We start from the raw sequence: 115343 nt of genomic DNA on the forward strand, positions 1-115343 counted from the left end.
GAGTTCCTCGAGATCCAGCCGCTGTTCGCACCGAACATCGTCATCGGCTTCGCCCGTGTCGAAGGCCACTCCGTCGGCATCGTCGCCAACCAGCCGAGCGCGATGGCCGGAACGCTCAACATCGACGCCGGGGAGAAGGCCTCCCGGTTCGTGCGCTTCTGCGACGCGTTCAGCATCCCGATCCTCACCCTGGTGGATGTGCCCGGTTACCTTCCCGGCACCGACCAGGAGTGGACGGGCGTGATCCGCCGAGGAGCGAAGCTGCTCTACGCGTACGCGGAGGCCACCGTGCCCCTCGTCACGATCATCACCCGCAAGGCGTACGGCGGCGCGTACATCGTCATGGGCTCGAAGCAGCTCGGTGCGGACATCAACCTGGCCTGGCCGACGGCGGAGATCGCCGTGATGGGCGGCCAGGGCGCCGTCAACATCCTGTACCGCGGCGAGATCAAGCGTGCGGAGGAGGCCGGCGAGGATGTCGCGGCGGTCCGCACGAAGCTCGCCAACGAGTACACGTACAACGTGGCCAGCCCGTTCCTCGCCGCCGAGCGCGGCGAGCTGGACGGCGTGATCGAACCTGCCGCGACCCGCGTGTCCGTCATCAAGGCGCTGCGGGCGCTGCGCACCAAGCGCGCATCCATGCCGCCCAAGAAGCACGGGAACATCCCGCTGTGACGATCGAGCCAGACAGCATCCGGTTCGTCACGCGCGGCGTGACGCCGGAGGAGGTCGCCGCCGTGACCGCCGTGCTCACGGCCGCCATCGCCGAGGCGGAGGCCGCTGCACGGGATGCACGCCCGCCGGCGGGACCGGACGCCTGGGCACGCAGCCAGCGTGCGCTGCGCACGCCGCTGACGCCCGGCCCGGGAGCGTGGCGCTCGTTCGCCGGCTGACGAATGCAGGTGATGTACCCCGGGGGCGCCGTCCCCCGAGTGCGGGACAAGCACCAATTCGCGGCGTCCGGAGGCGCAGGGGACACGATTGTCCCCCATGTCCTCCAAAATGACGACTATTTATCTGTCATCGGCATCGCCAATATAGATAGTGCTAGGTGTCTCTCCTCGTGAGTCACACCGCCAATCACTCGCCGACTAGGGTAAGCGGGCGAGTGTTTTGGGGGCGAGTCAGGGCGATATTCGGGTTGTCGCCCTGACTCGGGGTTTGAAAAGGGGCCGACAATTCGGGTGTCGGCCCCTTTCTCCTTGTCTGGGCGCGTTCGCCTTCTCCGCCCGCATCCTCCGTCGGTCCGCGCGCGTCCGCTCACTCGGAGAACGCGCGCCATCTCTCCGAAATCTCCGCCGTTGCGGAGACGCGCGCGGCGTGGCGCGCCAAATCTCCGCCCGAACGAACCGCCGAGCGCCGCGCTACGACTCGTGCACCGGCCGCGGGATCTCCAGCCAGAGGTCGACTTCGTCGTCCTCGGTGTCCGCGCCGAGCGCGTTGGCGTTGCCGTCGTCCGACATGCGCAGCCCCACCACCGTCACCGCCGTCTTCGACGACCGCGGAACCGTGCGCACGATCAGCTTGTCCGTCGTGGTGCCCCGGATGGCGTCCGCCAGGCGACGCAGCACGCCGTCGAGAGCGTGCTGGTCGAGGTCGTCGATGCCGCCCTCGTCGAGGAGGCTGACGACGACTCCGCGGCGGCGCGCATCCATCACCTGGCGGCGCACGTCGTCGTTGAGCAGCCTGCGGCCACGGATCTCGTCGCGGATCGCACCTTCGAGGTAGCGGCACTCACGCCGTTCGGCCTCCGTCAGGTCTCCCCCGCGGCGCACGATCTCGGCGAGCATCGGCGCTGCCACCCGGTAGGTCTGCCGCAGGCGCAGCTGGCGCTCCATGACGTGCGCTTCCTGGGCGGCCTGCCATTCGGTGGCCTCCCGCTCGGCGCGGGCGAACTGCAGGGCGTCCCTGCCGGCCTTCGCGAGCGAGCCGGAGATCACGACCGCGACGCCGACCCACACCACCGAGCCGATCACGCCGAGGCCCGCCAGCGCGGGGATCCCGGCCCAGACGATGGTCTGCACCGCCAGGTAGCCGACGCCCACCCAGGCCGCGAACTGCTGTCTGCGCACCGCGGTGATCGTCATCAGCGTGCCGACGGCCGCCACGTACCAAGTGGCGTAGCCGTTGTCCTTCGCCGGGTCGAGCTGGCTGGTCACCAGGATCGGGATGGCGACGCACACCGCGAGGTCGAACGCCGCGAGCCAGAGCGGCATCTTGGTGGGGCTGGTCGGCCAGAGGCTGATCACCGTCGCCACCCCGTACAGGATCATCGCGGCGATCGGCGGCCCCGGGTTGACGGGCGTCGACAGCGACGACAGCGCGAGGAACAGGTGGTACGCCGAGAACAGCGCACCGAGTCCGAGGAAGAGGAACCGGGGCAGCGTGATCATCCGCGCACCTCCGCATCGCTCTCCGACGACGGCCACAGGATCGTGACCGTCGTGCCCTCACCCGGCGCCGATTCGATGCGCGCGTGACCGCCCACCTTCGACAGGCGCTCCCGGATGCTCACCCGCAGCCCCAGCCGCTCGGCGGGGACGTCGGCGGCCGAGAAGCCGCGCCCGGTGTCCGCCACCACGATGTGGACGGTCGCCTGCGGGCTGCCGCCGCGGATCGAGAGGGTGCGACGCACATCCTTGGTGCCGGCGTGCTGCATGCTGTTCACCATCGCCTGCACGGTGGCGGAGTAGACGGCCTCCGCGACGTTCACGGGCAGCACGTGCACCTCCACGTCGCGCACATCCAGTTCGAACGGCGACGAGAAGGCGTTGGCCGCCGTGAAGATGCGCTCGCTCAGCCGGTCGAGGCCGACCAGGGACTGGTCCTCCGGGCTCGACGCCTCCGCTGCGTGCAGGTGGCCGATGGCGTCGGAGGCCATCCGCGCTGCGAGCTCCTTCGCCTCCGGCGTGCGGGCGCTGGCTGCGGAGAGCAGGGTGGTCAGGACGCTGTCGTGCACGATCGCATCCACCTGGACACGCTCGACCTCGGTGGCGTGCTGGCGCACGGCGTTGGCGTACTTGGCGAGCGCCTGGCTCTGCGCGGTGTCGACCGTGGATGCGGCCTGCCGCAGCATCGCGATGATGACCAGGATCACGCCGCCCAGGATGATCGCGTACAGCGCGTCGAGACCGGCCAGCTCTGCACCGACCCCTCCGCCGGCGGGCAGCGCGCGCACGATGCCGTATGCGATCGGCGTGATGAACGTGTACGCGGTCGCCAGCCAGAGCGGGAACGCCACGGCGGCGAACGCGGTGAACACCGAGCAGAGGAACCACACCCACGGCTTGTCCGCCGCGAACGAGTGCGAGTCGAGGGCGAGCAGCGGCCAGGTGACGATCGCCGCGAAGTAGACGACGGACAGCGTCGCCATCGCCGCCTTCACGAACCGCTGCACGATGGCGAGCAGCACGATCGCCGCGAGGCCGCCGAAGACGACGACGATCTCGATCAGGCCCCACGGGGACCTGAGCCCGGGCAACTGCCCGAGCGCCGTCGGGATGGTCTGCAGGCCGAACACCAGGCCGAAGGCCGACACGCTGCGGCCGGCGATGCGCTCGAACCGCTCGCGGCTGATCGGATTGCGCGGTTGGGACGCCTCGGGAGGGGCGGTCCGCGGTGGCGCGCTACTTGCGCTCATTGCCCGTGTCGGGGTCGAGCCCGGGCAGGATTCCGTCTTCGACGGCACGGCGGAGCAGATCGACCTTCGTGGGTGCCGGACGACCGACCTCCACGTACTTCACCCGGATGCGGTCGAGGTATTCGCGGGCGGTCGAGTTGGCGATGCCGAGCTGCGCCGCGACCGCTTTGAGCGGAAGGCCGGAGGCATACAGGTGCAGCACATCCCGTTCGCGGCGGCCGAGCTGGGCCTTGGCGAAGTCGCTGTCCGCGTCGATCGCGGTCGCCCACTCGAGGTTGTTGAGCACGTCGCCGCTCGCGACCGTCTTGATCGCGTTCATCACGGTGGTCGTCGGCGACGACTTCGGGATGACGCCGGCAGCACCGGCGGCGAGCGCCTCGCGCACGCTGGCGACCCGGTCGGCGATGCTGTGGACCAGCACGGCCGCCCCTGTCGCCTGGGCGCGCTTCACGTTGTCGGTGACCTTCGACCCGTCGCCGAGGGAGAGGTCGAGCACGACGACGTCGCACTCCTGCGCGCCGAGCAGCGTTACGAACTCGTCGACGGTGGGCGCGGTGACGAGCACCTCGTAGCCCGCGTCCTGACAGGCCGCTTTGAGGCCCAGACGCACGGACTCGTGATCATCGACGATTGCCACCCGCACCATGCTGACCATCGTAGTGGGGCGATGATGCACTGACGCGTTCACGGCGCCAGCGTGGCGACGGCCTCGACGTGGTGCGTGTTCGGGAACAGGTCGAACGCACGCAGCGTGCGCAGCGGGTATCCCCGCTCGGCGAACAGTGCCACGTCGCGGGCGAGGGCCACGGGATCGCAGGCGACGTAGACGATCTGCGCGGGGGCGAGCGATGCGATCGCGTCGACCACCTGGCGGCCGGCACCCGAGCGTGGAGGGTCGAGGACGACCGTCGCCGCGCGCAGGCGTGCCCGCTCGACGGCGGACGCCTCCCCGGCGAGTCGCTGCACGAAGCGCTCCACCCCGTCGGTGACGACGGATGCGCCGAGCCAGTCGGCCAGGTTCTCCGCGGCGTTGTCCGTCGCGGCCTCGTCGCTCTCGACCGAGGTGATCCGCAGCGTCGACCCGAAGCGGTCGCCGATGGCCGCCGCGAGCAGCCCGACGCCGCCGTAGAGGTCGAGGTTGGCGGCGCGCGGGTCGAACAGCGCCTCGTCGACGGCCGACTGCACGGCCTCGGTAAGGGTGGCGGCGGCCGCGCGGTGCACCTGCCAGAAGCCACGCGCATCCAGCTGGAACTCGCGGTCGCCGACGATCTCCCGGATGGGCACGGGGCGCTGGCGGGGACGGACGAGTTTCCTGCCGCGCTTCACGGGAGCCTCGTTGACGAGGAGGTGGGCGGCGCCGGTCCCCGTGGCGACCACATCCACGGACTCCGCGCCGGGGAAGGTCTGGCCGAACGGAGCCGTCTCGTCGACGAGCGCCGTGGCGAGGGGAAGGCCGGTCACCGGGACGACGGTGTGCGAGCGGGCGGCGTACGGCCCGACGGCGCCGGAACGGTCGACCTGCAGGCGGACGCGGGTGCGCCATCCCGTGCCGTCGGCGGTCTCGCCGACGACAGGCTCGACCACCACGTCGGTGTCGAGCTTCGCCATGCGCTGCATCGCGTCCGCGATCACCTGGCGCTTGAGCTCGCGCTGGTGATCGAGCCTGATGTGGCCGAACTCCGCGCCTCCGGCCCTGTTGCCCGGCTCGCGGTGGATGGACGCCGCCTCCCAGACGTGCTCCTGCCGTTCGGGGGCGGCCTCGATCACCTCGAGCGTCTCCGCACGCCAGAAGCTGTCGTGCTTCTGATCGGTGATCCTGGCCCGGATGCGCTCACCGGGAAGGGTGTCCGGCACGAAGACGACGCGGCCTTCGTGGCGGGCGACGAAGACGCCGCCGTGGGCGACGTTGGTAATGTCGAGGTCGACCTCATCGAACTGGGGCATCCGTCGAGCATCCCACAGGAACCCATGCGCCTCTACTTGGCATCAACCTCACCAGCCAGGCTCGCACTGCTCCGCGCAGCGGGGATCGAGCCGATCGTCGTCCCCTCGCACGTGGACGAGCCCGCCGCCGTCCTCGCCGCCGAGGCCGAGCACGGCCCGCTGACCCCGGATGCGATGGTGCATCTCCTCGCCCGCCTCAAGGCGGAGGCGGTGCGGGGCGACCTGAACGGCGAGCCCATCGACGGCTTCATCCTCGGCGGGGACTCCGCGTTCGAGCTCGACGGGGCGATCCACGGCAAGCCGCACCTGCCGGAGACGGCGCGCACCCGCTGGCTGGCGCAGCGCGGCCGCACGGGCAGGCTGCACTCCGGCCACTGGCTGATCGACCACAGGAACGGCATCGAGAACCAGGCCGTCGGCCGCACGGCCGTCGCCTCCGTGACCTTCGCCGACGTCACCGACGCCGAGATCGACGCGTACATCGCCTCAGGCGAGCCGCTAGAGGTGGCCGGAGCGTTCACGATCGACAGCCTCGGCGGCCCGTTCATCACCAGGGTCGACGGCGACCCGAGTACGGTGGTGGGGCTCTCCCTCTCCACCCTGCGGGAACTGTTCGTCGAGCTGGGCGTGAACTGGCCCGACCTGTGGAACCGGCGACTGTAGTCAACCTCACGTCCGACCCGACCATTTTTGTGGGGATCGCCCAAAAGGCTCCCCCGACTGAGCAATAGGCTAGGAAACTGTGCCACGTATCACCAAGGTCCTCATCGCCAACCGGGGCGAGATCGCCGTCCGGGTCGTTCGCGCAGCGAAGGACAGCGGTATCGCGTCTGTCGCGGTCTACGCCGACCAGGACAGAGACGCCATGCACGTCCGGCTCGCCGACGAGGCGTACGCGCTCGACGGCACGACCAGCGCGGAGACGTACCTGGTCATCGACAAGCTGCTCTCCATCGCCCGCAGGTCCGGCGCAGACGCTGTGCACCCCGGCTACGGCTTCCTCGCGGAGAACGCCGAGTTCGCCCGCGCCGTCATCGCGGCCGGCCTGACCTGGATCGGCCCGTCCCCGGATGCGATCGAGCGCCTCGGCGACAAGGTCTCCGCCCGCCACGTGGCCGAGAAGGTCGGCGCCCCGCTCGCTCCCGGCACCCTGAACCCGGTCGCCGACGCCTCCGAGGTGCTCGACTTCGTCGACATCCACGGTCTGCCTGTCGCCATCAAGGCGGCCTTCGGCGGCGGTGGACGCGGCCTCAAGGTCGCCCGCACCCGCGACGAGGTCGCCGAGCTCTTCGAGTCCGCGACCCGCGAGGCCATCGCGGCGTTCGGCCGCGGCGAGTGCTTCGTCGAGAAGTACCTCGACCAGCCGCGCCACGTCGAGACCCAGTGCCTCGCGGACGCGTACGGCAACGTGGTCGTCGTCTCCACGCGCGACTGCTCCCTGCAGCGCAGGCACCAGAAGCTCGTCGAGGAGGCACCGGCTCCGTTCCTCACGCAGGAGCAGACCGACCAGCTCTACAGCGCATCCAAGGCCATCCTGAAGGAGGTCGGCTACCAGGGCGCCGGCACCTGCGAGTTCCTGATCGGCAAGGACGGCACGGTCTCCTTCCTCGAGGTGAACACCCGCCTGCAGGTCGAGCACCCGGTCTCCGAAGAGGTCACCGGGATCGACCTGGTGCGCGAGCAGTTCCGCATCGCCGAAGGCGGAGAGCTCGACTACGACGACCCGATCGCCCGCGGCCACTCGTTCGAGTTCCGCATCAACGGCGAGGACGCGGGCCGTGGCTTCATCCCGTCGCCCGGCCCCGTGCACGTCTTCAAGGCGCCGGGCGGCCCCGGTGTCCGCGTCGACAGCGGCATCCAGGCCGGCGACGTGATCAGCGGCTCGTTCGACTCGATGCTCGCCAAGCTGATCGTCACCGGCGCGAGCCGCGAGGAAGCACTCGAACGCTCCCGCCGCGCCCTCGACGAGTTCGAGGTCGCCGGTCTGCCGACCGTGCTCCCGTTCCACCGCGCCATCGTCCGCGACCCCGCGTTCGCACCGCAGGACGGCGAGCCGTTCTCCATCTACACCCGCTGGATCGAGACGGACTGGCAGGGCGACATCGCCCCCTGGTCCGGTGAGCTCGCCGACGCGGCCCCCGCGGAGCGCCGCAGCAACGTCGTGGTCGAGGTCGAGGGCAAGCGCATCGAGGTCTCCCTCCCCGCGAAGCTCCTCACCGGAGGAGCGGACACGGCCGCATCCAGCCCGGCCCCACGCCGCCGCGGCGGAGCGCATGCCGTCGACACCGCGACCGGTGACTCGGTGACCGCCCCGATGCAGGCGACCGTGGTCAAGCTCGCGGTCTCCGACGGCGACGAGGTCGTCAAGGGCGATCTCGTGCTCGTGCTCGAGGCCATGAAGATGGAGCAGCCGCTCACCGCTCACAAGGACGGCACCGTGGCCGGCATCAACGCCGCCGTCGGCGAGACCGTCTCCTCCGGCCACCTCCTGCTCAACATCGTCTGAGGCTCGTGGCGCTGATTCTCCTTCCGCTCGAACGGAGGACCAGCGCCCCTGCCCTCCGCGCTCCGCTCGAACGGAACACCAGCGTCCTGGCGCTGCGTTATCCGCCCGAACGGAACACCAGCGGCTCTGTCCCCGGTTCTCCGCTCGAACGGAAAACCAGCGGCCTTACGCTGCGTTCTCCGCCTGAACGGACGAGCCACCGGCGTGTCTCGCGACATCTCCTGCCGAACGACAGCCCGGATGCCGTCCAGCACCGAATCCCACTCGGAGAGCACCTGCTTGGCCGAGAACCGCAACCTGCCCGCGCCGAGCACGGCGAGTCCCAGGTCCCGTGCGCGGTCCCGCTCGAACGCATCCCGATCACGGTGGTACTCGAAACCGTCGAGCTCGATGAACAGCCAGCCGTTCACCCGCAGATCCACTCTGCCGACACCAGGCACGGCGATCTGCTGCTCGACGGTGTATCCGGCAGCCGTCAGCCGCTGCCGGGCGATCGACTCCACCCCCGAATCCGAGCCCGGCCGAGCGAGGAGCGCCGTCGCCCGCGAGCGCGCAGGCTCGCCCGCGAAGATCTCGACCAGATCGTGCATCCGCACGGCTCCGTCCGATAGGGCCGTGTCGAGCACAGCGATCGCCGTCTCCTGGTCTGCACAGCGGACGACGCTCCGAAGGCAGTCTGCTTTCGACACCCTCCAGACGTCGCGGCAGGGTTGCGACTCCGCCCAGTGCACCACGCAGGACGGCGACCGTGGCTCGGTGAGATGCGCGGTGGGTGGAACCCGGAGGTGCGTGCGCGCATCCATTCCTCCCCACCACCCGTAGGTCCTGGCCGCGGAGACGCAACTGAGGCGACCGCCCCGGCGAGCGGCATCGAGTGCGGGCCCGCGTGTGTTCGGGAGGGCGTATAGGCCCCGCCGAACCCGCACGAGCGTTCCGTCGCGCACGGCCCGCGTCAGTTCAGGCGGGCGCGCGCCCGCCGCTGCGAGCTGCGATCGCGAAGCGATCCCGCCGAGTTCCGTGAGATTCCAGGTGTGCATGCATCGAGTGTGGCTGCGCGGTGAGCGCGACGCGGGCGCATCCGGAAATCTGTGGAAAAGGGCCGAATGTGTTGAACCGGAGGGGACGAGCGACACGCCGCTGGAAAGTCCGCAACAGCGGAGATTCCGGCCGATTGGGCCGTGATCTCCGCTCGAACGGAGTGCCAGGGGCGGGATGAGACCGGCGCGGCGCTCAGGCGACCGGGTCGCCTTTCAGCTCGATGCTGATCTGGTCGGCGTCGAGGTTGTTGAGGGCGTTCAGGAGCAGGTCGGCGCTGAAGGCGCCGTCGTCTCGGGCGTCGAGGAGGGCGCTGCGCTGGGCCTGGATGCGGTCGAGCCTCGCCTTCTTCTGGGCCAGGAACGCCTCCGGGGTGCGTTCGAGCGGCGCGGTCAGGGGCACCGTCTCCGCCGCATCCCTGAGCAGCGTCATCAGGCGGATCTCCTCCTCGCGCTCCAGCTCCTCGTCGACCGGCGCCGGTTTCACCAGGCGCACCACCCAGCCGAGTGACCCGCCCTGGATGAGCAGGGAGGCGGCAGCGACGATGAACGCGATGAGCACCAGCAGGGAACGGCTCGGGGTGCCGTCGTGCGGCAGGGTCTGCGCCGCCGCGACCGTAACCGCCCCGCGCATCCCGGCCCAGACGACGATCGAGCCCTCCCGCCAGCCGAGCGGGGCCGCCTTGAAATAGTCGATGTCCGCGATCGTGCGGCGCAGTCTGGTGGCGAACCGTCCCACGTCCGCCGCGGTCAGCTGGCGGTTGGCGCCTGGTCCTCCGCGCTTGGCGAGAGCCGTCGTCGCGGACTCGGGATCGGTGAGGCTGCCCTGCATGCTCTCGATCCTCGGGCGCATCTTCTCGCCGCGTCTGGCCCGGCGGGACAAGCTCGCCAGCAGCGGGGCGACGTATGCCGCGCGCACCAGGACGGTGAGCAGGAGCGCGCCCAGCCCGACGAGCACAGCGGGCAGGAAGCCGGCGTGATCGTTCTGCACGTCGGTGACGATGCCGAAGAGCTCCAGGCCCATCGTGAGGAACACGAGCCCCTCCAGCACCAGCTCGACCGTGCGCCAGTTCTGGGCGTCGGAGAGCCTGTGCTGCGGGGAGAGCACCCGGGGAGCGCGTCTGCCGGTGATCAGCCCGGCCACGACCGCCGCCACGAGACCGGATGCGCCGAGCGCCTCAGCCGGGATGGATGCGAGGAACGGCACGGTGAACGACAGCACCGTGTTCACCGTCGCGTCCGTGACCTTCGCCCGCACGATCAGGTTCAGCCGCCCGACCGCCCAGCCGAGCACCACCGCCACCGCCACCGAGTACGCGAACGATCCGATGAACCCGCCGAGCGAGAACGACGCAGCCGCCGCGGCGATGGCAGTGCGCAGCAGCACCAGAGCACTCGCGTCGTTGAGCAGACTCTCCCCCTCCAGGATCGCCACGACCCTCGGCGAGACCCCCGAGCGTTTCACGATGGAGGTCGCCACCGCATCCGTCGGGCTCACGATCGCACCGAGGGCGATGCCCCACGCGATGCCGATGCCGGGGATCACCCAGGCGAAGAACAGGCCGAGGATGACCGAGCTGACGATCACCAGCAGGACCGACAGCCCGCCGATCGCGGTGAACTCGCGCCGGAACTCCATCGCGGGCATCGACACCGACGCCGAGTAGAGCAGAGGGGGCAGGACGCCCGCGATGATCCACTCCGGCTCGATCGTCAGCGGCGGCACGAACGGCAGGAAGCTGACCCCGATGCCGAGCACCACGAGCACGAGCGGAGCAGCCACGCCGAGCTTCGGCCCGAGCGTGGTCGCGCCGGCGATGGCCAGCAGCACCAGGACGATCACGAGGAGGATTTCCACCCCGCGACCCTACCGCGAAGGTGGGGCTCAGAGCACGATGTGCATCGCCCGGGCGGCGTCCGAGATGGAGCCGGACAGCGACGGGTAGACCGTGAACGCCCTCGCCACCTGGTCGACGGTGAGGCGGTGCTCCACGGCGAGCGCGAGCGGGAAGATCAGCTCGGAGGCGCGCGGGGCGACGATCACGCCGCCGATCACCGTTCCGGATCCGGTGCGGGCGAACAGCTTCACGAAGCCGTCCTTGATGCCGAGCATCTTGGCGCGCGGGTTCGACTTGAGCGGCAGCTTGTAGATGTCGCCCTGCGCGATGCCCTCCTCGATCTGCTTCTGGTTCCAGCCGACCGTCGCGATCTCCGGCTGGGTGAAGATGTTGGAGGTGACGTTGCGCAGCTCGAACGGGTTGACCGCATCCCCCATCGCATGGAAGACCGCGGTCCTCCCCTGCATCGACGCGACCGACGCGAGCGGCATCAGGTCGGAACAGTCCCCGGCGGCGTAGATGTTCGGGATGGACGTGCGCGCCACCCTGTTGACCCGGATGTGCCCGGATTCGGTGAGCTGCACGCCGGCCTCTTCGAGCCCGATCCCTCTGGTGTTCGGCACGGAGCCGACCGCCATCAGGCAGTGGCTTCCCTCGACCGTCCTGCCGTCGGAGAGCGTCGCGACGACGCCGTCCTCCGAGCGCACGATGGACTCGGCACGGGACTTGGAGAGCACCTGCATCCCGTTGCGCTTGAAGACGTTCTCGATGACCCTCGCGGCGTCGGCGTCCTCGCCGGGCAGCACCTGGTCACGGCTGGAGATGAGGGTGACCTTCGAGCCGAGGGCCGTGTACGCGGAGGCGAACTCGGCGCCGGTCACACCGGAACCGACCACGATCAGGTGCTCCGGGATGCGGTCGAGGTCGTACAGCTGCGTCCAGGTCAGGATGCGCTCCCCGTCCGGCACAGCGGACGGCAGGATGCGTGGGCTCGCGCCGACGGAGACGACGAACGTGTCCGCCTCGATCCTGTCGAAGTCCGTGCCCGCCGCGCCGCTCGCGGTCGAGACGATGATCGCGCTCGACCCGTCGAGCCTGCCCTGGCCGGAGACGATGCGCACACCGGCGCGCACGAGCTCCGCACGCATGTCCTCCGACTGCTGTCTGGCGAGGCCCACCAGCCGCTTGTTGACGGCGGCGAGGTTCACCGCGACCTCCGGACGCACCGGCTTGCCGGTCTCTCCGCGGGTGAAGAACTGGACGCCGAGGTCGGCGGCCTCTCCGATGGCGTTGGCCGCCTCCGCCGTCGCGATGAGGCTCTTCGACGGGACGACGTCGGTGATGACGGCGGATCCGCCGACGCCTGTGCGCTCCACCAGGGTCACGTCTGCACCGAGCTGGGCACCGGCGAGGGCTGCTTCGTACCCGCCAGGCCCACCCCCGAGTACAGCGATCCTCTGCTTGCGCTCGAATTCATAGGCCATGACCTCTATTCTCTCGTATCCTGGCGCACGGATGCGCACCCAGGCTCTTCCTGTGCGCTCGCGGCCCGCTCAGTAGAGTTGGCTCATGCCTGAATCCATCACGAACCCGCTCGACGACCCGGCCACCGACCCGTTCGAGGTCGCCAGGCTCGCGGCAGAGCAGCTTGCAGAGAAGACCGGCGTCGCACAGCACGACATCGCACTGACACTGGGCAGCGGCTGGGGCAAAGCGGCCGACCTCATCGGTGAGACGACCGCCACCATCCCCGCCACCGAGATCGTCGGCTTCGGCAAGCCGGCGCTGGAAGGCCACGTCGGCACGCTGCGCTCCGTCCTGCTGCCGAACGGCAAACGCGCCCTGGTCATCGGTGCGCGCACGCACTATTACGAGGGCCACGGCGTCCGCAGGGTCGTGCACAGCGTGCGCACCGCAGCTGCTGCCGGCGTGAAGACGATGATCCTGACGAACGGCGCCGGCGGCATCAAGGAGCACTGGAAGCCGGGAACGCCCGTGCTGATCAGCGACCACATCAACCTCACCGCGGACTCGCCGCTCGAGGGCGCGACGTTCATCGACCTCACCGACCTCTACTCCAAGCGGCTGCGCGAGCTCGCGAAGACCATCGACCCGAGCCTCGACGAGGGCGTGTACACCCAGTTCCGCGGCCCGCACTACGAGACCCCGGCCGAGGTGCAGATGGCCAAGACCATCGGCGGCCACATCGTCGGCATGTCCACGGCGCTCGAAGCCATCGCCGCACGACAGTCCGGGATGGAGATCCTGGGCATGTCGCTCATCACCAACCTGGCTGCGGGCATCCAGAAGACGCCGCTCAGTCACGAGGAGGTCATCGAGGCCGGACGCGAGGCCGAACCGGTCATCAGCGCCCTCCTCGCCCAGATCGTGGAGGCCCTGTGAGCGAGGTGCAGACGGACGACCTGATCGAGCGGGCGCAGGCCTGGGTCGCGCAAGACCCGGATGCGGAGACCCGCGACGAGCTGAACGACCTCATCGTGGCCGCGCAGGCCGGGTCGGCCGACGCCGTCGCCGACCTGCACTCGCGCTTCGACGCGAGGCTCGCCTTCGGCACGGCCGGGCTGCGCGGTGAGATCGCAGCGGGCCCCAACCGGATGAACAGGGTGCTGGTGGCACAGGCCGCCGCCGGGTTCGCCCGCTACCTGCTCGACCACGCGGACGGGCAGACCCCGTCCGTCGTGATCGGCTACGACGGGCGCAAGAACTCCGATGTCTTCGCCCGCGACACCGCGGAGCTGATGGCGGGAGCAGGGGTGCGCGCCGTTCTGCTCCCCCGGCTGCTGCCGACGCCCGTGCTCGCGTTCGCGGTGCGCCACCTCGACGTGAGCGCCGGTGTGATGGTCACGGCCAGCCACAACCCGCCGAACGACAACGGCTACAAGGTCTACCTGGGCGGCGAGAACCACGGCTCGCAGATCGTCTCCCCCGTGGATGCGGAGATCGAGTCGCGCATCCTGGAGGTCGCCGCGGGCAGCGTGCTCGACCTGCCGCGTTCCGACGCGTACGAGGTGGGGGCCGACGACATCGAGCGCGCGTATATCGACGCCACCGCCTCCGTCGCATCCACTACTGCTGCCCGGGATGCGGTCTCCTTCGCATACACCGCGATGCACGGCGTCGGCTGGCGCACGGCCCGCGACGTGTTCGCCGCCGCAGGATTCGCGGAGCCGACCGTGGTGACCGCGCAGATCGACCCGGACCCGGCGTTCCCGACCGTCGCCTTCCCGAACCCGGAGGAGCCGGGCGCGATGGACCTCTCATTCGAGGCCGCCCGCGCATCCGGCGCCGATCTCGTGATCGCGAACGACCCGGACGCCGACCGCCTGGCCGTGGCGATCCCCGACGCGTCGAGCGACGCGGGCTACCGCCGCCTCAGCGGCAACGAGGTCGGCGCGATCCTCGGCTGGCGCGCCGCCCGGCTGGCGGAGGCCGCAGCAGGACCGGACCAGGCCGCCTTCGGCACGCTGGCCTGCTCCATCGTGTCGTCGCCGGCACTCGCCGCCGTCGCGGAGAAGTATCACCTCGACTTCGCCAACACTCTCACGGGCTTCAAGTGGGTCTCCCGCGCCACCGGCCTGATCTACGGCTACGAGGAGGCGCTCGGCTACCTGGTGAACCCGGAGACCGTGCGCGACAAAGACGGCATCTCCGCCGCGACCGCGTTCCTCGACCTGGCCAACAGCCTCGCCGCGGACGGGAAGACCATCGCGGACCACCTGGACGAGTTCGCCGAGACGTTCGGCTACTTCGCCTCCGACCAGATCTCGATCAGGGTCACCGACCTGTCGCAGATCGGCCGCATCATGGCCGCGCTGCGCGCCACCCCGCCGTCCGCCATCGGCGACGTGACGGTGCAGCAGATCGACGACCTGATCGACGGTTTCGGCGACATCCCGCCGAGCGACGTGCTGCGCATCCTGCTGGCGGACGGCTCGCGCGTGATGGTGCGGCCGTCCGGCACGGAGCCGAAGCTCAAGATCTACATCGACGCGTCATCGTCCGGCGGCACCGTCGCCGAGCGCCGCGCGACCGCGACCGCCCGCGTCGCCGCCCTCGCCGACGGGATGCGGGAGCTCACGGCCCTCTGACGCCGTCTCCGGACGAGCGGCGCCTGCACCGGCACCGGCGCCGCTCGTCCGCCCGGCGTAGCCGACCAGGAAGAGTCCGAGGGCGAGCACGGTGACCACGGCGCCCGCGATGGGCACGGCGACCGGCCCACCGGCGCTCAGCGCCGCCGTTCCGATCAAGGGTGCGATGGCGATCCCGACGTACATCGCGGTCGAGTACCAGGACAGGGTGAGCGCCGCGGACGCCGGGTCGACGTGCACGAGCCTGTGCTGCACCGGGATCGCGATGGCGAACGCGGCGATCCCCCAGAACGCGAAAACGACGATGGATGCGGCGAACGAGGCCTCGACGAAGGTCAGCACGATCAGCGCGACCGACTGACCGCCCAGCGCCACGGCGGCGACCACCCGGCTTCCGAAGCGGTCGGTGAGCGGCCCGGCCACCACGTTGCCGAGCACGCCCGCGGCGCCGTACGCGAGCAGGAGCACGGCCAGAAGGGCGCCGGAGCCTCCCGTGGATGCGTGGGTGACGGCCGCCGAGAAGATGTAGACGATGTTGAACCCGGCCACCATCAGCAGCGTCGTGCCGAGCGGAGCCAGGATGCGGCGGTCGCCGAGCGGCGCCATCCGACGTCGCAGAGACACCGGAGGAGGCAGCGGCACCCCGCGGACGACGAACGGGATCGCGACGGAGAGCAGCACGCCCAGCCCGACCAGGCACCAGAGCGGCAGCCGCCAGCCGGCCAGCCCGCCGAGGGCGGTACCGAGCGGCGAGCCGACCGCGGTCGCGAGCGTGAACCCCGCCCCGACGATCGCGAGCGCCCGTCCACGATGCTGCGGGCTGACCAGGGTGGTGGCGGCCGCCGTGGCGGTGGGCACGAGGGCGGCCCCTCCCAGCCCGGAGAGCGTCCGTCCTGTGATGAAGACGGCGAGGTCGGGTGCTGCCGCCGCGATGGCGGCTCCGACCGCGAAGAACGCGAGCCCGCCGGCCATGAGGATGGTGCGAGGGACCCGCGGAAGCAGGATCGACACCGCGGGAGAGGCGATGGCGACCACGAGCGAGTAGGAGGTGATCGAGTAGCTCACCTGGGTGGGGGTCGCCCCGAGGGTGCCGGCGATCTGGGGCAGGAGGCCCGCGATCACGAAGGCGTTGGTCGCGACCACGAACAGCGCGAGCGCGAGGATCAGCAGCGCGGGAGTGGATCTGCGATATGATTGTTCGACGAACGTCATACGGTCAAGATACGACTATTGTTCGATGATTGTCAAACTATTTTTCGAGGGGCGGTCTCATGTCGGCGGATTACCCGGCTCCCGCGATCGAGGATGTCGAACTCGTGGACGTGCTGCGCGCCGTCGCCGACCCCATCCGGTTGCAGATCGTGCGCGTGCTCGCCGACGGGCAACCGCACGCCAAGGCCGCGACCGAATGGGGCTTCGACGTGCAGAAGTCCACGCTGTCCCACCACTTCAAGGCGCTGCGCGAGGCGGGCGTCACCCTGACGATCGTCGACGGGCGCACTCACGCCATCCAGCTGCGCAGGGCCGAGCTCGACGCGCGGTTCCCCGGGCTGGTGGACGCGCTGGTCGCCGCGGACGCCTGACCGCCTCGACGGAGACGCAGCTCAGCCGAGCGCTTCGTCGAGCTTCTGTTCGAGCTCGTCCAGGTCGAAGTAGTTGTCGACCACCACGATGTCCGCGTTGGTCTGGCCGATCTTGTCGACCAGCTCCGGCGAGGTCAGGATGACCTGTGCATTCGACGCGGCGCTCGCGAGCCCGGCGATGTCGGACGCGGTCACGTCCGCGTCGATGTCGAGCCGCTTGAGCACGCGCTCCGCGTTGACCTTGAGGATGCCGGACGTGCCGATGCCCGCCCCGCAGATGGCGACGATCTTCATCAGGCGGCGCCCTGCTCGCTCGCGGCCATGATGCGCTGCACGTCCGCGGCATCCTGAGCCGCCGCGAGGGCGGGGATCGACTCCGGATCGTTGAACACGTTGGCCAGCTGGGCCACACTCGTCACGTGCGCCTCCGGCGACGAGACGGCGAGGCCGATCACCACGGACACCGGGTCGTTGTGCGGGTGCCCGAAGACGACGGGGTCGGCCAGGGTGACGACCGAGAGGCCGTCCGCCAGCACATCCGGCCCAGGACGGGCGTGCGCGAGAGCGAGCCCCGGCGCGATCACGATGTATGCGCCGAACTCGTCGATGACCTGGATCATCCGCTCCGCGTAGCTCTCCTGCGTCGCACCGGAAGCGGCGAGAGCCGCCCCTGCCAGCTCGACCGCCTCACGCCAGTCGGAGGCGTGAGCTCCGATGGTGATGGCGGAATCGGGCAACGGTGGCAGTGGCATGGCTCAAGCGTAGCTTCCCGCGGGTTACGAACCCTCGAAACCCGCTGTGATGATGTCGGCGAGCTCTTCGCGTTCCTCCAGGGGCAGGAAGGCGGAGCCTGCGGCGTTCAGCTGGAACACTTCGAGGTCGGTGCGGTCGTAGGCGAACGCGTCGGCCAGGATGCTCAGCTCGCGGGTCAGCGACGTGCCGCTCATCAGGCGGTTGTCGGTGTTCACCGTCACCCGGAAGCCGAGCTGGTAGAGCAGGTCGAACGGGTGGTCGAGGATGTCGTCGCCCCACGCGGCGATGGCGCCGGTCTGCAGGTTGGAGGTCGGGCTGGTCTCCAGCGCGATCTCGCGGTCCTTCACCCACTGGGCGAGCGATCCGAGGGTGACGTAGGTGTTCTCGTCGTCCTGGCGCTCGATGGTGATGTCCTCCGCGATGCGCACGCCGTGTCCGAGGCGCAGAGCGCGGCCGTCGATCAGGGCGCTCTTGATGCTCTCCAACCCGTCCGCCTCTCCGGCGTGCACGGTGGTCGGGAAGAACTGGGCGGCGAGGTAGTCGAACGCGTCGCGGTGACGCGCGGGAAGGAACCCGGCCTCCGCACCGGCGATGTCGAAGCCGACGACGCCGTTGTCGCGGTGGCGGACGGCCAGCTCGGCGATCTCCAGCCCGCGGTCGGCGTGACGCATCGCGGTGACCAGCTGGCCGACCCGGATGCGCTTGCCGGTCGAGCGGACGTCGTCGATGCCCTGCTCGATGCCGTCCTGCACGGCCTCGACGGTCTCGTCGAGGCTGAGGCCGCGGCCGAGGTGCTGCTCGGGCGCCCAGCGGACCTCCCCGTAGACGACGCCGTCCTCTCCGAGGTCCTGGACGAACTCGCGCGCGACGCGGCTGAGCCCCTCCTTCGTCTGCATGACGGCGGTGGTGAGGTCGAAGGTCTTGAGGTACTCGACGAGGGAACCGGAGTTCGACTTCTCGCCGAACCAGCTGGCCAGGTCGCTCGCGTCGGAGGTCGGCAGCTCGAGGCCGATCTCGGCGCCCAGCTCGATCACGGTCGACGGGCGCAGCCCGCCGTCGAGGTGGTCGTGCAACGACACCTTCGGCAACTCCCGGATGCTCGTGCCGTCGCTGAGCCTGTACCCGCCGTCTGCTTCTTTACTCATGTCCTTCAATCTATCTCAGCGATGGTGGCCGGTTCAGGAGATGCGGTCCGCGATGAGCGGGCCGCCGGTGAGCACGGGCTCGCCCGCGTCGCCGATGCGGTACGCACCGTCGAGGGCTTCGAGCGCGCGCTCGAAGCGGGCCGGCTCGTCGGCGGAGAGCGTGAACAGCGGGTCGCCGGCGCGGACGGTGTCCCCCGGCTTCGCGTGCAGGTCGACGCCCGCAGCGTGCTGCACGGGGTCCTGCTTGCGGGCGCGTCCTGCGCCGAGGCGCCAGGCCGCGATGCCGAACGGCAGCGCCTGCTGTTCGACCAGCACACCGTCGCGGTCGGCGACGACCGTGTGCGTCTCCTTGGCGACCGGAAGAGGAGCGTCCGGGTCTCCACCCTGCGCACGGATGGTCTCGCGCCACTTGTCCATCGCGCGGCCGTCCTTCAGGGCCGCCTCGACATCCACGTCGGTCTTGCCTGCGAGAGCGAGCATCTCGCGCGCCAGCTCGATGGTCAGCTCGACGACGTCCGCCGGTCCTCCGCCCGCCAGGACCTCGACGGATTCGCGCACCTCGTTGGCGTTGCCGATGGCGAAGCCGAGGGGCACGTTCATGTTGGTGAGCAGCGCAGAGGTCGCGACGCCGGCGTCCCGCCCGAGGTCGACCATCGTGCGCGCCAGCTCGCGCGACTTCTCGATGTCCTTGAGGAACGCACCGGAGCCGAACTTCACGTCCAGCACGAGCGCGCCGGTGCCCTCTGCGATCTTCTTGCTCATGATCGACGACGCGATCAGCGGGATGGCCTCGACCGTGCCGGTGATGTCGCGCAGCGCGTACAGCTTGCCGTCAGCGGGCGCCAGGCCGGAGCCTGCTGCGCAGATCACGCCGCCCACATCCCGCAGCTGGTCGAACATCTCCTGATTGGTCAGGTTGGCCCGCCAGCCCGGGATGCTCTCCAGCTTGTCGAGCGTGCCTCCCGTGTGCCCGAGCCCGCGCCCGGACAGCTGCGGCACCGCTGCGCCGAACGTCGCGACGAGCGGCATCAGCGGCAGGGTGATCTTGTCCCCGACGCCGCCGGTGGAGTGCTTGTCCGTGGTCGGCTTGCCGAGGCCGTCGAAGCTCATCCGCTCGCCGGAGGCGATCATGGCCATGGTGAGGTCTTTGATCTCGCGGCGGGTCATCCCGTTCAGGAAGATCGCCATCGTCATGGCCGCCATCTGCTCGTCGCCGACGTAGCCGCGGGTGTACGCGTCGATCAGCCAGTCGATCTGCGGCGTCGACAGCTCACCACTGTCGCGCTTGGTGTGGATGAGGTCGACGGCGTCGAACGCCTCGACCGTGCCTGCGGTCTCGCTCATGTGTGCTCTCTCAGTGGTTGTGCGCTGCGGCGTACTCGGTCAGCTGGCGGGGGCCGAACGCATCCGGCAGCACCTCGTCGATGGTGCGGAAACCGGAGACGGTCTCGAGCACCATGCCCTCCGCCGAGTGCTCGTAGAGCAGCTGGCGGCAGCGCCCGCACGGCATCAGCACGTTCCCGTCGCCGTCCACGCAGGTGAACGCCACCAGGTGGCCTCCGCCGGACATGTGCAGCGCGGAGACGAGTCCGCACTCTGCGCACAGGGTCACGCCGTAGCTGGCGTTCTCGACGTTGCAGCCCGACACGATCCGGCCGTCGTCGACCAGTGCAGCGGCGCCGACCGCGAACTTCGAGTACGGGATGTACGCGTGCGTCATCGCCTCTCTGGCCGCGGCACGGAGCGCATACCAGTCGACGGCGTCTTCCGCACTCATGATTTGATGTACGGCTTGCCGTCGGCCGCTGGGGCGCGGGAGATGCCGACGAGGCCGGCGACCGCGAAGATCGTCACCACGTACGGCAGCATCAGCATGAACTCGCTGGGCACCGGCGCTCCGATGATCCCGAGCGTGGTCTGCAGGTACGACGCGAAGCCGAACAGCAGGGCGGCCAGGGTGGCCCGGATGGGGTCCCAGCGCCCGAAGATGACGGCCGCCAGGGCGATGAAGCCCGCGCCGTTCGTCATCTCCTTGCCGAACGCGCCGACGGACGCGAGCGTGAAGTACGCCCCGCCGAGGCCGGCCACGGCTCCGGCGAGCGACACGTTCCAGAACCGGGTGCCGTTGACGTTGATGCCGACGGTGTCCGCCGCTTTCGGGTGCTCGCCGACGGCGCGGACGCGCAGACCCCAGCGGGTCTTGAACAGCCCGAACCAGACCAGGAACACCGCGATGTACATCAGGTAGACGATGATCGTCTGCTTGAACAGCACGGGACCGATCACCGGGATCTCGCTGAGCAGCGGGATCGGAAGGCGCTCGAACCGCGGAGGGTTGTTCAGCACGGGGATGTCGTTGGACAGCACGGTGGAGAAGAGGAAGCTCGTGAGTCCGGTGACGAGCACGTTCAGCACGACACCCACGATCACCTGCTCCACCAGGTACTTGATCGCGAAGGCCGCGAGCACGAACGACACCAGCACACCGGCGAGCATCGCCGACAGCATCCCGATGATGAGGGCTGCGACAACCGGCAGGTGCCAGACGTGCTGCGCGACGGAGGCGATGAACGCGGAGACGAACGCCCCGGCGAGCAGCTGGCCCTCGATCGCCACGTTCACGACACCGGCACGCTCGGAGATGACGCCGCCCAGGGCGCCGAACACCAGAGGGACGGAGAGGCTCACGCTGCCGAGCAGCAGGCCGGTGAACGGCACGGTGTGGCCGGCGGCGGCCCAGGTGAGGAACCCGAACATGAACACCAGCGCGAACACGATGGCGTACCAGATCGGCACCTTGCGGCCGGAGGCGATGTAGAAGTACGCGCCGACGGCCAGGATCGCGCACAGGATGGCGCAGACGATGCTCGTCGCCTGCGTCGGCACGGTCAGCAGCGGGATGGCGAAGAAGTCGCCAGGGTCGGCGAACCGGAAGCTGCTCTCCCCCTGCCTGGGCAGGAACACGAAGAGCACGATGGCGAGCAGGGCGAAGACGCCCAGCGCGATCGGCGCCTTCCAGCTCTTGATCTGGGTGCGCTCGAGGACGATCTGGTCACTCGACGGGATGCCTGGCTGGGTCTCGGTGACGGTGCTCACTTCGCTGCCACCTCCTTGCTGACGACGGGAAGGGGGGACTTCTTGGACGCGACGCCCGGGGTGGGCAGGCGGAAGATCGCCCGCACGAGCGGCGGGGCCGCGATGAACAGCACGATGAGCGACTGCACGACGAGCACGATGTCGATCGGGATGTCGTTGGCCGCCTGCATCGCGAAGCTTCCCGCCTTCAGAGCGCCGAACAGCAGTCCCGCGATGAACGTGCCCCACGGCCGGGAGCGGCCGAGCAGCGCGACGGTGATCGCGTCGAAGCCGATGCCGGCATCCAGGTCGGAGGTGATGCCCTGCGGGAAGGTGCCGAGCGCCTGGTTCACACCGGCGAAGCCGACGAGGCCACCTGCGATCAGCATGGCGACGAAGTAGACGTTCTTGACGTCGATGCCGGCGACGCGGGCGGCGTTCGGGTTCTCACCGACCGCCTTGAACCGGAAGCCCATCGCCGAACGGTTGAGCAGCCACCACACGAAGACGGTCAGCGCGATGACGATGACGAAAGCCCAGGTGAGGTTGTACTGGTTGCCGAACAGCGGGGGCAGGATGGCGTTCGGCTTCACCGGAGGCGACTTCGGGTTGCTCGATCCGGCCATCTGGAAGAGGCCGGGTGTGCGGAGGAAGTACGCCAGCAGGTAGAAGGCGATGTAGTTGAGCATGATCGTGACGATCACCTCGTGCGCACCGGTCCGCGCCTTGAGCAGACCGGCGATGCCGCCCCAGATCGCTCCACCGGCGATACCGGCTGCGATGGCCAGCACCAGGTGCAGCACGGGAGGGAGGTTGAACGACCAGCCGACCCAGCCTGCTGCGCCCGCGGCGATCAGCATCTGGCCGCGGCCACCGATGTTGAACATGCCAACGCGGAAGGCGAGGGCGACACCGAGGCCACCGGCGATCAGCGGCGTGGCGAAGGTGAGCGTCTCGGTCAGGGGCCGGATGCCCGCCGCGAACGACGGACGGCGGAAGTTGTAGATCGAGCCCTGGAACAGGGAGACGTAGGCGCTCGACACCGAGTGCCAGATGGCCCCGAAGGTGTCGCCCGGGCGGGCGAAGAAGTAGCCGGACGCCTTCTGCACGTTCGGGTCGGTGACCGCGATCAGGATGGCGCCGATCACCAGGGCGATGACGACGGCGAGGATCGAGATGACCACGCTTCCACCCGCGATGTCGCGCAGAGCGACCTGCCAGCGGGACGGCGGCTCGACGGCCGGGGCCTTCGTCGGCTCCGGACCCTTGGTGGGTTCGGGGGCCTGGGCGGTCTGGCTCATGCTGCGAGCTCCACATCCGCCGGCAGCTCGCCGGCCATCATGAGGCCGAGCACGGCACGCGAGGTGTTGCCCGGCACGATTCCTACGATTCCCCCGCGGTACATCACGGCGATCCGGTCGGCGAGGGCCGCGACCTCGTCGAGCTCGGTCGAGACGACGATGACGGGGATGCCGGCATCCCGTGTCGCGACGATGCGCTTGTGCACGAACTCGATGGATCCGACGTCCAGGCCGCGCGTCGGCTGAGCGGCGACGAACAGGCTGAGGTCGCGGCTCAGCTCGCGGGCGAGGACGACCTTCTGCGCGTTGCCGCCGGAGAGCTTGCCAACCTTGGTGTCGACGCCCTGAGCGCGCACGTCGAACTCCTTGATCTTGTCCTCGGCGAACTCGGTGCGGTAGCCGAGCTGCAGGTTGCCTCCCTTGACGAACGGCTCGCCGTTCGAGCGGTCGAGCATCAGGTTCTCCGCGATGGTGAACTCGCCGACCAGGCCGTCCTCGTTGCGGTCCTCCGGAACGAAGCCGACACCGGCGTCGAGCACCCGGCGGACGCTGTGGCCCTGGATGTGCTTGCCGTCCAGCTCGATCGTGCCCTCGACGCGCGGCTGCAGGCCGAGGATCGCCTCGGTGAGCTCGGTCTGGCCGTTGCCCTGCACTCCGGCGATGGCGAGGATCTCGCCCGCCTTGACGTCGAAGCTGACGTTGTTCACGACGAGCTGCCCGATCGGGTCGATCACCGACAGGTCGCGGACGATGAGGGCGGGAGCGCCGGGCGTCGCCGGCTCCTTGTGGACGGTCAGCTCGACGGCGCGGCCGACCATCATCGACGCCATCTCGGTGTTCGTGGCGGTCGGCTCGGTCTCGCCGACGACCTTGCCGAGGCGGATGACCGTGATCCGGTCCGCGACCTCGCGCACCTCGCGCAGCTTGTGGGTGATGAAGACGATGGCCGTTCCCTGCTCCTTGAGCTGGCGCATGATCGCCATCAGCTCGTCGGTCTCCTGCGGGGTGAGCACGGCGGTCGGCTCGTCGAACACGAGCACCTTCGCGTTCTGGGACAGCGCCTTGATGATCTCGACGCGCTGCTGGACGCCGACGGGCAGGTCCTCGATCAGTGCATCCGGGTCGACGTCGAAGCCGAAGCGGTCCGAGATCTCGCGCACCCGCTTGCGGGCGGCGTTGAGGTCGAGGCGCCCGGCGAACCCGGTCTCCTCGTGGCCGAGCATGACGTTCTCGGCGACCGTGAACACGGGGATCAGCATGAAGTGCTGGTGCACCATGCCGATGCCGGCCTTCATCGCGTCGCCCGGTCCGGCGAAGTGCTGGACGACGTCGTCCAGCAGGATCTCGCCTTCGTCGGCCTGGTAGAGGCCGTACAGGACGTTCATCAGGGTGGACTTGCCTGCGCCGTTCTCGCCGAGCAGACAGTGGATCTCGCCTGGTTCGACCGTGAGGTCGATGTGGTCGTTGGCGACCAGGGCACCGAACCGTTTGGTGATGCCGCGAAGTTCGAGCTTCATTCGGGTGGGGTTCCTTCTCTACTCGCCCGGGTGGAGCGATGACGCGCGAAACGGCGGATGGGCCTCGTTGCGCGTCTTCACCCTACCTTTTGCACATATGTCAGTGTGTGCTCAGTTGAGCAGCAGTGACAAGGGCCAAAAGACGGGGAGGCCAGCGCGAGCTGACCTCCCCGATAGTGCGATGTCGCTGTTACGCCTTGGGCGACGACGGCGACTCGACCGTGATCGAGCCGTCGATGATGCCGGCCTTGATCTTGTCCAGCTCGCCCTGCAGGCCCTTGTCCACCTTGGACTCGAAGTTGTGGAAGGGGGCCAGGCCGACGCCGTCGTTCTTCAGCGTTCCGACGTACGGCGTGTTGGTGAAGTTTCCCTTCGCCGCGTCCTTGACGACAGACGCGGTCGCGGTGTCGAGGCCCTTCATCACCGAGGTGAGCAGGATGTCCTTGACCGACGGGTCCGAGATGAAGACGTCGGTGTCGACGCCGACCATCGCGATGTCCTTGCCGGAGTCCTTGATCGCCTGCGCTGCCGACTGGTAGATCGGACCGCCGACGGGCATGATCACGTCAGCACCCTGGTCGATGATGCCCTGAGCCGTGGTCTTGGCAACATCGTTAGCGTCGAACCCGCCCGTGAAGGCGCCATTCTGTGACTTGACATCCCAGCCGACGACCTTGACGTCCTTGCCCTTCTGCTCGTTGTAGTAAGCGACGCCGTCCGCGAAGCCGTCCATGAAGATCGTGACCGTCGGGAACTGCATGCCGCCGAAGGTGCCTACGATGCCGGACTTCGAGAAGCTAGCCGCTGCGTAGCCCCCCAGGAAGGCTGCCTGAGCAGTGTCGAAGATGATCGGGCGAACGTTCTTCGCCGTAATCTCGTTGTCGTCGACGGTGGCGAAGTTGATGTCAGGGTTGGCCTTCGCGGCCTTCTCCGTGGCGTCCTTCAGGTTGAACCCGACCGAGATGATCAGGTTGCAGTTCTGATCGACCATGTTCTGGATGTTGGGGCCGTAGTCGTTCGCGTTCTTCGACTCGGCCTTCTTGTACTTGATGTCGAGGCTCTTCGTCGCGGTGACCATGCCATTGAAGCTGGTCTCGTTGAACGACTTGTCGTCGAAACCGCCGGCGTCGGAGACCATGCAGGGCAGGAAGTCGCTCTTCGCTGCTCCGGTGGTCGAGGTGTCCGACGGGGCAGCCGAACACGCGGCCAGCATCGACATGACGCCGACCGCTACCAGGCCGAGCACTCCGGCCTTACGGGCTGTGATTGTCAAGGTGGTGTCCTCCAAGATGCAGGCCTCCGCGGGTGAAAGGAGGCCGTTTGCTGTTCACGTTACCGAATGTGACGAACCGCTCCGTTCGAATATCCGGCTTCTTCATGCAAGCGTTACAAACGCACGCCTGTTTGGCACCTGCTCATTTGAGCGCTGCACAGTGGCGACCCACGCCATCCCAATCCGTAAAGGCCTCCACGCGAAAGGCCGCAACCCTCACAGGTTACGGCCTTCGCGTCAGCGATTGATTGCAGCGGAACTCTAGCCGCCGCTAACAACGACCCCCGTCCAGGTGACTTTTTCGTTCGCCTTACATGAGGCCGTCGACAAGCCTCCTGGAGCCCGATTTGCACCGTATGTCATGTAGTAGTTCGTGCCCTGCGTCAAGCTCGACCACCGACACTGAACCGAAACCTGAAACAGGTACGACGACCCATTCTTCGCGCAGGTGGCCGAGCCCGTAAGCCCCGATACCGCGGTTGTACAAGACGGAAAGTTGCCGGCGGACGCGGGCGCGGCAAAGAGGACCGCGCCCATGAGCGCAGCCGCTACGACACCAACTGTGCGCGAAATGATTCTCTTCATTATGGAAATACTCCAAACGATGTCAGGTGCCAGGAAATACCTGACGCGATCGCCCTCCATTGACCAAGGACGCTAGACACAATTTAGGAACAAGCACCGATATTTACAATGTTTGTAATTGGATTGCTCTCCAATTCGATCACTCGAGGTTCCGCTCACCGTGTCCCCCGTTTACAGCCACCCGCGCTTCTTGAACACGAAGTAGAGGAGTCCGCTCAGCCCGAGCATGGCCAGGATCGCCAGCGGGTAGCCGAACGTCCAGTCGAGTTCGGGCATATGCGTGAAGTTCATCCCGTACACGCCGGCGACCAGCGACGGCGCGAAGAGGATCGCCGCCCAGGACGAGATGCGCTTGACCTCCTCACCCTGCCGGTGCGTGGAGTGCGCGAGTCTCGTCATTTCCTCGTTCTGCCGTTCGGAGACGAGGGTCGAGTTCACGGTGAGGATGTCGCGCAGCAGTTGCCGGAAGCCGTCGACCCGCTCGTTGACCACCGTGAGGTGGTCTGCAACGTCGCGCAGCCCGCGCTGCAGCTCCTGGGTGACGCCGTACTTCGACGACCCGTGCTCCAGCGCATCCATCACCGCCGTCAGTGGATGCGTGGCCCTCTGGAAGTCGATGACCTCGCGCGACAGCTCGTAGATGCGCCGGGACACCAGTGCGTCCCGCCCGAACACCTGCGTCTCGATCTCGTCGATGTCGTTGGCGAGGCCGGCGACGACCGGGCTGTACGCATCCACCACCGCGTCGATGATCGCGTAGAGGATGGCCTGCGTGCCGAGGGCGAGCAGTTCCGGCTCCCTCTCCATGCGCTGGCGCACGTGCGAGAGGTCGGGCGACTCGCTGTGGCGCACCGTGATGACGAAGTTCGGGCCGACGAAGAGGTGCAGCTCGCCGAAGTCGACCTCCTCCGGCACGTCCAGGTAGTTGGCCGCCTTGAGCACGACGAACAGCACGGTGTCGTAGCGCTCCAGCTTGGGACGCTGGTGGGCGACGATCGCGTCCTCGATGGCCAGCTGGTGCAGGCCGAACTCGTCGGCGAGCGACATCAGCTCCTCGGCGGTCGGCCGGTAGAGACCGATCCAGGCCACGCCGTCCTCCGTCGCGTCGAGCGCGCGGTACGTCTCGGCCAGGCTCTGCGGAGAGGCCACCCGGTGGCCGTTCGAGTAGATCGCGCTGTCGACCATGCTCGGGCGCGGCTGCCGGGGCGGATTCTGCTCCACCGACTCGTCGGAGGGAGGGTCGACCCGGCGGGAGCGAGAGACGAAGGGCATCGGGATGCCGCGTCGATTGGTGTTCGAGGCCATGAGTCACCTCCGGAGTGGAGCGTACGGGTGAACCGGTCCTGCTCGCAGGGCCACCTAACTGTACGCGCGCTGTCTGCCGCCACGCTGGACGCGCGTGCGCGCCCCTGAGATGACGCTTCCGTAGTGCGCGACGAGCTCGCTGCAGACGGCGTCCCAGCTCCGTCCGAGCACGGCCCGCCTGCCTGCCTCGCCCATCCGGAACCGCAACGGTGCGTCGGCGGCGAGCATGCCGACCGCCGCGCGCAGCGCCCTGTCGTCCGATGGCTGCACGAGCAGGCCGTCGACGCCGTGCTCGACCAGATCGATCGGCCCTCCCGCCCGCGGCGCCACCACCGGGACGCCGGAGGCGTGCGCCTCCTGGATCGTCTGCCCGAACGTCTCCTCCGTCCCGGTGTGCGCGAAGATGTCGAAACTCGCATACGCCGCGGAGAGGTCGGCGCCGCCGAGCCTGCCCAGCCAGGTCACGGGCATCCCGCGCAGTTCGCGGGACACCGCCGCTCGGGCGGGGCCGTCGCCGACGATCGCGAGGTGCAGGCCCGGGATGCCGCGAAGCGCCCTCAGCCGCTCCACCTGCTTCTCCGGTGCGATGCGGCCGACGTAGCCGACGACGAGCTCGCCGTCCGGGGACAGCTGGTCGCGCAGTGCGATGGCGGCCGGCGTCCTCCTGTTGTTGGGGTGGTATCGCTCCAGGTCGACGCCGCGCCCCCAGCGTGCGAGCGTCCGCACGCCCGCGGTGCGCAGGTCGTACTCGGACGCCGCGGACGGCACGAGGGTGAGGTCCGCCCCGTCGTGCACCCAGCGCACGTACTTCCAGGCGATGGCCGAGGTCATCCCGAGCCCGTTGCGGCGGGCGAACCCGGCGACGTCGGTCTGGTAGACGGCGACGGACGGCACGGCCAGCCTGTTCGCCGCCGCGATGGCCTGCGCGCCGAGCAGGAACGGGGATGCCGCGTGCAGCACATCCGGCTCGAACCTGGCCAGGATGCGTTGCACCTGCGGGCTCGGCAGCCCGACGGGGAACTGGCGGTACGCCACGGACGGCACCTGGTGGATGCGGAACCCGGCGTACTCGGCCGGCGCTCCCGCATCCGGGCACACCACGATCGCCTCGTGCCCGGCGGCCGCCAGATGGTCGAGCACCCGGAGGACGCTCGTGGTCACCCCGTTCACTGTGGGGAGGAAGCTCTCGCTGACCACCGCTACGCGCATGCCGCCAGGCTAGGCAGGGCGGGTGACCCCGGCGTGAACGGCTCGTGTCCGGGAGGGCTCGGTATCCTTTCGATATGGCACATACCTCCAGCGCGCTCGATCGCTTCTACGCAGTGATCCCGGCGGGCGGCATCGGCTCCAGGCTCTGGCCGCTCTCCCGAGCCGACGCGCCGAAGTTCCTGCACGACCTCACAGGCTCGGGACAGACCCTGTTGCGCGACACCTGGGACCGGCTCTCCCCCCTCTCCGGCGAGCAGCGGATCATGGTGGTCACCGGGCGCGCGCACCGCGCGGCCGTCGAGGCGCAGCTGCCCACCCTGGCCGACCACAACGTGGTGCTCGAGTCCGAGCCGCGCGACTCCACCGCGGCCATCGGCCTCGCCGCCGCCATCCTGGAGCGGCGGGAGCCCGGCGTGATCATCGGCTCATTCGCGGCCGACCACGTCATCAAGAACCAGCCCCTGTTCGGCGCCGCCGTCCGCGAGGCCATCGCCTCCGCGGACGCCGGGTACATCACCACCATCGGCATCCGGCCCACGGAGCCTGCCGTCGGCTTCGGGTACATCCGCACCGGGGACGGGCTCGCCATCGACGGGGCGCCGAGCGCCATCTCGGTGACCGAGTTCGTCGAAAAGCCCGACCTGGAGACGGCGGAGGGCTACCTCGCGAGCGGCGCGTACCTCTGGAACGCCAGCATGTTCATCTCCCGCGCCGACCGTCTGCTCGACGAGATCGGCCGCTCCAAGCCCGAACTGCTCGCCGGGCTGCTCGAGCTCGCAGAGGCCTGGGACGACCCTGCCACCCGCGGGCCGGCCGTCGACCGCATCTGGCCCGGCCTCGAGAAGATCGCCATCGACTACGCGGTGGCGGAGCCTGCGGCCAGCCGCGGCGTGCTCTCGGTGATCCCCGGCTACTTCGACTGGGACGACGTCGGAGACTTCGCGTCTCTCGCCAAGCTCAACTCGGGCGGCCGCAAGTCCGACCTCGCGATCCTCGGAGAGAACGCCCGCGTGCTCTCCGACGCGTCGAGCGGCATCGTGGTCAGCCAGTCCGGCCGGGTGATCAGCCTCATCGGCGTGAAGGACATCGTGGTCGTCGACACCCCGGACGCACTGCTCGTCACCACGAGCGAGAACGCCCAGCGGGTGAAGGCCGTGGTAGACGCGCTGAAGCTCACCGGTTCCAGCGACGTGTTGTAAGGGCGCAGCCATCCGGATGCGCTAGCGTTCCGTCCGGCACCTGTCGCGCACCCGAAGATCCCGACAGGCAGCCGGGGGTGGATTCAATGTTCGACGCGCTGCTGACGACCGATGTCGTCGATGGCCCTGTCATCGTGGCCGTGCTCGCGCTCGCGGGCGTCGCCGTCGCGTTCCTGCTCGTGCGCCGCCCGACGGCGCGCTGGCTGCTCACCGCCCTCTCCGCCGTCGCGGCCGGACTCGTGGTCTCCGTGGGCATCTGGCTGGTCGCCGTGCGCTGGCTCGACCTCTTCGGCACGTCGCTCGGCCTGGTGAACTACGCGTGGATCACCGCCACCTGCTGCGCTGTCGCGCTGGCCGTGGCGAACCTGTGGCGGTCGCCCAGGTGGCGGAAGATCGTGGCGGTGGCGTGCATCCCGGTGTTCATCGCGGCGGGGACGCTGGCGGTCAACGCGACATACGGGATCAATCGCACGCTCGGCAACCTGCTCTCCATCTCGACGGACAAGCCCATCCGGCTCACTCCTCCGACGGCGGCATCCGGATACGACACGCAGCTCTGGAAGCACTGGACGCCCCCTGCCGACCTTCCCGAGCACGGCAAGACCGGGAGCCAGGTCATCCCGAACACCGGATCGGGCTTCCCCTCCCGTCCCGCCGGCATCTACCTCCCGCCGGCGGCGCTCGTGAAGAACCCGCCTCCCCTCCCCCTCGTCGTGATGCTGATGGGCCAGCCGGGCAACCCGGACCCGTACCAGGCGGCGGCGGTGCTCGACCCGATCGCGGCGAAGCACGGCGGGCTCGCGCCCATCGTGATCGTCGCCGACCAGCTCGGCGACCCCCTCAAGGATCCGCTGTGCCTCGACACGAAGCGGTTCGGCAAGGCGCAGACCTTCCTCACCCAGGATGTCGTCGACTGGGCGCAGAAGCACCTGAACATCACCCACGACCGCCGGTTCTGGACCATCGCCGGGTATTCCAACGGCGGGCAGTGCGCGCTCTCGATCGCGGTCAAGCGACCCGACCTGTTCAGCAACCTGATCGACATCTCCGGCGAGGAGTTCCCCGGCTCCGACCACGAGGCGGCCGTACTGCACGACGTCTTCGGCGGCGACAGGGACGCGTACGAGGACCAGAAGCCGCTGCGGCTCATGCGCGGCAAGGACTTCCGGCACACCATCGCCGTGTTCACGGTCGGCTCGGACGACGCGATGTACCGGCCCGTCGCCCTCCGGGTCGCCGCAGCGGCCAGGCAGGTCGGGATGAACGTCGACTACCACGAGGTGCACAACGGCGGCCACGTGCAGAAGGCACTCACCGGAGGCCTGCAAGAGGGCTTCCGGGTGCTCTATCCGGTTCTCGGACTCGCCGCTCCCTCCTGAGCCGATCCGAGCCGATTTGTCTCGACGTCGAGACACTTAGGCACGCCTAAGCAGCGTGGAACAGCCGTGCGGCATAGACTGGTGCAGCGCTCCAGCGCGTCAGCAAGCGACCACAACCAGGGAGGGTTGTTCGTGCCAGATCAAGCGGCAGGAACCCTGCAGCCGACCAAGAACAGGCCGGGCGGGACACTGTACCGGGGCCGAGAGGGAATGTGGTCGTGGGTGCTGCACCGCATCACGGGCGTCGCCATCTTCTTCTTCCTCCTCGTGCACATCCTCGACACCTCGCTCATCCGGGTCAGCCCCGAGGCGTACAACGCGGTGATCGGGACGTACAAGAACCCCATCATGGGACTCGGTGAGATCGCGCTGGTCGCGGCCATCGTCTTCCACGCCTTCAACGGCATCCGGATCATCCTCATCGACTTCTGGAGCAAGGGCGTCAAGTACCAGAAGGTCATGTTCTGGACCGTCATCGTGCTCTGGGTAGTGCTGATGGCCGGCTTCGTCCCGGTGCAGCTCATCCACATCTTCGGAGAGGGGCACTGACCATGACGACCATCGAAGCTCCCCGCACCCCGTCCCGTCCCGCCCGCAAGAAGGGCGTCAACTGGGAGAAGTGGGGCTGGATTTACATGCGCGCGTCCGGCGTGCTGCTGATCGTCCTCATCTTCGGGCACCTGTTCGTGAACCTCGTCATGGGCGAGGGCGTCAAGCAGATCGACTTCGCCTTCATCGGCGGCAAGTACGCCACCCCGTTCTGGCAGGTCTGGGACCTGCTGATGCTCTGGCTCGCGATGATCCACGGCGGCAACGGGATGCGCACCCTGGTCAACGACTACTCGCACAACCGTGTGGTCAACCGCATCCTGAAGGGCGCCATCCTGGCGGCCGTCGTGGTGCTGGTCGTCCTCGGAACCCTCGTGATCTTCACCTTCGAACCGTGCCCTGCAGGCGCTCCGGCCGATCTTCTGCCGTCGTTCTGCCCGGTCAAGTAATCACCTAGTAGCCAACGACTACGGAAAACGCTGTGACAACTGAAACCTCTGAATCGACCGTCATCGACGGCGTCCACTATCACGAGTTCGACATCGTCATCGTCGGAGCAGGCGGGGCGGGGATGCGCGCCGCCATCGAAGCCGGACCGCACGCCAGGACCGCGGTGATCTCGAAGCTCTACCCCACCCGCTCCCACACGGGAGCCGCGCAGGGCGGCATGGCCGCTGCGCTGGCGAACGTGGAGGAGGACAGCTGGGAGTGGCACACCTTCGACACCGTCAAGGGCGGCGACTACCTCGTCGACCAGGACGCGGCGGAGATCCTCGCCAAGGAGGCCATCGACGCGGTCATCGACCTCGAGAACATGGGCCTGCCGTTCAACAGGACACCAGAGGGCAAGATCGACCAGCGCCGCTTCGGCGGTCACACCCGCGACCACGGCAAGGCCCCTGTGCGCCGCGCCTGCTACGCGGCGGACCGCACCGGCCACATGATCCTGCAGACGCTGTTCCAGAACTGCGTCAAGCTCGGCATCAACTTCTTCAACGAGTTCTACGTCCTCGACGTGATCATGAACGAGGTGGACGGGGTCGACCAGCCCGCCGGCGTCGTCGCGTACGAGCTGGCCACCGGTGAGCTGCACGTCTTCCACTCGAAGGCGATCATCTTCGCGACCGGCGGCTTCGGCAAGATCTACAAGACCACCTCCAACGCCCACACCCTCACCGGTGACGGCGTCGGCATCATCTGGCGCAAGAAGCTCCCGCTGGAAGACATGGAGTTCTTCCAGTTCCACCCGACCGGCCTCGCCGGGCTCGGCATCCTCCTCACCGAGGGTGCGCGCGGTGAGGGCGCGATCCTCCGCAACGCCAGCGGTGAGCGCTTCATGGAGCGCTACGCCCCCACCATCAAAGACCTCGCGCCGCGCGACATCGTCGCCCGCTGCATGGTCCAGGAGGTGGCGGAGGGCCGCGGTGCAGGCCCGCACAAGGACTACGTGCTCCTCGACTGCACCCACCTGGGCGCAGAGGTCCTGGAGACCAAGCTCCCGGACATCACCGAGTTCGCCCGCACATACCTGGGCGTCGACCCCGTCGTCGAGCCGGTCCCCGTGATGCCGACGGCGCACTACGCGATGGGCGGCATCCCGACCAACACGGCGGCAGAGGTCCTCCGCGACAACACCACCGTCGTCCCCGGCCTCTACGCCGCCGGTGAGTGCGCCTGCGTGTCCGTGCACGGCTCCAACCGTCTGGGCACCAACTCGCTCCTCGACATCAACGTGTTCGGCAAGCGCGCGGGCAACAACGCGGTCGAGTACGTCAAGACCGCCACCGCCGTCCCGCTCCCCGCCGACCCGGCCAAGGCCGTCCGCGACATGATCGACGGTCTCCGCAACGGGACCGGCACCGAGCGCATCGCAGCCATCCGCAAGGAGCTGCAGGACGAGATGGACAAGAACGCTCAGGTGTTCCGCACCGATGAGTCCCTCGCGAAGGTCACCCAGACCATCCACGAGCTGCGCGACCGGTACCGCAACATCGTCGTGCAGGACAAGGGCAAGCGGTTCAACACCGACCTGCTCGAGGCCGTCGAGCTGGGCTTCCTGCTCGACCTCGCCGAGGTCGTCGTCTTCTCAGCCCGCAACCGCCAGGAGAGCCGCGGCGGCCACATGCGCGACGACTACCCGAAGCGCGACGACGAGAACTACATGAAGCACACCATGGCCTACCTGTCGGGCGACCCCCACTCGTCCGACGCCGCCGACCACATTCGTCTCGACTGGAAGCCGGTCGTCGTGACCAACTACCAGCCGATGGAGAGGAAGTACTGATGTCGAACGCCGTGCTCGAGACTCCGCCCGCACCTGAGGCGCCGATCCAGTCGTTCACCGTGACCCTGATCATCCGGCGTTTCGACCCGGATGTGGACACGGAGCCGCGCTGGCAGGACTTCGACGTCGAGATGTTCCCGACCGACCGCATCCTGGACGCGCTGCACAAGATCAAGTGGGAGCAGGACGGGTCGCTGACCTTCCGCCGCTCCTGCGCGCACGGCATCTGCGGGTCGGACGCCATGCGCATCAACGGCCGCAACCGCCTCGCCTGCAAGACGCTGATCAAAGACCTCGACATCTCGAAGCCGATCTACGTCGAGGCGATCAAGGGCCTGCCGCTCGAGAAGGACCTCATCGTCGACATGGAGCCGTTCTTCGCCTCCTACCGCGAGGTGCAGCCCTTCCTCGTCGCGAACAGCACTCCCCCGAAGGACAAGGAGCGCATCCAGTCCGTCGCGGACCGCGCGCGCTTCGACGACACGACCAAGTGCATCCTGTGCGCGGCGTGCACCTCGTCCTGCCCGGTGTTCTGGACCGACGGCCAGTACTTCGGCCCCGCCGCGATCGTCAACGCGCACCGCTTCATCTTCGACTCCCGCGACGACAACGCGCAGGTGCGTCTCGACATCCTCAACGACAAGGAAGGCGTGTGGCGCTGCCGCACCACCTTCAACTGCACCGACGCCTGCCCGCGTGGCATCCAGGTGACCCAGGCCATCGCCGAGGTCAAGCAGGCCATCATGCGAGGCAAGCCCTAAGCACCAGCACGAAACACCACGAACTGCGCGATTTCCACCCGGAGATCGCGCAGTTCTTGGTATCTGGCGGTCGATAAGCTGACACCGTGGCCAAGAAGTCGAAGCGGGACGTCGCGCCTGTGCGTCCCGACCGGGCACTGCAGCGCGCGGAGGGCACGATCGAGCCGGAGTCCGAGTCGCTGAAGGACCGGATCACCGAGGCGACCGAACCGCTCCGCGAGCGGCTCGAACGGCCGGTCGCGCGGGTCACCATCTGGGCCAAGTGGGTGAAGGCGCTGCGGCCGTACCGGGTCTACATGAACTTCTCGTACAGCGATGGCAACCTGCGCGCCGCCGGGATGGGCTACCAGTCCCTGTTCGCAGTGTTCGCCGCGATCTGGGTGGCGTTCTCGGTGGCAGGCATCTGGCTGACAAGCAACCCGGATGTTCTGAAAGCGCTGACCGACGTGATCAACCGCGCCATCCCCGGCCTCATCGCGGTGAACGGCCATCCCGGCGCCATCCAGCTGTCGCAGCTGGAGGGCGCGACCTCGTTCGGCTGGACGGGCATCATCGCCGCCATCGGCCTGATCTGGACCGCCATCGGCTGGCTGTACTACACCAGGCAGGCCGTCCGCGCGGTATTCGGTCTCTCCCGTGACACCACTAACTACGTGCTGCAGAAGATCCGCGACCTCGGCCTCGCGCTGATGTTCGGCGTCGTGCTGCTGATCTCGGCGGTGCTCACCATCGTCAGCACCGAGGCACTTACCTTCGTGCTCGACCTGGTCGGACTGAGCGACACGTTCTGGACCAACTTCGTGGCCAGGGTCTCCGGGCTGTTCGTCTCCGTGCTGCTCAACATCGTCACGCTCGGGGCGATGTTCCGGGTGCTCGCCCGGGTGGCCGTGCCGTGGCGCAACCTCTTCTTCGGCACCCTGCTCGGCAGCCTGACGCTGGCCGGCCTGAGCACCCTCGCCGGGGTGTTCTTCAACGGCGCCACAAAGAACCCGCTGCTGGCGACCTTCGCCGTGTTCATCGGTCTGCTGATCTGGTTCAACTTCGTCTCGCGGGTGATGCTGCTGTCCGCATCCTGGATCGCCGTCGGGATGTTCGACAGGGGCCTCTCCCCGCGCATGGTCACCCCCGAGCAGGCGGCGGCGGAGAAGGCGGCGGAGGAGCACAGCGCGCGCGTCGTCGTCGCCAAGGCGGAGCTGGAGCAGGCGAAGCGGGAGCTCGCCTCCGCGAAATGGCTCGGGCGGCTGCGAGCGCAGCGGGCGGTCGAACGCGCCCAGAACGAGCTCAACGACGTGCTCGACGAGGGGACCGTCGGTCGTCCCCGGTAGGCTTGATCCATGCCTTCGAAGCCCGTGCGTATCGCCACGATCAACACCAACGGCATCCGCGCCGCCTTCCGCAAGGGCATGGGAGCGTGGCTCGACACGCGCGACGTCGACATCCTCGCCATCCAGGAGGTGCGCGCCTCCACGGAAGACATCCAGGCGCTGCTCGGCGAGGAGTGGGACATCCTGCACGACCCTGCGACGGCCAAGGGCAGGGCCGGGGTCGCGATCGCGAGCAGGCACCGCGCATCCATCCACCGGGTGGAGCTCGGAGCAGAAGACTTCGACAGCGCTGGGCGCTGGCTCGAAGCGGACTACGAGGTGGGCGGCACGATCATCACGGTGGTGAGCACCTACGTCCACTCCGGTGAGGCGGACTCCCCCAAGCAGGTCGAGAAGTACAAATTCCTGGATGCGATGGAGGCCCGCCTCCCCGAGCTGCAGAAGCACAGCGAGTACGCGGTCGTGCTCGGCGACCTCAACGTCGGGCACCGCACGCTCGACATCCGCAATTGGAAGGGCAACGTCAAGCGCGCCGGCTTCCTCCCCGAGGAGCGCGCGTACTTCGACCGCTTCATCGGCGCGGAGGGCGACGACGACTACAACGCGGGCGGCGGCCTCGGCTGGGTCGACGTCGGGCGCAAGTGGGCAGGAGAGGTCGACGGACCGTACACCTGGTGGTCGTGGCGCGGGCAGGCGTTCGACAACGACACCGGCTGGCGCATCGACTACCAGCTGGCGACCCCGGCGCTGGCGGCCACGGTGAAGCACTACGCGGTCGACCGCGCAGAGGCGTACGACGAGCGATGGTCCGACCACACTCCCGTGGTCGTCGACTACGCCATCTGACCCGCCTCCCATACTGAGCTTTCAAGGACACACCATGACAACACTCCCCCGCCTCTATTCGGGCATGCAGCCGTCTGCAGACTCCCTGCAGCTCGGCAACTACATCGGCGCTCTGCTGCAGTGGAAAGAACTGCAGACCACACACGACGCCTTCTTCTCCGTCGTCGACATGCACGCCATCACGGTGTCGCAGGAGCCGGCGGAACTGCGCGAGAAGACCCGCAGGACGGCCGCGCAGTACATCGCGGCCGGCATCGACCCGTCCGCATCCACCCTGTACGTGCAGTCGCACGTCCCCGCCCACGCGGAGCTCGCCTGGGTGCTCAACACGATCACCGGCTTCGGTGAGGCGTCGCGGATGACCCAGTTCAAGGACAAGTCGGCCAAGCAGGGCGCGGAGGCCACCTCGGTCGGGCTGTTCGCCTACCCGGTGCTGATGGCCGCGGACATCCTGCTCTACGGTGCAGAGGTCGTGCCGGTCGGCGACGACCAGCGCCAGCACGTCGAGCTCACCCGCGATCTGGCCGAGCGCTTCAACAGCCGGTTCGGGGAGACATTCGTCGTGCCGCAGGCGATGATCCTCAAGGAGAGCGCTCGCATCTACGACCTGCAGAACCCGACGGCCAAGATGTCGAAGTCCGCGGAGTCGCACGCCGGGGTGGTGTGGTTGCTCGACGAGCCGAAGGTCACGCAGAAGAAGATCATGCGCGCTGTGACGGACACCGACGGCGTCGTGTCCTTCGACCGCGACGGCAAGCCGGGCATCTCCAACCTGCTGACGATCTACTCCTCGCTCTCCGGCCGCAGCATCGAGTCCATCGAGGTGGAGTACGACGGCAAGGGCTACGGGGACTTCAAGAAGGGGCTGGCCGAGGTGGTCGTCGAGACGTTCTCGCCGATCCGCGAGCGCGCCCTCGATCTGCTGGCCGACCCGGCAGAGCTCGACCGCATCCTGGCCAGGAACGCCGAGCGGGCGGAGGAGATCGCCGAGGCCACCCTCGCGACCGTGTACGACCGCGTCGGCTTCCTGCGCCGAGCACGCTGAGGGATCCCCGTGACGAGCGCAGAGACGAACTCGCGTGAGCCCGTCGTCCTGACGGGCTCACGCGTCGTGCTCTCCGTGCCCGGCGCCTCCGACATCGACCGGGTGGCCGAGCTGTGCTCCGACCCGGCGATCGCGCACTGGACGACGGTGCCCTCTCCGTACACGCGGGGCGACGCGGAGACGTTCGTGCTCGACATCGTCCCTGGGGGGTGGACAGCGGGCAGCTCGTGCACCTGGGCGATCCGCGAAACGGCGGACGGCCCACTGATGGGCATGATCGGGGTGGACGACATCCACCACGGTGAGGGCGAGATCGGCTTCTGGCTGGCGCCGGAGGCCAGGGGGCGCGGCCTCATGAGCGCCGCCGTCTCGCTCGTGGTCGATCACGCGCTCGCGGCGGCCCCCGGCGGCCTCGGCCTCGCGCGGCTGGTGTGGCGGGCGTTCGTCGGCAACGCCGCCAGCGCATCCGTCGCCCGGCGCGCCGGGTTCCGGTTCGAGGGCACTCGACGTGCGGGAGGCATCCAGCGCGGCGCCAGGCTCGACGACTGGCAGGCCGCCCTGCTGCCGGACGACCCGCGCGAGCAGGCGGGCGACTGGCCGGACGCCACCTACGTTCACGCGGACGGCTCGTGACCGCTCCGTCCGTCGTGCTGTTCGACCTGGACGACACACTGTTCGCCCACCGGGCTGCCGTCGCCCGCGGCATCCAGCGGCACGTCGCCGCGCTCGGAGAGCCGTACGGCGCCCTGGATGCGGCCACGACGGTCGCGTACTGGCACCAGCTGGAGGAGACGCACTACCACTCCTACCTCGCCGGGCAGCTCGACTTCGAGGGGCAGCGTCAGGCGCGCGCCCGCGACTTCGCCGCCCGCCACGGCGTCGCCCTCGACGACGCCGCGGCGAGCGTGTGGTTCGCGACGTACTTCGAGCACTACGTGGAGAGCTGGGCGCTGCACGACGACGCGCTCCCGTGCCTGGATGCGCTGACCGGGCGCATCCCCGGCGTGCGGTTCGGGCTCATCACCAACGGCGACCTGGCGTTCCAGACGCGCAAGGTGACGACCGTGGCCCTCGACCAGCGGGTCGAGCACGTGATCGCGTCCGGGGAACTCGGCGTCGTGAAACCGGACCCGGCCATCTTCCTGCACGCCTGCGAGGTCTTCGGTGTCGTGCCGTCCGACGCCGCGTACATCGGCGACCGCCTGCGCACCGACGCGATCGGCGCCGCCCGCGCCGGCCTCACCGGGGTCTGGCTCGACCGCACCGGCGATGCGCAGACGCTGGAGGACGCTGCGGATGCTACGGCGGCCGGTGTGCTGCGCATCCGGTCGCTCGCCGAGCTGCCGGCGCTGCTCGCCCCCTGAACTGAACGCCCCTGAACGCGAGAACGCCGCCCGGCTGAGCCGGGCGGCGTTCGTCGTGGTGGTGCTGACTAGGCGTTCTGCACGTCTTCGTCGACCCAGTCGAAGGTCTTCGTGACGGCCTTCTTCCAGAGGCGGAGCTGACGGTCGCGCTCGTCCGCATCCATCTTCGGCTCCCAGCGGCTGTCCTCCTGCCAGTTCTTGCGCAGGTCGTCCAGGTTCTCCCAGAAGCCCGTCGCGAGACCGGCGGCGTACGCGGCACCCAGCGCGGTCGTCTCCGCGACGACCGGGCGGATGACGGGGACGCCGAGGATGTCGGCCTGGAACTGCATCAGGGTGTTGTTGGCGATCATGCCGCCGTCCACCTTGAGCTCGGTGAGGTCCACGCCGGAGTCCGCGTTGACCGCATCCAGCACCTCGCGGGTCTGGAAGGCCGTGGCCTCCAGGGCGGCGCGGGCGATGTGTCCCTTGTTGACGTACCGGGTGAGGCCGACGAGCGCACCACGCGCATCCGACCGCCAGTACGGCGCGAACAGACCGGAGAACGCCGGAACGAAGTACGCTCCGCCGTTGTCCTCGACCGTCTTCGCCAGCTCCTCGATCTCCGGGGCGCTCGAGATGATGCCCAGGTTGTCGCGCAGCCACTGCACCAGCGAACCGGTGACGGCGATGGAACCCTCGAGGGCGTAGTGCGGCTTCGCGTCGCCGAGCTTGTAGCCCAGCGTCGTCAGCAGACCGTTCTTCGAGTGGACGATCTCCTCACCCGTGTTGAAGATGAGGAAGTTGCCCGTGCCGTAGGTGTTCTTGGACTCGCCGGTGTCGAACGCGGCCTGGCCGAACGTGGCCGCCTGCTGGTCGCCGAGGATGCCGGCGACCGGCACCTCGCGGAGCAGGCTGGACGGCTCGACCTGGCCGTAGACCTCGGACGAGCTCTTAATCTCCGGGAGCATCGACTTCGGGACGCCGAACACCTCGAGGATGTCGTCGCGCCAGCTGAGCGTCTCGAGGTCCATGAACAGGGTGCGGGAGGCGTTCGTCACGTCGGTGGCGTGCACACCGCCGTCCGGGCCGCCGGTCAGGTTCCAGAGCACCCACGAGTCCGTGGTGCCGAAGAGCAGGTCCCCGGCCTCCGCGCGCTCGCGTGCGCCTTCGACGTTCTCCAGGATCCAGACGATCTTGGTGCCGGAGAAGTAGGTCGCCAGCGGAAGGCCGACGATCGGCTTGAAGCGCTCGACGCCGCCGTCGGCCGCCAGGCGGTCCACGATCGGCTGCGTGCGGGTGTCCTGCCAGACGATGGCGTTGTAGACGGGCTCGCCGGTGTTCTTGTCCCAGACCACCGCGGTCTCGCGCTGGTTGGTGATGCCGACAGCAGCGATGTCGTGACGGGTGAGGTCCGCCTTCGACAGAGCCTGGCCGATCACCTCGCGGGTGTTGTTCCAGATCTCGACGGGGTTGTGCTCGACCCAGCCGGCCTTCGGGAAGATCTGCTCGTGCTCCAGCTGACCGGTCGAGACGATCGACCCGGACTTGTCGAAGATGATCGCACGGGTACTGGTCGTGCCCTGATCGATGGCGACAACGTACTCGGCCATAGGTAACTCCTTTGTTTTGGGGGGTGGGACTGACGCGGGCCGATCCGTTTCCGGATCGGCCCGCGGGTATTACTTGAGGATGGGGAGCAGGATGATGCCGAGCCAGCCGGCGAGGAGACCGCCGATGATCGGGCCGACGACGGGAACCCAGGAGTACGACCAGTCGCTCGAGCCCTTGCCCTTGATCGGCAGGATCGCGTGCGCGATGCGCGGACCGAGGTCACGGGCAGGGTTGATGGCGTATCCGGTCGGGCCACCGAGGCTGGCGCCGATGCCGATCACCAGGAGGGCGACGGGCAGAGCACCGAGGGCGGCGAGACCGGCGGCCTGGCCGGGCTGGTGACCGAACGCGATCACCACGAACACCAGCACGAAGGTGCCGATGATCTCCGTCACGAGGTTCCACGCGTAGCTGCGGATCGCCGGGCCGGTCGAGAAGACGCCGAGCTTGTTGGCGGGCTCAGGCTCCTCGTCGAAGTGCTTCTTGTACGCCAGCCAGGTGAGGACGGCGCCGATGATGGCACCGATCAGCTGAGCCAGGATGTACAAGGCCACGACACCGAAGTTCACCGGAACCAGCGTGTGCGCGGCGGCGGAGCCGAAGGCCTTGGCGCCGTTGGCGACAAGTCCGAGCGTCACAGCGGGGTTCAGATGGGCGCCGGAGTTGTAGGAAACGATCACACCGGCGAAGACCGCGAGGCCCCAGCCGATGTTCACCATCAGGAACCCGCCGTTGAAGCCCTTGTTCTTGATGAGTGCGACGTTCGCCACGACGCCGGTACCGAGGAGGACGAGCATCGCCGTGCCCACCAACTCCGACAGGAAATCTACACCGATATTGTCCACGTTGACCTTCCAGTTGTTCAGTTGACCCGCACCCTGTTGTGCGATGTGGTGTGGTTCTCGTCAGGGTGGGCAATTGAACGCTATTAGCGCCAGCCCACCGTGACAAGAACCGTGCTATGCACGTTCGTGCATCATCGGAGCGCCGCGGCTTCGCTGCCGTCCTCCGACTCGAGGTGCACCCGGTGGGCGTCGGCGAGTTCCGCTATGAATGCATCTTCCTCCTCAGACCGCCGAATTGGCGACCATCCGAGTGCGTTCGCCACGATTTCGCCCACCTCACGCACGAGACCGCCGCTGATTCCGCCGACGAACGCGATGCTGGTGCGGCGCAGGAAGACGTCGGAGAGGTGCGCGACGTGCTCGGTGCGCACCAGGTAGTCGATCTCTGCGCGCGAGTAGTCCGGCGCCCCGGCGAGACGGGTGTCGTCGTCGTCGCTGCCCGCGATGGCGTCGATCACGTACGTCGCCTTGGTGCCGTAGCGGTGCAGCAGCTGGGATGCGCGCTCGGCTCCCACGTCTGCGCCGTACCTGGCCACCCAGTCGCGCTCCGCCGCGGGCGTCGACGGGAAGCCGGCGCCTCCACCGATGGCGAGACCGGCGGTGGACACCCTGCGGGACGCGCCGAGCGCATCCAGGGTCTCGTTGGCCAGGTGCTCGCTCAGCGCGCGGAACGTCGTCCACTTGCCGCCCACCAGGCTGAGGACCGCGGTGGAGCCGAGGCCGTCGATGGTGCCGGGCACGATGCGGTAGTCACGCGAGACGAAACCGGGGGCGGTGTCGTCATGGTGCGGCAGCGGGCGGACGCCGGAGAAGCTGTAGACGATCTGCGAACGGGTCACCGGGATCGTTGGGAAAACGTGCGAGACCAGCTCGATGAAGTAGTCGATCTCGTCCTCGGTGCACACGGCGCGCTCGGACATGTCCGCTTCGAGGTCGGTGGTGCCGACCATGACGCGGCCCTTGAGCGGGTAGATCAGCACGATGCGGCCGTCGTTGTTCTCGAAGAACATCTCGCGGCCCTTGCACGCCTCGAGCAGCTCCTGGTTGTCGAGGACGATGTGCGAGCCCTTCGTGCCTCCCATGAACTCCGTGCTGCGGCCGAGCGCTGCGTTGGTGAGGTCTGTCCACGGACCGGACGCGTTCACGACCACGTCGGCGACGATGCTGAACTCCTCGCCCGTCTCGCGGTCGCGGACGAGCACTCCCCCGTCGCGCGTGCCGATCGCCTCGACGTAGTTGGCCGCGCGGGCGTGCGGGCCGGCCGCGAGACCGTCGGCCAGCACATCCAGGGCCAGGCGCTCCGGGTCGTGGACGCTGGCATCGAAGTACGTCGCGGTGTACTTGATGCCGGGGTTCAGCTCCGGCTGGGTCTCCAGCGACTTCTTCTTGCCGGAGAACTGGTGGCGGGGCACGCTGCCACCGTCGCGCGAGAACGAGTCGTAGATCGTCAGGCCGGTCTTGATGAGGAACGCCCCGCGCTCCTTCGGCTTGCCCTGCTTGTGGGTGAGGAAGCGCAGCGGGGCGGCCAGGATGCCCGAGAAGGTGGAGAAGATCGGGATGGTGGTCTGCAGCGGCTTGACGTAGTGCGGCGCGATCTTGAGCAGGCCGTTGCGCTCGGTCACCGACTCCCTGACCAGCCGGAACTCGCCGTTCTCCAGGTAGCGGACGCCGCCGTGGATCATGTGGCTCGACGCTGCGGACGCTCCGGAGACGAAGTCGTTGCGCTCGACGAGGATCACGTCGACGCCCTGCAGGGCCAGGTCGCGGAAGGTGCCGAGGCCGTTGATGCCACCGCCGATGACGAGCACCCTGGCGTTCGGGCGTTCGCGAAGTCGTTCGACCTCGGTGCGGGTTGCGTTCGACTTCGTTGCCACGGCTACTCCTGTTTTTCCTCGGGGCGGATTTCTGCCAGCTATAGTTTTCGATGCCCGGACACTTTGTTCAAGCTGGCTGCACATACGTGCAACCGCAGCTCGACGAGAGAAGACGACACCCGAATGCCCACCAACGACACCGAGAACCTGCCGGAGAAGACCCGCGACGCTCTCAAAGCAGGCCACCTCTACTACATGCAGGACCTGACGATGGAAGCCATCGCCCACGAGATGCACACCTCGCGGTCCAGCGTTTCCCGCCTGCTCAGCTACGCCCGCGCCTCCGGTCTGGTCACCATCCAGATCGCCACCCCACACGAAGGGGCGACGCGCATCCAGCAGGACATCCACGAGCGCTACGGCATCGCCGCGCACATCGTGCCGATGCCGAGCGCCATCAGCGACGTGGACAGGCTGGAGCGCGTCGCCATCTCCGCTGCACGGATTCTCGACAGGTTCATCGACTCCAACCAGACGGTAGGGATCGCGTGGGGGTCCACGATGAGCGCCCTCAGCAGGCACCTCATCCCGAAAGACCTGCACAACCTCGAATTCGTGCAGCTGAACGGAGCGGGCAACACGTACACGACCGGCGTGCTCTACGCGTCGGAGATCCTGCGCCGCTTCGGCGACACGTTCTCCGGCACGATCCAGGAGTTCCCCGTGCCTGCCCTGTTCGACGACCCGCAGACCAAGACGGCGATGTGGCGCGAGCGCAGCACCCGGCGCATCCTGGACATCCAGGAGCGGATGGATGTGGCGATCTTCGGCCTCGGCTCGCCCTTCTCCGAGGTGCGCTCGCACGTCTACGCCGGCGGCTACCTCGACCAGGCCGACTACGCATCCCTCGACGAGTCCGGCGTGGTCGGCGACGTGGCAACCGTGTTCTTCCGCGAAGACGGCAGCCACCACGGCATCCCGCTGAACGAACGGGCGAGCGGGCCGGACATCGACCTGATCAAGCGCGTGCCGCGCCGCGTCTGCGTCGTGTCGGGGCCGTCCAAGGTGCACAGCCTCCGCGGTGCGCTCTCCGCCGAGCTCATCACCGACCTGATCGTGGACGAAGGGACTGCCCGCGCACTGGTTTCGCTGCGAGACTGAGCACATGACCGCATCCGTCCTGCTCATCACCGGCACCTCCACCGGCATCGGCCGCTCCTCCGCCATCGCGGCGGCCCGCGCCGGCCACACCGTCGTCGCCACCATGCGCGACCTCGCCAAGCGCGGACCACTGGACGCCGCCGCCGCAGAAGCAGGGGTGACGCTCGACGTGCACGCCCTGGATGTGACGGACCCCGCATCCATCGACGCCTGCTTCGCGCACATCCGGTCGCAGCACGGACGGCTGGATGCGCTGCTCAACAACGCGGGCTCCGGCCACGTCGGCACGATCGAGGACGAGTCCGTCCAGGAGGTGCGCGACGTGATGGAGGTCAACTTCTTCGGCGTCGTCGCCGTGACGAAGGCGGCCTTGCCGATGCTGCGCGAGACGGGAGGCCGGATGCTGACCGTGTCGAGCGTCGGCGGAGTGGTCGGCCAGCCGTTCAACGAGGCGTACTGCGCCGCGAAGTTCGCCGTCGAGGGGTTCATGGAGTCGCTGACCCCGGTGGCCGGAGCGCTCGGCGTGCGCGTGACCGTCATCGAGCCGGGCGCCGTCACGACCGAGTTCGTCGCGAACGTCGGAGCAGACAGCTCCGCGCCGGCCGCCGACTCCCCGTACCGTCCCCTGTTCGACGCCTACCTGGCGAGGACGGCCGCGGCGTTCGACCCGGCGAACGCGCAGACTCCGGAAGGCGTCGCCGACGTGATCGTCGCGCTGCTCGCCGACGAACATCCGGCGGCCAGGGTGCAGCCGTCCGAGGCGGCGAAGCGCTTCGCAGGCGTGAAGCTCGCCGACCTCGACGGGTCGGCCGTGCAGACGCTCACGGCGGGCTGGATCGCGCAGCAGCCCGCGTAACAGTGCGACGGGAATAGTCCGCACACCGAGGCGTTGACTAGACTCAGAACACAAACGTGCTCCGGGGTCGGTGAAAGTCCGAACCGGCGGTGATAGTCCGCGAGCGGGGCTGCGTGAGAGCGCAGCACTGTTGAGCCGGTGAAACTCCGGCACCGACGGTAATGGGGTCAGGCAACGCCTGGCCACTCAGTCCGGATGGGAGGCAGCACGGGTGGCGGCCGCATGCGGTCGCCGGCCACGCGACCCCGGCACACGTCTCGCTACAAGAGACAGGACCGATCTGGGATGACGTGGGACGCGGCGATGAGAACCGCCATCGAACTCGCTCACAACGGGCCGGCCACGGGTGTGAACCCGCGGGTCGGCTGCGTGATCCTCGACGCAGCAGGCGCGACCATCGCCGAAGGCTGGCACCGCGGGGTCGGCACCCCGCACGCCGAAGTGGATGCGCTCTCCAAGCTCGGCGAAGGAGAAGCCGCCGGCGCGACGGCCGTCGTCACCCTCGAACCGTGCAACCACTGGGGCCACACCGGTCCGTGCTCCGAGGCCCTCATCGAGGCGGGCGTCGCACGGGTCGTCTACGCGGCCACCGACCCCGGCCACTCCTCCAGCGGAGGAGCCGCGCGGCTGCGCGAGGCCGGCGTCGAGGTGATCGGCGGTGTGCTCGCCGACGAGGTCGAGGCGTTCCTCGGCGACTGGCTCACGGCCGCGCGCCTCGGCCGTCCGTACATCACGGTCAAATGGGCGAGCAGCCTCGACGGCCGCGCGGCGGCCGACGACGGCACGAGCACCTGGATCACCGGTGCCGCTGCCCGGCAGCGCGTGCACGAGCAGCGCGAAGCGTCCGACGCCATCGTGGTCGGCACAGGCACCGTGCTCGCCGACGACCCCAGCCTCACCGCCCGCGGAGACGCCGGCGAACTCCTGCGCACCCAGCCCACCCCCGTCGTGGTCGGGATGCGCGCCGTGCCCAAGGACGCGGCGGTCTTCCGTCATCCGAACCCGGTGATCTTCGAGGGGACGCACGACGTGCACGACGTGGTCGCCGACCTGCACCAGCGCGGCTTCCGCCGGGTCTACGTCGAGGGAGGGCCGACGCTCGCGAGCGCGTTCATCGAGGCCGGACTGGTCGACGAGTACGCCATCTACCTCGCGCCCACCCTGCTCGGCGGCAGCAAGGTCGCCATCGGGGAAATCGGCGTGGGGACGATCTCCGAGCAGCGGCTGCTGTGCATCCACTCGATCGAGCAGCTGGGGGCCGACCTGTTCATCCGGGCCGCGCCGGAACGACAGCATCCAGAGCAGTCACAGAGAGAAGGCAACTGAGCATGTTCACCGGAATCATCGAAGAGCTGGGCGAGATCGTCGCCGTCGACCTCGGCGACGACGCGGCACGGATCACCGTGCGTGGTCCCATCGCCGTCAGCGACGCGAAGCACGGCGACTCGATCTCGGTCAGCGGCGTCTGCCTCACCGTCATCGACCAGGATGCGGAGACGTTCACGGCGGACGTCATGGCGGAGACACTCGCGATGAGCACCCTGGACGGCGTCCAGCCCGGCCGCACGGTCAACCTCGAGCGCGCAGCCCAGGTGGGCGACCGCCTCGGCGGCCACATCGTGCAGGGCCACATCGACGGAACGGCGGAGGTCATCGCCATCACGGACGGCAGCGCCTGGCGCGTCGTGCGGCTCAGCCTCGACCCGGAGCACGCTCCGCTCGTCGCCCGCAAGGGATCGATCGCCATCGACGGCGTCTCGCTCACGGTGAGCGAGGTAGGAGGGACCATCGACGACGGCTGGTTCGAGGTGTCCCTCATCCCGGAGACGCTCGCGGCCACCACCCTCGGCGAACGCGTCGTCGGCGACCGCGTCAACATCGAGACCGACATCCTGGCCAGGCACGTCGAGCGGATGCTCGGCCTCGGCTACGGACCACTGACAGCAGAACCCGAACGGAGCGCATCATGAGCCTCGCCACCATCCCCCAGGCCTTGAGCGAACTGCGCGCCGGCCGACCGGTCATCGTCGCGGACAACGAGAGCCGCGAGAACGAGGGCGACGTCATCCTCGCCGCGGAGCTGGCCAGCCAGGAGTGGATCGCCTGGACGGTCAAGAACTCGTCCGGCTTCATCTGCGCACCGATGACCAACGAGATCGCCGACCGGCTCGACCTGCCGGTGATGGTCGCCACCAACGAGGACTCGCGCGGCACCAACTACACGGTGAGCGTGGATGCGGCCGACCGGCTCAGCACCGGCATCAGCGCCGCGGACCGCGCCCACACGCTGCGCGTGCTCGCCGACCTCGACTCCGTCCCGGCCAGCCTGCACCGGCCGGGCCACATCCTGCCGCTGCGCGCCATGGACGGCGGAGTGCGGGAACGCGACGGCCACACCGAGGCTGCGGTCGACCTGCTGAAGCTCGCCGGCCTCACCCCGGTGGGAGCCATCGCCGAGATCGTCGCGGACGACGGCGAGATGATGCGCCTGCCCGGGCTGATCGAGCTGGGCGAGCGCGAGGGCGTGCTCGTCATCACCATCGAGGCGCTGATCGCCTACCTGCAGGAGTTCCACTGCGACCAGCAGCTCGAGACGGTCACCCCGATCCCCGAGACCTCGCGGGTGATCTTCGAGGTCGAGACGACGGTGCCGACCACGCACGGCTCGTTCAAGATGCGCGCATACCGGGACAGGATGACCGGCGCCGACCACGTGGCCATCGTCTCCGGCCGGCCCAGCGCGTCCGGAACACTGGTGCGGGTGCACTCCGAGTGCCTCACCGGCGAGGCGTTCGGCTCGCTCAAGTGCGAGTGCGGTCCGCAGCTCGACGCTGCGCTCGACACGATCCAGCGGGAGGGCGGCGTGGTCGTCTACCTGCGCGGTCACGAGGGCAGGGGCATCGGGCTCATCAACAAGCTGCGCGCGTACAAGCTGCAGGAGGAGGGTCTCGACACCCTGGATGCGAACCTCGCCCTCGGCCTGCCCATCGACGCCCGCGACTACGGGGCGGCCACTGCCATCCTGCAGGAGCTCGGCATCCAGTCGGTGCGCCTCCTCACCAACAACCCGGAGAAGGTGCGCCAGCTCGAAGAGCACGGCATCGCCGTCGAGGAGCGCGTTCCGCTCGTCGTGGGCGTCGGCACCTTCAACGAGGGATACCTCGAAACCAAGCGTGACCGCATGGGTCACCTCTTCACCCCTGCAGAGCAGACAGCCGAAAGGACAGCACGATGAGCGGAGCGGGAGCCCCGAACGCCGAGGAGACCGTGGACGGAACCGGCCTGAACGTGGTCATCGTCGCCGGGACCTGGCACGATCAGATCACCGACGGCCTGATCGCGGGAGCGCAGCGCACGCTGGAGGCGTCGGGAGCGACGTTCTCGCTGGTGCGCGTGCCCGGCAGCTTCGAGCTGCCAGTGGTGAGCAAGGCCGCGCTGGAGTCCGGTGCGGATGCCGTGGTCGCCCTCGGTGTCATCATCCGGGGCGGCACGCCGCACTTCGAGTACGTGTCGTCCGCTGCGACGGACGGGCTCACCCGTGTCGCCATCGACACCGGCAAGCCGGTCGGTTTCGGCGTGCTGACGCTCGACGACGAGGCGCAGGGCATCGACAGGGCCGGCCTGGCCGACTCGCGCGAGGACAAGGGCGCGGAGGCGGCGCACGCCGCGCTCAGCACGGCGCTGACCCTCCGGGCCCTGCGGGCACCGCGCGGCTGAGGCCATGCCATAGGGTCTCTGCATGAACGTCTCGACTGGACCGTCGTCAGCACCGGAGCCCGAAGACCAGCGCACCACGTCGTTCCTCGACGTGTTCGCGGAGTTCATGGCGACGGTGAACGAGCGCGCGTCGCACAGCAAGGCCGCAGGCGGCCCCACCGTCGCCGGCGCGCTCGCCGACCACCTCGGGACGGATCCGCGCGCCCTTCCCGTGGTGTCGGAGACCGTCTCCGCGCTGCGCGCCACCGACGCCGACGTCGCGATCGAGACGGTCGTCTCGCAGCACGGGGGCGGGCGGCTGGTCGGCATCGGCGGCGGCGAGCAGCGCATCCACACGTCGTTCTCGGAGATCGTCGAGCACTCGGCGATGTGGGGGCAGTTCCCGATCGGAGCCGTCGACTACGCGCGCGCCGCGACCGGACCGGACACCGAACGGCGCACGGTCGCGTTCGGGCTGCACCTGTTCCACGTCGACGGCTCCCCCGTCGCGGTCCTCCAGCGTGCTGCGAGCCCGCGCTACGGGAACCAGGGGGCACTCGAGGTGATGAGCGCCGACGAGGACGTGACACTCGGACTGCTCGCCACCCTCCGCGAGGCCATGATCGAGCACAGCGTGCTGCGCGGACAGGTCGTCACGTTCACGGCGTCGGACTACAACCCGGCCTCCGGAGGGATGACGTTCCTCCGGAGGGAGCGCATCCCGGCCTCCGATGTGATCCTTCCCGACGGCACTCTCGACCGGATCGAGCGGCAGGTGCTCGGGGTCGCGCGATTCCGCGACGCCCTCCTCGCCGCCGGTCAGCACCTGAAGCGCGGCGTCCTCCTCTACGGGCCGCCGGGAACAGGGAAGACGCACACCATCCGTCACCTGGTCGGCGAGTCGCCGGAGACCACCGTCATCCTGCTCGCGGGCGGGGCGCTCCGGCTGGTCGGGCTCGCCGCAGAGACCGCGCGCGCGTTGCAGCCCGCCGTCGTCGTCCTGGAGGATTGCGACCTGATCGCCGAGGACCGCTCCTTCCACGACGGGCCTCAGCCCCTGCTCTTCGACGTCCTCGACGCGATGGACGGTCTGGGCAACGACGCGGACGTGGCGTTCGTGCTGACCACGAACAGGGCAGACCTGCTGGAGCGCGCGCTCGCGCAGCGGCCGGGCAGGGTGGACCTGGCGGTGGAGATCCCGCTCCCGGACGACACGGCTCGGCGCAGGCTGTTCGAGCTCTACCGGGGCACGCTGCCGTTCGGCGTCGAGGCGTTGACGCGGGCGGCGGACCTCAGCCAGGGCGTCACGGCGTCGTTCGTCAAGGAGGCCGTGCGACGCGCCGTGCTTCGGGCCGCGGAGGCCGGGCACGACGTCGGCGACGACGACCTGCTGTCCGCGGTGCACGAGATGACGGCGGACAGCGAGCAGATCACCCGGTCGCTGCTCGGGTCACCGCCGGACGACCTCGACGACGACCCTGCCCTGGCAGCGAGATACCAGTAACTGCGGCGAAACGCCCGGGATGCTCGACAGATAGTGGCATCTCGCCAACGGGCGGGGGCGGGGGCAGGTCGGCCTACGGCTTCCAGACCATGAGCACGACGACGAGCACGAGCAGCAGCGAGGCGACGCCGGACCCTGCCGCGATCGCCGGGTAGCCGCGGGAAGACAGGTCGGCGGCCTCGGCCGCCGGGGTCTGCCCGGCCGCGACGGCGGCTGGTGCACCGGATGTCGCACGAACCTCGAGCGCTTCGGCCGCGCGCTTCATGGCGGGCACGACCACGAACAGCGTCAGGCCGAGGGCGATGACGTAGGCGATGATCGACCACAGGATCCAGGGCGTCGTGACCGAGGTCTTGTACTTCGGGTCGGACATCCCCATCACGCCGAAGCCGAAGACGACCACGAGCAGCGACAGCAGCGAGAAGATGTTGGTCGACTTCGCCAGGGTGGTCACCTGTCCCGCGTTTCCGGCGCGGACGGCGCGCATGGCGGTCATCGGGAGGATGGCCATCGGGCCGACGATGAAGACGGCAGACACGACGTGCAGAACAGCGAACAGAGTATCCATGCCTCCAGCGTAGCGATCCGGTCCGTCGCCCGGTTTCTGGCCTGCCGCGGCTCCGACGTATGGTGGAGGGGCGCCACAAGCGCCGTACCCACCGATTTTCTGCTCACGAGTTCGCGAGACGCCCGACCGACGCCCGCATCCACAGCATCGTTCACTGTTCGTCACGCACCCCGGAAGTAGCACCCCCATGTCTTCGACGGCCTCCGTCACCCCACCAGCCGCACCAGCGAATACGCGCGGCCGCGTCATCCTCGCCAGCCTCATCGGCACGTCGATCGAGTTCTACGACTTCTACGTCTACGCGACCGCCGCCGTCCTGGTGTTCCCCGCCCTGTTCTTCACGAACGAAGACCCGACCACCGCGTTGCTCGCGTCATTCGCCGTCTTCGGCGTCGCCTTCATCGCGCGCCCGGTCGGCTCCATCCTGTTCGGGCACTTCGGCGACAGGATCGGCCGCAAGGGCACCCTCGTCGGCTCGCTGCTGACGATGGGCATCGCGACCGTCCTCATCGGCTGCCTGCCCACCGCTCAGGTGCCGGGCTGGGAGTTCTGGGCGCCGTTCCTCCTCGTGATCATGCGCTTCTGCCAGGGGCTCGGCCTCGGCGGCGAGTGGAGTGGAGCCGCCCTGCTGGCGACGGAGAACGCACCGGCGGGCAAGCGCGCGATCTACGGCACGTTCCCGCAGCTCGGCGCCCCGATCGGCTTCATCATCGCCAACCTGCTGTTCCTGGTCCTCAACCTCTCGATGAGCCCGGAGGCGTTCAGCGCGTGGGGCTGGCGAGTGCCGTTCCTGCTCAGCGCCATCCTGGTGATCGTCGGCCTGTACGTGCGGCTCAAGCTCGTCGAGACCCCCGCGTTCCAGAAGGTCGTCGACACCGGCGAGGTTGCCAAGCTGCCGCTCGCCCGCGTGTTCAAGACCAGCTGGTACCAGATCATCCTCGGCACGTTCATCATGCTGGCCACCTACGTGCTGTTCTACCTGATGACCGCGTTCACCCTCACATACGGCACGACGGCCGCCACCGAGGCGTCCGCGCGTGCGGCGGCGGAGAAGGCGGGCAAGGCGTTCGATCCCGCCGCCTTCGTCCCCGGCCTCGGCTACACCCGCAACGAGTTCCTCATCATGCTCATCGTCGGTGTCGTGTTCTTCGGAATCTTCACCCTGGTGGCCGGACCGCTCGCCGAACGCTACGGTCGCCGCAAGACGCTGATCTGGGTCACACTCGGGATCATCGTCTTCGGTCTGCTGTTCGTCCCGCTCTTCGGAGGCGGCTTCGTCGGCACGATGGCCCTGCTCATCGTCGGCTTCACCCTGATGGGCCTCACCTTCGGCCCGATGGGCGCCCAGCTGCCCGAATTGTTCCCCACGAACGTGCGCTACACCGGCTCTGCCATCGCGTACAACCTGGCCAGCGTGCTCGGCGCGGCCGTCGCACCGACCATCGCCGTCTGGCTGTGGACGATGGCGCACGGCTCGACGGTCTGGGTCGGCGTCTACCTGTCCCTCGCCGGAGTGCTGACGCTGATCGCGCTGTTCCTCAGCAAGGAGACGAAGGACGTGGACTTCAACGAGAACGTCTCGTAGCGGCGGCGCGGCGGCTAGTCCAGGAACAGCGCGCGCAGCCGCCGCGTGGTCAGGATGAGCCCGAGCACGATCATCACCACGAAGTACAGCACGTGCCAGAGCAGGCCGGCGTCGACGGCGCCGGTGGTCAGGCTGCGGACCAGTTCGACGCCGTGCCAGAGCGGGAGAGCCTGGATGACCACCTGGATCGCCGGCGGGTAGACCGTGATCGGGTAGAACGTGGCCGAGAGCAGGAACATCGGCAGCATGACGAAGTTGATCCAGTCCATCTGCTGGAAGGTCTTCATGTAGCTGGTGATGCCCATCCCGAAGCTGGCGAAGCCGAATGCGATCAGCAGCACGGCGGGGAGCGCGAGGATCGCCCACCACGACAGGTTGAGCCCGAGCGCCTGCATCACCAGCATGAAGCCGAGAGCGTAGAGCGCCCCGCGCGCCAGCGCGAGCAGGATCTCGCCGAGAGCCACGTCGAGCGGGCCGAGCGAGGTGGAGAGCATCCCCTCGTAGAGCTTCGCGAAGTGCATCTTGAAGAACACGTTCCAGGTGGAGTCGTAGACCGCGCCGTTCATCGCCGCCGTCGCCAGGAGCGCCGGGGCGATGAACGCCGCGTACCCGACCTCCTGCCCGGACGACGTCGTCACCTGACCGACCATCGCCCCGAGGCCGACGCCGAGCGACAGCAGGTAGAAGATCGGCTCGAAGAACCCGGAGACGATCACGAGCCAGTTGGTGCTGCGGGTGGCGAGCCAACCGCGCTGCATGACACTGGATGCGTTCCCCGCGTAGAGCGCGCTCAGCGGCCTGGTGTGCGCCACGGTCGCGATCAGCGGCTCGTCGGCGGTGGTCTGCCTCTGCCCGCTCACTTGTTCAGCCTCCTCGCTGCGATCCGGCGGGTCCACATCCAGAACACGACGAACAGGGCGACCAGATAGAGCACGTGCGTGATCGTGAGCCAAAGCGGCTCCGCCATGCCGTAGGTGAACACCCTGGCGAGCTCCGAGGCGTGCCAGAGCGGGGACAGCCAGCCGATCCACTGCAGGAACCACGGCATCGCGGTCAGCGGGAAGAAGGTGCCGGAGAACAGGGTCATCGGCAGCAGCACGAAGCGCATCACCAGTGCGAGCTGCCCCGTGTCCTGTTCGAGCGTTGCCACGTACGTCATCACCGGGACGCCGAACGCCACCCCCGCGAGCACGGCGACCGGGATGGCGAGGAACCCGGCGGCGGACGGGACGGCGCCGAACAGCACCATGACGACGTAGTAGATGATGCTGGCTGTGAACAGGCGAGCGACCACCGAGATCACCAGCCCGTCGATGATCTGGCCGGCGGCGATCGGGGCGGCGTTCATGCCGTAGAACGTCGGGTTCCACTTGAAGCCGAGCATCACCGGGTATGTGAACTCCTCGCTCGCGATCGTGACAGCGGCCGTGCAGAGCAGGGCCGGCGCCACGAACGCGAGATAGCTGACGCCGTCGACGCCCTGCTCCCCCAGGTTCTTGCTGACCAGGCTGCCGAGCCCGACGCCCATCGCGAAGAGGTAGAGCAGCGGGTAGCCGATGGCGGTCATCAGCACCGTCTGCAGGTAGGAGCGCATCACGCGGAAGCGGTGCTCCGCGACGTACCACGCCCCGAATCTGCGCGGCTTGACGGCGGCCGCGATGGCGAGCTGCGCATCCGGGGCGGTGCCTGCTGTCGTCGTCATTCGATCAGGCTCCTGCCGGTGAGCCGGAGGAACACGTCTTCGAGGCTGGACCTCCGCACCAGGCTGGTGATCGGGTGCAGGCCGCGCTCGGTGATGCGCACCAGCTCCGCCTCGCCGTCGTCGCTGTAGACCAGGATGCGGTCGGGCAGCACCTCGATGCGCTCCCCGATGCCGTCGAGCCGCTCGGCCACCTCGCTGTTGCGATCGGACCCGAACCGCACCTCCAGCACCTCGCGCGAGGAGTACTCGCGGATGAGCGACGCCGGAGAGCCCTCCGCCATGATGCTGCCCTTGTCCACGACCACCAGCCGGTCGCAGAGCTGTTCGGCCTCATCCATGTAGTGCGTGGTGAGCACGAGCGTCGTTCCCTGCTCCTTGAGCCGGAACAGGCGGTCCCAGAGGATGTGCCGCGCCTGCGGGTCGAGGCCGGTGGTCGGCTCGTCCAGCAACAGGATGCGCGGGTCGTTGATGAGCGCGCGTGCGATGGTGAGGCGCCGCTTCATGCCGCCGGAGAGGTCGTCGACCTTGGCCTTCGCCTTGTCCTCCAGCTGCGCGAACGCCAGCAGCTCATCGGCCCGCTTGCGCACGCGGGCGCCCGGCAGGCCGAAGTACCTGCCGTAGACGATGAGGTTGTCGCGCACCCGGAGCTCGGTGTCGAGGTTGTCCGCCTGCGGGACGACCCCCAGCTGCGACCGGATCTCCGGCCCGTGGCTGTTCGGGTCGAGGCCCAGGATGCTCAGCTCACCGCCCGTGCGCGTGGAGACTGCCCCGACCATCCGCATCGTGGTCGACTTGCCCGCGCCGTTCGGGCCGAGCAGCCCGAACGACTCCCCGGGCGCGACCTCGAAGCTGATGCCGTTGACGGCGGCGAACTCCTTGTACTTCTTGACGAGGTTGTTCGCGGTGATGACAGGCGTTGGCATAGTTCATCACGATAGACCGATCCCCGGACATCTGAGCAAACAAGCAGTCGGCAGGAAGTACGGTCGAAGTAGCACTCGGTTCCCGGCGCATCCCGAACCTCCCCACGAATCCCGAAAAGACGAACGAGACAGTCATGACCACCGAACAGACCAGCCAACCGCGGCGACGCCTCGGCCGACCAGGCAAGGGCGACGACGAAGGCCCCCGCGCGAAGTTCAGCCAACTCCTTCCCTACCTGTTCGAGCACAAGGCCGTGCTGAGCGTCGTCATCGTGCTCAGCGTGCTCGGCGCTGCCGCGAGCCTCGCCCAGCCGCTGCTGGTCAGCCAGGTGATCGACATCGTCGGCAAGCAGCAGCCGCTCGGCGGCCTGGTCTGGCTGCTGGTGATCCTCGTGGTGGTCTCCGCCCTGATCTCCGGCTACCAGCACTACCTGCTTCAGCGCACGGGTGAGGGCGTCGTGCTCTCCTCCCGCCGCAGGCTGGTGGCCCGAATGCTCAACCTCCCGATCAGCGAGTTCGACACCCGCCGCACCGGCGATCTGGTGTCGCGGGTCGGCTCGGACACCACGCTGCTGCGCGCCGTGCTCACGCAGGGCCTGGTGGAGGCCATCGGCGGCGCCCTCACCTTCATCGGCGCTCTGATCGCGATGCTCATCATCGACCCGGTGCTGCTCGGGCTGACCGTGCTCGTCATCGCGGTGTCGATCGTGGTCGTCACCCTTCTCTCCGGGCGCATCCGGGTGGCCAGCCAGCGGGCTCAGGCGAAGGTCGGGGATCTCGCCGCCTCCGTCGAGCGGGCGATCAGCTCGGTGCGCACCATCCGTGCCGCCAACGCGACGGACCGCGAGATCGCGGCGATCGACGCCGACGCGACCGGCGCATGGAAGATGGGGATCCAGGTCGCGAAGATCTCGGCGCTCGTCGTCCCTGTCGCCGGCATCGCGATGCAGGTGTCGTTCCTGGTGGTGCTCGGCGTCGGCGGTTTCCGCGTGGCGAGCGGCGCCATCACGGTGGCGAACCTGGTGGCGTTCATCCTGTTCCTGTTCATGATGATCCTGCCGCTCGGCCAGGCGTTCGGCGCCGTCACGGCGGTGAACTCCGCGCTCGGCGCTCTCGGTCGCATCCAGGAGATCATCGACCTGCCTGCCGAGGACCAGCACGACAGGGACATCGCCCCGCTCGCCCTCAGCATCGGCGCCGCCAACGAAGGGCTCGCACCGGATGCGCCCGCGATCGAGTTCGCGGACGTGCACTTCTCCTACCCGGACTCCTCGGTGAAGGCGGAGCCGACGCCGGACGGAACGCCGCAGGAAGCAACCGCGGCCGACGGCGCCGCCAGCATGGAGCGGCTCGCGTTCGAGGCGATGGGCGGCACGGACATCGTCGCCGAGGCCGAGGTCGCCGCCGGGCGAGGAGACGGGGAAACGGACGGGGCAGGAAAGCACCGACTCTCCGGTGTGCTGCACGGCGTGAGCTTCTCCGCCCCGCGCGGCAAGCGCACCGCGCTCGTCGGGCCGTCCGGCGCAGGCAAGTCGACCATCCTGGCGCTGATCGAGCGTTTCTACGACCCGACCGCCGGCGAGGTGCGCTTCGGCGGCCTCGACGTGCGCACCCTCGACCGCGCAGCACTGCGCGGCCAGATCGGCTACGTCGAGCAGGACGCCCCCGTGCTGGCCGGCTCGCTGCGCGACAACCTCAAGCTCGCGGCTCCGGATGCGACGGACGAGGAGTGCATCCAGGTGCTGCACGCCGTCAACCTCACCGAGGTGCTCGAACGCGACGACAAGGGCCTGGATGCTCCGGTCGGCGAAGACGGCATCATGCTGTCCGGAGGCGAGCGCCAGCGTCTCGCCATCGGCCGCGCGCTGCTCGCCGCCCCTCCCGTGCTGCTGCTCGACGAGTCGACGTCGAGCCTCGACGGACGCAACGAGCAGCTGATGCGCGAGGCGATCGACGCCGTGGCCGAGGACCGGACCCTCATCGTCATCGCGCACAGGCTCTCGACGGTCGTCGACTCCGACCAGATCGTCGTGCTCGACCACGGCCGCGTGCTCAATACCGGAACCCACTCCGAGCTGGTCGCCTCCACCCCCCTCTACCGCGACCTCGCCAAGCACCAGCTGCTCGTCTGACCAAAAGATCGAGTCCGAACTTGTTCAGGCGACACGCCGGGGAGCGGGGTGAACAAGTTCGGACTCGATTGTGTACCCGCGGTCAGGCGCGGGGGTCGGGGCGCGGACGCGGCGCCGCTGCGGCTAGGCGCGCAGGTGGTAGCGCAGCGACGCGAGCTCGGCGCGCAGCGCGGCGGGCACCCGGTCGCCGAACCGGGAGAAGAACTCCTCGGTGAGGTCGCACTCGGCCAGCCAGGAGTCCCTGTCCACGTCGAACAGCGCATCCACGTCGGCGTCGGGCAGGTCGAGCCCGTCGAGGTCGAGTTCGGCGGGGATCGGCAGACGGCCGATCGGAGCATCCACTGCCCGAGCGCTGCCCTCGACGCGACGCACGATCCACTCGATCACGCGGGCGTTCTCGCTGAATCCCGGCCAGAGGAACCGGCCGCCCTCGCCCTTGCGGAACCAGTTGACCTGGAAGATCGCCGGGGCGTTCGAGCCGAGCTTCTCCCCCATCCGGAGCCAGTGGCCCCAGTAGTCGGCCATGTTGTATCCGCAGAACGGCAGCATCGCGAACGGGTCGCGGCGCAGCTCGCCGACGGTGCCCTCCGCGGCGGCCGTCTGCTCGGACGAGATGGTCGCACCGAGGAAGACGCCGTGGTTCCAGTCACGGGACTGCGCGACGAGCGGCACGTTGGTGGCCCGGCGCCCGCCGAACAGGATCGCGTCGATCGGCACCCCGTCGAACGCGTCCCAGTCGTCGGAGATCGCCGGGCACTGTGCGGCCGACACCGTGAACCGGGAGTTGGGATGCGCGGCGGGACGGCCGCTCGCCGGCGTCCAGTCCTCCCCGCGCCAGTCGATGAGGTGCGCGGGCGGCTCCTCGGTGAGGCCCTCCCACCACACGTCGCCGTCGTCGCGCAGCGCGACGTTCGTGAAGATCGTGTTGCCCCACAGCGTGTCGACCGCCGTGGCGTTCGTGGCCGGCCCCGTGCCGGGTGCGACGCCGAAGAAGCCAGCCTCCGGGTTGATCGCGCGCAGGCGGCCGTCCGGCCCCTGACGCAGCCAGGCGATGTCGTCTCCGACCGTCTCCACCGTCCAGCCCGGGATGCTCGGACGGAGCATCGCGAGGTTCGTCTTGCCGCACGCGGACGGGAACGCCGCGGCGATGTGGAACGCTCGCCCCTCCGGCGACGTCACCTTGACGATCAGCATGTGCTCGGCCAGCCAGCCCTCGTCCCGCGCCATCACCGAGGCGATGCGCAGCGCGAAGCACTTCTTGGCCAGGATCGCGTTCCCGCCGTAGCCGGAGCCGTACGACCAGATCTCCCTGGTCTCGGGGAATTGCACGATGTACTTGGTCTCGTTGCAGGGCCAGGCGACGTCGTCGTGGCGCGTGCCGTCCGCATCCACCAGGGGTGCGCCGACGCTGTGCACCGTCGCGACCCACGGCTGCCCTGCCTCGATGAGGGTGAGGACCGTCGAGGTGACGCGGGTCATCATCCCGAGGCTGACGGCGACGTACGCGGAGTCGGTGAGCTGCACGCCGACCTGCGAGATCGGGCCGCCCACCGGGCCCATCGAGAACGGGACGACGTACATGGTGCGACCGCGCATGCTGCCGGTGAAGACCTCGCGCAGCTCTGCGCGCATCCCCTCCGGTTCGCGCCAGTTGTTGGTGGGGCCTGCGTCGGTCTCGTCGACGGAGCAGATGAAGGTGCGGTCCTCGACCCTGGCCACGTCGCCGGGGTCCGTGCGGGCGAGGAAGCTGTTCGGCCGCCACTCCGGGTTCAGGCGGATGAGCTTGCCTTCCGCGACGAGCTGCTTGGTGAGCCTGTCTGCTTCGGCGAGCGATCCGTCGCACCAGACGACGTCGTCCGGCTGCGTGATGGCGGCGATGTCGGCGACCCAGGCGCGCAGGGCGTCCAGGCGGTCCGGCTGGTCATCGAGGTCGGAGAGCGGGAGCTCGGCGAGTGTCATTCCGGAGTCCTCTCGGGTTGAAAGTTTGGCTGTGAACCAAGCATCCGTGAGTTTTCCGGCTCAATCTGCGTCGAAAGCCTGGAAAGAATCGCGATTCTTTCGCTATCGTGAAGGCATGGAGCAGTCCACCGCCGACGTTGCCACTCTCGGCCACCGCATCAGGCACTTCCGTACCCAGCGCGGGCTCACCCTCGACGAGCTGAGCGCCGCCACCGGGGTCGCGGCGAGCCAGCTGTCGCTCATTGAGAACGGCAAGCGCGAGCCGCGCGTCACGCTGCTCACCACCCTGGCGACGGCGCTCGGGGTCCAGCTGGCCGATCTGCTGTCCGCCGAGCCACCGGATGCGCGGGCCGCCCTCGAGATCGAGCTCGCCAGGGCGCAGCGCGGCCCGCTCTACAGCTCACTCGGGCTCCCGTCCGTCAAGCCGACCAAGGGAACGCCGACGGAGACGCTGGAAGCGCTCGTCGGGATGCACAGGGAGCTCAGCAGGCGCGCATCGGAGGCCATCGCCACCCCGGAGGAGGCCCGCAGGGCCAACACCGAGCTGCGCGAGCGGATGCGGGCGCAGAACAACTACATCGCGGAGATCGAAGAGCTGGCCGAGGAGCGCGTGCGTGCCTCCGGGCACACCCACGGCGCGCTCACCCACCGCGAGGTCAGCATCATGGCCGAGCAACTCGGCTTCGACCTGATCTACGTCAACGACCTGCCGCACTCCGCCCGCTCGATCACCGACCTCGCCAACGGGCGCATCTACCTGCCGCCCGCGAGCATCCCGGGCGGTCACGGCCTGCGGTCGATGGCGCTGCAGGCGATGGCGCACAGGCTGCTCGGCCACGAGCGCCCGCAGAGCTACGCGGACTTCCTGCGGCAGCGGCTCGAGATCAACTACTTCGCGGCGTCGTGCCTGATGCCCAGGGAGGCGGCCGTCGGCTTCCTGAAGCAGGCCAAGGACGACAAGGACATCGCGGTCGAGGACTTCCGGGATGCGTTCGGCGTCACCCACGAAGCCGCGGCGCTCCGGCTCACCAACCTGGCGACCACGCACCTCGACATGACGCTGCACTTCCTGCGCGTCGGCGACGACGGGGCACTCTACAAGGGCTACGAGAACGACGGCCTTCCGCTGCCGACCGATGTGACCGGATCCATCGAAGGCCAGATCGTCTGCCGCAAGTGGGGAGCGCGGTCGGCGTTCACGCACACCAACCGAACCACGGAGATGTACCAGTACACCGACACCCCGGCCGGCACGTACTGGTGCGCCACCCAGACCGGCACGACCTCGGCCGGCGGGTTCTCGATCAGCGTCGGCGTGCCGTTCGACCAGGCCAAGTGGTTCCGCGGGAGGGAGACGACGGCGCGGGCCGAGTCGCACTGCCCGGACGAGTCGTGCTGCAAGCGCCCGCCCGCCGGGCTCGCGAACCGCTGGGCGGGCCAGGCGTGGCCGAGCGCGCGCCTCCACGCGCACATCCTCTCTCCGCTGCCCTCCGGCTCGTTCCCCGGCGTCGACGACTCCGACGTCTACACCTTCCTTGAGGCCCACTCCGCCTCCTGACCGCCGTCCCCAAGCAATCGAGCCGGGACTTATGCACGCCTGATCCCGGCGTGTCGCGTGCATAAGTCCCGGCTCGATTGCTGCGGGGCCCGGGTCAGCGGGGCTGCATCCGGATGGCTCCGTCGAGGCGGATGGTCTCGCCGTTGAGCATGGGGTTGGCGATGATGTGGAGGGCGAGGGCGGCGTATTCGGCCGGCTTGCCGAGGCGGGAGGGGTGCGGCACCTGGGCGGCGAGCGAGTCCTGGGCAGGCTGCGGGAGGCCGGCCATCATGGGGGTCTCGAAGATGCCGGGCGCGATCGTGACCACCCGGATGAGGTCTCTGGCGAACTCGCGGGCCAGCGGCAGCGTCATGGCCGCCACTCCGCCCTTCGACGCCGAGTACGCCGACTGCCCGATCTGGCCGTCGAAGGCGGCGACGGATGCGGTGTTCACGATCACACCGCGCTCCTCCCCCAGCGCCTCGGTCTGCACCATCGCAGCTCCGGCCAGGCGCACGACGTTGAACGTCCCGATGAGGTTCACCCTGATCACCCTCTCGAACTGTTCGAGGGGAAGGACGCCGTCCCTGCCGAGCACCTTCGCCGCCGTCGCGATCCCCGCGCAGTTGACCACCACCCGCAGCGGGCCGAGCGTCGACGCGACCTCCACCGCCGCCCGCACCTGATCCTCGTTGGCCACGTCGGCGGCCACGAACCGCGCGGTCGGGCCGAGGGCCGTCGCCGCCTTCTCGCCCTCCGAGCCCGGCAGGTCGAGCACCACCACGTGCGCGCCTGCCTCGGTGAGGGCACGGGCCGTGGCGTTGCCGAGCCCGCTGGCGCCGCCGGTGACGATGGCCGAGCATCCGTCGATCTGCATGGTGTTCCCTTTCGCGTGTGCCGCGTTCAGCGGAGGACTTCGATGATGGTGGCGTTGGCGGTGCCTCCGCCTTCGCACATGGTCTGCAGGCCATAACGGCCACCGGATGCTTCGAGTTCGCTCAGCAGGGTGGCCAGCAGCCGTGTGCCGGACGAGCCGAGCGCGTGCCCGAGCGCGATGGCGCCACCGTGCGGGTTCAGCTTCGCCGGATCGGTGTCGAACTCGCGCTGCCACAGCAACGGGATGGGCGCGAACGCCTCGTTCACCTCGTACGCGTCGATCTCGTCCAACCGCAGGCCGCTGCGGTCGAGCACCTTCCGCGTCGCAGGGAGCACGCCGGTGAGCATCAGCAGCGGGTCGCTCCCGGCCACCGCGAAGCTGTGGAAGCGCGCCCGCGGCCGCAGCCCGAGCCGCTCGGCGGCCTCAGCGCTCATGATGAGCGCCGCAGACGCCCCGTCGGTGAGCGGGGAGGAGTTGCCCGGCGTGATCCGCCAGTCCAGCTGCGGGAAGCGCTCGGCGAGGGCCTCGGTGCGGAACGACGGCTTCAGCGCGGCCAGCGCATCCGGTGTGGTGCCCGGCCGGATGGTTTCGTCGGCCGTGACGCTTCCGCTGTCCGGCGTCGGCACGGGCACCAGCTCGCCGTCGAACGCTCCCGATGACGCGGCCGATGCGGCGAGCGCGTGCGAGCGGGCGGCGAAGTCGTCGAGCTCGGTGCGCGGGAACCCCCACTGCTCGGCGATCAGCTCGGCGGAGACACCCTGGTTGACCAGCCCGTCCGGGTAGCGGTGCGTCAGCAGCGCCCCTCCGATGGATGCGCCGCCCACGTTCGATCCCATCGGCGCGCGGCTCATAGACTCCACCCCGCACGCGATCACGATGTCGTACGCGCCCGCGATCACGCCCTGCGCCGCGAATGCCGCCGCCTGCTGGCTCGACCCGCACTGCCGGTCGATGGTGACGCCGGGGACGCTCTCCGGGAAGCCGGCGCTGAGCACGGCCGTCCTGGTGATGTTGCCGGCCTGCTCGCCCGCCTGGGTGACGCATCCGCCGATCACGTCGTCGACGAGCGCAGGGTCGAGCACGTTGCGGTGCAGCAGTTCGACCAGCACCCCGGCGAGCAGGTCGGCCGGGTGGATGTCCGAGAGCGCCCCTCCCGGCTTGCCGCGCCCGGAGGGGGTGCGGATCACGTCGACGATGACCGCTTCGGCTGCCATCTCAGGCTCCGAACGGGTCGGGGGTGAGCGTGTACTTCGTGGACAGGTATTCGTGGATGCCCTCCAGGCCGCCCTCGCGGCCGAGCCCGGACTGCTTCACCCCGCCGAACGGTGCAGCGGCGTTGGAGACGACGCCGACGTTGAGACCCATCATCCCGGTCTGCAGCCGCTCGATCATCCGCTGCCCGCGCGCCAGGTCTTTCGTGAACACGTAGGAGACCAGACCGAACTCGGTGTCGTTGGCGATCCGCACGGCCTCGTCCTCGTCGGCGAAGCGCACGATCGAGAGCACAGGCCCGAAGATCTCCTCGCGGAGGATGTCGCTCCCCGCCGCAACGTCGGTGACGACGGTCGGCTCGAAGAACGTGCCGGTGCCCGGGATGCGCGACCCGCCCACCAGCACGGTCGCGCCGCGGGAGACGGCATCCTGGAGGAGCGTCGCCGCCTTGTCGACCGCGTCCTGGTCGATCAGGGGGCCGATGGTGACGCCTTCCTCCGTTCCGCGGCCGACGCGCATCCCGCGCACCCGTTCGGCGACGCGTGCCGCGAACTCGTCGGCGACCGACTCGTGCACGATGAACCGGTTGGCCGCGGTGCACGCCTCCCCGATGTTGCGGAACTTGGCGAGCATCGCGCCCTCCACCGCCTTCTCGAGGTCTGCGTCCTCGAACACGACGAACGGTGCGTTGCCGCCGAGCTCCATCGAGGTGCGCAGCACGTTCTGCGCGGACTGCTTCAGCAGCGAGCGCCCCACCTCCGTCGAGCCGGTGAACGACAGCTTCCGCAGGCGCGGGTCGGCGATGATCGGTCCGGACACCTTGCCGGACGTGGAGGTGGTGATCACGTTCACGACGCCGGCCGGCAGCCCCGCGTCCTCCAGCAGCTTCGCGAAGTAGAGGGTGGTGAGCGGGGTGAGGGCGGCGGGTTTGACGACCACCGTGCATCCGGCCGCCAGGGCTGGCGCGATCTTGCGGGTGGCCATCGCGAGCGGGAAGTTCCACGGCGTGATGAGGAAGCACGGGCCGACGGGATGCTGCGAGACGATCATCCGCCCCGTCCCCTCCGGGCTGGTGGCGTAGCGTCCGGCGATGCGCACGGCCTCCTCGCCGAACCAGCGCAGGAACTCGCCGCCGTACGTGACCTCGCCGTTGGCTTCGGCGAGGGGCTTGCCCATTTCGAGCGTCATCAGCAGGGCGAACTCGTCGCGCCGCTCCTGCAGCAGGTCGAACGCCCTGCGCAGGATCTCACCGCGCACGCGCGGCGCCGTGGCGGCCCAGTCGTCGGCAGCGGCGACGGCAGCATCCAGAGCGGCAGCACCGTCCGCCTCCGACGCGTCCGCGATGGTTTTGATGGACTCCCCTGTCGCCGGGTCGAAGACGTCGATGCTGCGGCCCGATGTGCCGTCGACCCACGCGCCGCCGATGTACAGCCGGTCGGGGACCTTCGCCAGCAGTTCCTGCTCGTTCATCTCTCTTCTCCCATGTCTTCTGCGCCTGCGCGCTCCTCCACTGCAGCGGCCACCAGCGGCACGGCGCGGTGGTCGATCTTCGTCGCCAGCGCGATCACCGTCGAGGTGCGGGTGATGCCCGGGTCGCTGACGATGCGGTCGATCACCCGTTGCAGGTCGGCGTTCGAGCGCGCGACGGCGCGGATCATCAGGTCTCCGGCACCGGTGATGGTGTGCACCTCGAGCACCTCGGGGATCTCGCTCAGGTGCGAGACGACGGTCACGTCCCTGTCGCCCTGCGCGATCTCCGCCGTCACGAACGCCGTCACCGGATAGCCGAGCCGTTCGCTGTCGATCGTCGGCGCGAAATCCTTGACGATCCCGGAGCGCTGCAAGCGGTCGAGTCTCGCCTGAACGGTGCCCCGAGCGACGCCGAGCCTGCGGGATGCCTCGAACACGCCGAGCCTCGGCTCAGCGGTGAGCAGCGCGATCAGCTCGGCGTCCAGCTTGTCGATCGGCATGCGGCCTCCTTCGGTCCTCGCACATCGTACGACTCGAAAGTGCGAACGCCTACACGCTGACGACGGCTCCCAGGAACGGCAGAGCAGCCTGCTTGAACGCTCGCGCGCTCAGCGACGTCACGTGGTTGCGACGGGGCAGTACGACCAGTTCGGCGCCGAGCGCGGCTGCCGCTTCCTCCCGCCCATCGGTCACCGGATCCACCTCGCCGACCACGAGCATCGTCGGCGCGCTCGACCGCAGCGGCAGTGGATGCGCGGCCATCCCGGACACGCACGCGGCGAGCGCCGCCGTGTCGACGCCCGGCGCCTGCCGCAGCGACGACAGCAGCGGGGCGAGCGGAGACTCCGGAGGAACGGTGTCCGTGCCGTCGAGCAGGGCGGAGCGCACAGCATCCACCCCCCAGCGGGCGAACTGCTCGACCGTGCCGATGCCGCCGACGACCACCCGGTGGATGCGCTCGGGCGCGAGCCCGACCAGCGCCAGCGTCACCCACGACCCCATCGAGTACCCGACGACGTCCACGCGGTCGAGACCCTCCGCGTCCAGCACGGCGACGAGGTCGCCGGCGAGCAGTTCCGGGGAGTACGCGGCCGGGTCGTGCGGCGCCGAGCTGCCGCCGTGGCCGCGCAGGTCGGGCACGATGGCGCCGCGGCCGGCCTCGGCGAGCGCGCGGACCCAGCCGGTCGCCTCCCAGGTGAGCGCTCCGGTGGTGGCGAAGCCGTGCACGAGGAGCACGGGGTCGTCGCCCGGGTGGCGGACGTATGCGATGCGCATCCCGTCGCCGGTGGTCGCGACGCCCTCGTGTCCGGAGCCGGTCACGTCAGTCCTCCGGCAGCTGGAGGCGCACCCGGCGCGCAGGCGCCTCGTCGACGGGCACGGTGCCGACGATCCCGGCGGTGTCGTCGTCGACGGTGAAGGTAATGAGCGACGCCCCGACCTCGAGCGTCTGTCCCTCCTCCGCGTGGAACCGCGCGACGGTCCCGGACTGCGGCGACGGCAGCTCGACGGCCGACTTCGTCGTCTCCACCTCGACCAGCGGCGCGTTCCGCTCGACGAAGTCCCCCTCGGCGACCAGCCATTCCAGCACGGTCGCCTCCTGCAGGCCCTCGCCGAGGTCTGGCAGGGCGAACGTGATCTCAGCCACGGCGATACTCCAACGTCTTCTGTACGGCTTCCAGGATGCGGTCGATGCTCGGCAGGTACTCGTCTTCGAGCACCGGGGACGGGTACGGCACATCCCACCCTGTCACGCGCTGCACGGGTGCGCGCAGGTCGCCGAAACAGCGCTCGGTGATGAGCGTGCTGACCTCGGCGCCGAGTCCGGCGGTGAGCGGCGCCTCATGCACGACGACGGCGCGCTTGGTCTTCGCGACCGACGAGGCGAGCCCGTCGGCGTCGATCGGCTTCAGCCAGCGCAGGTCGACCACCTCGATCTCCACGCCGTCCTCCGCGCCGAGCTCGGCGGCCTGCAGGCAGCGGGCGACCATCGCGCCCCAGGCGACCAGCGTGACGTGCTTGCCCTGCCGGACGACCCGGGATGCGCCCACCGGCAGCCGCTCGGACAGCTCGGCCTCGTCCACGGCGGCCTTGTGCCAGTACCGCGACTTGGGTTCGAGGAAGATCACCGGGTCCGGGTCGTCGATCGCCTGCCGGAGCAGCGTGTACGCCTCCGCCGGGGTCGACGGCGACACCACCTTGAGCCCAGGAACGTGCGCGAACAGCGCCTCCAGGCTCTCTCCGTGGTGCTCCGGCGCGCGGATGCCGCCGAAGCTGGGCAGCCGCAGCGTGATCGGCATCGTGAACGCCCCACGGCTGCGGTAGTGCATCCTGGCGACCTGGTTCACGATCTGGTCGATGGCCGGATAGGAGAAGCCGTCGAACTGGATCTCGGGCACCGGACGCCATCCCGCCATCGCGAGGCCGACCGCCATGCCCATGATCCCCGACTCGGCAAGCGTGGTGTCGAACACGCGGTCGTCGCCGTACTTGGCGTTCAGCCCGTCCGTGACGCGGAACACTCCGCCGAGCGTGCCGACGTCCTCCCCGAACACGAGGGTGCGGTCGTCGGCGGCGAGGGCGTCGTCGAGCGCGCGGTTCAGCGCGCGCTGCATCGTGGTGACCTCGGCCGCTGCTGGTCGCTCACGCTCCCTGGTGATCTCAGCCATGTCGTGACTCCTCCCACGCGCGCTTCTGCCCGAGCAGCGCAGCAGGCGCGTCGGCGAACACGAAATCGAACATCTCCTCGCCCGGCCGTCCGCCCAGCGCTGCGACGTCGGCGCGCACCCGCTCGGTGAGGGCGTTCGCGGTGTCGGACACCTCGGCGAAGAAGTCGTCGCCGACGGTGCCTGTGGCCCGCAGCCGCTCCTCGCACAGCGACAGCGGGTCGCGCGCGAGCCAGCTCTGCTCCTCGTCCAGGCTGCGGTAGCGCCCGGGGTCGTCGGAGGTCGAGTGCGGGCCGAGACGGTAGGTCATCGCCTCGATCACGGTCGGGCCGCCCCCGTCGCGGGCGCGGTCGAGGGCCTCGCGGGTCGCTTCGTACACGGCGACGACGTCGTTCCCGTCGATCCGCACCCCGGGCATCCCGTACCCGGCGGCGCGCGCGGCGACCGAGCCGCCCGCGACCTGCCTGCTGGTGGGGACCGAGATGGCCCAGCCGTTGTTCTGGCAGAAGAACACGACGGGCAGCTGCGAGACGCCTGCCGTGTTCATAGCCTCGTGGATGTCGCCCTGCGAGCTGGCGCCGTCGCCGAAGTACGCGATCGCGCATCCCCCGTTGCGGTCCAGCTTGGCGCCGAGCGCCCACCCGACGGCGTGCGTGACGGCTCCGCCGACGACGGCGTTGATCGGGGCGAGCCTGGCGGCGGCTGCATCCCACAACCCGCCGTGCCACGCACCCTGGTGCGACGCGAGATAGGCGACGGGGTCGACCCCCATCGCCACGGCGACGCCCAGCTCCCGGTAGGTCGGGAAGGCGAAGTCGCGCGCCAGATCGAGGGCGGCGGCACTGCCCACCTGGGCGGCCTCCTGCCCGCGCATCGGCGCATAGCCGGGCACGATGCCCTGCCGCTGCATGGCGACACCATCGAGGTCGAGCCGCCGCACGGTCACCATCGTGCGATACAGCCGCCGGAGAAGCGCAGCATCGTCGCCACGCTCGCCAACGGCGCTCTCGGGAGTGGTCAGGGTCATGCCGCCATGCTCGCAGGGGTGGATGCGGTGGGCAACACGCTCAGCGTGCGCTGCTCATCCTGTCTATTCCGGATATGGATGCGTCGCCGACACTGCACAATGTGCACAGTCGGCCTCGGGCACGGCAGGCGGATTGCGCTACCGCCTACTCGGCGGTCGTCACCGCTTCCGCCCCGCGCTTCTCGTCGTGCGTGGTCTCCTTCCACAGCTTCGACGGCCACCAGATCGCGCGGCCGATGTCGTAGGAGACGGCGGGCACCAGCAGCGAGCGCACGATGACCGTGTCGAGCAGGACGCCGAAGGCGACGATGAAGGCGATCTGCGCCAGGAACAGGATCGGGATGACGCCGAGGGCCGCGAACGTCGCCGCCAGGACGACGCCGGCCGACGTGATGACGCTGCCCGTCACGCCGAGGCCGCGCAGGATGCCGGGGCGCGTCCCGATGCGGAGGGACTCCTCCCTCACCCGCGTCATCAGGAAGATGTTGTAGTCCACGCCGAGCGCCACCAGGAACACGAAGCCGAACAGCGGCACCGCGGCGTCCGCTCCGGGGAAGTGGAACAGGTGGTTGAACACCAGGGCCGAGACACCGAGCGCTGCCGCGTACGAGAGCACGACGCTCGCGATGAGCAGCACGGGGGCGAGGATCGAGCGGAGCAGCAGCATCAGGATCACCAGGATGACCGCGAGCACGATCGGGATGATCTTGATCAGGTCGCTCTGCGCAGTGTCGTTGGTGTCGAGCGCTATGGCGGTGACGCCGCCGACGAGCACCGTCGGGTCCGTCTTCGGCAGGGTCTCCCTCAGATCGCGGACCGTCTGCTCCGCCGCGGCGGAGTCCGCCTCCGACGAGAGGGTCGCGTTGATGAGCACGCGGCCGTCCTTCACGATCGGCTCCGGCGCCGAACCGGCCGGACCGGATACGCCGCCGGCCGAGGCGGGCCGGGCGTTGCCGGTGTAGAGCGTGGCCGTCGCGATGCCGTCCGTGTTCTCGACGGCGGAGAGGACAGCATCCGCGTCGTCCTCCGCAGCCACGATGAGCACGGGGCTGCCGGAGCCGGCATCGAAGTGCTTCGCGAGGATCTTCTGCCCGTCTGCCGCGTCGGACTGGGTGAGCACGAGGTCGGTCTGCTGCACCCCGTTCGCCTTCAGCTGGGTGACGCCCGCAGCACACGCCGCGAGCAGCACGAGGGCGACGACCCAGGTCACCCTGGGGCGGCGGGCGATGAGGGTCCCGACCCTGCGCCAGAGTCCCGTGATGCCTTCGAGGCCCGCGATGCGCCGGCCATCGGCGTGCTTGTGCTCCGCCGGATGCTCGCCAACGAACTTCGGGCGGAACGGCCAGAACGAGACCCTGCCGAACACGACGAGCAGCATCGGGAGCAGGGTGAGGGCGGACAGCAGCGAGAACACGATGCCGATGGCGGCGATCGGGCCGAGGCTCTTGTTCGAGTTGAGGTCGGAGAACAGCAGGCACAGCAAGGCCAGGATCACGGTCGCACCGGAGGCGGCGATCGGCTCCCACGCCGCACGCCAGGCCCGCCCGATGGCCGCCCAGCGCGATTCGACGTGCTCCAGGGACTCCCGGTAGCGGGCGACCAGCAGCAGCGAATAGTCGGTGGCGGCACCGATCACCAGGATCGACAGGATGCCCTGGCTCTGCCCGCTGAGCTTGATCCAGCCCCACAGCGCGAACAGGTAGACCACCAGGATCGCGGCGCACAGGGCGAAGATCGACGTGAACAGCACGAGGAACGGCAGCACGAGCGACCGGTAGACCAGCAGCAGGATGAGGAACACGGCGCCGACGGCCACCAGCAGCAGGATGCCGTCGATGCCGCCGAACGCGTTGACGAGGTCGGCGGTGAGCCCGGCGGGTCCGGTCACCCAGCCCTGCGTGCCGTCCGGCAGGTTGTCGGCGACCACGGTGCGCAGGTCGGCCACCACGGTCTTGACGTGGTCGGAGTCCGCGATCGGAACGATGAACTCGACCGCTTTGCCGTCCTCGGACGGGATCGGCCCCGCGACGCTGGTCTCCGCATCGCCTTCCGGCTTCTGCACGCCGTCGACCTGACCGAGCTTCACGCCGAGGTTCGCGTACTCCGCCAGGTCCGACTTCGGGATGCTCGTGTCCGACTGCACGACGACGATCGCCGGGATCGCGTTCGAGTCCGTGAACTTCTTCTGCCACTCCTGCACTTCGGTCGACTCCGCACTGGCGGGGAGGAAGGCGGCCTGGCCGTTCTCGGAGACGGAGGAGAGCTTGCCGAAGGTGGGTCCGCCGACGCCCGCGGCGATGAACCAGATGACGATGACGACGGCGGGCAGCACGATGCGCAGCCAGCGTGCCGGATTCCAGTCGGATCGGGTCTTCATCAGTGCGCCTCCGGATTAGCTAGCCAAGTTAGTAATCAGCTTAGCGCGCATAATGCGGGGGTGCTACCCCGCATCCCGGCTATCACCCCGCGGTGACGAGCTCCGCTCCCGCGTGGGCCAGCTCGGCCAGCGCCGCCTCCGACGACGCGGGCGCCACCCCCGCCACCAGATCGGTGAGCACGCGGACGCGCTGACCCTGGCTCAGCGCATCCAGTGCAGACGCCCGCACGCAGTAGTCAGTCGCGATGCCGACGACGTCGATCTGGTCGATGCCGTGCTCGTCGAGCAGGTTGTGCACGCTCGACCCCGCCTCGGTGTGCCCCTCGAAGATCGAATACGCCGGGACGCCCTGGCCCTTCCGGATGTGGAACGTCACCGCAGAGGTGTCGAGCGCCGGGTGGTATTCGGCGCCCGTCGTGGCCGCCACGCAGTGCTGCGGCCAGGTGACGACGAAGTCCGGGGACGCCTCCGTCGCGAAGTGCCCGCCGTTGTCGTTGTCGGCGTCGTGCCAGTCGCGGCTGGCGAAGATCTCCGCGTACTCGGAGGCGTGCTCGGCGAGGTAGCGGGTGATCCCCGCGGCCACCGCAGCGCCGCCGTCGACGCCCAGGGCGCCGCCCTCCGTGAAGTCGTTCTGCACGTCGATGATGAACAGAGCCTTGCCCATGATGGCCTCCGTCACTGGTTGGAGAGGTTGCCGCCGCACTTGTAGAAGCCGGTGACGAGCGTGTCGATCGCCTGCTTGGCATTGTCTCCCACATTGCCGAGTGCGAACACCGCGAACGTGAGCGGGGTGCCGTCCGCCGCGTTGATGATCCCGGACAGCGTGTACCCGTTGTCGATCCACCCGGTCTTGGCGAGCACGGCTCCCCTGGCGACCGAGTTCGCTCCGGTGAACCTGCTGTATCCCGGCCCGAGCGTGCCGGACTGCCCGGCGACCGGCAGGCCGTCGTAGACGACGCCGAGCCCGTTCTGCTTGTTGAGCACCTTGATGAACAGCTGCGTCAGGTACGACGGCGGCACGGCGTTGTCCGCGCTGAGCCCCGACCCGTCGGCGATGTGGATGCCCGTGGTGTCGATCCCGTACGGCTTCAGCGCGGCGAGCACCCCGGCGTTCTCGGCATCGAACGTGTTGCCAGCGCCCGTCTTGATCGCGACGAGCCTGGCCAGCTCCTCCATGATCGTGTTGTCGGAGACGCGCATCGCCTGGTCGATCAGCGTGGTCACCGGCTGCGACTGCACGGCCGCGAGCTGCGGGGCCCCCGCCGGGGCTGTCCCTGCGCTGACCGGGACGTTCGTGCCGAGGTACTGCTGGAAGTACTGCACGGCGCGGGCGACGGGGTCGGTGCTGCGCGGGGACTCGACGGCGGTGGGGTCGTCCCTGTCGCCGTCCACCTGCAGCGCCGTGATGTACGAGGTCGAGCCTTCGACGACGCGCTCCTCGCGCTCGTCCCAGCTCGGCTGCCAGACCGGGCCGCCGAACAGCGACGTGTCCGTGACGATCGAGGTGATGGGCTGGCCGCCCATCGCCTGGTTGACCTGGATCGCGAGATCCTGGATCTTCGGGGCGCCGGTGTAGAACGACGCCTGCCCGTCCGGCAGCCGGGAGAGCGTGACGTCTCCCCCGCCGACGATGACGATCTGGCCGGGCGCGCTTCCCTTGACCACGGTGGTCGCCACCCGATAGTCGGGGCCGAGCACCTGCAGAGCGGCAGCGGAGGTGAGCGTCTTCAGCACGCTCGCGGTGGGTCCCGGCTTTCCGCCGTTCCTGTCGAAGACGACCTCGCCGGTGCGCGCATCCACCACCTGGGCTTCGAGGTTGCCGAGCCTGCCGTCCTGCGACAGCCCGGCGACGGAGCAGGTGCGCACGCGGCTCGCCGCCGGCTGGTTGGCGGGGACGGGACGCACAGGGTCGGCGCTCTTGGTCGGGGTGGGCGTGGGAGTCGGGGTCGCGCTGTGGGTCGGGACGGCGGCCGCCTCTGCGGGCGAGCCGACGGTAGCCCCGAGGGCCACCGATCCTGCGCCGAGGATGACGAACGCAGCGGATGCCCCGGCGATGATCCACGCCTTCGGGTGGTTCCTGATCGCAGCGAGCACGCCGCCGAAGGCGGCGGCCGCACCGGCGCCGACGCCTGCGCCCGACCCTGCGCGCTCCTCCGAGCGCCTGGCCGCACGGGTCGACGCGGTGGCGGGATCGCTCGGCGATGCCGAGTCCGCTGGGGGAACGATGGTGGCGGGGGTGTCGGCCGATTCCGGCTCAGAGCCGTCCGGCATGCCAATATCGGGCTGGTCCGATTCGCGCATCCGGGTATATTACCTGCGTTTACTGGGAGAGCGAATCCGGATCGGGTAGTGACTGCGTTCACCAACGTCACTCTGCGACGGAGGGGTTATCCCTTCCCACCAACCTCTGGATCCCTATCCGCAGTAGCCAACCAGCCCCTGCTGAAAGCAAGAAGTCGGTCGGTGCCCCATCGACCCGTGACATTCCAACCAAGATGAGCGCGCAGGGGTAGAGAGCAACCTGGCTTTCAACCAGGACTCGCGCACCGATTTGCTTAACCATGAACGTGCACGCATACGCGACTTCAGGAACGATAAAGCCGACGACGAGGAACCACATGTCACCGACCCCGGCAGCAGCCGAGGCGATCGACGCCAGCAAGACGATCCCGAGGGCGTCACGGCGCGTTGACGCGGCCCGGGAGACCGCTTCCCGTTGCAGTTCGAAGAGCCTCACCCAAACGACCGCTGAACGGGTCATTCGCCCGTGGTCTTACTCGTGCGGTCCGGACAGTCCGATGCGCCGCATTCCCGCTCGTTTGACATACACTTCTTCCGGTCCGGGGCGCAAATCAACACCATGGGCTAAGCGTTGCAATTTATCATATTTGTTGAGTTATCTCACGTCAAGAATTGATATTACCCCAGTCTCTCGTCGGGTGGCCACCATTACCGTCGTCAGGCCACGAAGTCCACAGCCCCGCGGGGTGGGTTGCCACTGCCGTACGCCGAGACGTGATGGAACACGACGCGTCAGATGAGGCGCACCAGCCCCCCATACGGCGCTATTTACCACGAACTAGGCCGACACATCCCGGATGGGCTTGTCCAGCGTTGACTGCACGCGCCGTCTCGCGGCCGGCCACGCCAGGATCGCCCGCCCGACCCGCTGCGACAGCAGCATCGACGGCCGCTCGACCACCCGGTAGAACCCCTCCGCCGCCAGCAGGATCACCGGCAGCAGCGCCAGCGCGACGAACAGCCAGGGCAGCCATGCGTCCGCCCTGGTGACCAGCGCGGCAGCCACCAGGATCGGCTCGTGGATGAGGTACACACTGAACGAGCGCGTGCCCGCCCACTGCACCGGCCGGGTCTCCAGCACCCGCCTTGCCGGGGCTTCGAGCGCGATGAAGACCACCCCGGCCACCCCGATCAGGCTCACAGCGGCGAGCGCCGCGGACACCGGCGTGTACACCGCGCCCGTCGGCACGAGGCTCGGGGAGATCATCAGCAGCAGCGCTCCCGCGATCACCGGCCACCAGCTCCGGATGCGCGTGGCCAGCCGCGTGATCGTCTCCCGCCGCGAGGCGACGATCATCCCGATCCCGAACACCGGCAGGTACTGCAGCATCCCTCCGGTCAGCCACGACAGCGGGAGCGCGTCGAGCACGGCCGGGAAGCGCGAGACGGCGGACAGGGCGATGAGCAATGCGATGCCGCCCAGCCACCAGTCGTGCACGCGGGCGACCTTCAGCAGCACGAACATCACGGGGAGCAGCAGCGAGAACCACACTTCCCAGGTCAGCGACCACAGCGGGCTGTCGAGGTTGGAGGTGCCGAGCACCAGCACCAGGTCGTGCCACACCGCCGAGAAGGTCGGAGGGAGGTGGGTGGCCAGCCAGCTGCTCCCCACCGATGGGTCGCGCGGCACGGCCACGGCCAACAGCAGCGCGAACGCCACGGCACCCCACACCGGGACGTACAGCCTCAGGATGCGCCTGCCGTAGTACGCCAGGATGCGCCTCGGACTCTGCCGGTGCGTCAGCAGCGGAAGAGTGAGCACGAAACCGGAGAGCACGAAGAAGATCAGCACGGCCTCGTGCCCGGGCATGACCAGTCGTAACGGCGTGCGGAACAGCCACCATTCCGGGGTCAGCGGCGTCGCATCCGACTTCTCGATGTAGAGCACGGAGACCGCCGGCACCACGAGCAGTGCGTGATAGAGCACCACAGACAGGGCGGCGACCCCGCGGAGGCCATCGAGGGAGCGGTACCGATGACCGGTCGCCGCCGGTGCCGCCCCGTGCGCGGCTTCGGGCGCCCCCTCGCCCGGAGCCGACGTCACGGAACGACCGCCACGGCGTAGTTGTCGAACCGGGTGGTCACCGGGGTGAGCGTCGCCGCCGCCGACACGTACACGCGCAGGCCGACGGCGCCGTTCGCCTGGAGGGCGGCGGTCGCGTCCGTCACGCTCGCCTGCCAGGCGGCGGGCTCGGCCTGGATGGCCGGCCAGAGCTTCGCACGCACGGTGGTCGGCGACGTGCCGAACACCTGGACGCGCAGCGAGAGCTGCTGGCCCGCCGAGTATGTCAGCCCGGAGACCGGCACGGCCTGCAGGGTGTTGCCGCTCTGCAGCAGCTGCACCTGCACGGCCCCGCTCGAGCTGATCCAAGCGCGGCCCTCGTAGCCGACGGAACCGACCTGGCGTCCGATGGCGGAGACGAAGATCCCGCCACCCGACGACGCGACATCGGTGGTGAAGGTCACCGTCGTGTCCGTCCTGTTCGACGACACCGCGTTCAGCGTCTCCGTCTTGGTGTTCCCGGCCGGCACGATCATCTGCCCGGTCCCGGAGGCGACGGTGTACGCCGTGGCGACCCCCGCGCCCGTCCAGGCGCCGCCGACATCCGCGGTGCCCCAGCCGCTCGCGACCGACCGTTCGAACGCATCCCGTGCCACCGTGTTGCCGGTTGCCGCCGTGACCGTCACCGACTTGGAGGTGCTGGCCTGGCCGCCCCTGTTGTCCGTCACCGTGAGCGCGACCGTGTACGTGCCGGCGGCCGCGTAGGTGTGGCCTGCCGTGGCGCCCGTCGCCGTGCCTCCGTCGCCGAACGTCCACGCGTACGAGGCGATGGAGCCGTCCGGATCACTGGATGCGCTGCCGTCGACGGACACGGACAGGCCGTTCGGCGTCGCCACGAACGACGCGACCGGGTTCTGGTTCGCTCCTCCGCCCGCGATGGTCACCGTGTTGCCCGTGCGGTTGATCTGGTTGCCGTCCGGATCCGTCACATAGAGGCGATAGGTGTGCTGGCTGCCCCCGGCGAGCCCGCTGTCGGTGAAGCCCATCGCCGGACGGTTCCAGAACGTCGACAGCTGGTTGGTCTGGTAGACGGGGCTGGCGGTGTTGCCGTCGCGGACGAGCTTGTAGTTCAGGTTGGTGTTGTCCTGGTCGAACGTCGATGTCCAGGTGATCCTGGCCTGCCCTGCGGCGGGCGAGGTGGCGTTCGGCGTGGCGGCGGTGTTGTTGTTCGGCCCGACCTTGCTGCGCACGACGCTGTCGAACGCGTACCGGGTGAGCCCGTACTGGGCGACACCGTTGACGAACGGGAATTCACCGCCGACCGCGAGGTACTGGCTGTTGCCCGCCAGGCTCCATGCGGCCTGCCCCTGGCCGGTGTACGAACCGGTCACGTAGTCGGGGAACCAGTTCAGCAGCGTCGGCGACGGCTGGCCGCTGAAGTTGAAGTAGCTGCGGTTCCCGTCGTTCGTGAGCGTCCCCGTCCTCGCCTTCGAGAACGCGATGGAGTGGTGGAAGGTGCGCGGGTTGGTCTCCGGGTATCCGCCGACGTTCCGGCAGTCGTGCGGATGGCCGACGGCGTAGAGCGCGTCGCCGAGCGGGTAGACCGAGTACGTGTCGCCGTGGCAATCCTCCAGCCAGATGAGGGCTCCCGAGTTCGCGTCGGCCGCGAAACTGCCCTCCAGATTGCCGCCGGAACCGAACACGTACCCGGCGCCGTAGATGCGGTCGGCTGTCGCGACCAGGGTGGTGATCCCGGCCTGCGTTCCCGCATCCCTGACCACGCTGTTGGCGGGGAAGGGCAGGGCGGTCCCTGTCGTCCCCGTGAGCATGGCCAGGCCGTAGTGGGCGCTGCCGTTCACGTTCTTGAAGCGGCCGCCCGCATACACTTTGCTGCCGTCCGGGCTGACGGCCAGCGCATCCACGACGTAGTCGGCGCTCGCGGTCCAGCCGGTCATCAACGAGCCGTTGGATGCGTCGATCTTGGCGATGTAGCCCCGGCTCGTACTGTTCACGCTCGAGAACGTGCCTCCGGCGTACACCGCCGTGTTCGTCGCAGCGAGCGCTCTGACCTGGCTCTCCATGATCGGCCGGAACGAGCTCACGATCTGGCCGGTCGCCGTGCTGATCGCCACGATGCGGTAGTAGTTGCCCCCACCCGCCGTGGTGAAGTCGCCTCCGACGTACACGCGGCTCCCGTCCGGTGTCGCCGCGACAGCCAGCGCCTGCGCATTCAGCGGCACGTTGAAGGAGGTGATGAGCGCGCCGGTGGTGATGTTGTACGCGAGCAGGTTGCTTCGCGGAGTCGTGTTCGACCCGGCCGGCGACCCTGCGGGGCGCGCGGTACTGAACTTGCCGGCGACGTAGACGGTGTTCCCGACGACGGTCTGCGCCCAGGCGACGCCGTCGATCTGCGTCGTCGGCAGCGCATCCGCCCCGACGGTCGGCGGCGTGGCCGGATTGGTCGGGTCGGGAGGCATGGTGTCTGCGCTGGCCGGGCCGGCGATCACCAGCCCTCCGAAGACGAGACCGATCGCCGTCACGACGGACGCTGCGATACCGAGACCTCGGGACCTGGACGTGCGGAAAATGCTCATGACAACCTCGGGCAGGCTTGTCGTCTCGCGCTGCGGGCAGTGCGGGATGTGCCCGGCGGCTCGGCGAAGCGGCGGGCGGATGTGAAGTTTCGGGTTCGCGCTTCGGCGTCGCTCTCGTCGAGCACCGCACCGGCCACGAGTTCGGCGGGCTTCAGCCCAGCCAAACCTGAATGTTTCTCAACTTCCGACCAGAGTACGCCTCAGACAGCCCGGTTGACCCCGTGCTGGCACGGATTTCTGGTACGAGGGAATAGAAGAAGCCCCGTCCTGCGGGACGGGGCTGGTGGAGCCGCCCAAGGGAATCGAACCCTTGACCTTCTCATTACGAGTGAGATGCTCTGCCGACTGAGCTAGGGCGGCGTGGGTCTCGCCCGGGGGCGTAACGCACAGTCAGATAGCTTACCCGATGTTGGAGGGTGCCACTGACCATCTGAGATTGCGGCTCAGCGCACCTGGGTGCCGAGCGCCTGCAGCTGCGCGAACGAGCTGCGGAGGCGGTCGGCCAGCGGCTCGACGCCTCCGTGGTCCGCCCAGCACGACCAGGCGTGGCGCATCCCGGCGAAGGAGACGTACGTGACGAGCCTGGCGCGCTGGTGCAGCGCCTCGTGCTCGTCCGCGAGCGCTGGGTCGTCATGGGCGAGGCGGCGCTGCACGATGGCGCTGAGAGCGTCTTCGAACTGGTGCATGCTCGCCATGCGCTGGGCGAAGAGCTCCGGGTTGTCTTTGAGGAGGGCCCTCCGGAGCGCGTGGAGCTCGTGAACGCTCCTGGTCGCGTCCGCCGGCTCTGCTCCCCCTGGATCGCCGTCGGTGAGTTCGATCGTGTCGATCGCGGCGATCAGGAGTTCGCTGATGCCGTCGAGGATGGGCTCGTCCGGCCCGGCGTCGATGAAGCGTTCGATGCGCTCCTCGTCCGGCAGCTCGGGGAGCTCGCCGATGATGGCGGACTCCTTCGACGGGAAGTAGTTGAAGAACGTCCGGGGCGACACGTTGGCCGCGTGGCTGATCTCGTCGATGGTCACCCGGTCGAAACCGCGCTCGCTGGCGAGTTCGAGGGCGGCCAGCTGGATCGCGCGCCTGGTCGCCAGGCGCTTCCGCTCGCGGAGTCCGAGTTCCTCCTGCACCATGCTCATGGGACGATTATTTCATTCTCTGCAAATTTGCACCACTCCGCGGAGGGTCGGATCAGCAGGTCTTCCCGTCCTCCGGGATGGTGCCCTTGACGAGGAATTCGTCGACGGCGTCGTTCACGCACGAGTTGGACTTGTTGTACGCCGTGTGGCCCTCGCCCTTGTAGGTGAGCAGGTGCCCGTTCTCGAGCTCGCCCGCGAGGTTCTTGGCCCACACGTACGGGGTCGCCGGGTCGTTCGTGGTGCCGACGACCAGGATGGGTGCGGAGCCCTTCGCGGCGATCGGAGCACGCTCGACGGTCGAGGTGTACGGCCAGTTCGCGCATCCGATGTCGCCGTAGGACATGTACGGGCCGATCACCGGCGCGTCCTTCGCGAGCTGGGCCGCCTGTGCGCGCATCGTCGCCGGGTCGGCGTCGTAGGTGTAGTCGAGGCAGTTGATCGCCATGAACGCCTCGGTGGAGTTGTCCCCGTACGTCCCGTCGCTCTGCCTGTTGTTGTATGCGTCCGCCAGCGAGAAGGCGGTGGATGCGCTCCCCTTCATCACCGAGGTGAACATGTCGCTCAGGTACGACCACGCCGTCGCGTCGTAGAGCGGGTAGATGATCGCGGTGACGAGCGTGTTCGCGCCGAGTTCCCGCCCGTCCGAGTTGCGGATGGGGCTGCGCTCGACCGAGGAGAGCAGGTCGCTGATGGTCTTCATCGAGTCGTCGACCGAGCCGCTGAACGGGCAGTCCTTCTGCGCGAGACAGTCTTTGAGGTATGCGCGCAGCGCGCTCTCGAAGCCTTCGGCCTGCACCTTGGTCACGTCGAAGTTGCTCGCGGCGGGGTCGAGCGCTCCGTCGAGGACGAGGCGGCCGGTCTTGCCGGGATAGAGGTCGGCGTAGACCGCGCCGAGGTATGTGCCGTACGAGTATCCGAGGTAGTTGAGCTTCTTGTCGCCCAGCACGGCGCGCAGCAGGTCGAGGTCGCGCGCGGCGCTGACGGTGTCGACGTGCTCCAGCAGCGATCCGGTGTTGGTCGAGCAGGCGGAGCCGAAGTCTTTCGACACCGTCGTGTTCTCCGCGATCCACTCGTCCGAGCCGCGCGTGCCCGGCGTGATGCCGTACAGGTATTCGTCCATCTGCTTGGCGTCGTAGCACTTCACGGCGGTCGAGTGCCCGACTCCCCGCGGATCGAAGCCGACCACGTCGAAGTGCTGCTGCAGCGTGCTGTCCGTCGCGTAGTCTACGGAGTCCCTCACGAAGTCGTAGCCGGAACCACCAGGACCGCCGGGGTTCACCAGCAGCGATCCCTGCCTCGTGCCCTTGGCGGTCTGCCGGATGAGCGCCAGCTCGATCTCGCCCGCCGACGGCTTCTTCCAGTCCAGGGGCGCTTTGGCCGTCGCGCACTGCTTGCCGGAGGCGCAGCTCTGCCACTTCAGCACCTGGCTGTAGAACGGCTGCAGGTCGGCGGCGACCTGCTCGGCGACGGGGGTGGAGGTCTGCGTGGTCTTGGCGGGGATGAACCAGGTGACGCATCCGGTGAGGGTCAGGGCGACGACGGCGGCGATCGCGACGAGCGCGGTGCGTGTGCTGCGGCGCGCTCGGCTCCGGGCGGGGCGAGCGGCTGGGCGGCCCTGGCGGGTGGTCACTGGTCGTTCCCCTTTCGAGCGGCACCGCCGCGCAGGATGGTGGTGAGCATGGCCTCGATCGCCAGCGCGGGCGCGACGTTCCCGTCGATCCTCTGCCGGGCGGTGGCGATCGCATCCATCGCGGCGAGCGTAGCTGCGGGACTCGTGTGAGTGCTGAGAGCATCCAGCCGGTCGCGCAGTTCGAGGTTCACGAGCTCGCTCTGACTGCCGAGCTGCAGCATCATCACGTCCCGATACAGCGAGAGCAGGTCGACCAGGATGCGGTCGATGCCGTCGCGGAGGCTGCGCGTCGCCCGCCGCTTCTGGTCCTCCTCGAGCTGCCGGAGCTGCGAGCGCAGCGCGGGAGGGATGGTGCCACCCGGTTCGATGCCGAGCGAGCGCAGCGCGTGCTCGCGTTCCTCCGCATCCCGTTCCTCGGTGATCGCCTTCGCGTCTGCGCCGGCGATCTCGAGCAGGCTCGCCGCCGTGATCACGGCGTCGGAGACCGACCGGATGCGCAGCACGCGCTCCAGGGTCTCCTCGCGCCTGCGTCTGGCCTCGTCGTTGGTCGCGAGCCGGTGCGCCATGCCGATGTGGCTCTGCGCGTGCCTGGCCGCCCGTTCGGCCGTCACGGGGTCGACGCCGTCACGGCGCTCGATGAGGGACGCGACATCGGACACGCTCGGAACGCGCAGCCGCACGGTGCGGACCCGCGACCGGATGGTCGGGATCAGGTCGGCGTCGCTGGGCGCGCAGAGGATCCAGACGGTGCGCTCCGGCGGCTCCTCCAGAGCTTTGAGGAGCACGTTCGACGTGCGCTCGCTCATCCGGTCGGCGTCTTCGATGATCATCACGCGATACCGGCCGACGGACGGGGAGAACTGCGAGCTGGCGACCAGCGTGCGCACCTCCTCGATGGAGATGATGACCCGTTCGGTGCTGAGCACAGCGAGGTCGGGGTGCGTGCGCGCCTCCACCTGGCGCTGTGTCGCCAGGTCGCCCTCCGGGGTGCCGGGGCTGAGCAGCGCGGTCGCGAAGGCGAACGCGAGGTTGGACCTCCCGGAGCCGGGCGGCCCGGTGATCAGCCAGGAGTGCGTCATGCTCCGTCCGGTCGGCGAGCCGGACGTGGAGCCTGGAGCCGTCGCGGACCCTGCGGCGCCTCCTTCAGCGACGGCGACAATGGATGCGCTGGGCGCAGACCCTCCCGCCGCTGCGGCTTTGAAGATGGCGATGGCGTCGTCCTGACCCGTCAGGTCATCCCACACTGCCATGCCTCCCAGGCTAGCGCTCGCCACCGACACCGCCGAACCCACGACGTCTCCGGATGCGCGGCTCTCGGCCACGATCAGACATATGCCTGGTCACACATACGCCTGGTCACACGTACGGTTCGAGCCTGGCGCGGATGTCCGCGGCGATCTCGTCGACGGGACGCGACGCATCCACCACCAGGAACCGCTCGGGCTCCGCCTCGGCCAGACCGAGGTACGCGGCACGAACGCGGGCGTGGAAGTCGGACTTCTCTGCTTCGAGCCTGTCGTAGCGGGTGCGCGAGGAGTCGAGCCGCTGCCTGGCGGTGGCCTCGTCGAGGTCGAGGAGGATCGTCAGGTCGGGCAGGAGTCCTTGCGCCGCCCACAGCGACAGGTCGCGGATCTCCTTCGGGTCGAGCACCCGGCCTGCGCCCTGGTACGCGACGGAGGAGTCGAGGTAGCGGTCCTGCAGGACCACCTCTCCGCGCGCGAGCGCCGGCCGCACGAAGGTCTCGATGTGGTGCGCCCGGTCGGCCGCGTAGAGGAGGGCTTCTGCGCGCGCGGCGATGTCGCCCCGGTGGTGCAGCACGATCTCGCGGATCTCGACGCCCACCTCCGTGCCACCCGGCTCACGGGTGCGCACGACGGTGCGGCCGCGCGCGGCCAGCCACTCCTCTATGAGCTTCGCCTGCGTTGACTTGCCCGTTCCGTCGCCGCCCTCGATGGTGATGAAGAGCCCGCGACGTTCCGGATGAGTGTCGACCGTGCTCACTCCGCTGCCGGTTTCGTGGCCGCCGCCTTGCGTGTGGTGGTGGTCTTGGCTGCGGTTGTCTTCGCCGCTGTCGTCTTCGCCGCCGTGGTCTTCGCCGCAGGCTTCTTCGCGGGCGCCTTCTTGGCCGGAGCCTTCTTGGCCGGAGCCTTCTTGGCGGGACCCTTGGCGCGCTTGTCAGCGAGCAGCTGCACGGCCCGCTCGAAGTCGACCTCGTCGACCGTCTCGCCGCGCGGGATGGTCGCGTTCGTCTCGCCGTCGGTCACGTACGGGCCGAACCGGCCGTCCTTGACCTTGATCGCCTTGCCGCTGACGGGGTCGGCGTCGAACTCCTTGAGCGCGCTCGACGCCCGGCGGTTGCCGTACTTGGGCTGCGCGAACAGTTCGAGCGCCCCCGCCAGGTCGATGCCGAAGATATCGTCCTCGCTGGTCAGCGAACGGGTGTCCGTGCCCTTCTTGAGGTATGCGCCGTATCGTCCGTTCTGGGCCTGGATCTCTTCCCCGCTCTCGGGGTCGATCCCGACCGTGCGCGGCAGGTCGAGCAGCTGCAGAGCGGTGTCGAGGTCGAGGGTCGCGAGATCCATCGACTTGAACAGGGACGCCGTGCGCGGCTTCGCGGCCGCTGCCTTCTTCGCCGGCTTCTTGGCCGGAGCGGCGACGACTTCTCCCGTGGCCTGGTCGACGGTCTCCGCCGCGGCCTCCTCCGGGTCGATCTCGGTCACGTACGGCCCGAACCGGCCGTCCTTCGCGACGATGTTCTTGCCGTTCTCGGGGTTCACGCCGAGGACCCGGTCGGTGAGGACGGGCGCTTCGATGAGCTCGTGCGCCTTCGCGGGCGTCAGCTCGTCGGGGGCCAGCTCCGGCGGGATGTTCACCCGGCGGGGCGTTGCCCCTTCGGCCGCGCCTTCTTCGGCGACTTCGAGATATGGGCCGTACTTGCCGATCCGCAGCGTCACGTCGTCGTCGATGGCGATCGAGTTGATGCTGCGCGCGTCGATCTCACCCATGTTGTCGATGACCCGGCGCAGGCCGGTGTGCTTGTCGCTGCCGAAGTAGAAGCTGTTCAGCCAGTCGACGCGCTCGGCCTCGCCGTCGGCGATGCGGTCGAGGTCGTCTTCCATCTCGGCGGTGAAGTCGTACTGCACGAGGTCGCCGAAGTAGTCCTCCAGCAGCCGGACGACGGAGAACGCCACCCAGCTCGGGACGAGCGCCTGGCCGCGGGGCGTGACATACCCGCGGTCGACGATGGTCGAGATGATGCTGGCGAACGTCGACGGCCGGCCGATGCCCAGCTCTTCGAGCGCCTTGACGAGGCTGGCCTCCGTGTAGCGCGGCGGCGGGGTGGTCTCGTGGCCGTCGGCCTCCACATCCTGGACATGCAGCTCCTGGCCGACCTGCAGCGGAGGCAGCTTGGCGTCGGCGGAGTCGGACGAGTTGCGCTCTTCGTCCTTGCTCTCCTCGTATGCGTTGAGGAAGCCGCGGAAGGTGATGACGGTGCCGCTCGCCGTGAACTCGCCGACGGTGCCGTCGTGGACGCCCTCGGTGATCTTCGTCTCCACCGTGACGGAGGCGGTCTGTCCCTTGGCGTCGGCCATCTGCGAGGCGACGGTGCGCTTCCAGATCAGGTCGTACAGGCGGAACTCGTTGCCGCGGAGCACCTTCTCGAGCTCGGCGGGCGTGCGGAAGACCTCACCGGACGGACGGATCGCCTCGTGCGCCTCCTGGGCGTTCTTGCTCTTCGAGGCGTATGTGCGCGGCTTGTCCGGAACCGTCTCCGGTCCGTAGAGCTTGGCGGCCTGGGTGCGGGCCGCGTTGGTGGCTTGCTGGGAGAGCGAAGCGGAGTCGGTTCGCATATAGGTGATGTAGCCGCTCTCGTACAGCGACTGTGCGACGCTCATCGTCTGCTTCGCGGAGAAGCGCAGCTTGCGCGCGGCCTCCTGCTGCATGGTCGACGTGGTGAACGGCGCGGCCGGGCGGCGGGAGTACGGCTTGGAGTCGACCTTGCCGACCGTGACGACGGTGCTTGGCTGCGAGATGGCGGCGGCGAGGCTGGTCGCGGTCTCCTCGTCCAGGGTGCGCGCGTTGGACGTGAGCTTTCCGTGGTCGTCGAAGTCGCGCCCTGTGGCGACGCGCTCGCCGGACAGCCGGGCGAGCCTGGCCTCGAAACCGTTCGCCTCTTCCGGCGTGAAGTGTGCGGTCAGGCCCCAGTACGAGGCAGGGACGAACGCGAGACGCTCGCGCTCCCTGTCGACGACGAGCCTGGTCGCGGCGGACTGAACACGCCCGGCGGACAGTCCAGGGCCGACCTTGCGCCACAGCACGGGCGAGACCTCGTACCCGTACAGCCGGTCCAGGATGCGCCTGGTCTCCTGGGCGTCGACCAGCGCGGTGTCGATCTCTCTGGTGTTGTCCCGTGCCTTCTCGATGGCTTCTTTGGTGATCTCGTGGAACACCATCCGCTTCACGGGGACCTTCGGCTGCAGCACCTCGATGAGGTGCCACGCGATGGCCTCTCCTTCGCGGTCCTCATCCGTTGCGAGGAGGAGTTCGTCGGCGTTCTTGAGCGCCCGCTTGAGGTCGGCGACGGTCTTCTTCTTCTGGTCGGAGACCACGTAGTAGGGCTCGAAGCCCTTCTCGACGTCGACGGAGAACTTGCCGAGCGAGCCCTTCTTGAGCTCGGGCGGAAGGTTCTTGGGCTCGATGAGGTCGCGGATGTGTCCGACGGATGCCATCACCTCGTAGCCGTCACCCAGATACTGAGCGATCGACTTCACCTTGTTCGGTGACTCGACGATGACGAGTTTCTTCGTGTCAGACACCTGACTCCTCTTATATGTACGCACTGTGTTGCAACAGTTAGACGTTCGTAGCGCGCTCCCCCGGCGCCGCACCCCTGCGGCGAGCGTGGGCCACACGGCCCGACAGGCAAACCATACACACCCGAGCCGCTTGTCTGCCTAATCCGCTGTTCTGCGTTCGCCGAGGGCGCAGCCCTTGTGGTTGCGGGAGGCGGGAGGAAAATGAGGTCATGGCTACCACTTCAACGACGACGTATACCGCCAAACTGACCGACGGCCCCCTCGAGGGCAAGACCATCGCGACCGAATACCTGGACAGCGGCCAGCCCCGCCCGCGACTCGAGATCCCGTCCCCGACCGCGGGCAAGCGCTACCTCTATATCCGCTCCTCCGCGATCGAGTTCGCCTCCGACGACGCCCTCGACCGTCGCCCGAGCGCCGTGGAGTACCGGTATCTGGAGGCGATCTTCGACTGACGATCCCGCGCCCTGTCGTCACGGCGTCCCCGGCGGACCCGCACGGGCCGAAGCGCGCGCCGGCAACCCGAGATAGGAGACGGAGGTCTCGACGATGGCGACGACACCCTCCAGCTCGCACGACAGCAGCTGCGCGGCGTTGGCCGCCGCGACGCTCTCCGCCGCCTGACAGGGACTGCCCGGCTTGAGCCCGGACGCCACATCCGCCGCGGCGAGCGCCGCAGCATCCGCCCCTGCTGCCGCCACGCGCCGCGCTGCGAACGCCCCGCCGAGCGCGACGGCCACGGTGCCGGAGCAAATGACCACCCCGATCACCGCGACGGCGAGCACACTGGCCGCTCCGCGGTCGCTCCGGATACGTGCACTCAGCCGGCGTCTGCGTGACCGCGCCTCGGCGCCCGGGCGGCGCGTGGTGTCTCGGCGCTCTAGCTCACCCATCTCCTCCTCCTTCCACTGCGCCTAGTCATCGAGCGCGCACGCCCTCGCCGAGACGGCCAGCCCGAGGGCTCCGAGGCCGGTGACCGCGCTCGCGCTGGTCGCTCGCGCGCAGACCATTCCGCCCTCGCGCTCGACGGTCAGTTCCGCGTTGGCCATCCGGCGCGCGGTGTCTGCGGGGTCGTCGCCCCGGGCGAGCATCCGGGCGGACTGGGCGGCCGCATCCACCAGTCGCGACTGCTGGGTCACCGCCTGCACGGCGCCGAGGCACAGGGCGAGGCAGGCGAGCACGGCGGGAAGCGCCACCGCGAACTCGGCGGTCACGCTTCCCCGTTCGCCGTCAGACGCCGGTCGTGAGTGCACGTGTCACCAGGTCGGTGAGGATGGCCTTGACCTCGTCGCCACGCAGCAACACCACCAGCAGCCCGGCGAAGCCGACCGCCCCCATCGTCGCCACCGCGTATTCGGCCGTCGCCGACCCTCGTTCCTCCCGGATGACCCGTGAGATGAATCCCGTCATGATGCCTCGTTCCTTTGGTCTGTGTCTGTTGTTCGTGTGTTGGTGCGGTCGCGGCTGCGAGCGCACTTCCAGCCTTCGGGGTGGGACGAGTGGTTGCCCCGTGCATCCGGGATCGGTGGAGAACCGTCAGAATGCGGAGACTGTGGAGGAGACGATCGAGAGAACCACGGGAGCGACGCCGAGAAGCATGAAACTCGGCAGCACGCACACCCCGAGCGGGACCATCGACCGCACGGCCAACGCCGCCGCGTCACTCCTCCCCTGCATCCTCCGTCGTCGCCGCGCCTGAGCCGCCGCGCTCCGCAGGAGGTCGACCGCCGGCGCTCCCGCCCGTTGCGCCAGGCTCAGGATGCGCGCGACGGACGCCCGGTCGTCTTCGTGCACCGGATGAGTCGCGCATGCCTCGTCGCACAGGGCCAGAGCGCTGGGCACCCCGAGCCCTCCGCTCAGCGCGACGGCGAGCAGGTCGTGTCTCAGGCCTGGGAGGTCAGAGCCTGGGCTGGCGCGATGCAGGAGGGCGCGCATCCACCGTCGGCCGAGCAGGAGGAGAAGGGTGCCGGAGCCGAGGAGTGCCCAGCCGACCACCGAGCCGGTGAGCGTTCCGAGCAGGTCGACCCCCATCACGACGGCGAGCGCCATTCCCACCAACGGCAGCCAGGAGACGAGCCGGGCGGTCGCGCGCGGTCCGGCCACGGCGATGGCGATGTCCCGCTCGGTCTCCGCGCGGTCGCGCAAGGCGTCGGCGATGGTGCGGAGGGTGGGCGCCAAGGGTGCACCTGCGGCGTCGGCGACGTGCCACGCGGAGGCGAGTACCCGACCGGACGCGTCGTCGGGCGACCGCGAGCGGGCGCGGCGGGGAGGAGCGAGCGTCCCGGCTCTGACGGCGGAGGTGGAGTCGACGGAGGCCGCTGATGCAGCCACAAGTGCGTCGGCGACGCGCTCGCCCGCTTCGATCCGCACGACCGCCCGCACGACGAGTGGATGCGCGGAGAACTCCCGCACGTACCCCCAAGCCGCCGTGGGCGTCACCCCGGCTTCCAGCAGCGCGACGAGTTCCTCCACCAACTCCGCCAGCTGTTCAGCCGCTTCGCCTGGCCCGGCAACCGCGCGACGACCACGCCGGCCCTCCTCACCGCGCACCCGCGGTCGACGCACCGACCCCGTCACCCTCCTCCACCACGGCGAGACGCCCATCGGCGGCCACCGTCAGGCGGCCGAACCCGGCCACGCGACGTACGCCATCCACCCGCTCGACGTGGACGAGCATCCCGATGCCGCTGACCGCCTGTCGTGCGAGGGCACGCTCGCCGAGTCCGGCCAGAGCGCCGAGTGCTTCGAGGCGGGCGGGGACGTCGGCGAGCGCGTTGGCGTGGAGGGTTCCTGCCCCGCCGTCGTGGCCGGTGTTCAAGGCAGCGAGGAGGTCGACCACCTCGCTGCCTCGACACTCGCCGAGGACGAGGCGGTCGGGACGCATCCTGAGCGCCTCCCTGACGAGTCGCCGGAGGTCGACGCCGCCCGCTCCCTCGAGATTGGGCTGCCTGGTCTGCAAGCCGACCACATGCGGGTGTGCGATGCGGAGTTCGGCGACGTCCTCGATCGTGACGATCCGCTCGTTCGGGGGCGCGTGGGACAGGAGGGCGCCGAGCATGGTGGTCTTGCCTGCGCCGCCGGCCCCGGTGACGAGCAGGTTGGTGCGAGCCGCGATCGCCCGCAACAGCGTCTCCGCTTGGGCGGGGGTGATCGCGTCGTCGGCGAGCAGGCCGGGCAACAGCAGCACGCGCTGGTGCGGGATGCGCACGGACAGCTGCGTGCCACCGGTCGAGACGGGCGGCAGCACGGCGTGGACGCGCACGCCGTCGAGGAGGCGGACGTCGACGAACGGCGTCGCCTCGTCGATGTGCCTGCCGCCGCTTGCGATGAGGCGCACGGCGAGGTCTCTGGTGGTGCGTTCGTCGGAGGTCCAGCCGTCGATGCGCCGGAGGCCGCGCGGTCCGCCGTCTGCCCAGAGCGCGCCACCGGCCGTGATGAAGAGGTCGGTGATGTCGTCGCGCAGCAGGTACGGCGCCAGTGGGCCGAAGGTCCGCCAGAGGCCGCGGTCGGCGCTGGGCGGGCGTGATCGCTCCACAGCGTCCACCGTCTCGATGGGATCCATCGCGCCAAGCGCATCCCGCCCGGCCACATTCTCTCTACGTCTCGTCTTCATACCCCGACGCTACGTATCGCCCAGCACCCGGCGCAGGACCCCACGAAACCCGTGGAGAACTCCGCGACCGAGCGACCTGTGGAGAGCTGCAACCGGAAAGGCCGGTTAAAAAGAGGGGGGCCGCACCTATTGGGGGGAACAGGTGCGGCCACTGCGGCGCATGATTGGGGGGAATCGTTTGCGCCGCACGCCAGAATTAATATTCGGCCGAGAAACAGTTTACGCACAATCAATGCAAACGCAAGTCTTCGTCGAGGTGGTCACCGCCAGGTTGTAGAGTCGTGGATTGTCGCGCCACGACTTGACCATTCAGCATCGCAAAGGAGCGAACAGACTCCCCATGAGCAACACAATCGACAATCTGCTGCACGAAGCACGCCGATTCGCACCCAGCGAAGAGTTCGCGGCAAACGCGGTCGCGACAGCCGAGCTCTACGAGCGTGCCGCCGCCGACCGCCTCGGATTCTGGGCCGACCAGTCCCGTGAACTCCTCCACTGGCACAAGCCGTTCACGCGCACCCTCGACTGGACCAACCCGCCCTTCGCGAAGTGGTTCGACGACGGCGAGCTCAACGTGGCGTACAACTGCCTCGACAGGCACGTCCTCGCCGGCAACGGCGACCGCATCGCCATCCACTGGGAGGGTGAGCCGGGGGACAGCCGTTCGATCACCTACGCGGAACTGACCGCGGAGGTCAAGAAGGCCGCCAACCTGCTGACCAGCCTCGGCATCACCGCAGGCGACAGGGTCGCGATCTACCTTCCGATGATCCCGGAGGCGGTCATCGCGATGCTGGCCGTCGCCCGCATCGGTGCCGTGCACTCTGTCGTCTTCGGCGGGTTCAGCGCGGAGAGCCTGCGGTCGCGCATCGACGACGCATCGGCGAAGCTCGTCATCACGGCGGACGGCGGATGGCGCAAGGGCAAGGTCTTCCCGCTCAAGAACGCCGTGGATGCGGCCCTCGCGTCCGGCGACACCACCGTCGAGCACGTGCTCGTCGTCAAGCGCGGCGAGAACGACGTGGAGTGGACGGACGGCCGCGACCTGTGGTGGCACGACGAGATCGCCCAGGTCGACGCCGACCACGTCGCCAAATCGTTCGAGGCGGAGCAGCCGCTGTTCATCCTCTACACCTCGGGCACGACCGGGAAGCCGAAGGGCATCCTGCACACCTCGGGCGGCTACCTCACGCAGGCCGCGTTCACGCACAAGAACGTCTTCGACCTGCACCCGGAGTCCGACGTCTACTGGTGCACGGCCGACATCGGCTGGATCACCGGTCACAGCTACGTCGTCTACGGCCCCCTGGCCAACGGCGCGACCCAGGTGCTCTACGAGGGCACCCCGGAGACGCCGCATCCCGGCCGCTGGTGGGAGATCATCGAGAAGTACAAGGTCTCCATCTTCTACACGGCGCCGACCGCGATCCGCTCGTTCATGAAGATCGGCCGCCAGCACCCGCAGAAGTTCGACCTGTCGAGCCTGCGCGTGCTCGGGTCGGTCGGTGAGCCCATCAACCCGGAAGCCTGGATGTGGTACCGCGACGTCATCGGCGGGAACACCACCCCGGTCGTCGACACCTGGTGGCAGACGGAGACCGGCGCGATCATGGTGTCCGCGCTTCCGGGCGTCACGACGCTGAAGCCGGGCTCTGCGCAGGTGCCGCTCCCCGGCATCTCGATCGACATCCTCGACGAGGCCGGCGTTCCCGTCGGCAAGGACCAGGGCGGCCTGCTCGTCGTCACCGAGCCGTGGCCGAGCATGCTGCGCGGCATCTGGGGCGACCCCGAGCGGTTCAAGGAGACGTACTGGGAGAAGTTCGGCGACAAGTACTTCGCCGGCGACGGCGCCCGCTACGACATGGACGGCGAGATCTGGCTGATGGGCCGTGTCGACGACGTCATGAACGTCTCCGGCCACCGCCTCTCGACGGCGGAGATCGAGTCTGCGCTGGTCGCGCATCCACTCACCGCCGAGGCTGCCGTGGTGGGAGCAGCGGACGAGACCACCGGCCAGGCCGTCGTCGCGTTCGTGATCATCAAGCAGAACCAGCTGGAGCAGGCCGAGGCGATGGATGTGGCCGCCGAGCTGCGCAAGCACGTCACCGAGCAGATCGGCGCGATCGCCCGCCCCAGGGAGATCTTCATCGTCACCGAGCTGCCGAAGACGCGCTCCGGCAAGATCATGCGGCGCCTCCTGCGCGACGTCGCAGAGGGCCGCGAGGTCGGGGACACCACGACGCTCGCGGACACCGCCGTGATGAGCTCGATCCAGAGCAAGCTGTCCTAGCGCAGCCCGTTCACGCAGAGGGGCCCGCATCCACACCGGATGCGGGCCCCTCCGTCGTACGGGATGCCGTCGTACGGGATACGTCCTACTCGAACGACAGGATCAGTTCGACCTCGACCGGCGAGTCCAGCGGGAGGACGGAGACGCCGACGGCCGAGCGGGCGTGGACGCCTGCGTCGCCGAAGATCTCGCCGAGCACCTCAGACGCTCCGTTGATGACCCCCGGCTGGCCGGTGAACGAGGGGTCGGAGGCGACGAAGCCGACGACCTTCACGATCCTGGTCACGCGGTCGAGCGAGCCGATGACGCTCTTCGCGGCAGCCAGGGCGTTGAGCGCGCAGGTGCGGGCGTACTCCTTGGCGTCGTCGGCCGGGACGAGCCCGTGGCCGTCGCCGACCTTGCCGGTGGCGGGGAGGGCGCCGGACACCATCGGGAGCTGGCCGGAGGTGTAGACGTGGTTGCCGTCGACGACGGCCGGGGTGTATGCGGCTACGGGCGGCACCACATCCGGGAGCTGGATGCCGAGCTCGGCCAGCCGGGCTTCGATGGCGGCCATCAGGCGTCGTCCCCGTCGATGATCGGGCGCTTCAGGTAGGCGACGAGGCCGCCCTCCGGACCGGTGACGACCTGCACCAGCTCCCACCCTTCCGAGCCCCAGTTGTTGAGGATCGCGGCGGTGTTGTGGACGATCAGAGGCGTCGTGAGGTATTCCCAGCGCGGCATTGTGCTCCTTGCGTTCGGGGGGTTTATCAGGTTTATCACCTACCCTGATCCTATGTCTGCCAAAAAACCACGGGCTAGAGGTGTGCTCGGCGCCGTCGGCGCGTTCGTCGGCATGAGTGCCGTCGCAGGCCTCCTTGTCACGGCCGCCGTGACCCCCGCGATCGCGGTCACGGGGATGGCCGCCAACGACAGCATCGGCGTCTTCGAAGGCCTTCCCGAGTACCTCGAGATCGGCCAGCTCGCCCAGCCGACCACCATCTACGCCAAGAACGGCGACCAGGACGTCCAGCTCGCGACGTTCTACTCGCAGAACCGTCTGCCCGTCACGTTCAGCCAGATCTCCCAGGCCGCGAAAGACGCAGCCATCGCCGGTGAGGACCCCCGCTTCTACTCCCACGGCGGCGTCGACATCCAGGGCACCATGCGCGGTGTGCTGTCGACCGTCGTCGGCCACGATGTGCAGGGTGGATCCTCGATCACGCAGCAGTACGTGAAGAACGTGCTCCTGCAGAAGTGCGAGGCCATGCCGGTCAAGACCAAGGAACAGAAGGCCAAGTACCAGACCTGCGTCGTCGATTCCACGGGCGTCTCGCCCGACCGCAAGGTCAAGGAGATGAAGTACGCGATCGGCGTCGAGAAGAAGTACTCGAAGGACGACATCCTCGCCGGCTACCTCAACATCGCCGGATTCGGCGGCTCGGTGTACGGCATCGAGGCCGCTGCGAAGTACTACTTCAACACCTCGGCCGCCGCGCTCACGCCCGCACAGGCAGCGAGCCTGATCGCGATCGTGAACGAGCCGACCACGCTCAAGATCGACAGCCCGGACAGCAAGAGCAACGGCGCTGCGAACGGGTACGCGAAGAACAAAGAGCGCCGCGACTACATCCTGAACAAGATGTACCAGTACAAGAAGCTCACCAAGGTGCAGTACGACGAGGCGGTGAAGACGCCGGTCACGCCGGTGATCACCCCGTCGGTCCGCGGTTGCCAGACGGCGGGCGGCTCCGCGTACTTCTGCGACTACGTGCAGCGCATCGTGCAGAACGACCCGTCGTTCGGAGCGGACAAAGACACCCGCGCGGCGAACTTCAACCGCGGCGGATACAAGATCTACACCACGATCGACCTCACGCTGCAGCAGACGGCCGAAGAGACGATGGCGAGCTACGTGCCGCCGACGTACGGCGACGTTCAGCTCGGTGCCTCGCTGGTCGGCGTTCAGCCGGGCACGGGACGCGTGCTCTACATGGCGCAGAACAAGCACTACAGCCAAGACCCGGATGTGCTGATGGACCCCGCGTACACCTCGGTGAACTACAGCACCGACCTCGACTACGGCGGCTCGAACGGTTTCCAGGTCGGGTCGACGTACAAGGTGTTCACGCTGGCGGAGTGGCTGAAACAGGGCCACTCGCTGTACGAGTCGGTGAACGCCAACGTGCGCACGTACAACCAGTCGCAGTTCAAGGACTCGTGCGGCCAGTGGGGCGGCTCGTGGCGGCCCACCAACGACTCGCCGGGTGAAGAGGGATACCGCACAGCGCAGAATGCGACCACCAACTCGATCAACACCGCGTTCGTGGCGATGGCCCTGCAGCTCGACCTGTGCGAGATCAAGAAGGATGCGGAGGCCTTCGGTGTGCACGACGCGGCCGGAGTGCCGCTGAAGAGCAACCCCGCCTCCGTCCTCGGCACCAACAACGTGGCGCCTTTGACGATGGCGACCGCCTTCGCGGGGATCGCGAACAACGGCCTCACCTGCACGCCCATCGCGATCGACAAGATCGTCAGCGGCGATGGCAAGGAGATCGCGCCGCCGGCCTCCAAGTGCACGCAGTCGGTCGACCCGGCTGTCGCTCGAGCCATGGCATACGCGCTGAAGGGTCCGATCGAGGGCGGCACCGCCTCCGGAACGAACACCACCGGAGTCGACATGCTCGGCAAGACCGGAACCACCGACGGCAACAAACAGCTCTGGCTCATCGCGGCGACGACGAAGGTCGCCGGCGCGTACTGGGTCGGGAACATCGAGGGTGACACGGACATGCGCCGGATCTATCCGACCCACGGCAGCAGTCCAGCCAGTCTGCGCGACAACGTCATGAACGCCGTCATGACGACGGCCGTGAACAAGTACGGCGGAGATGACTTCCCGCGCCCGGACAACAAGCTGCTGCAGGGCGCACAGGTCACCATCCCCGACCTCACCGGCAAGTCGCCCGCCGACGCCAAGTCGATCCTGAACGGCCTCGGCCTCGACGGTGTCGATGGCACCGCGGTCGACTCGGCTGCCCCCGCTGGCACCGTCGCCGGGACCGACCCGGCCGCCGGCACCTCGGTCACCAAGGGCAACGGCGTGACGATCTACACCAGCAACGGGTCCCTCGTACCCCTGCCGAATGTGGTCGGGCAGAAACTGTCCGACGCGCAGAAGGCGCTCAGCCAGTTCAGCGTGAAGGTCACCGGCGGAAGCAACAAGGACGGGATCGTCGAGGCGATGGACCCGGGTGCTGGCACGCCAGCAAAGCCCGGATCCACGGTGACCCTCAAGATCGCCGCCGCCGAGCCGTCGCCCGGGGTAGGAAAGTAGTGGCGGGCCGTTCCGGCCTGCACGCGGCGGGCACAGCACTCGGTGTGCTCGCCGCGGCCGGTGCGGCCGCGTTCGCGTGGGGCTCGCTGGTCGAGCGCCGCCTGTTCACCCTCCGGCGCGTCACGGTCCCCGTGCTGCCCGCCGGGGCCGAGTCGATCAGGGTGCTGCACCTCTCCGACCTGCACATGGCGCCGTGGCAGCACGACAAGCAGGAGTGGGTGCGGTCGCTCGCCGACCTCAAGCCCGACCTGATCGTCGACACCGGGGACAACCTCGGCCACGCCGACGGGCTCACCGGCATCGAGCGCGCGTTCGAGCGCTTCGAGGGCATCCCCGGGGTCTTCGCGCACGGCTCCAACGACTACTTCGGGCCGCAGCGCAAAAACCCGCTCAAGTACTTCGTCGGCCCGTCCACCAAGAAGGCGTCGACCGCTCCCCGGCTCGACAACGCCGCCCTCACCGCGTACTTCCGCAGCCTCGGCTGGCTCGACCTGAACAACGCGGCCGGAACAGTGGATGTGCGCGGCACCCACCTGGAGTTCTTCGGGGTCAACGACCCGCACATCCACTTCGACAGGGTGGAAGCCATCCCTGGCGCGCTGGACGAGCTGCGCGAGAACGACCCTTACGGCGAAGACTCGCTGTGGCCGCAGGATGCGCCGCGTCCCGCCCGCCCCACGGTCACGCTGGGCGTCACCCACTCCCCGTACCGCCGCGTCCTCGACGCGTTCGTCACCTACGGCGCCTCTATGATCTTCGCCGGGCACACGCACGGCGGTCAGGTCTGCGTCCCCGGCTTCGGCGCGCTGGTCACGAACTGCGACATCCCGCGCAGCCAGGTCAAGGGCCTGAGCATCTGGCGTCACGCGTTCCGCTCGGCGTTCCTCAACGTGTCTGCCGGCCTCGGAACGTCGACCTACGCGCCGGTGCGCTTCGCGTGCCGCCCGGAGGCGACGCTCGTGACGCTCACCGCATCGGCCTGAGTGGTCACGAGCACCCCCCAAGCTCGTGTATTCTTATTGAGGCCTACGGGCCAATCGGGGTGTGGCGCAGCTTGGTAGCGCGCTTCGTTCGGGACGAAGAGGTCGCAGGTTCAAATCCTGTCACCCCGACAAGAAAATGCCGGAGCATGTCAATGCTCCGGCATTTCTGTTTCCGGCGTCTCGGCAGCCCGTGCCGATAGCCTGGGGGCATGTTCGACGACGTGGATGCCGTGGCCGAGTCCGAGGGTTTCAGCGGGGTGGTCACGGTCGACGTCGACGGCGTGGAGGAACTGCGGGTGGTGCGCGGCCTCGCCGACCGGCGGTGGGGCATCCCGAACTCGGTGGAGACGGCGTTCGCGCTCGCGAGCGGGAGCAAGGGGTTCACGGCACTCGCGGTGCTGTCGCTGGTGGAGGACGGAGCGTTCGCGCTCGACACCCCGGTGAGGGAGCTGCTGGGCGACGATCTGCCGCTCATCGACCCACTGGTCACCGTGCGGCACCTGCTGACGCACCGCTCCGGCATCGGAGACTATCTCGACGAAGGCGATGACGGCGCGATCACCGACTACGTGATGACCGTGCCGGTGCACACTCTGGTGAACGCAGCGGACTTCCTCCCCGTCGTGGATGGCTTCCCGCAGGTGTTCCCGCCCGGCGAGCGGTTCGCGTACTGCAACGGCGGGTTCGTGGTGCTGTCGATCATCGCGGAACGGGTGAGCGGCACCCCGTTCGCCGACCTCGTCGCCCAGCGGGTGTTCGAGCCGGCCGGGATGCGGAACAGCGGCTACTTCCGGTCCGATGCGCTGCCGAGCGGCGCGGCCGTCGGCTACCTGTTCGCGCCGGGCGATGGCGACCGCACGAACGTGCTGCACCTCCCGGTGCGGGGCGCCGGCGACGGCGGCGCGTACGCGACGGCGGGCGACCTGAGCAGGTTCTGGCGTGCGCTGTTCGCGGGGGCGATCGTGTCCAAGGAGACCGTCGCGCTGCTCAGCGCGCCGACCAGCGCGGGCGTCGAGGGCAGCCGCGCATACGGCACCGGGTTCTGGCTGGACGACGGCGGCCGGGTCGCGCTCGAAGGGTACGACGCCGGGGTCTCGTACTACGGAAGCCACGACCCGGCGACCGGGCGGAGCGTCAGCGTGCTCTCGAACTGGTCGGACGGCGCCTGGCCGGTCGCCCGCGCACTCCTGAGCAGCTGACGCGCCAAAAGCCGAACCGCTACCGTCGCACCGGCAGCATGTTGCCGTCGAAGAACGCCGCCAGCTCGTTCCGCGCATCCACGGGGAATATCCCGGCCACGTACTGGTCGGGACGCACCACGACGATCACGCCGTCCCTGCTGAGCTCGCGGTCGCGGAAGATGTCGCGGCCGTGGCCGGCGGCGAAGACCTGGTTGAGGTCGATCAGGCCGTACGGCACCTTCACCGGCTTGAAGACGGCCGGCACGTCGCCCGGCTCGACCAGCGTGTAGTCCTGCTGGTAGATGACCTTCGTGTCGAAGGTGGCGTCGTCGTCGCCTCCGGACGGCGTGAAGCGCATCCACGGGGAGGCCGGATCGGTGCGCCACCACTCGGCGAAGTCGGCGGTGGGTGTGCCGGTGAGCGCGGGCGCCGCGGTGTCGGCGAAGACGTAGACGCGCCAGCGGCCGTCCGCCTCGTGCAGGTGCCCGAGGTGGCGCCAGCGGTTGTCCGCGCGACGGATCACCTCGGCCGACTTGAAGCGCTTGCCGAGCGGGAAACCAGGAGCGAGCGCCTGGTGCTCGTCGCCGGTGGTGATCATCGACGGGGCGTACTGCGTCATGAAGCCGGCGGGGAACTCGAACGTGGAGACGTAGTAGCGCTCCAGCTCGCCGGGGTCGTCCCACGAGTCGGCCGGGCGAGCCAGCATGTCCGACCACTCCTTGTCGAAGTCGATGAGGTTCTGGGCGACGACCTTGCGCTCGTCCTCGTAGGTCGACAGCAGCGATTCTGGCGCGCGCCCTTCGAGCACCGCTGCGAGCTTCCAGCCGAGGTTGAAGCCGTCCTGGATGGACACGTTCATGCCCTGCCCGGCCTTCGCCGAGTGGGTGTGGCAGGCGTCGCCCATGATGAACGCGTGCGGCGTCCGTTCGCCGCGCAGCTCGGCGGGCACGTCGTCGAAGCCGTCCGTGATCCGGTGGGCGACCTCGTACACCGACGACCAGGCGACCTCGCGCACGTCGAGCGAATACGGGGCGATGATCGTGTTGATCCTGGCGATCATCGCATCCACCGGGGTGGACCGGATGGCGCCGGCGTCCGCCCCGTCGACCTCGCCCAGGTCGACGTACATGCGCACGAGGTAGCCGCCCTCGCGCGGGATGAGCAGGATGCTGCCCGCCCCGTGCGACTGGATCGAGCACTTGACCTGAATGTCCGGGAAGTCGGTGTTCGCGAGCACGTCGAGCACGCCCCAGGCATGCATCGCCGCCTCGCCGTGCAGGTGGTGGCCGAGGGAGGCGCGCACCCTGCTCCTCGCCCCGTCGCCGCCGACCAGGTACTTCGCGCGCACCGTGCGCTCCTCGCCTGCACGCTCCCCCGCCACGTACCGGATGCGCGCCTCGACCGGGTATTCCGCGCCCTGGTGGATGGTCAGGTCGACGAACTCCACGCCGTAGTCGGGCACGATGCGGCCGGGGGCGCGCTCCGCGTCGCGCAGGAAGTAGTCGAGGATGCGGGCCTGGTTCACGTAGATGTGCGGGAACTCGCTGATCCCCGTCGCGTCGTCCGCTGCGCGGGAGACCCGGACGATGCGGGACGGGTCGGCGGCGTCCGGCTTCCAGAAGCACATCTCGACGTTGCGGTATGCCTCGTCGACCACCTCGTTCGCGAACCCGAACGCCTGGAAGGTCTCGACGGAGCGCGCCTGGATGCCGTCGGCCTGCCCGACGGCCAGGCGGCCGGGGCGCTGCTCGATGGCGCGTGCGTCGATGGACGGGAAGCGGGAGAGCTGCGCGGTGACGGCGACGGCGGCGGGGCCCGTTCCGACGATGAGCACATCCATCCGGTCGGGGATCTCCGTCGGCCGGTCGATCCCGTGCCCCTCCGCGGGTTTGATGCGGGGGTCGTGGTCGACGTAACCGCGGTGGTGGATCTGCATCTCGGTGCTCCTCATTGAACAAAGCTTGTTGTACCTATAGTTGCGACATCGTTGCAACTATAGATACGATGCTAGTTGTCGTCGCGGAGCGTCGCAAGACGCACGTGCGAACACGCGCAACGAAGGGATCCGGATGTCGAACACCGCAGGCGCGCAAGCGCAGGCCGAGGGCGGATCGCAGACCCTGGCCCGCGGCCTCAGCGCCCTCGCCATGATCGGCGAAGACGGAGCATCGCTGAGCGTGCCGGAACTCGCGAACCGGCTGGGCATCCATCGCTCGATGGCGTACCGGCTGGTGAAGACGCTCGAGCAGCACGGCTTCGTGGAGCGGTCGCCGTCCGGCGAGCTCGAACTCGGCGCGCGGCTGGCGTCACTCGCGCGCGGTGCGGCCAGGAGCCTGCAGACGGCGGCGGCCCCCGAGCTGGCCGCTGTGGCGGACGAGCTCGGGATGACCGCCTTCCTGGTCAGCTTCGACGGCGAGGTCGCCGTCACGCTGACCAGCGCCGAGCCGCGGCACGCGGAGACCACGGTGGCGCAGCGGCCGGGCAGCCGTCACGCGATCGGGCAGGGTGCGCCGGGGCGCGTCATCCGCTCGCTGCTGCACCCGGACGAGTTCCCTCCGCAGCGCTTCGAGCGCAGCCACGACGAGGTGCTGCCCGGGCTGTACTCGATCGCGGTCCCTCTCGCCCTCCCGCACGGCAGGTCGGCCGCGATCGCGGTGCTGTACCTGCCGCATCCACTGGACGAGGAGCACGTGGCCGACGTGCTCGTCGCCGCGGCGGGACGAATCGCGGCGGCGTTCCGGTAGATGACGAGATGCCAGTAACTGCGCCGGATTCGGCGCATTCGGGCGCAGTTTCTGGTATCTCGTGCGGCGCGGGGCGCGCCTAGAACGCGTCGGGGCGGGCGAAGTCGACCGTCAGCTCCTCCGCGTGCGGGTCGATGTGGGTGCGGATGTACGGCAGCGTCCTGGCGATGGAGGTGTCGATCCTGGCGCGCAGGTCGTCGGACGAGACGGCGTAGTCGGTGAAGTCGCGCTCGCTCGCGTAGATGCCGAGCGGCAGGGTGAGCGACTGGAAGAAGCCGAACAACGGCCGCATCTGGTGCTCCACCAGGAGGGCGTGACGTTCGCTGCCGCCGGTGGCGGTGAGCACGATCGGCTTGTCGACCAGCGCATACTGCCCGACGTGGTCGAAGAACAGCTTGAACAGGCCGGTGTACGTCGCCCGGTACGCCGGGGAGCCGACGACCACGATGTCGGCCGCCTCGACCGCTTCGAGCGCTGCGATCGCGTCGGGGCCGAGGCTGTTGCGGAACGGCCCGAGGCTCAGCTGGCCGAGCAGCGGGGCCAGCTCGACCGTGGTGGCCGTACCGCCCACCGCGGCGGCGAACGCCTCCGTCACCTCCCGCACGAGCACCGTCGTGCGCGAGGGATGCGTCGGGCTGCCGCTGACGCCGACCACCGAGATCCTGCGCTCGTCCGCCATCAGAACGACCCGACGTTCGCTGTGCCGAGCTGCAGCGGCCCGACCGGGTTGTCCAGGTTCGCTCCCCCACGGTAGCGGGCTCCGATGTGGTCGTCCGGCAGGCGGCTGTTCCCCGCGCCGAACAGCCGTTCGCGCAGCGTCCCGAGATGCGCACCCTCCTCGGGCAGACGGCCGCGCTTGCGCAGCTCCGGCACGACCAGTTCGGCGAAATCGCGGGCGGTGTCGAACGAGTGGTACTGGCGGAGGTTGATGCCGTCGAGGCCGTCCTCGTCGAGCCAGCGCTCGATCTCGTCCGCCACCGTCTTGGCGGTGCCGACCACCAGGAAGCGGTCGTCGCGGTTGCCTCCGATGAAGTCGAGCGCCTGGCCGACCGTCCTGTCCAGTGGGAGGAACGGGACGCGCTCTGCCGGGAACTCGGCCCGCAGCAGGGCCTCGCGCACGGTGATGTCGCGCGGGAACGCGGTGAGGTCGACGGGCAGGCTGCTGTGGGCGAGGATGCCGTCGAGGCTCGAGTGCTGCTGGTAGAGCCGCCACTTGTCCGCGGCCTCCTCCTCCGTGCGCCCGACGATCACCCCGGCCATCGCGATGAACTTGACCGCGTCCCTGCCCCGGCCGTGGCGCTCCGCCGCGTCGCGCATCCCGTCGGCGTTCCGGCGGAACTCCTCGCTGGTGCGGCCCCCGGTGAAGACGACCTCCGCGTGGCGGCCGGCGAACTCGATGCCGGCCGGCGACCCGGTCGCCTGGAACATCACGGGCGTCCGCTGGGGAGAGGGATGCACGATGTGCGGCCCAGCGACCGTGAAGCGGTCTCCGACGTGGTCGATGTAGCGCACCTTCGACGGGTCGGTGAAGATGCGGCGCTCGCGGTCGGCGACCACCGCGTCGTCGTCCCACGATCCCTCCCACAGCTTGTAGAGCACGTCCACGTATTCGTCGGCGTACTGGTAGCGAAGGTCGTGCGGCACCTCGCCGTCGAGCCCGAAGTTGTGGGCGGCGTTGGGCAGGTAGGAGGTGACGACGTTCCAGCCGACCCGCCCCTTGGTGAGGTGGTCGAGGGTGGACATGCGCCTGGCGAACGCGAACGGCGGCTCGTAGGTGGTCGAGAAGGTCACCCCGAAACCGAGGCGCTTGGTGACGGCGGCCATCGCGGGGATCACGAGCAGCGGGTCGATGTTGGGGCTCTGCAGGCCCTCGCGCAGCGCCGTCTCCGGGCCGCCGCGGAACACGTCGTACGCGCCGATCACGTCGGCGAGGAAGACGCCGTCGAAGCCGCCGTGCTCCAGGATCTGGGCGAGCTCCGTCCAGTAGTCGAGGTCGGCGAAGCGCTCCCTGTTGTTGCCGGGCAGCGGCCAGAGCCCGTGGGTGATATGGCTCACGCAGGCCATCTCGAACAGGTTGAGGAACAGCTGTTTGCGCTCTGGCATGGGTCTCAGGCGCCTTCCTGCGCGACGCGCGCGCTGTCGTTCTGCCGCCCGGCGAACGATGCCGGGTCGAATTCGGGGATCGCTGCGATCAAGTCTCGCGTGTACGGGTGCTGGGGGCGGAGGAATATGTCGTCAGGTTTCCCCTGCTCGACCACCACGCCGTCCTTCATCACGAGAACGCGGTCGCTCAGGTGGCTGATCACGCCGAGGTCGTGCGAGATGAACAGGTACGCGACGCCGGACTCGCGCTGCAGGGCGACCAGCAGGTCGAGGATCTGGGCCTGGATGGTCACATCAAGTGCAGAGACGGCCTCGTCGAGCACGATCACGGCCGGGCGGGGCGCGAGGGCGCGCGCGATGGCGACCCTCTGCCGCTGGCCGCCGGAGAGGCGCAGCGGGAACCGGCCGAGCACGTCGGCGGTGAGCCCGACCTGCCGCAGCAGCTCGACCAGGCGCGCCTTCCTCGCCGCGGCATCGGCGAACCGCTCGCCGCGGAGGGCGTCCAGCAGGATGCGCTCGACGTTCCAGCGCGGATCGAACGAGCTCAGCGGGTCCTGGTAGACCACGGAGATGCGACGCCGGAGCGTACGGCGCTTGCGCTCGCTCAGGCTCGACCACGCCTGACCGAGCAGGCGCACATCTCCCCCGTCGAGGCTTTCGAGCCCGAGGGCGAGCCTGGCCGTCGTGCTCTTGCCGGAGCCGGACTCCCCGACGATGCCGAGGGTCTCCCCCGCCGCGAGCGCGAACGAGACGCCGTCGACGGCGCGGGTGACCGTGCCGTCCGCCGTGTGGAACCGCTTGACCAGGTCGGTGGCCTGGAGCACGGGCGCCTCGGGGACGGGAGCATCCTGAGCCGCGCCGGCGACCGCATCCCGCACCTCGGGGAACGGCGGAGACGCCGGGCTCAGCGGGGTGCCCCGCGTGGCCTCGCTCGGCACCGCGGCGATGAGCGCCTTCGTATACTCGTGCTGCGGGGAGCCGAGCACTGATGCGATACTGCCCTGTTCGAGCACCTGGCCCCCGCGCATCACCAGGATGTGGTCGGCCAGGCGGGCGACGACGGACAGGTCGTGGCTGATCAGGATGACCGATGCGCCGCGCGCCTTCATCCGTTCGAGCTGGGCGAGCACCTGCGACTGCACCGTGACGTCGAGCGCCGTCGTCGGTTCGTCCGCGATCACGATGTCGGGGTCGAGGGCGATGGCGGTGGCGATCAGCGCGCGCTGGCGCAGCCCGCCGGAGAGCTGGTCCGGCCGCTGACGCGCCCGCACGGCGGGGAACGGCACACCGACCCGTTCGAGCAGGTCGAGCACACGCTGCTTCCTCGCCGCTCTGTCGCCCCAGCCGTGCAGCCGCAGCGCCTCTGCGATCTCCTGGCCGACCGGGCGCAGCGGGTCGAGCGAGACCAGCGCATCCTGCAGCACGAAGCCGATGTCCCTGCCCCGGATGCGCCTCCACTGACGCGGGGTGAACGACCGCACGTCCTCGTGGTGGATCTCGAGCACGTCGGCGTCGACGATCGCGTTGCGGCCGGCGAGACCGACGATCGACCGCGCGGTGACGCTCTTACCGGAGCCGGACTCGCCGACGATCGCGACGCACTGGCCGGGCAGCAGGTCGAACGAGACGCCGGACACGACCTGGCGCACGGCGCCGTCGATGCGGAACGCGGTGCTGAGGTTCTGGACGCGGAGCCGGGTGGCCGGCCAGTCCAGTTCGTCGACCACGCTGTCCGCGGCCGCTGGGCTCTCCTGGGTGACGCTCATCAGCGCTCTCCTTTCTCGAGACGGAGTTGGAGGTGGCGGCCGATCGTGGTCGCGGCGAGCGCCACGGCGACGATGACCAGTCCGGGGACCACCACGAGCCACCAGGCCTGGGTGATGTACGCGCGGCCCGCGTCGAGCAGGGCGCCCCACTCCGACGACGGAGGGGCGACGCCGAGGCCGAGGAACGACAGGCTGGACGCCCAGACGATCGACTGGCCGACGGAGAGGGCGAACACCGCGACCAGCGGGCGCAGCGCGTTCGGCAGGATGTGCGCGCGGATGATGCGCCAGCGCGAGTGCCCGAGGGCGGTCGCCGCCTCGACATAGCCGGAGTTCCTGGCGCCGAGGATCTGCCCGCGGATCATGCGCGCGTATCCGGGCGCCGTGCCGAGACCGACCGCGAAGATCTCGGTAGCGGCGGACGGTCCGGCGATGGCGATGAGCAGGAGCGCGAGCAGCAGGGCGGGGAAGGCGAACATGACCTCCACGAACCGGTCGACCACGACCGCGGCCGGCTTCGGGCCGAGCGCGGCGATCGAGCCGAGGATCAGTGCGGTGACGACGCCGACCGCCGCGGCGCCGAGGCCGATCAGCAGCGACTCCCTGGCGCCCCAGACCACGCGCGTGTAGAGGTCGCGGCCGGACTCGTCCGTGCCGAACCAGTGCGCGAACGACGGCGGCTTGAGCGCTGAGGCGTAGTCGATGGCGGTCGGCGCGTGCACCGTGAGCGCCTGCGGGGCGAAGGCGGCGACGGCGAGGAGCAGCGCGAAGGCGACCGCGACGTAGAGCCCCCACGGGCGCCGTGCGATGGCCGAGGCCGCCGCTCCGACACGGGATGCGCGGTTTCCGCTGCCGACGGAAGGTGTGCCGAGTGCTGTCATGACAGGTCCATCCGGGGATCGATGATGGTGTAGACGATGTCCACGAGCAGATTCGCCACCACGTAGACGACGGCCACGAGCGTGACGATGCCGACCACGACGGGCAGGTCCTGGTTGTTCACGGCCCCGACGAGCACCGAGCCGATGCCCGGCCGGGAGAAGATCGACTCGACGATGACGGCGCCGGACAGCGTCGCACCGAGCGCCCAGCCGGAGAGCGTGATCGCGGGGATGACCGCGTGCCGCAGAACGTGCCGCAACCGGATGCCCCACTCGCCCATCCCGCGCATCCTGGCCGACAGCACGAACGGCTGTTCGAGCGCCCGTTCGAACTCGGCCCTCGTGCTCTGCGCCATGAACCCGGCGAGCGGGATGGCGAGGGTGAGCGCGGGCAGGATCAGCCCGTTCACGCCGGTGCCGCCGATGATCGGGAACCAGCGCAGGCCGAGACCGAACACCAGCAGCAGGATGATGCCGAGCCAGTATGCGGGGAGCCCGGCCGCGACCACGTCGACGGTGGCGCCGAGCGCGCCGACGCGGGGGCCGCGACCGGCGGTGACGGTCACCCACACGATCATCAGCACCCAGGCGAAGACGATCGCTGTCAGCGACAGGGTCACGGTGGCGCCCAGCTGTTCGCCGATGATCGCGGTGACAGGGCGGTACTGCTGGTACGACGAGCCGAAGTCACCGGCCAGCAGGCCGCGCAGGTAGTCGAGGTACTGCACGATCACCGGGCGGTGCAGGCCGTACTGCTCGTTGATCTGCGCCAGCTCCGCCGGGGTGCGCTGCTGCGCCTGACCGGCCCGGATGTTCAGGATGGCCGTGGCCCTGTCGCCGGGGAGGGCGAGCTGGGCGAAGAACGCGACCGTGGCGGCGCCCCAGAGCACCACGACGGCGGACACGACCTTGCGGCCGACCGTGAACAACACGCGCCGGGTGCGGCGCGGTCGCCGCGGCTCCTCCCCGATCGGGGAGGAGGCCGCGACGGCCGGCGAGACCTGGACGGTCTCGCTACTTGGTGAGGTATGCGTCATAGAACGTCGGTCCTCCCTGTGCGTGCTCCTGCCAGACGCCCTTGAGCTTCGTCGAGACCGCGAGGGTGCTGAGCCTGTCGTAGACGCCGATGGAGAGCGCGTGCTCTGCGATGTAGTCCTGCGCCTTCTCGTATGAGGCGTTCTGCGCATCCACGGTCGCTGCGGAGTTGCCGTCGAGGATGTACTGCGCGAGCGTCTGGTCGTTGTAGAAGGCGGAGTTGGCGTAGTTGGGGTCGTCGGCGGTGGACGGGCGCCAGTTGATGTAGAGGATGCCCGCGGTCACGGCGGTCCAGTAGCCGACGCTCAGGTCGTGGTCGTCGGGCGTCGAGTACTTCCCGGCGAAGAACTCGCTCTGCGGCACGGGGATGAGCTGCACGTCGAAGCCGACCTTCGACGCCTGCTCCTTCACGCCCTGCAGAATGGCGGCGCCGTCGGAGTTGATGATCGAGCCTGCGCCGTACGGCAGGATCACGCTGAGCGCTTTGCCGTCCTTGACGCGGACGCCCTTGCTGTTCTTCTGCGACCAGCCGGCCGCATCCAGCAGCGCGTTCGCCTTCGCGGTGTCCTGGTGGTACCAGTTCGCGGCCTTCTCGCTGTATCCCGGGGTCGCCTGGCTCACGCCGCCGTTGCCCTCGACCGGGATGACGCCCTGGCCGATGGTGTCGACGATCTGCTTGCGGTCGAGGCTGTACGCGAACGCCTGGCGCACCTTCTCGTCGGTGAACGGACCCTTCTGAGTGTTGAACGAGATCTGCTGCGGGCGGCCGGGGGTGACGTACTTCTCCAGCTGGTATCCGCCCTCCTTGAGCGTCTTCCACTGGATGGCCGGCACGTCGTAGATCGCGTCGACCTGCCCGCTCTGCAGCGCGGCGACGCGCGTCGTCGGGTCCGCCACGAACTTCCAGTCGACCTCGTCGACGTAGGCCGGGCCGGTGTGCTTCGCGTTGGCCGGCCAGGACGTGTAGTTCGCGTTGCGGGTGAGGACGATGTCCTGCCCGCGGTTCCACTTCTTCACCACGAACGCGCCGGAGCCGATCGGCGCCTCGCAGTTCTGCTCCTTGGTGCGGGTCTCCAGCGCGTGCTGCGACTGGATGCCGAAGTAGCCCTGGCTGAGGTTGTCCGCCAGCCGCGGGTACGGCTTCGAGAGGTTCACCTGCAGGGTCTGGTCGTCGACCGCCTTCGCGGACGAGTAGTAGCCGTTCAGCCAGACCTTGGCCGTGCTGTTGCCGCCCTTGACCCAGTAGTCGAAGTTGTACGCGACGGCGGCGGCGGTCACCGGGGTGCCGTCGGTGAACGTCACGCCCTTCTTGAGCGTGAAGGTCCAGGTGAGGCCGTCGTCCGACTGCTTCCAGGCGGTGGCGAGCCAGGGGACGACCTTGTGGTCCGCATCCAGCGAGGTGAGGTTGTCGAGCACCTGGTACGAGAGGTATGCCTGCTCGATCCAGCCGCCGAACACGCACGCCGGCTCCTGCTGGTGGGCGTAGACGATGGTGCCGCCGGTGACCTTCTCACCGGTGGAGGCTGTGGACGAACCGGCGCACGCGGTCAGCGCCAGGGCGCTGGAGAGCGCGAGAGCGGTGGCTGCGATGGCGGTGCGGAGGGTGCGCGAACGCATGGGGGGACTCCTCGGGGGTGCACGGACGGGTGATGTCCGACCACGCTAGAGAAGCCGTTCAGGATGCGCAGCAACCGGTGCGACGGATAGCGCAACACTGTGTCATTCGTCGACATGTGCTGGCGCAGCGCCGCCGAGGAGCGCTACCCTGCCGAGCCTCCGAGCACGTCCCGCACGATCTCCAGCGACCGGATGCGCCCATCCACGGTCGCAGCGCCGGACGCGATCGTCAGCTCGTCGGCCCCGGTGGAGGCGAGCAGCGCTTCGAGCCGAGTCTTGACCTCCTGCGGGGTGCCGACCGCCTGCCTGGCGTTCCTGGCGGCGATGAACTCCTCTTCGAGCGGGCTGAACTCGTAGGCCAGCGCCTCCTCGATGCTGACCGGCTGCGGCTTGGCTCCCATGCGCATCCGGAGGAAGGACAGCTGGCCGGGGAGCGACAGGGCGCGCACCACCTCGGGGTCGTCGTCGGAGACCACGTTGACGGCGATCATCGTGTGCGGCTCCCGGAGCGATTCGCTCGGCTCGAACCGCGAGCGGTAGAGGTCGAGCGCCTCCTCGGTGTGGTCGCCGGCGAAGTGGTGCGCGAACGCGAACGGCAGCCCGAGGGCGGCGGCGACCTGCGCGCTGAAGCCGCTCGATCCGAGCAGCCAGATCTGCGGGGCGTCGCCGAGGCCGGGCACCGCGATGATGCTGTGCAGCGGGTTCGCGTCGCTCATGCCGCCGGTGAAGAAGCCGATCAGGTCGAGCAGCTGCTGCGGGAAGTCGTCGACGCCGAGACCTTCTGTGCTGCGGCGGAGGGCCATCGCCGTCGCCCCGTCCGTTCCCGGCGCGCGGCCGATGCCGAGGTCGATCCGGTCGCCGTAGAGCGCGCGGAGCGTCCCGAACTGTTCGGCGACGACGAGCGGCGCGTGGTTCGGCAGCATCACGCCGCCGCTGCCGACCCGGATGCGCGAGGTCGCGGCCGCGATCCCCGCGATGAGCACGGCCGGCGCGCTGGAGGCGATGGCCGGCATCCCGTGGTGCTCGGCCACCCAGAAGCGCTGGTAGCCCAGCTCCTCCGCGGCCTGCGCGAGCCGGACGCTGCCCGCCACGGCGTCCGCGTTCGTGCCCCCGTACGGCCGGTTGGCCAGATCGAGGACGTTGAGCGGGACGGGTGCTGGTGCAGGGCTTGGCGTGGTCACGTGGAAGTCAACCGCCGCCGCGGTGCTGCGATTCCCCCAGGCGGGAAGTTTCCCGTTCGAGAGAAAGGGTGCGGCTCACCTCGTTGTGAGCCGCACCCGTTCCGCTGCGATCAGGACTGGCTCGCCCTGCGGCGTGCCGCCGCGATGAGCGAGAGCACGATCAGGCCGACGACCACCAGTGCTCCGCCGATCCAGGCGAAGTACCAGCCGATGGTCGAGCCCGTGGAGGCGAGACCGGTCGAGCTGGAGCTCGTGGTGGATGCGGGAGCGTCGGCGGGGAGCACCGTGACGGTCACTGCGGAGGCGGCCTGGCTCGTTGAGCCGGTCGCCGTGACGGTGTACGCGCCGCTCGCATCCTGCGGGACGGTGACCTCGACCTGCGAGCCGCCCTGGGGGGTGGCCGTGGGGTCCGAGCTGAGGGTGGCCTGGGACGCGTCCTTGCCGGAGACGACGTACTGGACGCCCTCGGACGGCTTGAACGTGCCGGGCGCGCAGGTCATCGTGCTCGTGCCACCGGCTGCGACGGTGGTGGGGCTGATGCTGCAGTCGCCGCCGTGGGTGTACGGGACGGCGTTGGCGGCGGCTGGTGCCGCGAGGGCGATCGCAGCGCCGATGATCAGCGCTGCCAGAACTTTCTTGGACATTCGGGGAGCCTTTCGGGGAGGCCTATCAGTGCACGGGTACGTCAAACTTGACGTTTCCTCACTTTACCGTCGTGCCGCAGTCCAGGGCAACGACCGACACCTTTCCGGATGCCCCCACATCGGGGGACGTCCGCGGCAGCGTCGGTGTGACTTCCACATCCATTCCGGGCTCCGTCTGCTTCACATTCAGCAGGTCGACACTGACCGTCTTCGACTCCCCGGGAGCCAGCTCGACCGTGAAGACGCTCACCGGCCGCTTCTCGTCCGTGCCGGAAATGGTCGCGTACGGAGCCCCGTCGCTGGTGGTCGAGACGAGCAGGCCATCCGTCGCTCCGTACACGGCGACGCGTGTGCGGATGTTGCCGGGCGGCACCCCGTATGTTCCTGCGCCGGTGACATAGTCGGGCAGCGTCGTGCCGGCGTCAGCCGGGGCCTTGTTGGTGAGCGTGACGGTGATCCTGCTCGTCGGCTTGCCGTCCACCCGGCAGATCGCCGTGCCCGCCTCGACCTTGGCGGTGAGGTAGTAGTCCATCTTGGCGCCGGTGGCGTCGTTGAAATACACGCCGAGACCGGCGGTCGACGCGTCGGATGCGGGAAGCGCGCCGGACAGCGTCGTCGGTGCCAGCACCTTCTGCTCCTCCGGATGCGCGCTCCACACCAGCAGACGCCGCTGCGCTCCGGCGTTCGCGAGCGCCTTCACCAGCTCGCCGCCGTCCGCCTTGCCGGAGGCGACGCTGTCGAAGACGGCGGTCGCGGCCGAGGCGAAGTACGCATCCTGCTGCTCGGGCAGCGCGAACTTCTTGTAGCTCTCGCTCAGCAGCAGCGGGATGGCGTCCGCCGCGGTGAGCATATCGCCCGTCGGCAGCGCGACGGGTCCCGTCGCTTTGAGCAGCCCGGTGAGCACGACGGGGTCGATCGTGAGCACGCCGTCCACCGCCCCTCCGTGGGTCTCCTTCCACATCGTGGCCGCCGTGGTGGCCGCGAGCGGGAAGTGCGGCGTGAGGTTCACATCCTGGATGAACCGGGCGAGCAGCGGGCCGTACAGCCCCTGGGTGGACGCCGGGATCGCGGACACCGGAGCCGGCCACGGGCCGATGCTCGTTCCGGAGGACTGCGCTTCGAGCGAGATCGCGCCGTTGTCGGCCTTGATGAGGGCGAGCGCGCCGACGAGACCGCCGGTCGCGCGCAGCTCCGCCGGGTTCTGCACGAGCACGAGGTAGGTGCGCGGCCCGTCCGCCCCGAGCATCGGGGGCAGCAGACGGGCACTGTTGCCCACCGCATCCACGACGGTCGCCGCCTTGCCGAGCTGGGTGCGCAGCCGGTCGACCGCGCTGGTCACCTGAGGGATGGTGCCCTCGGTGTCGATGCCGTCCACCTCGGTCTTGGCGTGGTGGAAGGCGAGCTGCGCCTTCACCACCACCGGCCTGGCTGCGGCGATCGGCGCGAGGTCGATCTTCTTGTCCACCGGCTTGATCGCGCGAGGGTCGACCTGGTTCGCGATCCCGACCAGCGGGTCGATCACCTCGGAGGCGAGCTGGTCGGTGGAGGCGGCGGAGACGCGCACAGCCGTGAGGTTCGAGCCGAGCAGCGGCACCAGCTCCGCGACGCGCCAGACGGGGTCGCCGGTCAGGGAGGCCGCCTCCGCCGCGTGCGTGCGCAGGGTCTTCGCCGCGGTCTTGGCCGTGGCGATGTCGCCGGCGACCACAGCGGTCTGCACCTGCTTGGCCGCGGGAAGCGCCGACTCCAACTCGTTCTTCGCCAGCAGCCCCCGGATGCTCACCCATGCGCCGACGAGCAGCAGCACGAACACGACGGCGGCCACGATCCAGAGGATCATCCTGCGCCTCGCGGGGTTCTTCTGCGGGCGCGGCGGAGCCCCGGCCGGGGTGTACGGGGTGCTGCCAGACGTCGCCATACGACTAATCTAACAATTCCTCACTTTTTGCGGAGGGTTTCTTCCCACCCAGAACCGGGGGTATTTCCGGATGCGGTCAGCGACCGAGTCCGCGGTACGTCCATCCGGCGTCCCGCCAGGCTGCGGGGTCGAGGCAGTTCCTGCCGTCGATGATGCTGCGACGCGCGACCAGCTCGCCGATCGCAGCGGGGTCGAGGCCGGTGAACTGCGGCCACTCGGTGAGCAGCACCACCACGTCGGCGTCGCGCACCGCCTCCTCGGCGGACGCGGCGTACGTCAGCTGCGGGGCCTTGCCCGCCGCGCTCTCCAGCGCCTCAGGATCGGTGGCCGTCACGACGGCCCGCGCCTCCGCGAGCCGCATCGCCACGTCGAGCGCCGGGGAGTCCCGGATGTCGTCCGAGTGCGGCTTGAAGGCGAGCCCGAGCATCGCGACGCGGGCTCCCTCGAGGTCGCCCACCTCCTCGCGCACCAGCTCGACCACGCGCTCGCGGCGTCGCAGGTTGATCTTGTCCACCTCGGTGAGGAAGGCCAGCGCCTCCCCCTTGCCGAGCTCCCGCGCCCGGGCGCTGAACGCCCGGATGTCCTTGGGCAGGCAGCCGCCGCCGAAGCCGACGCCGGCGTTCAGGAAGCGACGGCCGATCCGCGCGTCGTGGCCGATCGCGTCGGCCAGCTGGGTCACGTCCGCTCCTGTGGCCTCCGCGATCTCCGCCATCGCGTTGATGAAGCTGATCTTGGTGGCCAGGAACGCGTTCGCCGAAACCTTCACGAGCTCGGCCGTGGCGTAGTCGGTGACGATCACCGGCGTGCCGGTGGCGACCGCCGAGGCGTAGACCTCGTCCAGGATGCGCGCTGCGCGCTCCCCCGCCTCGCCGGCCGGGACGCCGTAGACGAGCCGGTCGGGGGCGATCGTGTCCTTCACGGCGAAGCCTTCTCGCAGGAACTCCGGGTTCCACGCGAGCGTCGCGCCCGGCACGGTCGACTCGACCTGCTCGGCCAGCCGCGCCGCCGTCCCGACGGGCACGGTGCTCTTGCCGACGAGGACATCCCCGGGCTTCGCGTGCTTCAGCAGGGTGCTGAACGCCGCATCCACGTAGCGCATGTCCGCGGCGTCTCCGTCGGCCACCTGCGGGGTGCCGACCGCGACGAAGTGCACGTCGGCGTCCGCCGCAGCGGCGAAGTCGGTGGTGAACCGCAGACGACCGGATGCGATCGAGGAGGCGAGCACGTCGGGCAGGCCGGGCTCGAAGAACGGCGCCTGGCCGGAGGACAGCAGGGCGATCTTGCGTTCGTCGACGTCGATGCCGACGACCTCGTGGCCGAGGTGTGCCATGGAGGCGGCGTGCACCGCACCGAGATAGCCGCAGCCGATCACGGAGATTCTCATGCTGAAGTCGTTTCTTCCGGGGAGCGGGTGCTCGGACGATCAGGTGAAGTCGGGGTCGGGCTCGTCAGTGTACGCGGCGGCGTCGAGTGGCCAGTGCCTGCGGCCGTTGTTGAGCACGCCCTGGCTCTCCTGCAGGTAGCAGGCTCCGCAGAGCGACTCGTAGCTGACGGATGCGCCGTCGATCGCGACCTGGTCGCCGTCGAAGACGAAGATCCCGTCGATCTTGCGCGCGTTGAAGATGGCTTTCCTGCCGCAGCGGCAGATCGTCTTGAGCTCTTCGAGGGTGTGCGCGATCTCGAGGAGCCGCCTGCTGCCGGGAAAGGCGACGGTCTGGAAGTCGGTGCGGATGCCGTACGCCAGCACCGGGATGTTCTCGAGCAGCGCGATCCGGAGCAGGTCGTCGATCTGCGCCTCCGTCAGGAACTGCGCCTCGTCGACGAGGAGGGCGCTCACATCGCGGTCGAACCGCTTGATCGTGCGCTCCCTGTGCTGCTGAAACTTGCCGTACGCGTCGGACTCCGGCGCCAGCAGGTAGTCGACGTCGCGGGTCACCCCGAGTCGCGACAGGATGCCCATGTCGCCCTTGGTGTCGATCGACGGCTTCGTGAGCAGCACGCGATGACCGCGCTCCTCGTAGTTGTAGGCCGCTTGGAGCATCGCCGTGCTCTTACCGCTGTTCATCGCGCCGTAGCGGAAATACAGTTTTGCCACGCACCGATCCTAGGGGGTGCCGCCCGAACGTCAGGTCAGGTAGCCGTCCTCGGCGGCGCGCCGGATCAGATCGGCGCGGGAACTGGTGGGCCTCCCCGCCTTGCCGTACTTCTCCCTCACCCTGCGCAGGTAGGTCTTCGCGGTCTCGTATTGCACGTTCATCGCCTTGGCGACCTCGGAGGTGGTCCTGCCGTCGGCATAGAGCGTGAGCGCCTGCCGCTCTCCGTCGCTGAGCCGCGGTCGCGCGGACTCCGGGATGCTCGGCTTCGGTCGCCACGCCGGTTCCTGCTGCGCGGTCTTCTGCGTGTCGTCCGTGCCACGGCCCATCGCACTGAGGGCGGCCTCGAGCACCTCGGACATCGGCTGGGTCTTGCTCAGGTATGCGACGGCGCCGGCGGCGAGCGCCGCATCCCGGTCTTCGGCGGTGTCGACGGCGCTGAGCACGATCACCTTCGCCCCCGCCGCCCGGCAGGTGCGCACGCGTGCGCCGATGGAGATGGTCTCCCGCAGTTGCAGGTCCATGATGACCAGATCGGTGGGGAACTGGTCGCTGTGCACGAGTTCGAGCCAGCTGCTGGCCCGCAGCACCAGGTCGAGGTCGGGGGCGTTCTTCTCGATCCACGACGAGAGGCTGTCGAGCAGCAGTTCGTGGTCGTCGAGCAGCGCCAGGCGGATCGGCGGTGGCGGAGTGGATGCGCTGGTCACCTGTTCTCCCCTTCCGGGTCGGCGAAACGGATCGTGATGTTCTGGCCCCGGCTGCGCATGGACGCATCCATCGACACCGAGCGCAGGGAGCTGAGCAGTGCGGCGACGGCCCTCCGCTGGTCGCGCGGAATCTGCCCGGCCGCCGCGGTCAGCTCGAACGCCGGATGCTCCGGGTTGCTCGCGACGATGCGCACGGACGCCGGGTCGAGCCCCGGCAGCGCCGCGACGGTCGCGATGATGGCGCCGACGATCGCCCGCTGCTCGTCACTGAGCACCCTGTCGAGCCGCTCAGGGTCGTCGACCATCCGGAGGGTGCGCGTCGTGCGCTGGTCGAGTCCGCGCTGGGCGAGCGCGTGGGAGAGGCGTTCGGCGAGCCAGGTGCGGTCGACGGCGGTGACGGTCCCGTCGCGCAACCGGATGGCGAGCTCGCGTGCCTCAGCGGTGTCCGCCTGCGTGATCTCGCCACGCCGCAGCAGGTCGGCGAGGAACGGCACGGTCGACTCGTTCAGCGTGGACATCTGCTCCTGCCCCACCATGCGCCTGGCGGTTTCGCGCAGCTCGGTGTCGAGCTCGGCCTGCCCGCGCTTGGCGACCTGCCGCCAGGCCAGCGTCTCGCCCGTCATCGTCCAGGCGTACCCGCACCCTCCCAACGCGAGCGCGACGATCGGCGTCGCGGACACGGTGAAGTACACGACGGGACTCGTGACCAGCGCGAGCGAGGGCCCTTGCAGCGCCGAGGAGAGCCCGAGTGCGAACGCGGAGACGATGGCGACCCCCATCACCTCGGAGATCGGCCGGTACAACGGCATCGCGATCAGGAACAGGGCGACGGCGATCTGCCCCCAGTCGTCCTGGATGCGCAGGTTGCGTCCCCACGACGCCGCCGTGAACGCGAGGGCTGCGATCAGCGTCACCGCCATCACGGAGAGGTGCGCGCCGCGTCCGAACGGAGCGAGGGCCGGATGCGCGCGCACGGAGAACGCGATGCCGGCGAGGACGAGCAGCACAATGGCGGAGTACGCGAGCGCGGGGTCGCGCAGCTGGTGGGCGTGCTGGACGGTGGAGTAGACGGCGTACCCGACGGCCACCACGCAGAGCAGCGGGACGAGCATCCACGCCGATTGCACGCCGAGCGGGTCGAGCCGCTGCGGGGTGCGTTCGAACGACCCGGATCGCAGCCGCACGATGGTGGCGTCGTCGAGCGCGGTCATCCCGCCGCCTCCTCGTCGCCGGCCGGGACGACGATGAGCACGGTGGTGCCGACGTCCTCGCTCGAGTAGATGGTCACGGCGCCGCCGACGCGTCCGATCCTGTCGTGCACGGACTGCCGCAACCCGAGTCTGTCCGCCGCAGCAGCCGACGGCACGAATCCATGCCCCTCGTCCACCACCATGACGGAAACCGAGTCGCCCGACGACGACAGCGTCACCTCAGCGGTCGCGCTCCCGGAGTGCCGCACCACGTTGACGAGGCACTGCCGCACGGCCAGCCCGACGGCCCGCCTGCGCTCCTCCGACAGCCGGCCGATCACATCCCGGTCGCCGGAGATGCTCACCGCCAGCCCTTCGTCGCGGGCGGACTCGACCGCCCGGTGCAACTCGCTGCCGAGCCACACGTCCCCGGTCGTGCCGTCACCCCGTGGATGCGCGTGATGCGCCTCGAGGCCACCCCCGCCCGCGAGCGAGTCGCCTCCCTGGCTCGCGCTACCTGCGCCGCTCGTGTCGCTCGCGCCG

Annotated in this window: 101 protein-coding genes, 2 tRNA genes, 1 pseudogene and 1 riboswitch (2 of these 105 cut by a window edge); of the genes and pseudogenes, 35 read left to right on the forward strand and 69 right to left on the reverse strand. The window is 69.1% G+C overall.

Annotated features, from left to right (window positions below):
- Together B7438_RS08680 and B7438_RS08685 are read left to right on the forward strand one after the other, a co-directional pair.
- A protein-coding gene (locus B7438_RS08680; protein ID WP_085369154.1) for an acyl-CoA carboxylase subunit beta crosses the window boundary here: on the forward strand, positions 1-675 show its 3' end. Its footprint begins 939 nt before the window's first position; only the last 675 of its 1614 coding nucleotides appear in the window; the start codon falls outside the window, past its left edge; it ends in the stop codon at positions 673-675.
- The gene (locus B7438_RS08685; RefSeq protein ID WP_143465756.1) at positions 672-893 is read left to right on the forward strand and encodes an acyl-CoA carboxylase epsilon subunit; all 222 of its coding nucleotides are present in this window, start codon (positions 672-674) and stop codon (positions 891-893) included. Before B7438_RS08680 ends, B7438_RS08685 begins: the two co-directional genes overlap by 4 nt.
- Before the next feature lie 471 nt (positions 894-1364).
- Here the strand turns inward: B7438_RS08685 and B7438_RS08690 are convergent, their stop codons facing one another.
- The 4 genes from B7438_RS08690 to B7438_RS08705 are packed head-to-tail and all read right to left on the reverse strand — an operon-like array spanning position 1365 to position 5584.
- Entirely contained in the window at positions 1365-2393 is a 1029-nt protein-coding gene (locus B7438_RS08690; RefSeq protein WP_085369155.1) for a hypothetical protein, read from the reverse strand.
- Positions 2390-3640, reverse strand: a complete 1251-nt coding sequence (locus tag B7438_RS08695; RefSeq protein ID WP_085369156.1) for a sensor histidine kinase — start codon at positions 3638-3640, stop codon at positions 2390-2392. Before B7438_RS08695 ends, B7438_RS08690 begins: the two co-directional genes overlap by 4 nt.
- Entirely contained in the window at positions 3627-4286 is a 660-nt protein-coding gene (locus tag B7438_RS08700) for a response regulator transcription factor (protein ID WP_085369157.1), read from the reverse strand. The genes B7438_RS08695 and B7438_RS08700 overlap by 14 nt, the downstream gene beginning before the upstream one ends.
- A 38-nt stretch (positions 4287-4324) precedes the next feature.
- Positions 4325-5584, reverse strand: coding sequence for a class I SAM-dependent RNA methyltransferase (locus B7438_RS08705; protein ID WP_085369158.1), 1260 nt, complete (start codon positions 5582-5584; stop codon positions 4325-4327).
- A gap of 24 nt (positions 5585-5608) precedes the next feature.
- Between B7438_RS08705 and B7438_RS08710 the strand changes: the two genes are divergently transcribed.
- Both B7438_RS08710 and B7438_RS08715 read left to right on the forward strand, forming a co-directional pair.
- Positions 5609-6247, forward strand: a complete 639-nt coding sequence (locus B7438_RS08710) for a nucleoside triphosphate pyrophosphatase (protein ID WP_085369159.1) — start codon at positions 5609-5611, stop codon at positions 6245-6247.
- A gap of 79 nt (positions 6248-6326) precedes the next feature.
- Complete coding sequence (locus B7438_RS08715; RefSeq protein WP_085369160.1) at positions 6327-8090, forward strand: biotin carboxylase N-terminal domain-containing protein; 1764 nt, start codon at positions 6327-6329, stop codon at positions 8088-8090.
- On the opposite strand, the gene B7438_RS08720 is transcribed toward B7438_RS08715, so the two are convergent.
- The 4 genes and pseudogenes from B7438_RS08720 to B7438_RS08730 all read right to left on the reverse strand — a co-directional run bounded on the left by B7438_RS08720 (position 8006) and on the right by B7438_RS08730 (position 12446).
- Positions 8006-8779 (reverse strand): endonuclease domain-containing protein, encoded by a 774-nt coding sequence (locus tag B7438_RS08720; RefSeq protein WP_256921938.1) that lies wholly within the window; start codon positions 8777-8779, stop codon positions 8006-8008. The genes B7438_RS08715 and B7438_RS08720 overlap by 85 nt on opposite strands.
- 216 nt (positions 8780-8995) lie before the next feature.
- Positions 8996-9127: pseudogene (locus B7438_RS21015) on the reverse strand (type IV toxin-antitoxin system AbiEi family antitoxin domain-containing protein); the annotation flags it as partial.
- Positions 9128-9320: 193 nt separating this feature from the next.
- Entirely contained in the window at positions 9321-10982 is a 1662-nt protein-coding gene (locus B7438_RS08725; RefSeq protein WP_085369162.1) for a sodium:proton antiporter, read from the reverse strand.
- Positions 10983-11009: 27 nt separating this feature from the next.
- Positions 11010-12446 (reverse strand): NAD(P)H-quinone dehydrogenase, encoded by a 1437-nt coding sequence (locus B7438_RS08730; protein ID WP_085369163.1) that lies wholly within the window; start codon positions 12444-12446, stop codon positions 11010-11012.
- An 85-nt stretch (positions 12447-12531) separates the two neighbouring features.
- Here B7438_RS08730 and B7438_RS08735 point away from each other — a divergent pair, with 85 nt between their 5' ends.
- Positions 12532-13365 (forward strand): purine-nucleoside phosphorylase, encoded by an 834-nt coding sequence (locus B7438_RS08735; RefSeq protein ID WP_085369164.1) that lies wholly within the window; start codon positions 12532-12534, stop codon positions 13363-13365.
- A gap of 5 nt (positions 13366-13370) precedes the next feature.
- Positions 13371-15071 (forward strand): phospho-sugar mutase, encoded by a 1701-nt coding sequence (locus tag B7438_RS08740; protein ID WP_179150767.1) that lies wholly within the window; start codon positions 13371-13373, stop codon positions 15069-15071.
- Here B7438_RS08740 and B7438_RS08745 read toward each other — a convergent pair.
- A complete protein-coding gene (locus B7438_RS08745; protein ID WP_085369166.1) occupies positions 14976-16283 on the reverse strand; it encodes an MFS transporter in 1308 nt (435 codons plus the stop codon). The two genes, B7438_RS08740 and B7438_RS08745, sit on opposite strands and share 96 nt — an antisense overlap.
- Positions 16284-16342: 59 nt before the next feature.
- On the opposite strand from B7438_RS08745, the gene B7438_RS08750 reads away from it, so the two are divergent.
- Positions 16343-16654: a helix-turn-helix transcriptional regulator gene (locus B7438_RS08750; RefSeq protein WP_085369167.1), complete on the forward strand. Its 312-nt coding sequence runs from the start codon at positions 16343-16345 to the stop codon at positions 16652-16654.
- Between the two features lie 21 nt (positions 16655-16675).
- Here B7438_RS08750 and B7438_RS08755 read toward each other — a convergent pair whose 3' ends face one another.
- From B7438_RS08755 to B7438_RS08805, 11 genes are all read right to left on the reverse strand, one after another.
- A complete protein-coding gene (locus B7438_RS08755) occupies positions 16676-16948 on the reverse strand; it encodes a PTS sugar transporter subunit IIB (RefSeq protein WP_085369168.1) in 273 nt (90 codons plus the stop codon).
- On the reverse strand, positions 16948-17406 hold the full coding sequence (locus B7438_RS08760; protein ID WP_085369169.1) for a PTS sugar transporter subunit IIA: 459 nt from the start codon (positions 17404-17406) through the stop codon (positions 16948-16950). The genes B7438_RS08755 and B7438_RS08760 overlap by 1 nt, the downstream gene beginning before the upstream one ends.
- A 24-nt stretch (positions 17407-17430) precedes the next feature.
- The gene (locus tag B7438_RS08765) at positions 17431-18552 is read right to left on the reverse strand and encodes an adenosine deaminase (protein WP_085369170.1); all 1122 of its coding nucleotides are present in this window, start codon (positions 18550-18552) and stop codon (positions 17431-17433) included.
- A gap of 33 nt (positions 18553-18585) precedes the next feature.
- Positions 18586-19896 carry a thymidine phosphorylase gene (locus tag B7438_RS08770; protein ID WP_085369171.1) on the reverse strand — a complete coding sequence of 437 codons (1311 nt, stop codon included), beginning with the start codon at positions 19894-19896 and terminating at the stop codon, positions 18586-18588.
- 10 nt (positions 19897-19906) lie between these two features.
- Positions 19907-20329 carry a cytidine deaminase gene (locus tag B7438_RS08775; RefSeq protein ID WP_085369172.1) on the reverse strand — a complete coding sequence of 141 codons (423 nt, stop codon included), beginning with the start codon at positions 20327-20329 and terminating at the stop codon, positions 19907-19909.
- Complete coding sequence (locus tag B7438_RS08780) at positions 20326-21648, reverse strand: ABC transporter permease (RefSeq protein WP_085369173.1); 1323 nt, start codon at positions 21646-21648, stop codon at positions 20326-20328. The genes B7438_RS08775 and B7438_RS08780 overlap by 4 nt, the downstream gene beginning before the upstream one ends.
- Entirely contained in the window at positions 21645-22928 is a 1284-nt protein-coding gene (locus tag B7438_RS08785) for an ABC transporter permease (RefSeq protein ID WP_085369174.1), read from the reverse strand. The genes B7438_RS08780 and B7438_RS08785 overlap by 4 nt, the downstream gene beginning before the upstream one ends.
- On the reverse strand, positions 22925-24445 hold the full coding sequence (locus B7438_RS08790) for an ABC transporter ATP-binding protein (RefSeq protein WP_085369175.1): 1521 nt from the start codon (positions 24443-24445) through the stop codon (positions 22925-22927). Before B7438_RS08790 ends, B7438_RS08785 begins: the two co-directional genes overlap by 4 nt.
- Positions 24446-24635: 190 nt before the next feature.
- A complete protein-coding gene (locus B7438_RS08795; protein WP_085369252.1) occupies positions 24636-25718 on the reverse strand; it encodes a BMP family protein in 1083 nt (360 codons plus the stop codon).
- A 756-nt stretch (positions 25719-26474) separates the two neighbouring features.
- Positions 26475-27608, reverse strand: a complete 1134-nt coding sequence (locus B7438_RS08800) for a magnesium and cobalt transport protein CorA (RefSeq protein WP_085369176.1) — start codon at positions 27606-27608, stop codon at positions 26475-26477.
- Positions 27609-27662: 54 nt separating this feature from the next.
- On the reverse strand, positions 27663-28817 hold the full coding sequence (locus tag B7438_RS08805) for a glycosyltransferase family 1 protein (protein WP_085369177.1): 1155 nt from the start codon (positions 28815-28817) through the stop codon (positions 27663-27665).
- 74 nt (positions 28818-28891) lie between these two features.
- Between B7438_RS08805 and B7438_RS08810 the strand changes: the two genes are divergently transcribed.
- From B7438_RS08810 to B7438_RS08860, 11 genes are all read left to right on the forward strand, one after another.
- The gene (locus tag B7438_RS08810) at positions 28892-30016 is read left to right on the forward strand and encodes a mannose-1-phosphate guanylyltransferase (RefSeq protein WP_085369178.1); all 1125 of its coding nucleotides are present in this window, start codon (positions 28892-28894) and stop codon (positions 30014-30016) included.
- Positions 30017-30102: 86 nt separating this feature from the next.
- Complete coding sequence (locus tag B7438_RS08815; protein ID WP_085369179.1) at positions 30103-31395, forward strand: esterase family protein; 1293 nt, start codon at positions 30103-30105, stop codon at positions 31393-31395.
- A gap of 210 nt (positions 31396-31605) precedes the next feature.
- Positions 31606-31944: a succinate dehydrogenase, cytochrome b556 subunit gene (gene sdhC, locus B7438_RS08820; protein WP_247597408.1), complete on the forward strand. Its 339-nt coding sequence runs from the start codon at positions 31606-31608 to the stop codon at positions 31942-31944.
- 2 nt (positions 31945-31946) lie between these two features.
- The gene (locus B7438_RS08825; RefSeq protein WP_085369180.1) at positions 31947-32393 is read left to right on the forward strand and encodes a succinate dehydrogenase hydrophobic membrane anchor subunit; all 447 of its coding nucleotides are present in this window, start codon (positions 31947-31949) and stop codon (positions 32391-32393) included.
- Positions 32394-32425: 32 nt separating this feature from the next.
- Positions 32426-34228, forward strand: coding sequence for a succinate dehydrogenase flavoprotein subunit (sdhA, locus tag B7438_RS08830; RefSeq protein ID WP_085369181.1), 1803 nt, complete (start codon positions 32426-32428; stop codon positions 34226-34228).
- Positions 34228-34989, forward strand: a complete 762-nt coding sequence (locus B7438_RS08835; RefSeq protein WP_085369182.1) for a succinate dehydrogenase iron-sulfur subunit — start codon at positions 34228-34230, stop codon at positions 34987-34989. Before sdhA ends, B7438_RS08835 begins: the two co-directional genes overlap by 1 nt.
- 86 nt (positions 34990-35075) lie before the next feature.
- Positions 35076-36314: a YihY/virulence factor BrkB family protein gene (locus B7438_RS08840; RefSeq protein ID WP_085369183.1), complete on the forward strand. Its 1239-nt coding sequence runs from the start codon at positions 35076-35078 to the stop codon at positions 36312-36314.
- 9 nt (positions 36315-36323) lie between these two features.
- Positions 36324-37160, forward strand: a complete 837-nt coding sequence (locus tag B7438_RS08845; RefSeq protein WP_085369184.1) for an exodeoxyribonuclease III — start codon at positions 36324-36326, stop codon at positions 37158-37160.
- Positions 37161-37194: 34 nt separating this feature from the next.
- Positions 37195-38205: a tryptophan--tRNA ligase gene (gene trpS, locus B7438_RS08850; protein ID WP_085369185.1), complete on the forward strand. Its 1011-nt coding sequence runs from the start codon at positions 37195-37197 to the stop codon at positions 38203-38205.
- A gap of 9 nt (positions 38206-38214) precedes the next feature.
- A complete protein-coding gene (locus B7438_RS08855; RefSeq protein ID WP_085369186.1) occupies positions 38215-38838 on the forward strand; it encodes a GNAT family N-acetyltransferase in 624 nt (207 codons plus the stop codon).
- Positions 38835-39569, forward strand: coding sequence for an HAD family hydrolase (locus tag B7438_RS08860; protein ID WP_085369187.1), 735 nt, complete (start codon positions 38835-38837; stop codon positions 39567-39569). The genes B7438_RS08855 and B7438_RS08860 overlap by 4 nt, the downstream gene beginning before the upstream one ends.
- 68 nt (positions 39570-39637) lie before the next feature.
- On the opposite strand, the gene glpK is transcribed toward B7438_RS08860, so the two are convergent.
- The 3 genes from glpK to B7438_RS08875 form a co-directional block, all read right to left on the reverse strand.
- Complete coding sequence (glpK, locus tag B7438_RS08865) at positions 39638-41158, reverse strand: glycerol kinase GlpK (RefSeq protein WP_085369188.1); 1521 nt, start codon at positions 41156-41158, stop codon at positions 39638-39640.
- A 69-nt stretch (positions 41159-41227) separates the two neighbouring features.
- Positions 41228-41956, reverse strand: coding sequence for an MIP/aquaporin family protein (locus B7438_RS08870; RefSeq protein ID WP_247597407.1), 729 nt, complete (start codon positions 41954-41956; stop codon positions 41228-41230).
- Positions 41957-42135: 179 nt separating this feature from the next.
- Entirely contained in the window at positions 42136-43878 is a 1743-nt protein-coding gene (locus tag B7438_RS08875) for a glycerol-3-phosphate dehydrogenase/oxidase (protein ID WP_256921940.1), read from the reverse strand.
- Between the two features lie 123 nt (positions 43879-44001).
- On the opposite strand from B7438_RS08875, the gene B7438_RS08880 reads away from it, so the two are divergent.
- The 7 genes from B7438_RS08880 to B7438_RS08910 all read left to right on the forward strand — a co-directional run bounded on the left by B7438_RS08880 (position 44002) and on the right by B7438_RS08910 (position 51035).
- Positions 44002-44979 (forward strand): sugar-binding transcriptional regulator, encoded by a 978-nt coding sequence (locus B7438_RS08880; RefSeq protein ID WP_085369191.1) that lies wholly within the window; start codon positions 44002-44004, stop codon positions 44977-44979.
- Positions 44980-44983: 4 nt separating this feature from the next.
- A complete protein-coding gene (locus B7438_RS08885; protein WP_085369192.1) occupies positions 44984-45835 on the forward strand; it encodes an SDR family oxidoreductase in 852 nt (283 codons plus the stop codon).
- A 52-nt stretch (positions 45836-45887) separates the two neighbouring features.
- Positions 45888-46048: riboswitch (FMN riboswitch) on the forward strand.
- Between the two features lie 90 nt (positions 46049-46138).
- Positions 46139-47161, forward strand: coding sequence for a bifunctional diaminohydroxyphosphoribosylaminopyrimidine deaminase/5-amino-6-(5-phosphoribosylamino)uracil reductase RibD (gene ribD, locus B7438_RS08890; protein WP_256921941.1), 1023 nt, complete (start codon positions 46139-46141; stop codon positions 47159-47161).
- A 2-nt stretch (positions 47162-47163) separates the two neighbouring features.
- Positions 47164-47805, forward strand: a complete 642-nt coding sequence (locus B7438_RS08895) for a riboflavin synthase (protein ID WP_085369194.1) — start codon at positions 47164-47166, stop codon at positions 47803-47805.
- Entirely contained in the window at positions 47802-49070 is a 1269-nt protein-coding gene (gene ribA, locus B7438_RS08900; protein ID WP_085369195.1) for a GTP cyclohydrolase II, read from the forward strand. The genes B7438_RS08895 and ribA overlap by 4 nt, the downstream gene beginning before the upstream one ends.
- A complete protein-coding gene (gene ribH / locus B7438_RS08905) occupies positions 49067-49552 on the forward strand; it encodes a 6,7-dimethyl-8-ribityllumazine synthase (RefSeq protein WP_085369196.1) in 486 nt (161 codons plus the stop codon). The genes ribA and ribH overlap by 4 nt, the downstream gene beginning before the upstream one ends.
- Positions 49553-49574: 22 nt before the next feature.
- Complete coding sequence (locus B7438_RS08910) at positions 49575-51035, forward strand: ATP-binding protein (protein WP_085369197.1); 1461 nt, start codon at positions 49575-49577, stop codon at positions 51033-51035.
- A gap of 73 nt (positions 51036-51108) precedes the next feature.
- On the opposite strand, the gene B7438_RS08915 is transcribed toward B7438_RS08910, so the two are convergent.
- Positions 51109-51603, reverse strand: coding sequence for a DUF2269 family protein (locus B7438_RS08915; protein ID WP_085369198.1), 495 nt, complete (start codon positions 51601-51603; stop codon positions 51109-51111).
- A gap of 187 nt (positions 51604-51790) precedes the next feature.
- Between B7438_RS08915 and B7438_RS08920 the strand changes: the two genes are divergently transcribed.
- Entirely contained in the window at positions 51791-53188 is a 1398-nt protein-coding gene (locus B7438_RS08920; protein ID WP_085369199.1) for an MFS transporter, read from the forward strand.
- A gap of 14 nt (positions 53189-53202) precedes the next feature.
- On the opposite strand, the gene B7438_RS08925 is transcribed toward B7438_RS08920, so the two are convergent.
- Genes B7438_RS08925 through B7438_RS08935 form a run of 3 tightly spaced genes read right to left on the reverse strand, consistent with a single transcriptional unit; the run spans position 53203 to position 55813 of the window.
- Positions 53203-54012, reverse strand: coding sequence for an ABC transporter permease (locus tag B7438_RS08925; protein WP_256921949.1), 810 nt, complete (start codon positions 54010-54012; stop codon positions 53203-53205).
- A gap of 32 nt (positions 54013-54044) precedes the next feature.
- Entirely contained in the window at positions 54045-54890 is an 846-nt protein-coding gene (locus B7438_RS08930; protein ID WP_085369201.1) for an ABC transporter permease, read from the reverse strand.
- Complete coding sequence (locus B7438_RS08935) at positions 54887-55813, reverse strand: ABC transporter ATP-binding protein (RefSeq protein ID WP_085369202.1); 927 nt, start codon at positions 55811-55813, stop codon at positions 54887-54889. The genes B7438_RS08930 and B7438_RS08935 overlap by 4 nt, the downstream gene beginning before the upstream one ends.
- Positions 55814-55947: 134 nt before the next feature.
- Here B7438_RS08935 and B7438_RS08940 point away from each other — a divergent pair, with 134 nt between their 5' ends.
- On the forward strand, positions 55948-57945 hold the full coding sequence (locus B7438_RS08940; protein ID WP_085369203.1) for an ABC transporter ATP-binding protein: 1998 nt from the start codon (positions 55948-55950) through the stop codon (positions 57943-57945).
- A 123-nt stretch (positions 57946-58068) separates the two neighbouring features.
- Here B7438_RS08940 and B7438_RS08945 read toward each other — a convergent pair whose 3' ends face one another.
- Positions 58069-59904, reverse strand: a complete 1836-nt coding sequence (locus B7438_RS08945; protein WP_085369204.1) for a phosphoenolpyruvate carboxykinase (GTP) — start codon at positions 59902-59904, stop codon at positions 58069-58071.
- Between the two features lie 115 nt (positions 59905-60019).
- Here B7438_RS08945 and B7438_RS08950 point away from each other — a divergent pair, with 115 nt between their 5' ends.
- Positions 60020-61462, forward strand: a complete 1443-nt coding sequence (locus B7438_RS08950; RefSeq protein ID WP_085369205.1) for a helix-turn-helix domain-containing protein — start codon at positions 60020-60022, stop codon at positions 61460-61462.
- Positions 61463-61556: 94 nt separating this feature from the next.
- Here the strand turns inward: B7438_RS08950 and B7438_RS08955 are convergent, their stop codons facing one another.
- The 19 genes from B7438_RS08955 to topA all read right to left on the reverse strand — a co-directional run bounded on the left by B7438_RS08955 (position 61557) and on the right by topA (position 85541).
- On the reverse strand, positions 61557-62318 hold the full coding sequence (locus tag B7438_RS08955; protein WP_085369206.1) for a 3-hydroxyacyl-CoA dehydrogenase: 762 nt from the start codon (positions 62316-62318) through the stop codon (positions 61557-61559).
- 26 nt (positions 62319-62344) lie between these two features.
- Complete coding sequence (locus tag B7438_RS08960) at positions 62345-63532, reverse strand: thiolase family protein (RefSeq protein WP_085369207.1); 1188 nt, start codon at positions 63530-63532, stop codon at positions 62345-62347.
- 1 nt (position 63533) lies between these two features.
- Entirely contained in the window at positions 63534-65000 is a 1467-nt protein-coding gene (locus B7438_RS08965; RefSeq protein ID WP_085369208.1) for an NAD-dependent succinate-semialdehyde dehydrogenase, read from the reverse strand.
- Positions 64997-65500 (reverse strand): Lrp/AsnC family transcriptional regulator, encoded by a 504-nt coding sequence (locus B7438_RS08970; RefSeq protein ID WP_085369209.1) that lies wholly within the window; start codon positions 65498-65500, stop codon positions 64997-64999. The genes B7438_RS08965 and B7438_RS08970 overlap by 4 nt, the downstream gene beginning before the upstream one ends.
- A gap of 49 nt (positions 65501-65549) precedes the next feature.
- Entirely contained in the window at positions 65550-66320 is a 771-nt protein-coding gene (locus B7438_RS08975) for an alpha/beta fold hydrolase (RefSeq protein ID WP_256921944.1), read from the reverse strand.
- A 1-nt stretch (position 66321) separates the two neighbouring features.
- On the reverse strand, positions 66322-66645 hold the full coding sequence (locus B7438_RS08980) for a biotin/lipoyl-containing protein (RefSeq protein ID WP_085369210.1): 324 nt from the start codon (positions 66643-66645) through the stop codon (positions 66322-66324).
- Positions 66638-67666, reverse strand: a complete 1029-nt coding sequence (locus B7438_RS08985; RefSeq protein ID WP_085369211.1) for an alpha-ketoacid dehydrogenase subunit beta — start codon at positions 67664-67666, stop codon at positions 66638-66640. The genes B7438_RS08980 and B7438_RS08985 overlap by 8 nt, the downstream gene beginning before the upstream one ends.
- Complete coding sequence (locus B7438_RS08990) at positions 67659-68690, reverse strand: thiamine pyrophosphate-dependent enzyme (RefSeq protein ID WP_085369212.1); 1032 nt, start codon at positions 68688-68690, stop codon at positions 67659-67661. The genes B7438_RS08985 and B7438_RS08990 overlap by 8 nt, the downstream gene beginning before the upstream one ends.
- 145 nt (positions 68691-68835) lie before the next feature.
- Positions 68836-71067 (reverse strand): MMPL family transporter, encoded by a 2232-nt coding sequence (locus tag B7438_RS08995; RefSeq protein ID WP_085369213.1) that lies wholly within the window; start codon positions 71065-71067, stop codon positions 68836-68838.
- Positions 71068-71149: 82 nt separating this feature from the next.
- Positions 71150-71731, reverse strand: a complete 582-nt coding sequence (locus tag B7438_RS09000) for an isochorismatase family protein (RefSeq protein ID WP_085369214.1) — start codon at positions 71729-71731, stop codon at positions 71150-71152.
- A gap of 11 nt (positions 71732-71742) precedes the next feature.
- Positions 71743-73368, reverse strand: coding sequence for a D-alanyl-D-alanine carboxypeptidase/D-alanyl-D-alanine-endopeptidase (locus B7438_RS09005; RefSeq protein ID WP_085369215.1), 1626 nt, complete (start codon positions 73366-73368; stop codon positions 71743-71745).
- A 778-nt stretch (positions 73369-74146) separates the two neighbouring features.
- A complete protein-coding gene (locus B7438_RS09015) occupies positions 74147-75412 on the reverse strand; it encodes an acyltransferase (RefSeq protein ID WP_085369217.1) in 1266 nt (421 codons plus the stop codon).
- On the reverse strand, positions 75409-77964 hold the full coding sequence (locus B7438_RS09020; protein WP_085369218.1) for a PKD domain-containing protein: 2556 nt from the start codon (positions 77962-77964) through the stop codon (positions 75409-75411). The genes B7438_RS09015 and B7438_RS09020 overlap by 4 nt, the downstream gene beginning before the upstream one ends.
- A 284-nt stretch (positions 77965-78248) precedes the next feature.
- A tRNA-Thr gene (locus B7438_RS09025) sits at positions 78249-78324 on the reverse strand.
- A gap of 83 nt (positions 78325-78407) precedes the next feature.
- Complete coding sequence (locus tag B7438_RS09030) at positions 78408-79094, reverse strand: TetR family transcriptional regulator (RefSeq protein WP_085369219.1); 687 nt, start codon at positions 79092-79094, stop codon at positions 78408-78410.
- Positions 79095-79146: 52 nt separating this feature from the next.
- Positions 79147-80724, reverse strand: coding sequence for an alpha/beta hydrolase (locus B7438_RS09035; protein ID WP_085369220.1), 1578 nt, complete (start codon positions 80722-80724; stop codon positions 79147-79149).
- Positions 80721-81974 (reverse strand): DNA polymerase III subunit delta', encoded by a 1254-nt coding sequence (locus B7438_RS09040; protein ID WP_085369221.1) that lies wholly within the window; start codon positions 81972-81974, stop codon positions 80721-80723. The genes B7438_RS09035 and B7438_RS09040 overlap by 4 nt, the downstream gene beginning before the upstream one ends.
- A 106-nt stretch (positions 81975-82080) precedes the next feature.
- Entirely contained in the window at positions 82081-82725 is a 645-nt protein-coding gene (gene tmk / locus B7438_RS09045) for a dTMP kinase (protein WP_085369222.1), read from the reverse strand.
- Positions 82722-85541 (reverse strand): type I DNA topoisomerase, encoded by a 2820-nt coding sequence (topA, locus tag B7438_RS09050; RefSeq protein WP_085369223.1) that lies wholly within the window; start codon positions 85539-85541, stop codon positions 82722-82724. Before topA ends, tmk begins: the two co-directional genes overlap by 4 nt.
- A gap of 209 nt (positions 85542-85750) precedes the next feature.
- On the opposite strand from topA, the gene B7438_RS09055 reads away from it, so the two are divergent.
- Positions 85751-85996 (forward strand): hypothetical protein, encoded by a 246-nt coding sequence (locus B7438_RS09055; RefSeq protein WP_085369224.1) that lies wholly within the window; start codon positions 85751-85753, stop codon positions 85994-85996.
- Positions 85997-86014: 18 nt separating this feature from the next.
- Here the strand turns inward: B7438_RS09055 and B7438_RS09060 are convergent, their stop codons facing one another.
- The 5 genes from B7438_RS09060 to B7438_RS09080 form a co-directional block, all read right to left on the reverse strand.
- Positions 86015-86434, reverse strand: coding sequence for an Rv3654c family TadE-like protein (locus B7438_RS09060; protein WP_085369225.1), 420 nt, complete (start codon positions 86432-86434; stop codon positions 86015-86017).
- A 21-nt stretch (positions 86435-86455) separates the two neighbouring features.
- Positions 86456-86755 (reverse strand): TadE family type IV pilus minor pilin, encoded by a 300-nt coding sequence (locus tag B7438_RS09065; RefSeq protein ID WP_247597305.1) that lies wholly within the window; start codon positions 86753-86755, stop codon positions 86456-86458.
- Positions 86756-86771: 16 nt separating this feature from the next.
- Positions 86772-86951, reverse strand: coding sequence for a DUF4244 domain-containing protein (locus B7438_RS09070; RefSeq protein ID WP_085369227.1), 180 nt, complete (start codon positions 86949-86951; stop codon positions 86772-86774).
- A gap of 126 nt (positions 86952-87077) precedes the next feature.
- Entirely contained in the window at positions 87078-88013 is a 936-nt protein-coding gene (locus B7438_RS09075) for a type II secretion system F family protein (RefSeq protein WP_256921945.1), read from the reverse strand.
- 67 nt (positions 88014-88080) lie between these two features.
- Positions 88081-89154, reverse strand: coding sequence for a TadA family conjugal transfer-associated ATPase (locus B7438_RS09080; RefSeq protein WP_179150766.1), 1074 nt, complete (start codon positions 89152-89154; stop codon positions 88081-88083).
- Positions 89155-89494: 340 nt separating this feature from the next.
- Here B7438_RS09080 and acs point away from each other — a divergent pair, with 340 nt between their 5' ends.
- Positions 89495-91444, forward strand: a complete 1950-nt coding sequence (gene acs / locus B7438_RS09085) for an acetate--CoA ligase (protein ID WP_085369230.1) — start codon at positions 89495-89497, stop codon at positions 91442-91444.
- Between the two features lie 85 nt (positions 91445-91529).
- On the opposite strand, the gene B7438_RS09090 is transcribed toward acs, so the two are convergent.
- Both B7438_RS09090 and B7438_RS20525 read right to left on the reverse strand, forming a co-directional pair.
- Positions 91530-92000, reverse strand: a complete 471-nt coding sequence (locus B7438_RS09090; protein WP_085369231.1) for a RidA family protein — start codon at positions 91998-92000, stop codon at positions 91530-91532.
- Positions 92000-92167, reverse strand: a complete 168-nt coding sequence (locus tag B7438_RS20525; RefSeq protein WP_168688806.1) for a hypothetical protein — start codon at positions 92165-92167, stop codon at positions 92000-92002. The genes B7438_RS09090 and B7438_RS20525 overlap by 1 nt, the downstream gene beginning before the upstream one ends.
- Before the next feature lie 52 nt (positions 92168-92219).
- Between B7438_RS20525 and B7438_RS09095 the strand changes: the two genes are divergently transcribed.
- The 4 genes from B7438_RS09095 to B7438_RS09110 all read left to right on the forward strand — a co-directional run bounded on the left by B7438_RS09095 (position 92220) and on the right by B7438_RS09110 (position 96942).
- Positions 92220-94760 carry a transglycosylase domain-containing protein gene (locus B7438_RS09095; RefSeq protein WP_256921946.1) on the forward strand — a complete coding sequence of 847 codons (2541 nt, stop codon included), beginning with the start codon at positions 92220-92222 and terminating at the stop codon, positions 94758-94760.
- Positions 94760-95743: a metallophosphoesterase gene (locus B7438_RS09100; RefSeq protein ID WP_256921947.1), complete on the forward strand. Its 984-nt coding sequence runs from the start codon at positions 94760-94762 to the stop codon at positions 95741-95743. The genes B7438_RS09095 and B7438_RS09100 overlap by 1 nt, the downstream gene beginning before the upstream one ends.
- Before the next feature lie 55 nt (positions 95744-95798).
- A tRNA-Pro gene (locus tag B7438_RS09105) sits at positions 95799-95872 on the forward strand.
- A gap of 80 nt (positions 95873-95952) precedes the next feature.
- The gene (locus tag B7438_RS09110; protein WP_085369233.1) at positions 95953-96942 is read left to right on the forward strand and encodes a serine hydrolase; all 990 of its coding nucleotides are present in this window, start codon (positions 95953-95955) and stop codon (positions 96940-96942) included.
- Positions 96943-96961: 19 nt separating this feature from the next.
- Here B7438_RS09110 and B7438_RS09115 read toward each other — a convergent pair whose 3' ends face one another.
- Positions 96962-98860 (reverse strand): FAD-dependent monooxygenase, encoded by a 1899-nt coding sequence (locus tag B7438_RS09115; protein ID WP_085369256.1) that lies wholly within the window; start codon positions 98858-98860, stop codon positions 96962-96964.
- A 133-nt stretch (positions 98861-98993) separates the two neighbouring features.
- Between B7438_RS09115 and B7438_RS09120 the strand changes: the two genes are divergently transcribed.
- On the forward strand, positions 98994-99668 hold the full coding sequence (locus B7438_RS09120; protein ID WP_085369234.1) for a helix-turn-helix domain-containing protein: 675 nt from the start codon (positions 98994-98996) through the stop codon (positions 99666-99668).
- Between the two features lie 79 nt (positions 99669-99747).
- Here B7438_RS09120 and msuE read toward each other — a convergent pair whose 3' ends face one another.
- From msuE to B7438_RS09190, 14 genes are all read right to left on the reverse strand, one after another.
- The gene (gene msuE, locus B7438_RS09125) at positions 99748-100347 is read right to left on the reverse strand and encodes an FMN reductase (RefSeq protein ID WP_085369235.1); all 600 of its coding nucleotides are present in this window, start codon (positions 100345-100347) and stop codon (positions 99748-99750) included.
- A complete protein-coding gene (locus B7438_RS09130; RefSeq protein ID WP_085369236.1) occupies positions 100347-101771 on the reverse strand; it encodes an NtaA/DmoA family FMN-dependent monooxygenase in 1425 nt (474 codons plus the stop codon). The genes msuE and B7438_RS09130 overlap by 1 nt, the downstream gene beginning before the upstream one ends.
- Positions 101772-101776: 5 nt before the next feature.
- A complete protein-coding gene (locus tag B7438_RS20970) occupies positions 101777-103537 on the reverse strand; it encodes an ABC transporter ATP-binding protein (RefSeq protein WP_085369237.1) in 1761 nt (586 codons plus the stop codon).
- Positions 103537-104418, reverse strand: a complete 882-nt coding sequence (locus B7438_RS09140) for an ABC transporter permease (RefSeq protein ID WP_085369238.1) — start codon at positions 104416-104418, stop codon at positions 103537-103539. The genes B7438_RS20970 and B7438_RS09140 overlap by 1 nt, the downstream gene beginning before the upstream one ends.
- Entirely contained in the window at positions 104415-105455 is a 1041-nt protein-coding gene (locus B7438_RS09145; protein ID WP_085369239.1) for an ABC transporter permease, read from the reverse strand. The genes B7438_RS09140 and B7438_RS09145 overlap by 4 nt, the downstream gene beginning before the upstream one ends.
- Positions 105433-107070, reverse strand: a complete 1638-nt coding sequence (locus B7438_RS09150) for an ABC transporter substrate-binding protein (RefSeq protein ID WP_085369240.1) — start codon at positions 107068-107070, stop codon at positions 105433-105435. The genes B7438_RS09145 and B7438_RS09150 overlap by 23 nt, the downstream gene beginning before the upstream one ends.
- Positions 107071-107213: 143 nt before the next feature.
- Entirely contained in the window at positions 107214-108251 is a 1038-nt protein-coding gene (locus B7438_RS09155) for an LLM class flavin-dependent oxidoreductase (protein ID WP_085369241.1), read from the reverse strand.
- Between the two features lie 110 nt (positions 108252-108361).
- A complete protein-coding gene (locus B7438_RS09160) occupies positions 108362-108895 on the reverse strand; it encodes a hypothetical protein (RefSeq protein ID WP_085369242.1) in 534 nt (177 codons plus the stop codon).
- A 58-nt stretch (positions 108896-108953) separates the two neighbouring features.
- Positions 108954-110810: a DUF4012 domain-containing protein gene (locus tag B7438_RS09165; RefSeq protein WP_085369243.1), complete on the reverse strand. Its 1857-nt coding sequence runs from the start codon at positions 110808-110810 to the stop codon at positions 108954-108956.
- Positions 110811-110886: 76 nt separating this feature from the next.
- A complete protein-coding gene (locus B7438_RS09170; protein ID WP_085369244.1) occupies positions 110887-112194 on the reverse strand; it encodes a UDP-glucose/GDP-mannose dehydrogenase family protein in 1308 nt (435 codons plus the stop codon).
- Between the two features lie 39 nt (positions 112195-112233).
- Entirely contained in the window at positions 112234-112905 is a 672-nt protein-coding gene (locus B7438_RS09175; protein ID WP_085369245.1) for a thymidine kinase, read from the reverse strand.
- A gap of 30 nt (positions 112906-112935) precedes the next feature.
- Complete coding sequence (locus B7438_RS09180; RefSeq protein WP_085369246.1) at positions 112936-113610, reverse strand: DNA-binding response regulator; 675 nt, start codon at positions 113608-113610, stop codon at positions 112936-112938.
- Positions 113607-114821, reverse strand: coding sequence for a hypothetical protein (locus tag B7438_RS09185; RefSeq protein ID WP_085369247.1), 1215 nt, complete (start codon positions 114819-114821; stop codon positions 113607-113609). The genes B7438_RS09180 and B7438_RS09185 overlap by 4 nt, the downstream gene beginning before the upstream one ends.
- On the reverse strand, positions 114818-115343 hold part of the coding region annotated (locus B7438_RS09190) for a sensor histidine kinase (RefSeq protein ID WP_373270192.1) (this coding region is incomplete at its 5' end). Its footprint extends 28 nt past the window's final position; 526 of 554 annotated nt are visible. The genes B7438_RS09185 and B7438_RS09190, both read right to left, overlap by 4 nt.

Source organism: Leifsonia sp. NCR5 (assembly GCF_002105485.1).
Taxonomy (GTDB): Bacteria; Actinomycetota; Actinomycetes; order Actinomycetales; family Microbacteriaceae; genus Leifsonia.

Coding starts and splice junctions, on each gene's coding strand:
- B7438_RS08985 (WP_085369211.1), bottom strand. CDS start 67,666: ATGGCTGAGATCACCAGGGAGCGTGAGCGACCAGCAGCGGCCGAGGTC.
- B7438_RS08760 (WP_085369169.1), bottom strand. CDS start 17,406: ATGCCACTGCCACCGTTGCCCGATTCCGCCATCACCATCGGAGCTCAC.
- B7438_RS20525 (WP_168688806.1), bottom strand. CDS start 92,167: ATGCCGCGCTGGGAATACCTCACGACGCCTCTGATCGTCCACAACACC.
- B7438_RS09080 (WP_179150766.1), bottom strand. CDS start 89,154: ATGAAGACGAGACGTAGAGAGAATGTGGCCGGGCGGGATGCGCTTGGC.
- B7438_RS08940 (WP_085369203.1), top strand. CDS start 55,948: ATGACCACCGAACAGACCAGCCAACCGCGGCGACGCCTCGGCCGACCA.
- ribA (WP_085369195.1), top strand. CDS start 47,802: ATGAGCCTCGCCACCATCCCCCAGGCCTTGAGCGAACTGCGCGCCGGC.
- B7438_RS08700 (WP_085369157.1), bottom strand. CDS start 4,286: ATGGTGCGGGTGGCAATCGTCGATGATCACGAGTCCGTGCGTCTGGGC.
- B7438_RS08990 (WP_085369212.1), bottom strand. CDS start 68,690: ATGACCCTGACCACTCCCGAGAGCGCCGTTGGCGAGCGTGGCGACGAT.
- B7438_RS09130 (WP_085369236.1), bottom strand. CDS start 101,771: ATGCCAGAGCGCAAACAGCTGTTCCTCAACCTGTTCGAGATGGCCTGC.
- ribH (WP_085369196.1), top strand. CDS start 49,067: ATGAGCGGAGCGGGAGCCCCGAACGCCGAGGAGACCGTGGACGGAACC.
- B7438_RS08705 (WP_085369158.1), bottom strand. CDS start 5,584: ATGCCCCAGTTCGATGAGGTCGACCTCGACATTACCAACGTCGCCCAC.
- B7438_RS09070 (WP_085369227.1), bottom strand. CDS start 86,951: ATGACGGGATTCATCTCACGGGTCATCCGGGAGGAACGAGGGTCGGCG.
- B7438_RS08785 (WP_085369174.1), bottom strand. CDS start 22,928: ATGAGCCAGACCGCCCAGGCCCCCGAACCCACCAAGGGTCCGGAGCCG.
- B7438_RS08920 (WP_085369199.1), top strand. CDS start 51,791: ATGTCTTCGACGGCCTCCGTCACCCCACCAGCCGCACCAGCGAATACG.
- B7438_RS09150 (WP_085369240.1), bottom strand. CDS start 107,070: ATGCGTTCGCGCACCCTCCGCACCGCCATCGCAGCCACCGCTCTCGCG.
- B7438_RS08825 (WP_085369180.1), top strand. CDS start 31,947: ATGACGACCATCGAAGCTCCCCGCACCCCGTCCCGTCCCGCCCGCAAG.
- B7438_RS09020 (WP_085369218.1), bottom strand. CDS start 77,964: ATGAGCATTTTCCGCACGTCCAGGTCCCGAGGTCTCGGTATCGCAGCG.
- B7438_RS09145 (WP_085369239.1), bottom strand. CDS start 105,455: ATGACGCATACCTCACCAAGTAGCGAGACCGTCCAGGTCTCGCCGGCC.
- B7438_RS08930 (WP_085369201.1), bottom strand. CDS start 54,890: ATGACGACGACAGCAGGCACCGCCCCGGATGCGCAGCTCGCCATCGCG.
- B7438_RS08735 (WP_085369164.1), top strand. CDS start 12,532: ATGCCTGAATCCATCACGAACCCGCTCGACGACCCGGCCACCGACCCG.
- B7438_RS08880 (WP_085369191.1), top strand. CDS start 44,002: ATGCCCACCAACGACACCGAGAACCTGCCGGAGAAGACCCGCGACGCT.
- acs (WP_085369230.1), top strand. CDS start 89,495: ATGAGCAACACAATCGACAATCTGCTGCACGAAGCACGCCGATTCGCA.
- B7438_RS20970 (WP_085369237.1), bottom strand. CDS start 103,537: ATGAGCGTCACCCAGGAGAGCCCAGCGGCCGCGGACAGCGTGGTCGAC.
- B7438_RS08765 (WP_085369170.1), bottom strand. CDS start 18,552: ATGAGTAAAGAAGCAGACGGCGGGTACAGGCTCAGCGACGGCACGAGC.
- msuE (WP_085369235.1), bottom strand. CDS start 100,347: ATGGCGGACGAGCGCAGGATCTCGGTGGTCGGCGTCAGCGGCAGCCCG.
- B7438_RS09140 (WP_085369238.1), bottom strand. CDS start 104,418: ATGACAGCACTCGGCACACCTTCCGTCGGCAGCGGAAACCGCGCATCC.
- B7438_RS08960 (WP_085369207.1), bottom strand. CDS start 63,532: ATGGCAGCCGAAGCGGTCATCGTCGACGTGATCCGCACCCCCTCCGGG.
- B7438_RS08815 (WP_085369179.1), top strand. CDS start 30,103: ATGTTCGACGCGCTGCTGACGACCGATGTCGTCGATGGCCCTGTCATC.
- B7438_RS08770 (WP_085369171.1), bottom strand. CDS start 19,896: ATGAGCGAGACCGCAGGCACGGTCGAGGCGTTCGACGCCGTCGACCTC.
- B7438_RS09060 (WP_085369225.1), bottom strand. CDS start 86,434: ATGGGTGAGCTAGAGCGCCGAGACACCACGCGCCGCCCGGGCGCCGAG.
- glpK (WP_085369188.1), bottom strand. CDS start 41,158: ATGGCCGAGTACGTTGTCGCCATCGATCAGGGCACGACCAGTACCCGT.
- B7438_RS08995 (WP_085369213.1), bottom strand. CDS start 71,067: ATGAAGACCCGATCCGACTGGAATCCGGCACGCTGGCTGCGCATCGTG.
- B7438_RS08970 (WP_085369209.1), bottom strand. CDS start 65,500: ATGCCGATCGACAAGCTGGACGCCGAGCTGATCGCGCTGCTCACCGCT.
- B7438_RS09030 (WP_085369219.1), bottom strand. CDS start 79,094: ATGAGCATGGTGCAGGAGGAACTCGGACTCCGCGAGCGGAAGCGCCTG.
- B7438_RS08750 (WP_085369167.1), top strand. CDS start 16,343: ATGTCGGCGGATTACCCGGCTCCCGCGATCGAGGATGTCGAACTCGTG.
- sdhC (WP_247597408.1), top strand. CDS start 31,606: ATGTGGTCGTGGGTGCTGCACCGCATCACGGGCGTCGCCATCTTCTTC.
- B7438_RS08800 (WP_085369176.1), bottom strand. CDS start 27,608: ATGGCCTCGAACACCAATCGACGCGGCATCCCGATGCCCTTCGTCTCT.
- B7438_RS09160 (WP_085369242.1), bottom strand. CDS start 108,895: ATGTCCAAGAAAGTTCTGGCAGCGCTGATCATCGGCGCTGCGATCGCC.
- B7438_RS08695 (WP_085369156.1), bottom strand. CDS start 3,640: ATGAGCGCAAGTAGCGCGCCACCGCGGACCGCCCCTCCCGAGGCGTCC.
- B7438_RS08755 (WP_085369168.1), bottom strand. CDS start 16,948: ATGAAGATCGTCGCCATCTGCGGGGCGGGCATCGGCACGTCCGGCATC.
- B7438_RS09055 (WP_085369224.1), top strand. CDS start 85,751: ATGGCTACCACTTCAACGACGACGTATACCGCCAAACTGACCGACGGC.
- ribD (WP_256921941.1), top strand. CDS start 46,139: ATGAGAACCGCCATCGAACTCGCTCACAACGGGCCGGCCACGGGTGTG.
- B7438_RS09115 (WP_085369256.1), bottom strand. CDS start 98,860: ATGCAGATCCACCACCGCGGTTACGTCGACCACGACCCCCGCATCAAA.
- B7438_RS08945 (WP_085369204.1), bottom strand. CDS start 59,904: ATGACACTCGCCGAGCTCCCGCTCTCCGACCTCGATGACCAGCCGGAC.
- B7438_RS09090 (WP_085369231.1), bottom strand. CDS start 92,000: ATGGCCGCCATCGAAGCCCGGCTGGCCGAGCTCGGCATCCAGCTCCCG.
- B7438_RS09000 (WP_085369214.1), bottom strand. CDS start 71,731: ATGGGCAAGGCTCTGTTCATCATCGACGTGCAGAACGACTTCACGGAG.
- B7438_RS09185 (WP_085369247.1), bottom strand. CDS start 114,821: ATGACCGCGCTCGACGACGCCACCATCGTGCGGCTGCGATCCGGGTCG.
- B7438_RS09005 (WP_085369215.1), bottom strand. CDS start 73,368: ATGCGCGAATCGGACCAGCCCGATATTGGCATGCCGGACGGCTCTGAG.
- B7438_RS08835 (WP_085369182.1), top strand. CDS start 34,228: ATGTCGAACGCCGTGCTCGAGACTCCGCCCGCACCTGAGGCGCCGATC.
- B7438_RS08870 (WP_247597407.1), bottom strand. CDS start 41,956: ATGCTCGTCCTCCTCGGTACCGGCGTCGTGGCGAACGTCGCACTCATC.
- B7438_RS08690 (WP_085369155.1), bottom strand. CDS start 2,393: ATGATCACGCTGCCCCGGTTCCTCTTCCTCGGACTCGGTGCGCTGTTC.
- B7438_RS08775 (WP_085369172.1), bottom strand. CDS start 20,329: ATGAGTGCGGAAGACGCCGTCGACTGGTATGCGCTCCGTGCCGCGGCC.
- B7438_RS08935 (WP_085369202.1), bottom strand. CDS start 55,813: ATGCCAACGCCTGTCATCACCGCGAACAACCTCGTCAAGAAGTACAAG.
- B7438_RS08790 (WP_085369175.1), bottom strand. CDS start 24,445: ATGAAGCTCGAACTTCGCGGCATCACCAAACGGTTCGGTGCCCTGGTC.
- B7438_RS08885 (WP_085369192.1), top strand. CDS start 44,984: ATGACCGCATCCGTCCTGCTCATCACCGGCACCTCCACCGGCATCGGC.
- B7438_RS09165 (WP_085369243.1), bottom strand. CDS start 110,810: ATGGCGACGTCTGGCAGCACCCCGTACACCCCGGCCGGGGCTCCGCCG.
- B7438_RS09110 (WP_085369233.1), top strand. CDS start 95,953: ATGTTCGACGACGTGGATGCCGTGGCCGAGTCCGAGGGTTTCAGCGGG.
- B7438_RS08845 (WP_085369184.1), top strand. CDS start 36,324: ATGCCTTCGAAGCCCGTGCGTATCGCCACGATCAACACCAACGGCATC.
- B7438_RS09095 (WP_256921946.1), top strand. CDS start 92,220: ATGTCTGCCAAAAAACCACGGGCTAGAGGTGTGCTCGGCGCCGTCGGC.
- B7438_RS09120 (WP_085369234.1), top strand. CDS start 98,994: ATGTCGAACACCGCAGGCGCGCAAGCGCAGGCCGAGGGCGGATCGCAG.
- B7438_RS08805 (WP_085369177.1), bottom strand. CDS start 28,817: ATGCGCGTAGCGGTGGTCAGCGAGAGCTTCCTCCCCACAGTGAACGGG.
- B7438_RS09170 (WP_085369244.1), bottom strand. CDS start 112,194: ATGAGAATCTCCGTGATCGGCTGCGGCTATCTCGGTGCGGTGCACGCC.
- B7438_RS08810 (WP_085369178.1), top strand. CDS start 28,892: ATGGCACATACCTCCAGCGCGCTCGATCGCTTCTACGCAGTGATCCCG.
- B7438_RS09040 (WP_085369221.1), bottom strand. CDS start 81,974: ATGGCAGTGTGGGATGACCTGACGGGTCAGGACGACGCCATCGCCATC.
- B7438_RS08710 (WP_085369159.1), top strand. CDS start 5,609: ATGCGCCTCTACTTGGCATCAACCTCACCAGCCAGGCTCGCACTGCTC.
- B7438_RS08915 (WP_085369198.1), bottom strand. CDS start 51,603: ATGGATACTCTGTTCGCTGTTCTGCACGTCGTGTCTGCCGTCTTCATC.
- B7438_RS08950 (WP_085369205.1), top strand. CDS start 60,020: ATGGAGCAGTCCACCGCCGACGTTGCCACTCTCGGCCACCGCATCAGG.
- B7438_RS08965 (WP_085369208.1), bottom strand. CDS start 65,000: ATGAACGAGCAGGAACTGCTGGCGAAGGTCCCCGACCGGCTGTACATC.
- B7438_RS08895 (WP_085369194.1), top strand. CDS start 47,164: ATGTTCACCGGAATCATCGAAGAGCTGGGCGAGATCGTCGCCGTCGAC.
- B7438_RS08730 (WP_085369163.1), bottom strand. CDS start 12,446: ATGGCCTATGAATTCGAGCGCAAGCAGAGGATCGCTGTACTCGGGGGT.
- B7438_RS08955 (WP_085369206.1), bottom strand. CDS start 62,318: ATGCAGATCGACGGATGCTCGGCCATCGTCACCGGCGGCGCCAGCGGG.
- B7438_RS08745 (WP_085369166.1), bottom strand. CDS start 16,283: ATGACGTTCGTCGAACAATCATATCGCAGATCCACTCCCGCGCTGCTG.
- trpS (WP_085369185.1), top strand. CDS start 37,195: ATGACAACACTCCCCCGCCTCTATTCGGGCATGCAGCCGTCTGCAGAC.
- B7438_RS08910 (WP_085369197.1), top strand. CDS start 49,575: ATGAACGTCTCGACTGGACCGTCGTCAGCACCGGAGCCCGAAGACCAG.